The 115,343-nt window shown below is 39.4% G+C and carries 91 protein-coding genes and 1 pseudogene (1 of these 92 running past the window's edge); 45 read left to right on the top strand and 47 right to left on the bottom strand.

Features of this window, described 5'->3' with window-relative positions; translation table 11 throughout:
- Positions 1-548 precede the first annotated feature (548 nt).
- Positions 549-1,571 carry a histidine kinase gene (locus ABJD64_RS10530; protein ID WP_348178480.1) on the top strand — a complete coding sequence of 341 codons (1,023 nt, stop codon included), beginning with the start codon at positions 549-551 and terminating at the stop codon, positions 1,569-1,571.
- Complete coding sequence (locus ABJD64_RS10525) at positions 1,546-2,301, top strand: LytTR family DNA-binding domain-containing protein (RefSeq protein WP_348178478.1); 756 nt, start codon at positions 1,546-1,548, stop codon at positions 2,299-2,301. The genes ABJD64_RS10530 and ABJD64_RS10525 overlap by 26 nt, the downstream gene beginning before the upstream one ends.
- 3 nt (positions 2,302-2,304) lie before the next feature.
- On the opposite strand, the gene ABJD64_RS10520 is transcribed toward ABJD64_RS10525, so the two are convergent.
- From ABJD64_RS10520 to ABJD64_RS10485, 8 genes are all read right to left on the bottom strand, one after another.
- Positions 2,305-3,855: an NFACT RNA binding domain-containing protein gene (locus ABJD64_RS10520; RefSeq protein ID WP_348178476.1), complete on the bottom strand. Its 1,551-nt coding sequence runs from the start codon at positions 3,853-3,855 to the stop codon at positions 2,305-2,307.
- Positions 3,855-4,616, bottom strand: a complete 762-nt coding sequence (locus ABJD64_RS10515; protein ID WP_348178474.1) for an MBL fold metallo-hydrolase — start codon at positions 4,614-4,616, stop codon at positions 3,855-3,857. The genes ABJD64_RS10520 and ABJD64_RS10515 overlap by 1 nt, the downstream gene beginning before the upstream one ends.
- Positions 4,613-4,885 carry a hypothetical protein gene (locus tag ABJD64_RS10510; RefSeq protein WP_348178472.1) on the bottom strand — a complete coding sequence of 91 codons (273 nt, stop codon included), beginning with the start codon at positions 4,883-4,885 and terminating at the stop codon, positions 4,613-4,615. The genes ABJD64_RS10515 and ABJD64_RS10510 overlap by 4 nt, the downstream gene beginning before the upstream one ends.
- On the bottom strand, positions 4,878-5,255 hold the full coding sequence (locus ABJD64_RS10505; RefSeq protein ID WP_348178470.1) for a response regulator: 378 nt from the start codon (positions 5,253-5,255) through the stop codon (positions 4,878-4,880). The genes ABJD64_RS10510 and ABJD64_RS10505 overlap by 8 nt, the downstream gene beginning before the upstream one ends.
- 66 nt (positions 5,256-5,321) lie before the next feature.
- Entirely contained in the window at positions 5,322-9,683 is a 4,362-nt protein-coding gene (locus ABJD64_RS10500) for a PAS domain S-box protein (RefSeq protein ID WP_348178468.1), read from the bottom strand.
- Positions 9,684-9,795: 112 nt separating this feature from the next.
- Entirely contained in the window at positions 9,796-10,308 is a 513-nt protein-coding gene (locus ABJD64_RS10495) for a hypothetical protein (protein WP_348178466.1), read from the bottom strand.
- Positions 10,309-11,613, bottom strand: coding sequence for an ATP-binding protein (locus tag ABJD64_RS10490; protein WP_348178464.1), 1,305 nt, complete (start codon positions 11,611-11,613; stop codon positions 10,309-10,311).
- Positions 11,600-12,988, bottom strand: coding sequence for a sigma-54 dependent transcriptional regulator (locus ABJD64_RS10485; protein ID WP_348178462.1), 1,389 nt, complete (start codon positions 12,986-12,988; stop codon positions 11,600-11,602). Before ABJD64_RS10485 ends, ABJD64_RS10490 begins: the two co-directional genes overlap by 14 nt.
- Positions 12,989-13,157: 169 nt before the next feature.
- Here ABJD64_RS10485 and ABJD64_RS10480 point away from each other — a divergent pair, with 169 nt between their 5' ends.
- Both ABJD64_RS10480 and ABJD64_RS10475 read left to right on the top strand, forming a co-directional pair.
- The gene (locus ABJD64_RS10480) at positions 13,158-15,584 is read left to right on the top strand and encodes an FtsX-like permease family protein (RefSeq protein ID WP_348178460.1); all 2,427 of its coding nucleotides are present in this window, start codon (positions 13,158-13,160) and stop codon (positions 15,582-15,584) included.
- A gap of 170 nt (positions 15,585-15,754) precedes the next feature.
- Positions 15,755-17,461, top strand: coding sequence for a PAS domain-containing sensor histidine kinase (locus ABJD64_RS10475; RefSeq protein ID WP_348178458.1), 1,707 nt, complete (start codon positions 15,755-15,757; stop codon positions 17,459-17,461).
- Here ABJD64_RS10475 and ABJD64_RS10470 read toward each other — a convergent pair.
- Positions 17,458-18,075, bottom strand: a complete 618-nt coding sequence (locus ABJD64_RS10470) for a hypothetical protein (RefSeq protein ID WP_348178456.1) — start codon at positions 18,073-18,075, stop codon at positions 17,458-17,460. The two genes, ABJD64_RS10475 and ABJD64_RS10470, sit on opposite strands and share 4 nt — an antisense overlap.
- Positions 18,076-18,173: 98 nt before the next feature.
- Between ABJD64_RS10470 and ABJD64_RS10465 the strand changes: the two genes are divergently transcribed.
- From ABJD64_RS10465 to ABJD64_RS10450, 4 genes are all read left to right on the top strand, one after another.
- Positions 18,174-18,491, top strand: coding sequence for a thioredoxin family protein (locus ABJD64_RS10465; protein WP_348178454.1), 318 nt, complete (start codon positions 18,174-18,176; stop codon positions 18,489-18,491).
- A 1-nt stretch (position 18,492) separates the two neighbouring features.
- Complete coding sequence (locus ABJD64_RS10460) at positions 18,493-18,738, top strand: hypothetical protein (protein WP_348178452.1); 246 nt, start codon at positions 18,493-18,495, stop codon at positions 18,736-18,738.
- Between the two features lie 251 nt (positions 18,739-18,989).
- The gene (locus ABJD64_RS10455; RefSeq protein ID WP_348178450.1) at positions 18,990-19,577 is read left to right on the top strand and encodes a phospholipid scramblase-related protein; all 588 of its coding nucleotides are present in this window, start codon (positions 18,990-18,992) and stop codon (positions 19,575-19,577) included.
- A gap of 64 nt (positions 19,578-19,641) precedes the next feature.
- Positions 19,642-21,201 carry an SDR family oxidoreductase gene (locus tag ABJD64_RS10450; RefSeq protein ID WP_348178448.1) on the top strand — a complete coding sequence of 520 codons (1,560 nt, stop codon included), beginning with the start codon at positions 19,642-19,644 and terminating at the stop codon, positions 21,199-21,201.
- Between the two features lie 22 nt (positions 21,202-21,223).
- Here the strand turns inward: ABJD64_RS10450 and ABJD64_RS10445 are convergent, their stop codons facing one another.
- The gene (locus tag ABJD64_RS10445) at positions 21,224-22,921 is read right to left on the bottom strand and encodes a hypothetical protein (RefSeq protein WP_348178446.1); all 1,698 of its coding nucleotides are present in this window, start codon (positions 22,919-22,921) and stop codon (positions 21,224-21,226) included.
- A gap of 211 nt (positions 22,922-23,132) precedes the next feature.
- The gene (locus ABJD64_RS10440) at positions 23,133-23,936 is read right to left on the bottom strand and encodes a ParA family protein (RefSeq protein ID WP_348178444.1); all 804 of its coding nucleotides are present in this window, start codon (positions 23,934-23,936) and stop codon (positions 23,133-23,135) included.
- 489 nt (positions 23,937-24,425) lie between these two features.
- On the opposite strand from ABJD64_RS10440, the gene mnmA reads away from it, so the two are divergent.
- The 6 genes from mnmA (at position 24,426) to ABJD64_RS10410 (ending at position 32,458) form a co-directional block, all read left to right on the top strand.
- On the top strand, positions 24,426-25,544 hold the full coding sequence (gene mnmA, locus ABJD64_RS10435; protein WP_348178442.1) for a tRNA 2-thiouridine(34) synthase MnmA: 1,119 nt from the start codon (positions 24,426-24,428) through the stop codon (positions 25,542-25,544).
- A gap of 28 nt (positions 25,545-25,572) precedes the next feature.
- Positions 25,573-26,217, top strand: coding sequence for a hypothetical protein (locus ABJD64_RS10430; RefSeq protein ID WP_348178440.1), 645 nt, complete (start codon positions 25,573-25,575; stop codon positions 26,215-26,217).
- A complete protein-coding gene (locus tag ABJD64_RS10425; RefSeq protein WP_348178438.1) occupies positions 26,204-27,844 on the top strand; it encodes a S8 family peptidase in 1,641 nt (546 codons plus the stop codon). Before ABJD64_RS10430 ends, ABJD64_RS10425 begins: the two co-directional genes overlap by 14 nt.
- A gap of 47 nt (positions 27,845-27,891) precedes the next feature.
- A complete protein-coding gene (locus tag ABJD64_RS10420) occupies positions 27,892-30,258 on the top strand; it encodes a TonB-dependent receptor (RefSeq protein WP_348178436.1) in 2,367 nt (788 codons plus the stop codon).
- Positions 30,259-30,448: 190 nt separating this feature from the next.
- Positions 30,449-31,024 carry a penicillin-binding protein activator LpoB gene (locus ABJD64_RS10415; protein WP_348178434.1) on the top strand — a complete coding sequence of 192 codons (576 nt, stop codon included), beginning with the start codon at positions 30,449-30,451 and terminating at the stop codon, positions 31,022-31,024.
- Positions 31,025-31,123: 99 nt separating this feature from the next.
- Entirely contained in the window at positions 31,124-32,458 is a 1,335-nt protein-coding gene (locus tag ABJD64_RS10410; protein ID WP_348178433.1) for a hypothetical protein, read from the top strand.
- On the opposite strand, the gene ABJD64_RS10405 is transcribed toward ABJD64_RS10410, so the two are convergent.
- Positions 32,455-32,808 (bottom strand): ArsC/Spx/MgsR family protein, encoded by a 354-nt coding sequence (locus tag ABJD64_RS10405; protein ID WP_348178432.1) that lies wholly within the window; start codon positions 32,806-32,808, stop codon positions 32,455-32,457. The two genes, ABJD64_RS10410 and ABJD64_RS10405, sit on opposite strands and share 4 nt — an antisense overlap.
- A gap of 142 nt (positions 32,809-32,950) precedes the next feature.
- On the opposite strand from ABJD64_RS10405, the gene ABJD64_RS10400 reads away from it, so the two are divergent.
- The 9 genes from ABJD64_RS10400 to ABJD64_RS10360 all read left to right on the top strand — a co-directional run bounded on the left by ABJD64_RS10400 (position 32,951) and on the right by ABJD64_RS10360 (position 42,726).
- The gene (locus tag ABJD64_RS10400) at positions 32,951-33,451 is read left to right on the top strand and encodes a hypothetical protein (RefSeq protein ID WP_348178430.1); all 501 of its coding nucleotides are present in this window, start codon (positions 32,951-32,953) and stop codon (positions 33,449-33,451) included.
- Positions 33,452-33,562: 111 nt separating this feature from the next.
- Positions 33,563-34,174 (top strand): hypothetical protein, encoded by a 612-nt coding sequence (locus ABJD64_RS10395; protein ID WP_348178428.1) that lies wholly within the window; start codon positions 33,563-33,565, stop codon positions 34,172-34,174.
- Positions 34,175-34,262: 88 nt separating this feature from the next.
- A complete protein-coding gene (locus ABJD64_RS10390; RefSeq protein ID WP_348178427.1) occupies positions 34,263-35,258 on the top strand; it encodes an FKBP-type peptidyl-prolyl cis-trans isomerase in 996 nt (331 codons plus the stop codon).
- A 19-nt stretch (positions 35,259-35,277) separates the two neighbouring features.
- Positions 35,278-36,354, top strand: a complete 1,077-nt coding sequence (locus ABJD64_RS10385) for a hypothetical protein (protein ID WP_348178425.1) — start codon at positions 35,278-35,280, stop codon at positions 36,352-36,354.
- A gap of 150 nt (positions 36,355-36,504) precedes the next feature.
- Positions 36,505-39,039 carry a DNA gyrase subunit A gene (gyrA, locus tag ABJD64_RS10380; RefSeq protein ID WP_348178423.1) on the top strand — a complete coding sequence of 845 codons (2,535 nt, stop codon included), beginning with the start codon at positions 36,505-36,507 and terminating at the stop codon, positions 39,037-39,039.
- A 48-nt stretch (positions 39,040-39,087) separates the two neighbouring features.
- Positions 39,088-40,287 carry a hypothetical protein gene (locus ABJD64_RS10375; protein WP_348178421.1) on the top strand — a complete coding sequence of 400 codons (1,200 nt, stop codon included), beginning with the start codon at positions 39,088-39,090 and terminating at the stop codon, positions 40,285-40,287.
- A 66-nt stretch (positions 40,288-40,353) separates the two neighbouring features.
- Complete coding sequence (locus ABJD64_RS10370) at positions 40,354-40,764, top strand: OmpA family protein (RefSeq protein ID WP_348178419.1); 411 nt, start codon at positions 40,354-40,356, stop codon at positions 40,762-40,764.
- A gap of 189 nt (positions 40,765-40,953) precedes the next feature.
- Positions 40,954-42,222 carry a hypothetical protein gene (locus ABJD64_RS10365; RefSeq protein WP_348178417.1) on the top strand — a complete coding sequence of 423 codons (1,269 nt, stop codon included), beginning with the start codon at positions 40,954-40,956 and terminating at the stop codon, positions 42,220-42,222.
- On the top strand, positions 42,223-42,726 hold the full coding sequence (locus ABJD64_RS10360; RefSeq protein WP_348178415.1) for a YfiR family protein: 504 nt from the start codon (positions 42,223-42,225) through the stop codon (positions 42,724-42,726). It abuts the gene before it with no gap.
- Here the strand turns inward: ABJD64_RS10360 and ABJD64_RS10355 are convergent.
- Positions 42,723-43,805: a tetratricopeptide repeat protein gene (locus tag ABJD64_RS10355; protein WP_348208198.1), complete on the bottom strand. Its 1,083-nt coding sequence runs from the start codon at positions 43,803-43,805 to the stop codon at positions 42,723-42,725. The two genes, ABJD64_RS10360 and ABJD64_RS10355, sit on opposite strands and share 4 nt — an antisense overlap.
- Positions 43,806-43,955: 150 nt before the next feature.
- On the opposite strand from ABJD64_RS10355, the gene ABJD64_RS10350 reads away from it, so the two are divergent.
- Positions 43,956-45,596 carry a transcriptional regulator gene (locus ABJD64_RS10350; protein ID WP_348178411.1) on the top strand — a complete coding sequence of 547 codons (1,641 nt, stop codon included), beginning with the start codon at positions 43,956-43,958 and terminating at the stop codon, positions 45,594-45,596.
- Between the two features lie 6 nt (positions 45,597-45,602).
- On the opposite strand, the gene ABJD64_RS10345 is transcribed toward ABJD64_RS10350, so the two are convergent.
- Positions 45,603-46,316 (bottom strand): hypothetical protein, encoded by a 714-nt coding sequence (locus tag ABJD64_RS10345; protein ID WP_348178409.1) that lies wholly within the window; start codon positions 46,314-46,316, stop codon positions 45,603-45,605.
- A gap of 218 nt (positions 46,317-46,534) precedes the next feature.
- On the opposite strand from ABJD64_RS10345, the gene ABJD64_RS10340 reads away from it, so the two are divergent.
- The 3 genes from ABJD64_RS10340 to ABJD64_RS10330 all read left to right on the top strand — a co-directional run bounded on the left by ABJD64_RS10340 (position 46,535) and on the right by ABJD64_RS10330 (position 51,093).
- Positions 46,535-47,239, top strand: a complete 705-nt coding sequence (locus ABJD64_RS10340; RefSeq protein ID WP_348178407.1) for a hypothetical protein — start codon at positions 46,535-46,537, stop codon at positions 47,237-47,239.
- A 168-nt stretch (positions 47,240-47,407) separates the two neighbouring features.
- Complete coding sequence (locus tag ABJD64_RS10335) at positions 47,408-48,526, top strand: ATP-binding protein (protein WP_348178405.1); 1,119 nt, start codon at positions 47,408-47,410, stop codon at positions 48,524-48,526.
- 185 nt (positions 48,527-48,711) lie between these two features.
- Entirely contained in the window at positions 48,712-51,093 is a 2,382-nt protein-coding gene (locus ABJD64_RS10330; RefSeq protein WP_348178403.1) for an outer membrane beta-barrel family protein, read from the top strand.
- A 13-nt stretch (positions 51,094-51,106) separates the two neighbouring features.
- Here ABJD64_RS10330 and ABJD64_RS10325 read toward each other — a convergent pair whose 3' ends face one another.
- Positions 51,107-51,784 carry a DUF6090 family protein gene (locus ABJD64_RS10325; RefSeq protein ID WP_348178401.1) on the bottom strand — a complete coding sequence of 226 codons (678 nt, stop codon included), beginning with the start codon at positions 51,782-51,784 and terminating at the stop codon, positions 51,107-51,109.
- Positions 51,785-51,940: 156 nt separating this feature from the next.
- Here ABJD64_RS10325 and ABJD64_RS10320 point away from each other — a divergent pair, with 156 nt between their 5' ends.
- Entirely contained in the window at positions 51,941-52,915 is a 975-nt protein-coding gene (locus ABJD64_RS10320) for an oxidoreductase family protein (RefSeq protein ID WP_348178399.1), read from the top strand.
- The gene (locus ABJD64_RS10315; RefSeq protein WP_348178397.1) at positions 52,912-53,799 is read left to right on the top strand and encodes an inositol monophosphatase family protein; all 888 of its coding nucleotides are present in this window, start codon (positions 52,912-52,914) and stop codon (positions 53,797-53,799) included. The genes ABJD64_RS10320 and ABJD64_RS10315 overlap by 4 nt, the downstream gene beginning before the upstream one ends.
- Before the next feature lie 21 nt (positions 53,800-53,820).
- Here ABJD64_RS10315 and ABJD64_RS10310 read toward each other — a convergent pair whose 3' ends face one another.
- On the bottom strand, positions 53,821-54,633 hold the full coding sequence (locus ABJD64_RS10310) for a helix-turn-helix domain-containing protein (protein ID WP_348178395.1): 813 nt from the start codon (positions 54,631-54,633) through the stop codon (positions 53,821-53,823).
- A 149-nt stretch (positions 54,634-54,782) separates the two neighbouring features.
- On the opposite strand from ABJD64_RS10310, the gene ABJD64_RS10305 reads away from it, so the two are divergent.
- On the top strand, positions 54,783-56,315 hold the full coding sequence (locus ABJD64_RS10305) for a hypothetical protein (protein WP_348178393.1): 1,533 nt from the start codon (positions 54,783-54,785) through the stop codon (positions 56,313-56,315).
- A gap of 881 nt (positions 56,316-57,196) precedes the next feature.
- Here ABJD64_RS10305 and ABJD64_RS10300 read toward each other — a convergent pair.
- From ABJD64_RS10300 to ABJD64_RS10290, 3 genes are read right to left on the bottom strand one after another with little or no spacing between them, the layout of a single operon-like run.
- The gene (locus tag ABJD64_RS10300) at positions 57,197-57,829 is read right to left on the bottom strand and encodes a DUF4145 domain-containing protein (RefSeq protein ID WP_348178391.1); all 633 of its coding nucleotides are present in this window, start codon (positions 57,827-57,829) and stop codon (positions 57,197-57,199) included.
- A 4-nt stretch (positions 57,830-57,833) separates the two neighbouring features.
- Positions 57,834-58,292 carry a hypothetical protein gene (locus ABJD64_RS10295; protein ID WP_348178389.1) on the bottom strand — a complete coding sequence of 153 codons (459 nt, stop codon included), beginning with the start codon at positions 58,290-58,292 and terminating at the stop codon, positions 57,834-57,836.
- A complete protein-coding gene (locus ABJD64_RS10290) occupies positions 58,282-58,560 on the bottom strand; it encodes a hypothetical protein (protein WP_348178387.1) in 279 nt (92 codons plus the stop codon). The genes ABJD64_RS10295 and ABJD64_RS10290 overlap by 11 nt, the downstream gene beginning before the upstream one ends.
- A 172-nt stretch (positions 58,561-58,732) precedes the next feature.
- Between ABJD64_RS10290 and ABJD64_RS10285 the strand changes: the two genes are divergently transcribed.
- The gene (locus tag ABJD64_RS10285) at positions 58,733-58,936 is read left to right on the top strand and encodes a helix-turn-helix transcriptional regulator (RefSeq protein WP_348178385.1); all 204 of its coding nucleotides are present in this window, start codon (positions 58,733-58,735) and stop codon (positions 58,934-58,936) included.
- A 105-nt stretch (positions 58,937-59,041) separates the two neighbouring features.
- Here the strand turns inward: ABJD64_RS10285 and ABJD64_RS10280 are convergent, their stop codons facing one another.
- The 10 genes from ABJD64_RS10280 to ABJD64_RS10235 all read right to left on the bottom strand — a co-directional run bounded on the left by ABJD64_RS10280 (position 59,042) and on the right by ABJD64_RS10235 (position 72,634).
- Complete coding sequence (locus ABJD64_RS10280) at positions 59,042-60,748, bottom strand: hypothetical protein (RefSeq protein ID WP_348178383.1); 1,707 nt, start codon at positions 60,746-60,748, stop codon at positions 59,042-59,044.
- Positions 60,712-62,670, bottom strand: a complete 1,959-nt coding sequence (locus tag ABJD64_RS10275; RefSeq protein ID WP_348178381.1) for a hypothetical protein — start codon at positions 62,668-62,670, stop codon at positions 60,712-60,714. The genes ABJD64_RS10280 and ABJD64_RS10275 overlap by 37 nt, the downstream gene beginning before the upstream one ends.
- A 334-nt stretch (positions 62,671-63,004) precedes the next feature.
- On the bottom strand, positions 63,005-63,748 hold the full coding sequence (locus tag ABJD64_RS10270; RefSeq protein ID WP_348178379.1) for a hypothetical protein: 744 nt from the start codon (positions 63,746-63,748) through the stop codon (positions 63,005-63,007).
- A 38-nt stretch (positions 63,749-63,786) separates the two neighbouring features.
- Positions 63,787-64,710, bottom strand: coding sequence for an HTH domain-containing protein (locus ABJD64_RS10265; RefSeq protein WP_348178377.1), 924 nt, complete (start codon positions 64,708-64,710; stop codon positions 63,787-63,789).
- On the bottom strand, positions 64,707-65,291 hold the full coding sequence (locus ABJD64_RS10260) for a hypothetical protein (RefSeq protein ID WP_348178375.1): 585 nt from the start codon (positions 65,289-65,291) through the stop codon (positions 64,707-64,709). The genes ABJD64_RS10265 and ABJD64_RS10260 overlap by 4 nt, the downstream gene beginning before the upstream one ends.
- A 5-nt stretch (positions 65,292-65,296) precedes the next feature.
- The gene (locus ABJD64_RS10255) at positions 65,297-67,006 is read right to left on the bottom strand and encodes an AAA family ATPase (RefSeq protein WP_348178373.1); all 1,710 of its coding nucleotides are present in this window, start codon (positions 67,004-67,006) and stop codon (positions 65,297-65,299) included.
- On the bottom strand, positions 66,993-68,369 hold the full coding sequence (locus tag ABJD64_RS10250) for a restriction endonuclease subunit S (protein ID WP_348178371.1): 1,377 nt from the start codon (positions 68,367-68,369) through the stop codon (positions 66,993-66,995). The genes ABJD64_RS10255 and ABJD64_RS10250 overlap by 14 nt, the downstream gene beginning before the upstream one ends.
- Positions 68,356-70,602 carry an N-6 DNA methylase gene (locus ABJD64_RS10245; RefSeq protein ID WP_348178369.1) on the bottom strand — a complete coding sequence of 749 codons (2,247 nt, stop codon included), beginning with the start codon at positions 70,600-70,602 and terminating at the stop codon, positions 68,356-68,358. The genes ABJD64_RS10250 and ABJD64_RS10245 overlap by 14 nt, the downstream gene beginning before the upstream one ends.
- 1 nt (position 70,603) lies before the next feature.
- On the bottom strand, positions 70,604-70,801 hold the full coding sequence (locus tag ABJD64_RS10240) for a helix-turn-helix transcriptional regulator (RefSeq protein WP_348179488.1): 198 nt from the start codon (positions 70,799-70,801) through the stop codon (positions 70,604-70,606).
- A 201-nt stretch (positions 70,802-71,002) separates the two neighbouring features.
- Positions 71,003-72,634 carry a hypothetical protein gene (locus ABJD64_RS10235; protein WP_348178367.1) on the bottom strand — a complete coding sequence of 544 codons (1,632 nt, stop codon included), beginning with the start codon at positions 72,632-72,634 and terminating at the stop codon, positions 71,003-71,005.
- 625 nt (positions 72,635-73,259) lie between these two features.
- Between ABJD64_RS10235 and greB (ABJD64_RS10230) the strand changes: the two genes are divergently transcribed.
- On the top strand, positions 73,260-73,724 hold the full coding sequence (gene greB, locus ABJD64_RS10230; RefSeq protein ID WP_348178365.1) for a transcription elongation factor GreB: 465 nt from the start codon (positions 73,260-73,262) through the stop codon (positions 73,722-73,724).
- Between the two features lie 155 nt (positions 73,725-73,879).
- Here the strand turns inward: greB (ABJD64_RS10230) and ABJD64_RS10225 are convergent, their stop codons facing one another.
- From ABJD64_RS10225 to ABJD64_RS10205, 5 genes are all read right to left on the bottom strand, one after another.
- A complete protein-coding gene (locus ABJD64_RS10225; RefSeq protein ID WP_348178363.1) occupies positions 73,880-75,109 on the bottom strand; it encodes a sigma-70 family RNA polymerase sigma factor in 1,230 nt (409 codons plus the stop codon).
- Positions 75,102-75,461, bottom strand: a complete 360-nt coding sequence (locus ABJD64_RS10220) for a YciI family protein (RefSeq protein WP_348178361.1) — start codon at positions 75,459-75,461, stop codon at positions 75,102-75,104. The genes ABJD64_RS10225 and ABJD64_RS10220 overlap by 8 nt, the downstream gene beginning before the upstream one ends.
- Positions 75,462-76,388: 927 nt before the next feature.
- Positions 76,389-77,660, bottom strand: coding sequence for a VWA domain-containing protein (locus tag ABJD64_RS10215; RefSeq protein WP_348178359.1), 1,272 nt, complete (start codon positions 77,658-77,660; stop codon positions 76,389-76,391).
- A 380-nt stretch (positions 77,661-78,040) separates the two neighbouring features.
- Positions 78,041-78,673, bottom strand: a complete 633-nt coding sequence (locus tag ABJD64_RS10210) for a phospholipase D-like domain-containing protein (RefSeq protein WP_348178357.1) — start codon at positions 78,671-78,673, stop codon at positions 78,041-78,043.
- 27 nt (positions 78,674-78,700) lie between these two features.
- On the bottom strand, positions 78,701-79,597 hold the full coding sequence (locus ABJD64_RS10205) for an HNH endonuclease (protein WP_348178355.1): 897 nt from the start codon (positions 79,595-79,597) through the stop codon (positions 78,701-78,703).
- Positions 79,598-79,745: 148 nt separating this feature from the next.
- On the opposite strand from ABJD64_RS10205, the gene ABJD64_RS10200 reads away from it, so the two are divergent.
- Positions 79,746-80,366 carry a JAB domain-containing protein gene (locus ABJD64_RS10200; RefSeq protein ID WP_348178353.1) on the top strand — a complete coding sequence of 207 codons (621 nt, stop codon included), beginning with the start codon at positions 79,746-79,748 and terminating at the stop codon, positions 80,364-80,366.
- Between the two features lie 204 nt (positions 80,367-80,570).
- Here the strand turns inward: ABJD64_RS10200 and ABJD64_RS10195 are convergent, their stop codons facing one another.
- The 3 genes from ABJD64_RS10195 to ABJD64_RS10185 form a co-directional block, all read right to left on the bottom strand.
- Entirely contained in the window at positions 80,571-81,299 is a 729-nt protein-coding gene (locus tag ABJD64_RS10195; RefSeq protein ID WP_348178351.1) for a DUF6261 family protein, read from the bottom strand.
- A gap of 108 nt (positions 81,300-81,407) precedes the next feature.
- Positions 81,408-81,752: a hypothetical protein gene (locus ABJD64_RS10190; RefSeq protein ID WP_348178349.1), complete on the bottom strand. Its 345-nt coding sequence runs from the start codon at positions 81,750-81,752 to the stop codon at positions 81,408-81,410.
- 420 nt (positions 81,753-82,172) lie between these two features.
- A complete protein-coding gene (locus ABJD64_RS10185) occupies positions 82,173-83,465 on the bottom strand; it encodes a carboxypeptidase-like regulatory domain-containing protein (protein WP_348178347.1) in 1,293 nt (430 codons plus the stop codon).
- Between the two features lie 92 nt (positions 83,466-83,557).
- On the opposite strand from ABJD64_RS10185, the gene ABJD64_RS10180 reads away from it, so the two are divergent.
- Both ABJD64_RS10180 and ABJD64_RS10175 read left to right on the top strand, forming a co-directional pair.
- A complete protein-coding gene (locus tag ABJD64_RS10180) occupies positions 83,558-83,896 on the top strand; it encodes a PadR family transcriptional regulator (protein ID WP_348178345.1) in 339 nt (112 codons plus the stop codon).
- Positions 83,893-86,523: an ABC transporter permease gene (locus ABJD64_RS10175; RefSeq protein WP_348178343.1), complete on the top strand. Its 2,631-nt coding sequence runs from the start codon at positions 83,893-83,895 to the stop codon at positions 86,521-86,523. Before ABJD64_RS10180 ends, ABJD64_RS10175 begins: the two co-directional genes overlap by 4 nt.
- A gap of 284 nt (positions 86,524-86,807) precedes the next feature.
- On the opposite strand, the gene ABJD64_RS10170 is transcribed toward ABJD64_RS10175, so the two are convergent.
- The 7 genes from ABJD64_RS10170 to ABJD64_RS10140 form a co-directional block, all read right to left on the bottom strand.
- A complete protein-coding gene (locus tag ABJD64_RS10170; protein WP_348178341.1) occupies positions 86,808-88,064 on the bottom strand; it encodes a ChbG/HpnK family deacetylase in 1,257 nt (418 codons plus the stop codon).
- Positions 88,061-89,245 (bottom strand): hypothetical protein, encoded by a 1,185-nt coding sequence (locus tag ABJD64_RS10165; RefSeq protein ID WP_348178339.1) that lies wholly within the window; start codon positions 89,243-89,245, stop codon positions 88,061-88,063. Before ABJD64_RS10165 ends, ABJD64_RS10170 begins: the two co-directional genes overlap by 4 nt.
- 146 nt (positions 89,246-89,391) lie before the next feature.
- A complete protein-coding gene (locus ABJD64_RS10160) occupies positions 89,392-91,242 on the bottom strand; it encodes a patatin-like phospholipase family protein (protein ID WP_348178337.1) in 1,851 nt (616 codons plus the stop codon).
- Positions 91,243-91,756: 514 nt separating this feature from the next.
- The gene (locus tag ABJD64_RS10155) at positions 91,757-92,314 is read right to left on the bottom strand and encodes a hypothetical protein (protein WP_348178335.1); all 558 of its coding nucleotides are present in this window, start codon (positions 92,312-92,314) and stop codon (positions 91,757-91,759) included.
- 900 nt (positions 92,315-93,214) lie between these two features.
- Positions 93,215-94,498, bottom strand: a complete 1,284-nt coding sequence (locus tag ABJD64_RS10150) for a patatin-like phospholipase family protein (protein WP_348178333.1) — start codon at positions 94,496-94,498, stop codon at positions 93,215-93,217.
- Positions 94,499-94,576: 78 nt separating this feature from the next.
- Positions 94,577-96,970, bottom strand: a complete 2,394-nt coding sequence (locus ABJD64_RS10145) for an MBL fold metallo-hydrolase (RefSeq protein ID WP_348178331.1) — start codon at positions 96,968-96,970, stop codon at positions 94,577-94,579.
- A complete protein-coding gene (locus ABJD64_RS10140) occupies positions 96,945-98,315 on the bottom strand; it encodes a PQQ-binding-like beta-propeller repeat protein (protein WP_348178329.1) in 1,371 nt (456 codons plus the stop codon). The genes ABJD64_RS10145 and ABJD64_RS10140 overlap by 26 nt, the downstream gene beginning before the upstream one ends.
- Before the next feature lie 173 nt (positions 98,316-98,488).
- Here ABJD64_RS10140 and ABJD64_RS10135 point away from each other — a divergent pair, with 173 nt between their 5' ends.
- Together ABJD64_RS10135 and ABJD64_RS10130 are read left to right on the top strand one after the other, a co-directional pair.
- Positions 98,489-100,180, top strand: coding sequence for a hypothetical protein (locus ABJD64_RS10135; protein WP_348178327.1), 1,692 nt, complete (start codon positions 98,489-98,491; stop codon positions 100,178-100,180).
- A gap of 268 nt (positions 100,181-100,448) precedes the next feature.
- Entirely contained in the window at positions 100,449-104,057 is a 3,609-nt protein-coding gene (locus tag ABJD64_RS10130) for a choice-of-anchor tandem repeat GloVer-containing protein (protein WP_348178325.1), read from the top strand.
- Positions 104,058-104,133: 76 nt separating this feature from the next.
- Here ABJD64_RS10130 and ABJD64_RS10125 read toward each other — a convergent pair whose 3' ends face one another.
- Positions 104,134-104,526, bottom strand: a complete 393-nt coding sequence (locus ABJD64_RS10125; protein ID WP_348178323.1) for an acyl-CoA thioesterase — start codon at positions 104,524-104,526, stop codon at positions 104,134-104,136.
- 123 nt (positions 104,527-104,649) lie between these two features.
- Entirely contained in the window at positions 104,650-105,255 is a 606-nt protein-coding gene (locus ABJD64_RS10120; RefSeq protein WP_348178321.1) for an OsmC family protein, read from the bottom strand.
- A 301-nt stretch (positions 105,256-105,556) separates the two neighbouring features.
- On the opposite strand from ABJD64_RS10120, the pseudogene greB (ABJD64_RS10115) reads away from it, so the two are divergent.
- The 6 genes and pseudogenes from greB (ABJD64_RS10115) to ABJD64_RS10090 all read left to right on the top strand — a co-directional run bounded on the left by greB (ABJD64_RS10115) (position 105,557) and on the right by ABJD64_RS10090 (position 112,656).
- Positions 105,557-106,030 (top strand): annotated as a pseudogene (gene greB / locus ABJD64_RS10115) (transcription elongation factor GreB).
- 141 nt (positions 106,031-106,171) lie between these two features.
- Positions 106,172-107,161, top strand: coding sequence for a hypothetical protein (locus ABJD64_RS10110; protein WP_348178320.1), 990 nt, complete (start codon positions 106,172-106,174; stop codon positions 107,159-107,161).
- A 225-nt stretch (positions 107,162-107,386) separates the two neighbouring features.
- Positions 107,387-108,358 carry a helix-turn-helix transcriptional regulator gene (locus ABJD64_RS10105; protein WP_348178319.1) on the top strand — a complete coding sequence of 324 codons (972 nt, stop codon included), beginning with the start codon at positions 107,387-107,389 and terminating at the stop codon, positions 108,356-108,358.
- Positions 108,359-108,438: 80 nt separating this feature from the next.
- A complete protein-coding gene (locus tag ABJD64_RS10100) occupies positions 108,439-109,983 on the top strand; it encodes a CocE/NonD family hydrolase (RefSeq protein WP_348178317.1) in 1,545 nt (514 codons plus the stop codon).
- Between the two features lie 476 nt (positions 109,984-110,459).
- A complete protein-coding gene (floA, locus tag ABJD64_RS10095) occupies positions 110,460-111,371 on the top strand; it encodes a flotillin-like protein FloA (protein ID WP_348178316.1) in 912 nt (303 codons plus the stop codon).
- A gap of 376 nt (positions 111,372-111,747) precedes the next feature.
- The gene (locus ABJD64_RS10090) at positions 111,748-112,656 is read left to right on the top strand and encodes a universal stress protein (protein ID WP_348178314.1); all 909 of its coding nucleotides are present in this window, start codon (positions 111,748-111,750) and stop codon (positions 112,654-112,656) included.
- Between the two features lie 490 nt (positions 112,657-113,146).
- Here ABJD64_RS10090 and ABJD64_RS10085 read toward each other — a convergent pair whose 3' ends face one another.
- Positions 113,147-113,593 carry a hypothetical protein gene (locus ABJD64_RS10085; RefSeq protein WP_348178312.1) on the bottom strand — a complete coding sequence of 149 codons (447 nt, stop codon included), beginning with the start codon at positions 113,591-113,593 and terminating at the stop codon, positions 113,147-113,149.
- 364 nt (positions 113,594-113,957) lie between these two features.
- Between ABJD64_RS10085 and ABJD64_RS10080 the strand changes: the two genes are divergently transcribed.
- Positions 113,958-114,362 (top strand): hypothetical protein, encoded by a 405-nt coding sequence (locus ABJD64_RS10080; RefSeq protein WP_348178310.1) that lies wholly within the window; start codon positions 113,958-113,960, stop codon positions 114,360-114,362.
- Positions 114,363-114,377: 15 nt separating this feature from the next.
- On the top strand, positions 114,378-115,343 hold the 5' portion of the coding sequence (locus tag ABJD64_RS10075) for an ATP-binding protein (RefSeq protein ID WP_348178308.1). It continues 891 nt past the right edge of the window; the window shows 966 of its 1,857 coding nt (coding positions 1-966); its start codon is at positions 114,378-114,380; its stop codon lies off the right edge, out of view.

Here is a 115,343-nt window from a genome sequence, read left to right as displayed (position 1 = left end):
TTATTTAAATTAAACATGCACACTTATACGCCATAGGGTACCTTGATTCCCGATAAATGGTCTGGGTTACTCAAATGGGTTAACAATAGACGTATTATTGGAAATGAGTTGCACTATCTGGGAATAGAGTCCCTGCGTGGTTCTAGGCAATCAGGGGTGCAGTTAGAAGGAGTATTTGTTTGATTCTTCTTTGTATCTGTAATAAAGTCCCAAAGTTCAGTAAAGCCAGCTCTGGGCCTGGTACTGACACAGCTCCCACCAATGAGTGAACAGCTTGATGTGTTAGAAAATACAGTTTGGGTGCAGTCAAAGCATCTCTCGCCACTTAGCGTATAGGCCGTAATCAAAAGACTAGCAAAAACCAGAGTTGAGAAAATAAGTTCTTTACGTCTCATACAATTAAGGACGAAGATAGGATAATTGAGTTATGCAAGTCAAGTAGAAAATTATGCAGTTCAGTCAATTATTTGTGCAAACGATGTTGAATTTTGCTCCAAATTAGTTGATTTTGGACATAGTTCCGTATAAGCAATTAATATACATCACGATTGAAAAAAACAGTTATAAATATCATTGGCATACCACTCGTAACCATTGGACTGTTTGTTTTTCAATGTAGTGATCCACGATTTTATTTTTCGGAATTGATTTGGTGCTTCTTTATTTCTATAACCTTGTGGCAGGGCAATGGTTGGCTGATCAAGTTGCTAAATCGCCATCTACCATGGAGGCAGCCTGCTACATATAGAGTTTTGATTCAGATTGGCCTTAGTGTCTTGTTTACCATATGGCTTACCTATTTTGCTGTTAAATATTTATACGCAGGAGTCTATCATGCACATTTTAGTTCTTTGGTTTTTCGAGGAAACCTGTTTGTGTTTCTTATTATATCGCTACTCTACAATGCTGTGTATACCGGCGGGAATCTTTTTAAGCAATGGAGGGAATCCATTGTAGAGGCCGAAGAATGGAAACGACAAAATCTGATATCTCAGTACGAAGCATTAAAAAATCAGATAAACCCGCATTTTTTATTCAATAGCATCAATACTATGCTTGGTCTGATCGAGAAACATCCGAAATTGGCAATAGAATTTGGCCATCGATTTGCCGAGATATATAGACAAATATTAGTAAAAGGAGCCAAAGAGCTTATAACCCTGAGGGAAGAAATTCAAATTATTGATATTCAAAGTGAATTGCTAAAGTCAAGATTTGGCAAAGCTTTGAATATTATAAGTAACATACCTGAGAACGTGATGGACAAATTGCTACCACCACTGTCATTACAACATTTGATAGAAAATGCAATTAAGCACAACCAAATTTCAACTAAGTGTCCGTTGAAGATTGAATTAGATGTTGAAAATGACCTGATCCGAGTAGTTAACAATAAACAGGTTAGAAATTACAAAACTCCATCTACTGAAACAGGTCTAAGTAATATTAGAAAGAGATACCAATATTTTACGGACCGAGAGGTTGTTATAGCCGATAACGAAGGTTCATTTTCTGTGCAAATACCACTTTTAGACTCAATTAAACATGCAAGCACTTATAATAGAAGATGAGCTAATTGCAGCAGAAAGACTGCAGGAGTTGATCAAAAGATGTGATTCAGATATTGAAGTAGTAGCGATTCTTGATAGTGTCATTGACACTGCCAATTACTTGAATGATCATCATCCCGATTTGATCTTTCTCGATATTCAGTTGTCTGATGGTATATGCTTTGAACTTTTCGAAAGACTAGAAATAGACATACCTGTCATTTTTATCACTGCCTATGATGAATATATGCAGGAAGCTTTTAAAGTGAATAGTATCGACTATTTGCTCAAACCCGTAAGAAAGGAAGAATTAGAAGCGAGTTTGGCCAAACACAAAAGACTAAATGGTAAAGCATCCAGTAGAATACAACTGCAACAACTTTTTAAGGAATATATAAAATCAAGAGCAACCTATAAATGCAGATTCATGGTAAAGTCCGGTAGAGGTTTTATTTCCTTAGATGTCCAGGAGGTTGCTTATATCTGCTCCGAACATAAACTCAATCTGCTCGTCACTCACGTTGGGAAAAAGTATGTTGTGGACTATACATTAGATCAGATGATTAGTATGCTGGATCCAAAGAATTTTATTAAAGTCAATAGAAATTACATCGTTTCTCATAAATGTATTGTTAAGGTCGAACCCTATTTTAATAATCGTATGTTGGTCATTGTAAATCCGTCGTGTAAAAACGACTTACTAGTGAGTAGAAATTACCTTCCTGATTTTAGGCGTTGGATGGGGTTATGATGATTAGCTACTAATTCTTTCGGGCTTCACCAGTATGACTTGTTCCTTTGATAGAAGCACCTGACCTGGTAAGCTACCTTTTGGTTTTCGAACATACTTCTTAGGTGTATAAATCACAGGACATAGTGTATCTGCCTTTCGTTTGGAATGCCATGCGGCAATTTGTGCTACTTTCTCAATTGTGAAGATGGGTATGCTAATGCCTTTGGGGTTTCGAATAATTACGTGTGATCCTGAAACGTCTTTCGCATGTAGCCAAAGATCATCCTTCCTTGCATATTTTTGAGTCAGCAAGTCATTGTTTTTTGCATTTCTGCCAACAAATACCTGAAACCCATTTATATGATGCTCGATAAAAGGGGGGGATTCGAGTTGATTTTTACCTTCTTTTTTGGAGCTCTCAAGCGATTTCAATGATTTAATGTCTTTCGAACTCGAGATCACTTCTTGCTTTTTAAGCAACTCCCTTAAAGTTTTTTCTTTTGCACTGATATTCTGGCTGAGTATTTCAACTTCTTTTACCTGATTCTTAGCCTTTCGATACATACTTTCAGCGTTCTTTTGCAAAGACTGATTAGGTTTTATTTTTACTTTGATTTGTTGACTAGAATAAAAATCAAATAATTCTATTTCCTTGGCCTGCGGATTGACTTGAACATGTAAATTGGCCATCAAAATATTTGCCAGTTCATCATAGCCTCTTCTCTTTTTGATTTCCGATAGTTTGGCCTTTGTTTGATTCAAATAGGATTCGCTTTTTTTAATTTCTTTTTTTGTCTGCGCAAGCAGTTTGGACTTGAGTTTGGATAATCCATGGTTCGTGAAGAATTGCCGAGCTAAAAAATTAGATGCGGCGATTGGATCGTCAAAAGACTGTAAATAGTTTTTGGGTTGAAATAATAACAGTTTAGGTATTCCGTCTACCTCGGTTATGTAATACAAAGGATTATTAAGTTGATGGAGCAGGGCATGTAGAATTTTTAATTTCAACTCATGGTCGTTGGAGTCATAGAATCCTTCGGCCTTCAAGTGGTTCTTTATGTGTTTATCAAAAGTAGGGTAGACCTTGATCAGCTCAAATTCCGATTCAATTAGTCTCTGATCACTTTGGTCTATTTCGCGATCTAGCTCACTCAATTTAACAGATTGGTCAATTTCAATACTTTTCTTAAAAAGTGAGTCAATTGTATCCTCGCGAAATAAGATTACGTTGGCATGGCGGCCATGAAGTTTGAATAGAAGTTCGAAATCATTTTCTAAGCGGATTGAAAACGATCTTTCATTTTTAAACTGCTTGATATTTAATACTTTAAGGTCGTGTATTTGACTGAAAAGATCAATGGAATTTTTACGTGCCCTGGCAAAGCTCTCAGGAAAAGAGAGGAGGGAACTTTCATTGTCTAGATTCGCCTTGATTAAGAATGGATCGTCTCCTTCAAAAATCATGATCAGTTCGTCTTTGTTTTGGGAAAAAATAGCTTGTATTCTCCTGTTGACCAAACGATGCTCCAAATGTCCAGATAGTTGTCTTAGGAAGTAATAATTGAATTGCATTATCCTTTTAAAATCAGGCCGTCATAGGCTAAGTATACGTTCTCTGGTAATTCGTTTTGAACATCTCTATGCAAGCCCATATAGTGACTAAGGTGAGTAATGAAAGCTCTTTTTGGTTGAATGTCTGCGATGAATTCAATGGCCTCGTCCAATGTCAGATGAGATATATGTGGTTTTTTTTGTAAAGCATTGATTACCAAGACATCAAGCCCCTTTAGTTTTTCTCTTTCAGGAGCGGAAACGGTTTTTGCATCTGTGATATATGCCATATCACCAAACCTATAGCCATACACAGGCAATTTATGATGCATAACTTCAATGGGCTGTATTTCAATTTCACCGATGGTGAACGGCTTATTTTCAATTTCATTCAAAATGACACTTGCAACACCGGGATACTTTGACTCAGCAAACATATAAGCATAGTCTCTTTTGAGCTGGTCTAATACGGAAGGTCGACCATAGAGAGGCATATCAATTTTCTGTTTGAAGTTGAAACTACGAATGTCATCCAGGCCGGCGGTATGATCCTTGTGCTCGTGGGTATACAACACAGCATCCAGCGATTTGATTCTGTTGGTGAGCATTTGTTGTCTGAAATCCGGACCGGTATCAATCAGTATGTTAGTTCCATTTTGTTCCACGATGACGGAAGAGCGAAGCCGTTGATCATGAAAGTCCAGACTATGACATACTTCGCAGTCACAAGCGATCACCGGTATACCTTGTGATGTGCCAGTGCCAAGAAATGTAAGTTTCAAATCTTAAGGGCGGTTTGGGATAGTTCCTTGAGGAGAGCTTTGTTCTTGTCACTCAAGTGAGATGCCTCAATGTTTACTTCCTTCAGAATTTCCAACAAACAATTGATTTTGCCATCAAGAGTATAAAATTTGTTGACGATGGCCACTTTGGTGTCTTTTAGGAGGCAGTAACCAGACTGAAAATTGCCTTTTTCATATCTAAGCACATAGTCCGATTCCGAAAAAAGATCTTCCAGTTTGTTCAGAAAGTGCTTCGAGTATTTAATCATCCGCTGAAATGTAGTTCTTTACCTTATCTACTAGAATATCAAAATTTAATGGCTTAGGAATATATTCATTAATTCCTACTTCTTTAAAATCATTTATAGAATAGTTCTTAGCGTTTCCGGTTATGGCAAGGATTGGAATCTTAGACTTGATTGGATCAGGCATTTTTCTGATTGCCTTTGCACATTCCATACCATCCATTTTGGGCATATTAATATCCATTAGGATCAGGTCATAATCTTCTGCATCCAACTTATCCAAGACTTCCTGCCCATTTTTCACGGAGGTAATGCTAAAGTTCTGAATTTCAAGTATTTTTTTAGTTAAGTTTTGAATGACTGAACTATCTTCTGCAATAATAATTTTTTTCATAGAAGGTTAATTAAACGACCTGCTTCCTCGAGCAACAAAATATGCGTCAAGTTAAAAACAAATCGATCAGATTTGAAGAATATTTTTGTAATTTTCTCTAAACTCAATAAAAGACTCCTGTATCGTATCCAATTGTGCTTTTAAATTTGTGGTATCTGCGGATTTTAATTGTAATTCTAATTTGATGACGTGATTGGCGAGCTTTTCAATTCCTAATGTTCCCGCACTTCCTTTCAGGGTATGTAATTCCTTTCTGATTTCTTCTATCTCGTTATCTGCAAAATGAATCATACAATTTTTGATGAGCTCATTTGCTTCTATTTCGAAATCTGAGAGTACAGATTCTAATAAATCCGGTCCGCCAAACTTCGAAAGTTGATCAAGGGTTTCTTTATTTAAAAGAAGGTCACTAGCCTGATCGGGTCCTTCTGAGGTGGCTACTTCTGTAGGGCTGTACGCGATATATTCCTTGACTTTATCAATAATCGTAATTGCGCGAATGGGTTTAGCAACATAATCGTCAAGCCCTTGCGACATAAATTTGGTGCGATCGTCCTCCATTGAATAGGCCGTCATGGCTACGATAGGCGGAAGGTTCGAAATCCCCAAAGATTTAATGTTTTGCGTAGTTTGGATGCCGTCCATTTTGGGCATCTGTATATCCATGAACACAAGATCAAGCTCATTATTTTTAACTACCTCTATAGCTTCCAGACCACTGGAGGCTAAATGAACCTGACACCCCGATTTTTCAAGTATTTGACTTGCTACAGTTCGATTCACTTTGTTGTCGTCTACAACCAATATTCTAGGCATCACGCTTACAAATTCTTTAGAGATTTGCATCGGCTCTTCAGGTTCGTGAGAACTTGTATGCGTATCGTCTGCCAGCATTTCGCCCTCAAACGTAAACCAGAATGTACTTCCTAATCCAGGAGTAGAGACAACGCCTATATCTCCACCCATTGAGCGTACGAGCTCTTTTGAAATAGCAAGGCCTAGTCCGGTTCCTGAATAGACTTTAGTACTCGAGTTGTCCAATTGATTGAAATTGATAAACAAATGTTTGATTTGTTCCTTTGGTATCCCAATTCCTTCATCTTTGATTTGGACCTTAAATGTGCATTTATTTTCGGTTTTTTTCTTAAGCCTTAAACTGATATCAATAATGCCCTTGCCGTCTGAAAATTTGATAGCATTGCTTACCAGATTCGACAATACCTGGAGCAACCGGGTTTCGTCCAGCATGACAACAGGCGGTATCTTATTGTCTATGTTATAGTTTAAATAGATATTGTGTGCATTTGCTTCTTTGGAAAATAGATCGTACAAACGCTGAAATATGGTAACCAGACTGATGGGCTTTTGCTTCAGCTCCATTTTGCCTGCTTCTATTTTTGACAGATCTAAAATATCATTCAAAATATCCATCAAAGTCTGAGATGATTTCTTGATGGTTTTCACATAATCAAACTGTTCAGTATTCAATTCAGTACTACCGATTAGGTCAATCATTCCGATGATTCCGTTCATAGGTGTACGGATTTCATGACTCATATTGGCCAGGAAGCGTTCTTTAATGGCCAGTGATTTCTCAGCAAACTCTTTGGCCTTTCTTAGTTCCTCGTGTGCTCGTTTAATCTCTGAAATGTCACGTGCGACTCCCTCAAAACCAACGGCCTGCTTGTTTCTAAATAATACACGTACATTACACAGAAAGTCTATTTTGTCGTCGTCCTCTGTCTTATAGGAGGCCTCGAGATTTTGAAATTTGTGTTGCTTTAATAAATTCCTGAGAATGGTTTCTGCTGATTCTCCAGAGGTGAAAAAGTGTGTGATATTTCTGCCAATCACATCTTCCGGTTCCAAGCCTAATGACTCTTTGGCTGATGGACTTATCATCAAGAGTTTTCCATTTAAATCACATCTAAAATAGATATCCTGAATAGATTCAAATATCTCCCTGAATTTAGATTCGCTTTCTGATAGAGCCAGTTCTGAGCTTTTCTTTTCAGTGATGTCATTCGAAATGACGGAAACTTCCTCAATTGTTCCATCTTCCTTTACGATAGGGTTGATAAAAACTTCAGACCAAAAGGCTTCTCCACTCTTGGATGTTACTTCGTTTTGGAAATTCAACGCCTTTCCTTTGAAAGCCTCGTTGTATTTTTTCTCCCAAAATTTATTTATGCTATCGTTTAGCTTGTTTTTTTCTTTTGCATAGTCTTTTCCGACCTTGGCATTAATTCCATAGCTGTCCTTGAGAGACTTGGCATAGTTAATATTGAATGATGTGAGATTATAGTTGTCGTCTACGGACCAAATATGGTGACTACTGCTTTCAAAAATTGCCTTCAGCCGTGCTGCCTGATCTACTATTTTTTCCTCATTTATTTTTCGTTCAATTGCAAGAGAAATTTGACTCGCCACAAAATATAAGAGCTCCAAATCTTTTGCTCCAAAATCAGATCGATCATCGTAAGAATGTGTACTTAGCAATCCGACTGCCTTGTTGCCAACGGTAATTTGCACGCCTAGCCATACCTTTGGGAAGTCTCCCTTGAACTTCTTGTGAACCTTGACGACTGCCTCTTTTATTTGCTCTTCATAGATAATTAATTGCCTTGTTTGCCCTTCCATTTGATCAGCGATCAAATCAATGACCATTTTTTGATTTTCGAGTTGAACAGAATCTTTAAACTCTGATCGAACGTATGCCCCTGATGCATTGGATTTATCACTTAGTTTTAACTCAATGGATAAATTTTTGATATTTAAAAGTCCTTGCAGTTCGTCAAATAGTTTGGAATATAAGGTTTCAAGTTGAGGCCCTTCAATGTTGAAATCTGCAATTTTGTAGTACAAGCTTTGCGCTTTTTCAGCTCTGATTCTTTCAGTAATATCATAAAAAATGCCTCTGAACTGAGCGTTGCCATTCATATCGAATGAACAATTGACTCGTCCGGAAACAAAAATATTCTTACCCATGTCAGATACGAATACAGTTTCGAATCTGTCTACCGCTTCACCTTTAATGATTTTATCAAGATTGGCTACGGTTTGTTCCCAATTTTTTGGGTGTACTAATTTCTTAAATTTGATTTTATTGAGTTTATCCTTATAGCCCAGTTTCTCTACCCAGGCCTGATTTACGAACTGAAAGACACCGTCATGATCGAAGGTTTGAATTAAGTCATAAGAATTGTCAAATAGTTCCTTTAGCTGATCATTACTCTTTTCAAGTTGTTTTTTAACCTTTTTTTGTTCAGTTACATTTTCTCCAATCAGATTAATGCCAGAAACTTCATTGAAACTATCCTTAAGAAGTATGACATTGAATCGAACGTGTATTTCGTGCTTATCTGTCGTAAAAAACTTGCCAGCAATCGCGCCACTATATTTACCTTCTCCTGCTATTTGGCCAAATTTTTTCTGATTGATTTTTATTGATGCATCCGGAATGAAGAGGTCGAACAAATTGGCTCCGACAACATCTTCCTTTTTCATGTCTAGCGTTGAAAGGAGTTTATTGTTGCAGAAGGTTATGCTTCCTTCCGTATTGGTAGACATGGCCACAACTTCTGACTCGTCCAATGACTCCTGAATTTGATGTTCAGACTCCGTAATGGCCTTTTCTCGTGTTGTTTCTACCTCAAGTGCTTTGCGCTCGGTCGTGTCCAAGGCTGCGGCTGCGTATCCTATAAACTTTTTGTTTTTCGCATATCGCGGAGTTCCTGACTCTAATAACCAACGATAATTTCCTTCGGCATCTTTGATCCGAAATGAATATTCATAATTCTTTTTCTTAGAAATTGAAAACTCAACAGTACTACTATAGGCGGCTAAGTCATCAGGGTGAATATTCTTGGTCCAGTTAGAATAGGCCTCATCCTTGGATGTTCCCAACAGATCAAACCATCCTTTGCTGAAATAGGTGATGTCATTTTTCTCGTCCGTAATTTTTATGAATACGGGAGCGGCATCAGTAATATTACTCGTAGAACTGACAAGGTTTTCTGTATTTTCCACCAGGTCGAAGTGCACGAGAAATCGCTCATCCTTAACCTTGCTTATGGTCGCAATGGTTGCAAACGATTGACCATTCTTATCAAGAAATTCAAATTCAAATGAGTCAGATTTAGTTCTTTGTGCACTTTTGAAATTGTCGGTCCAGGTCTTGCTACTCCGTTCCCCATCGGTCTGGAAAATCGGCATGAGCTCGTCAATCGTTTTCTCGGAAAAATCACTCGCAAAAACAAACTTCTCCTCAGCCTTGGGACTAAATTCAATAACATTACCTTCTTCGAAAATAACAAAATAACTGGCGGATGACTCAAGCAGAAGATCATACTTGTTATGTATCTCTTTTAGCTCACTTTTAAGCTTTTCGACTTCACTCAACAACTCATTTCTGCCTTGATTCAGCATACGGTATTCGAAATTATATTGAAATGACAGATTAGGCCTGAACAGTAATTTATATTTTTTCAGGAAAATATGTTACGATATTTAATAATAAGCGAAAGAAAAAAAAACCATTTTATTTGGCCAGTTGAGCAAGGATCTTATTTCCCCGATTTACAATACCGGGCGTGCCATATTGGATTGCATCTTCAATTACAATTTTTAATTCTGATTTGAGCTCCGGATAAGTTTTACATACATTATGCAGAATGGTCATTGAAAAGGCTTTGACTGCTATGGTTTCTGAAGAGGATAATAGATATTCAAAACACTTTTCAACCAACAGGCCTTGGTACTTTTCTGGTATCTCTTGTTCTTGCAGCAGTCTTACCGTATTTCTTCTAATAGCTACTTCCGGATTGAGCTGAAGATTTTCGATCATTTTGCCGATATAAGGCTTAATCAATGCGGGGTGTCGATCAACACAATGACTGACGGCGTGGGCTGCTCGCTGGGAAACCCTATACTCGGGGTAAAAAAACAACTGCATCAGATCATCGAACAACCTGGTGTCTTGTCCGATGTGATTGGCAATGCAAATTGCATTTTCCTTGCTGTGCTCTATTGCCAGCTGAGTTTCTAAATTCATCTATTTATTTTCAACATGAGGAAAGAATAAGCTGATTTGTGTAAACGCATTTACTCTCGACTCAATTTCAACTCTTCCACGATGCGAATTCATAATTTGTTGCACCAAACTCAACCCAATTCCTGATCCGGTCTCTTTTGTTGTGAAAAAGGGTATCATGGCTTTTGACAATGAGTCAGAATCCATGCCGCAACCTGTATCCCGAATTTTCAAACACATCCATTCATTTTTGTGTGCAAAAGACAAGTAAATATGTTTACTGTCAACTGCTTCTAATGCTTGAATACTATTGGTTATCAGATTGACCATTATTTGTTCAAACAGAACAAGATCTGCATAAAGGTTTTCATGGTCATACTTTTCTTCTATTGAGATACCGGAGAGTTGAGCCTTAAATAAATGTAAAATTCCCTCAATGCTCTCGCGAACGTTGAATGTCTCTGATTGAGGTGGTGGAATCTTTATGAGCTTGCGATAATCTTCCATAAAAGTAAGCAGACCTTCTGAGCGACCTTTTATGGTTTTCAAACTCAGCTCAATATCAGACAGTTCTTCATGATGTTTTGAATTCTTCAATATCAACAGGGTAGTGTCGGACAGCGATGTAATAGGAGTAAGGGAGTTGATAATTTCATGAGCCAAAATCCTAATCAACTTCTGCCAGGATTCTATTTCTTTGGATTGAAGTGGACTCGAAATATCCTTGAAAGTGAAAATGGTCTGGGGTTTATCCAATAGTTTGAACGTGGATTTATTGACCAGTAATTCAACCTTTTGACCCGATATATTCTGACCGGTTATGATTTGCGAATCTGACAATTCCTCTAAGACTGCTTTGAGACTGCGATCACTTTCAAAGCGGTAATCTGATCTGATTTGCCTGGCCACCCGATTGATGAGCATTATTTTATTGTTTTGGTCAAACGCGAGTAAGCCCGTTTCGATATTATCTATAAGCTCTTGGATGAATAAATATTGCGCCTCGTACTTGGTTTCCTTGGTTTTGTAGAGTTCAAGTGTGTTTTGAAACCTTTCATATAGCAAGGCAAATGATGCATTTTCAGCTTTTGGAAACTTGGCGGTATAATCTGTGTCTCGGAGTGCAAGAATAAACTTGGAAAGTTCGCTATTGGTTTTGTTTACAAACTGAACCAGAGAAACGATTTGTAGTATTAGAAGTATTGCAAGGAAAAACAAAGTATAGAGTAAGTCTCCGCGATCAAGCAAATAGGAAATGCCAATCAAATTGAAAAGTATCAATACTATCCGAAGCACAACATGTACGGTAAATTTATTGTATGCCATATTTTTCCAGTCTTCTGTGTAAGGCTAATCGATCAATACCTAGTTCCTTAGCGGCATGCGTAATGTTTCCGTCATGCAGGGCCATGGCCTTTTTGATAAATGTAATCTCCATTTGTTTGAGGTCTAATGAATCTGCATTTGAGAATTTTTCAACTTTAAACCTTGAGCTTTGAAAATCGGAAGCTAGAAGTTTAATGCCGTCTGCTAGAATGACCGCTCGTTCTATAGCATGCTGAAATTCACGAATATTACCAGGCCAATTCATTCGTTTGAGTTTTTCCATTTCTAGCTCAGCAATCGTGAGTGTCGTCTTTTTGTATTTGAATTTGTATTCGGAAAGAAAATGCTGCATAAGCAACGGTATGTCTGGTAATCTTTCTGCTAAGGATGGCATTTTGACTTCCACTGTGTTGATGCGATAAAGCAAATCTTCCCTGAATGTGCCCTGTTCTACCATTTCATAGAGTGGCATATTTGTGGCACATATCAATCGTATGTCGACACTTATCTCTTCGTTAGAACCCAATCTGGTAAATTTTTGGTTCTGTAAAACTGATAAGAGTTTGGCTTGCGAAGCCAATGACAGATTACCAATTTCATCCAAAAACAAAGTGCTTTTATGAGCCAGTTCCAATCGCCCCTTCTTTAATTGAATGGCGTCGGTAAAAGCACCTTTTTCATGACCGAATAGTTCGGATTCAAATATGGTTTCGCTAATGGCTCCCATATCTATGGTAATCATGGAACGCTCTGATCTAGCTGAATTTTGATGAATGTACTTAGCAGCCAGTCCTTTCCCAGTCCCATTTTCACCAAGCAGAAGAATATTGGCATCTGTCGCGGCTACTTTGTCCAATGCTTGTTTTACTCGAACGAACTCTGGTGCGCGGCCTACAAAGCCCTCAACGTCTTTGGCTTCATTTTCTGAATAGTATTGTCTGGAGTTTTTGAGATCAGCCACCTGTTTTCTACTTTCGGCTAATTTGATGGCCGTTTCCATGGTGGTTAGAAACTTTTCATTTTTCCAGGGCTTGGTGATGAAATCTATAGCTCCGCATTTGAGTGCCTTGACTGCCATATCAATATCTCCATAGGCCGTCATAAATATGACCAAGGTATTTGATTGAATTTTCAAAATCTCTTGTAAAACTCCGAAACCATCATCTCCATCATTTTTTCCTTTTTGAAAATTCATATCAAGAAGCACAATGTCTATCAGATGCTTTTTGAAATGGTTAGAGATTTTTTGTGGATTTAGCTCAACATATACCTTGCTATAGTATTGTTTAAGAAACAATTGTGCCGAAGTGAGTATGCCGGCATCGTCATCGACAATGAGTATATTTCCGTCTTGAAAATCTTGGAGTGGATCCATATTCTCAAAACTATTCAGTTTGGTTCATATTCAAACAATCAACTGTTTGATTTCAAACAGTTATAATTAAATAAATTATTGTGATACTCTCTATCTATTTGATAATCAATGATATATAAAACGTGGCATTCGTGTTGTAAAGAACAAGTCAAATCTAAATGTTAAGACCATGTTCAAGAATTACCTCAAAACTATTTACCGAAATATAAAACGTGAAAAGCTTTTCACTTTACTCAATCTGTCTGGTCTCGGACTTGGCTTGGGTTGCGTGTTAGTCATATTCAAAATAATTAGTTACGAATTGAGTTTTGATAAGCATCACTCAAATTATGATAACATTTATCGAGCAGTGCGCGAAAGTAGGATTAGTAGCGGTATCAGTTATAATGAAGGTGTACCACATCCAGTAGGTGAAGGACTGAGAGCTGACTACCCTGAGTTGATCGTAGCAAGAACCCACTATGAAAATGGTCAAATTGCAGTTCAACGGAAAGATGGTGACTACGACAGGTATCAAGAAGATGATGGGGTTGTATTCGCTGAGTCCAGTGTCTTTGCAGTTTTTGATTTTGGATTTATTGCCGGTGATTCAGCAACCTGTTTGGACCAACCGAATAGTGTCGTAATCTCTCGTTCTAAGGCCAAACAATATTTTGGGTTGAATGATGATAATCTCGATCAGGCTATGGGCCAACAAATTCTCTACGAGAATAAGGTCTTACTGACGGTCAAGGCACTTATTGAGGATTACAAAGAAACCACGAACATTCCTTTTAGTGTATTGATTCATTATGAGAACCTCGACGGTATTAACCCTTATTATAGAAAAGGAAACTGGGGTAGCAATAGCTCAGCAACCAACTGCTATATGTTGGTTCCCGATCAATTCGACGTGGCCAACTTCGAAGAACTGTTGGTAGGGTTTGTTGACAAATATCATGGGGAAAATGCGTCAGTCGATTTGAAATACAACATGCAACCGTTGAGTGATATCCATTTCAACACGAGGTATGATAATTATAATGAAAGAATTATATCATTAGAGTTCATAAAGGCACTGGGGATTATTGGGATATTCTTGATACTGACTGCCGCCATTAATTTTGTTAACCTAACCACAGCTCAATCGATTAAGAGATCGAAGGAAATAGGAATTAGAAAGACGCTAGGTGGCAAATCTGGTCAACTGGCCATTCAGTTTTTGTCAGAAACGCTGATCATTACGTTGGTGTCTTCTTTTGTAGGGTTAATATTTGCCGAAGTGCTTTTGATCTACCTGGAAGATATACTTGACTACAAACTATGGATCAACCTATTTGAAGAACCAACGACACTGCTATTCCTAATTATTAATATTGTTGTTATTGGACTTCTGGCGGGTGTTTACCCTGCATTGTCCATGTCCAGATTAAATCCAATTGCCGCATTAAGAACTAAGTTCAATATAAAGGCTGGGAGCGGTTTCTTATCATTCAGACGTGTGTTGGTCATTATTCAGTTTGTGATCACTCAAGTGTTAATCATTGGGACGATTGTGGTACAAAGCCAGATGGACTACTTTCTGAACAAGGATTTAGGTTTTGAAAAGGACAATATCATTTTGACCTATTTACCTAACAAGGATAAAGAGAATTTAGACCGATTAAAGACTAATCTACTCGCAAACCCTGATGTGAAGCAAGTTTCATTTACTCTGAGCGCACCTATGGGCACATCCAATTCCAATTCTCATATTCAACATCACAGCATTCCTGAAGGGGAAAATATGAGAGTGAATTTTAAATTTGGTGATAAAGATTATCTTGATCTATATGGTTTGAAATTGGCAGCGGGGCAGTGGATAGAAAAATCTGATACGAGCCGTATCCTCGTCAATAGGAAATTGGCTGAAGCTTTAGGTTACAACAACCCACAGGATGCGATTGGCGAAAAAATAAGCGGATGGTATAGAGACATGCGAATCGTGGGAGTGGTTGAAAACTTCCATACACATTCCTTACAGCAGGAGTTTGTCTTTTGCATTTTCATGAATAATAACCGTATGTATTATGAAATGGCAGTAAAGGTTAATTCGGCGGGCCAAACCTTAGACGATGTTGAACCAACTTTGAAAGCGGTTCAGAAAGAATGGGAGACCGTCTTCAACAAAGACATTTACGACTTTGAATTCTTCGATGAGCAACTAGCCAGTCGATATGATCAGGAGAAGAATATGGGAAGTATGTTCAAGCTCTTTTCAGTCATTGCCATTTTTATTGGTTGCCTGGGTCTATATGGTCTGGTATCATACATCGCTAATAAAAAGACCAAAGAAATTGGTGTTCGTAAGGTATTGGGGGCAAGCACTTTCAATGTGCTACATATTTTCTCGCGCGAAATGCTGATCCTTGTATTTATTTCTTTTCTGATAGCTGGCCCTCTGAGCTATGTCGCTATGCACGATTGGTTGGACAACTTTGCCTATAAAATTGATTTGTCTTATATGATTTTTGTGTTAGCCTTATTGATCAGTTTCGGTATAGCAATTCTGACTGCAGGATATAAGGCCTTCCTGGCTGCAAGAGCGAATCCTGTATTGTCTTTAAGAGACGAGTAGGTTAATTTTATCGCTAGAACTTTTAAAAAACCGATGTGTTCGACGCATCGGTTTTTTAAGTTATGTCGGATACCACTTTCTTGGATTGTCCTATTATTTGACTATCTTCTTATCAATTTTAATCCCAAGCTTACACCCACCTATTTCATCGGATCTACGTCAACTTGAATATGGCATTAAGTAAAATTTTCAGATCCTTTATTAATAATGGATTGCGGTACGGTAATAGTACTCTTGAGCGTCGCAGGATACGTCTAATCAATATTTTTAATGCGACGGGTGCGATTATAGTGTTGACTTTTTTTAGCATCAACCTGATAGTGGGCTCTATAGGTCATGGCTTTTTAGTGCTGTCTGGACTTTTGATCGTCACTGTGCCTGTGGTCGTATTGAATAGCAAAGGACGCACAGACATTGCAAAATATTATTTGACCATATGTGCGCTTTTGTTCTATAATGCGGTTGCGTATAAGTCGGTTTTTCAATTAAACAATCGCGACAACGGGTTCTTTCTGATTGGCTTTTCGACGATGATAATTGCACTTTTCGACAATCCGGCCAAGACCATTATATTTTTTTTAACTGCAGTATCTGCCGTTATGGTAAAGTATGTGCGCATTGTTCAGTTTAGTGTGGCAGGTCTGGAAAACGATATCATGTCCATGGTCAATTTGATTATTGGATTTATTTGCGTCTATTTCTTTACTGATATTTTTAAAATTGATTTGATCAAAAATGAAAAAAGAGCTAGAAGTTTTGCTAAAAAATTAGAAAGGCAAAAGTTCCTGGTCCAGTCAGAACGTGACGAATTGATCTACAATAAAAAACTACTGAGGACAACTATCGACAATCTACCTGTTTTCATTACAATGATGGATACCAGGGGAAGGTTTATCATTGTAAATTCCTCATTTGAAAAAGCACTCAAATTGGAAATTGAGGAGATCGAAGGTAAGAGTTATGATGAAGTGCTTGGAAGTAGGGTATCACGATTGGCCAAACCACTTTTTGAAAAATGCCTGGCAGGAATTGATGTCGAAATTAACCATCCTATTTTTTTCCCTTCGGGAGAAATAATACACGCTTTTGGGAAATACACACCTTTAGTAAACAATAGAGGCCGAGTGACTCATGTTCTGGCTTTTGTGACCGACATTCGAAAACTAAAAAAAACAGAGAGAAAGTTGCGTGAAATTAATGCTTCAAAGGATAAAATACTGAGTATCCTGTCCCATGATCTTCGAGGGCCGTTAAACTCCCTCAGCGGATTACTTGACTATTCCAAGGATTTGGATCCATCTGTTTTTGACAAATTAATGGAAAGTATAAAGAACCAAGTTGGTACACTAAACTTTACTTTGGACAATGTATTAAGTTGGGTTAAAACTCAATTAGGTGGGTTTAGCGCACATCCAAAAATGGTAGATCCGGCTAAATTGGTAAAAAATAGCCTCGATCTATATCATGAAAGATTCAGAGAGAAATCTATTATTGTAGAAAACGAATTGAAAGAAGGAAGGTATGTCAAAATAGACTCGGACCATATGGATATTGTCATGAGAAATTTGATAAGTAATGCCATAAAATTCACCCCGTTAGGTGGTAAAATTACGATTGGAGCTCAGCAGGGAAAATCTCAAATGAAGCTTTCCATAAAGGACTCAGGAGTTGGAATGAGTAATGAATTGATCACTCAAATTATGGCTGGCATAAACATGGAAAAACCTCATACCAGTCCTGGAACTAATGGAGAGAAGGGCACAGGACTTGGCTTAAACTTCTGTAATGATATTTTGAAACTCAATCATGCGACGATGGAAATTAAAAGTCGACCTGATGAAGGTACGGAAGTAGTAATTTGCATTCTAACTTCCTAGTCTTCTACTTCTAGCGCCTCTAATATATCAGCCAACTCATCGTATTCCTTGAAACCCGGTTTATCTTCCTGTGAGCCCTTGAGTTCAATGCCTGAAAAGGGCTGAATCTGTATAATGTGGTCTAATTGAGATAGCTCAACATCATAGGCCTTTATTAGAGGTACGGCAGATGGTTTTGTTAGCAATTCTTCAATATTGGGAATGAGTTGAGGAGACTTACAATCAACAATAATGTGTGTAAACTGCGAATCAATTGCTAATGCATCAGTTAGGGCATTCAGTCCAGTATGATCCAAAATCACTACATTTAACATCACCTGATAGCCGTTGCTGTGTAATATTTGTGCCGTTTCAATAGCATTAACCTGCACGTACGGAAATTTGTTTTCCGCTTGTAATTTGAGAATATCATCGACGTTCATATTGCCAAATTCCGCCACAAATTCCGGGCCCGCAACCCAGCCCATGATTTCATTCGCCTCGTCAATGGATATATAATTACCAGATGCAGGATCAATATCGAATCCTAAAAGATCTACACCAAAGCCAGCACAAAATCTTGCATCACTCAAATTGGTGATACTACCTACTTTTACAAATGTTTTTAGATTCATATCAATGTTGGCAATCGCCGGATAAAATTATTTTATGCAGTTCGAAATTCTTCGTGCACAAACTTCAGTAAAATTGCGCTGATAATCAATGATAAATCATGGAAGTAAAAGAAACGCTAGACAACAATTTTAAAGATGAAATCTTATCTGCCGATAAGGCCATTGTGAAGTATTATGCAGACTGGTGTGGGTCTTGCCGATTGTTCAATCCAAAATATAAGAGATTGGCCAGCGACGATAGGTTTGAGGGCATCACCTTTCTTAATGTCAACGCAGAAGAAAATCAAGAAGCTAGAAAAATGGCTGGCGTAACAAATCTTCCATTTTTTGCGATATTTGCAGAAGGAAAATTAGTGGACACAATGGCCAGCAGCAAAGAGGAAGCCGTAGTTGAGCTATTGAATAAATTGAAATAGAATGCAAATACCCGTAATAAAGCAATTAGTAGAAAATCATACCTCAGAGGAATTGGAGCAAGCAGAGTTTTGCCTGATGGAAGAAAAGGAGCTTCCGATTGAAGTGGGAGGCAAAGACGATGGTGAGGTGCTCACTCATTTGATCGCTGCAGGTTGGATTATCGAAAAAATGGAAAAAGATGATATTCCATTCCCAAAAGCTTTGAGAGCTTATACCGAAAAAGTTAGGACCTCTATTTCCTCATAGCCGGGAGAAAAGGAACCACAATTTATTCAAAGGATCAATTACAGTTGATCCTTTTTTTATGATCAGGAAAGATTCTTAGATCGGATAATTACTTGGGCAAAGCAGAAGAAAGAATTGATTGAGATTAAATTCAAAATTTGTGAGTATAATATTCAGAAGCAATTATATATTGCCGTCTCAGTTTGAGCGATCAATAATCTCAAATCTAAAGAAATCAATAATTTATCTAATACGTCTAAATCAAACCCTCAATGAATCCTATTTTAAATCGTAACCTGTTTTTTGTTAAAGAACATGTGGGCATGTTCAAGGCTGCTAATAATTATGACATACTTGACCCCAATAATCAAGAAATGATTATGACCTGCAGAGAGGAAAAGCTAGGTTTTTTCACCAAGATTTTAAGATTTACAGATTATAAAAGGATGACACCGTTTGATGTGGAGATTAAAACGGCCGACGGAGACAAAGTACTGAGTGTAAAAAGAGGGGTTTCCATCTTTTTATCCACTGTGGAAGTTTTTGATGAGAACGATGAATTAGTAGGTAAATTCGAACAGAAGTTCTTTTCGATAGGTGGGAAATTTGATGTTTTGGGCAAGAACGACAATGTGCTGTGCAAGCTCAAAGGGAAATGGACGAGCTGGGATTTCAAATTCGTAAGTGAAGATACTGAGTTTGCTCACGTGAGTAAAAAGTGGTCAGGATTGGGCAAAGAATTGTTTACCTCTGCGGACAACTATATGCTGAATATCGACGAAAAAGTACCTGAGAACAACCCATTAAGATTGTTGATACTCGCTGCAGTTATGTGTATCGATATGGTATTGAAAGAATAGCCAGGAAATTAATAAATCTTAAGAGTTTAATAAGAGCTACTTTTGCTTCTTGTAGCATAATCTAATGATGAAAAAGCAAGAAGAGGAGAAGGAGTCAACTGAATTGGATCAATCTCAGATCGATCAGTGCATTGCCATTCTGGAATCATTGAATTCAAATACGGATCAAATATTTGAAATTCCGAAAGACAAACGATTGGCATTAATCATGGCAGCGGGCCAACTGTCCAGACCCTCCAAAGAAGAACTGCTCAAGCGTAAAAAAGGCGCCAAGAAAATTGCTAGAAAGAAAGTCCTGCTGAAAGACAAGGAAGCTCGTAATGGCACCGGTATAAGAAGCGCACGCGAGGCCACTGTGTTTGTTGCGCCGACGATGATTGCTCTAACCGGTGAGTCAGACCAGGAAGTCATACTGACTTCTCCTAGGACGTGTTATGTGTGTAAGGAAGTGTTCAATACCCTTCATCATTTCTATGACACGATGTGCAAAGACTGTGGAAACTTCAACTATGGCAAGCGATTTCAAACGGCGGATATGACTAATCAGGTCGCTTTGGTCACTGGGTCCAGACTCAAAATCGGTTATCATATCACGTTGATGATGCTCAGAGCTGGAGCCACTGTGATCGCTACTACGCGATTCCCTAAGGATTCAGCGATTAGATTTGCCAAGGAGCCAGACTTTCAAAAATGGGGACATCGACTGAAAATCCATGGCCTGGATTTGAGGCACATTCCCAGTGTTGAAATTTTTTGCAATTTTATTGAGCAACGGTATGATCGACTGGATGTGTTGATCAACAATGCGGCACAGACGGTTCGTCGGCCAGCCGGCTTCTATCAGCATCTCATCCCTAATGAAGAAAAAAATACAGCTGATCTTTCTCCTTTTGCACAAGAGCTCTTGGCTGATCATGAATCCTGTCTTGAAGAATTAAAGACACTGAGTGCAGGTCTTGCAGATAACCAAAGCAAAAATCTACCTGTTTCATGGCATGGCAAACAATTGGGCGTGGGATTGAGTGCTTCAGCTCAATTGTCGCAAATACCCTATAGCATAGACAATTCCTTAACCGCTGAAGAAGTGTTTCCTGAAGGTAAATTGGATGCCGATCTACAGCAAATAGACCTCAGAAAGACCAATAGCTGGCGATTGAAACTAGGAGAGGTAGACACCATAGAAATGCTTGAAGTGCAATTGGTCAATTCAGTCGCACCATTTGTGCTAAACAATAGATTAGTCAACCTGATGAAAAAGGAGAACACGGGTACAAAACATATTATTAATGTCTCCGCGATGGAAGGTAAATTCCATCAGTTTCATAAAGAGTCCCGTCATCCCCATACAAACATGGCTAAAGCAGCACTAAACATGATGACTTTGACTTCGGCCTCAGATTTAGCTAAAGATGGGATATACACCAACGCTGTAGATACCGGATGGGTGACCGACGAGGATCCTGGGGAGTTGGCTAAAAGAAAAGAGGAACTTCACGATTTTCAACCTCCGCTGGATATCGTTGATGGTGCCGCGCGTGTATTAGATCCTTTGTTTGACGGTATCAATACGGGCAAACATTGGTGCGGTAAATTCTTGAAGGATTATAAACCTACTTCCTGGTAAGGTCGGTAAGTATCATTGCATACTAAAACTGAATACTCAACCCAATGAATGGTGAAACATATTTGGTAGTTTCATATCCATTTTCTGTTGGCGTAAACGTATAAAAATAATCAACGCCTGTCATCAAAAATTTATTCATGTGATAAATAAATCTTACCTTAAGTAAAGACCTTTCGTCCAGTGAGAAAGCATCCCCAAGATCTGATAGCCCTCCCTTAAAGTAATTGGCATGAACGGAGTACTTATCGAATAGGCGATCTACATCGGCATGTAAAGTCACCAAAGCAGGTGTGGCTTCACTGATATTATCAGGAATCATCAAACTACCACCCAAACTCAGCTTTTTTAGTACATGACCCGTCAGACTACCATATATACCTTGAGTTTTCTCAGCGGATGCTAAAGATAGGATTTTACCATCCTTGTTGATTTCATAAGACGTATCAAAAAACTGCGGGAGATAATAGTCAGAGTAGGAGAGTCGCTCTATTCTTATATCTGTACTCAACAAATCTGCTATGAAATGAAATCTAAAATTAAGCCCAGCGCTGATGCCACTACCTTTTTTAAAATCAGCAGTTGGTGTTTCTATTAGACCAGCTGTCTGTAATGTACTAATGGTACTTGTCAAGGTATCAGATATCACATTTAATTTGGAATAATTGGCGAACAAATCGATTTGAATAAATGGCACTTGCAGTAGGGTTAAACCAGCATCAATACCAAAAGCGCTTATTCCCTGCTTGGTGAACGCGTAGGTCGATGTACTTTCGGAAGAGCTTAACAACGAAGTCTGATCCTTATCTGATAAGATAGTGGTGCCAATTTCCAGGGTTTTAACGATCGGCACAAAAGACCAACTTAAGGGTCTGACATACGGTCTGATGGCAAACAGATTGAAGGAAGACGGATCGAAATCACTATATATCCCTTCAATGCCTACCAATCCCTTTACATTAAAGTCATAGTGCAAACCGATTTTCCTCTTTTCGTAGCTGGTGCTGTTGGAGTAATTGTTGATCAAGCCACCATATCCAAGCATAGTGCCTGATAGGGTTCCTACTTTCACATATACGGGATCAACTTTTTGTTGACCGTACCTTATATATCTAATCAATCGTAGCGCACCTACGCCATCCTCAAACATTTCTGTTCTAAAGCTCTTATCATCTAATCCATACAAAATGGGTACGTCAATGCCCACACCAACCTTTCCAATTTTGATTTCAGGAGCCAGCACAAGTCCGGCATATGCGTTCCCGTCGATGACGGTATAAGTAAAACCGCCATTAATGGCCGATGCGGTGTTTAAGGGGGGTAATCCTGCTCTGAAATCTTCACGGGGTTTATCATCTTTACCCTTTTCTTCTCTTTCGGCGCGCTTGGCCTCACGCTGTGCTTGCTTGAGCGAATCTTGAAGAATTTGAGCCTCTGTAGCCGCTAGATTGTCGACAGAGTTTTCAATGCTATCTACAACTACCGTGGGTTCTTCTAATTGTATTGAATCGGAAGGTAGAGGGGCGGGCTGTTCGGCCAGGGAGTCAGTTAATGGAAGGGGCTGCTTTACCTCCATATTTTTCTTCTTTTTCTTCTTGTCTTTTTTAGTACTTTCCCAGAGATAAGAATAGTCTGAAAAAGGGTCTTCTTCCGTGACTTCTTGCGCGACGGATAATGGGGATAGACTGGTCAAGAAAACCAGGAGGAGTAAGATTCTTGTCATAGCTGTTTTAACAGTACTGTTAGTTTCTAATGATTTTGTTTAGAAAGCGCCGCCAATATTAACGAATCGGCTGGTATTTATTGTTTGTCAAGTGAAGAAAACAGACAAAATGGAAATTAGAGCGATATTTTCTTTTCCTAAAAAAGCGGAGGCTCTCATCCAGCGTAATTTTTGCCATTTGTTGTCAGACAGAGGCGAAGAATGATGGAATTTACTTTTGTAATGTAGTATTGTTTATAATCTGATCTAGATAAACTGAATCCAATCGGCCAAGAACTTCCTCACTCAACCTCATAAAATCATTAGCCACTTCATTTTCTTCCTCAAAACTATAAATGGATCGATGCCCCCAATTAGCTTCGCTTACCTTAATACCCTGTCTTACGTTGTGAGACAAAAGTACGTCTCCCAATTCTTTCTCAGCCTGAAGTCTGATCATTTGATGATGACGCGTATTTTTCCTAAACAGGTTGAAAAAGACGCCAAGTACGTTGAGAGAAATTTCCCTTTCGACTTCTTTCAAATAGTGAAGCAACTGCCTGAAACCAGTTGTAGAATAGGAGTCCGGAATCGCCGGAATGAGGATGCTTTTGACATTGGCTAGAGAAAATTTTACGATTTTACCAAAATGAGTCGGGCAATCTAATATGATAAAATCATACTGTCTATTTACCTGAGCCAGCAGCTTATAGATAATGGTATTACCAAAGGAAATAAATTCTGAATTGGATTCGAGCTCAGCCATTTTTACATGACCGGGAATTATATGCAAATAACCAGATAACTCAAGAGGTTTAATGGCATGTTGTCTATTGTGTATGACATCTTTTAGGATAGTAAACAAATTAATTTCGTGTTCAACATTATCCGTAAGCGTATGAGTGAGATTTGCTTGCGGGTCACAATCAATCACCAGGACCTTGAAAGATCTGGACCAGCTCAATGCCAGATTAAGTGTGGTACTTGTTTTACCTACACCACCTTTAAAATTATAAATAGCAATAGTTCTGGACATGTTAGCATTCTAAAGAATTTACAACCGTATTGAATACGACTAAACAAATTCGTATGTCAATCGAACATAAATTACCTGTTATCAAAAACTGATAACCAAACTTGCCGAGGCGAAAAGCACCCTTTGATGAGAATTAGGTTGACTCAAAATTTACATAATTAAGTAATGGCTACACGATGCAATCCAATTACCGAATCAGGGAAATGTTTCTCAAAATACTGTTTACCGTTAGCTGATTGACTGAAAAAGTTAATAAAAAAATATGAGATTCTAATCATTAAGGACTGATTGATTATTTCGAATGAATCTGATTAGGTAATACACTAGCTGTCCATTTAAGAAAAATTCAACAAGTTTAGATCGGTTTATAAGCTGGAAATAATTTTAGATTGTTGATCTAGTATAATGGCAATACAACAAATTAGCCTAATTTTGCAGCTTATTATTAATGTCAACACCAGGCTGTGAACCTGGCAATAAAACATCAAAATGAGTACAAAAGGACGAGTACTGGTAGCCATGAGCGGCGGGATAGATAGCTCAGTAGCTGCCGTGATGCTTCATGAACAAGGATATGAAGTTATCGGAATGACCATGAAAACCTGGGATTACAATTCCTCAGGTGGTGGCAAAAAAGAAACAGGCTGCTGTAGCCTTGACTCTATCAACGACGCAAGAAACATTGCCGTTAATCTAGGGTTTCCCCATTACATTCTGGATATTAGAGAGGAGTTTGGCGACTATGTGATTAATCACTTTACAGATGAATACTTGGCCGGACGTACGCCCAATCCATGTGTCCTTTGCAACACGCATATCAAATGGGATGCACTGCTTCGCAGGGCGGACAAGTTAGGATGCGATTTCATCGCAACGGGGCACTATGCCAATGTACGCGAGGAAAATGGTAGATATGTAATCAGTAAGGGTGCTGATGAAATGAAGGACCAATCTTACGCATTGTGGGGTGTATCACAGCAAAGTCTGAGTCGAACTTTGTTGCCACTTGGTCATTTGAAGAAATCTGAAATTCGCGAGATGGCAGCGGAAAGAGGGTTTACTGATCTACTCAATAAGTCTGAATCTTATGAGATTTGCTTTGTTCCGGACAACGACTATAGAGGATTCTTGAAAAGAAGGGTAGACGGACTGGAAGAAAAAGTTGCCGGCGGGGAATTTGTCCTAGAAGACGGTACGGTAGTAGGAACTCATGAAGGTTACCCATTCTATACCGTGGGGCAAAGAAAAGGACTTGGTATTGCACTAGGCTTTCCTGCTTATGTTGTTGAAATCATCAAAGAAAAAAATCAGGTAGTACTAGGTACATTTGATGAATTGTCCAGAGATGGTATGTATGTGAATCAATTGATTCTTGGTAAATACAGCAATCTTACCGAAAGAATGGATACGATTACCAAAGTACGATACAATGACTCAGGCAATCCGGCCGTTATTGAGCAAGTGGGAGACACCATGAAAGTGTTTTTTGGTAATGGCGTCTCTGCCATAGCTCCAGGTCAGGCAGCCGTGTTTTATGAAGGCGATGACGTGATAGGAGGCGGATGGATAAGTAATAGTTTTAACCAGTCCAAGCAACGTGCGGTATAGCATTTTTCTCATAGTAGTTTGTAGTCTGATGTCTTGTTCTGAATCAGAGGTAACATCTGATACAGATCGTTTAGGGCTTAATTATTTTCCCTTAGAAGTAGGAGATTACAGAGTCTATGATGTTGTAGAAACTAAATACAGCGTGCTAGGTGTGACAGAGGAAATTTATGAACTGAAAGAATCCGTTGTGGATTCGAACTTAAATGCAAGCAATAATCTGCAGTACATCATTCATCGTTCTACAAGAGCGAACAGCACTGAGTCCTGGCATTTGGATTCTACCTGGACTGCACAAAAATCAACAAGTATCGCTGTTCTAACGGAAAACAATGTGCCATTCGTAAAATTGAGCTTTCCTATTGAACATAAATTGGAGTGGGACGGCAATCGCCTGAACACCCGGGCGAGCGAAACTTATTGGTATGATACAGAAATTCCCGACACAACCCTGTCAGATATGGTCTATCAAAATATAGTGAAGGTGATACAAAGTGATAGAGGTGAGGATTTTCTTGGACTTGAAAACCGATCAGAAACTTTTGCTCCAGATGCTGGGTTGATTATAAAAGAAAGTACGATATTGAAATATTGTCAGACAGATTGCAATGCAGAAAAGGAAATCCAGTCTGGAAGAGAGATTGTTATGACGCTAAAGGAGTATGGGAAAGAGTAAGAGGTTAGTACTTTGGGTTAGTTTGATTTTGACCGCCCAATGGAGTGCTGCACAAACCAATAGATATGTAGTTTATTTTACGGATAAAGCAGATACAGAATATACTGTAGATACTCCTTCTGCATTTTTGTCTGCGAAAGCTATTGAAAGAAGGCAGAATCAAAATATTGATATAACAACGGCAGATTTTCCGGTCAATTCGGCTTATGTGACGGGGATTGAAAATTTAGGGGTAAAGACCTATTTCACTTCCCGATGGATGAATGCAGTGCTTGTTGAGGCCACTGCCGACCAAATAGCTGACATAGAATCGGAATCCTTTGTGCTAAAAACTGACTATGCGGCTCCGGGACAAAAACTGAATGGTACACCAGATCCTGAAAACATCACACGTGCAAGTAACCCACCGTCAAATACAGGCAATTTAAGCTCAGGTAAGCAACTGAGTATGCTATTTGCTCAAACCATGCATAGCGAAGACATTTCCGGAGCGGGTGTTTGGATTGCGGTCTTAGATGACGGTTTTGTTGATGCAAACCTTTCCTCAGCATTTTCGCACACTTTTGAAAACGATAGACTTAAAGATGTTTTTGACTTTACAACGGGTGGTCAGGATGTTTTTCAATATGATGACCATGGTACGAGTAGTTGGAGTTGTTTAGGGGCCAATTATAGTACGGAAGTAGTAGGGACGGGATACGATGCAGATATTAGCTTGTATGTTACGGAAGATGTGAGTTCTGAATATCGGATCGAGGAGTACAACTGGCTATTTGCAGCCGAACGAGCAGACAGTGCTGGTGTGGATATCATTACTTCATCGCTCGGCTACAACGATTTTGATGATGATAACATGGACTATACCCTTAGTGATTTGGACGGAAAGACTTCTATCATTTCTCAGGCAGCTAATATGGCTATCAACAGAGGGATATTAGTTGTGACCAGTGCGGGGAATTCCGGAACCAGTAGTACTTGGCCATTTGTTTCTATGCCTGCAGATGTAGAAAATATTATTGCTGTAGGCGCATTGGATACAAATTCCGATTTGGTAAACTTTAGCTCAATAGGTCCAACAAATGATGATCGGATCAAACCTGAGGTGGTTGCACTAGGGGCGGGTGTCACCGTAATTTCCGGTGGAAACGTGGTAGCACAAAAGAATGGAACCAGCTTTGCGGCTCCATTGATTGCGGGCTTTGCGGCCGGTTTATGGCAAAAATTTCCAACGCTCACAAATCTTGAACTTAGAGATCTGATCTTATCCTCATCTAGTAATTTCTCGACTCCTAATAATAATATTGGATATGGATTACCGGATTATAATGTGGCTGTCGGTAACGAGCCTCTCGCCGTATCAGAATTGATAAGTGAAAGTGTATCGGTTTACCCCAATCCGGTAACTGGAGATCATATCAACTTGCTGATTGGAAAGGATGCGATTCCTATGCCGGTTAGGTTCAGGTTGTTTTCATCAGATGGTCAGCTGGTCAATGAAAAAACCATCAAACGAGCTAGAAAAGGGCTGGTAACTGACCTGGCTTTTAAAAAGGCAAGTCATGGTGTTTACATACTTTCCATTGAATGTGAAGCCTATTCCAAAAATGTTAAAATATTGCGCTACTGATTCGCAGGGCGATGTATATATTGCGGTCGATTTGTATTAACGAATTCATGACCAACCATTTTAAATATACTGTATTTCTTCTCTTAATTCTTTCGGTTTCAATTCAGACTAAAGTTGAAGCTCAGAACCATGTGCTGAAAGGGCAGATATTGGATACTTTAAGTCGGCCGATCAATGATGTATTTGTGCTACTCCTTCCAGATTCAATTTCTACGCTTACCAATAAAAGAGGTGAATTTACGCTAAGATCCAAGACCTCTTCACAGCAACGTCTTGTTTTCTCGCATTTACAGTATGAAACTTTTTCAATCGATGCGACCGTCTCAAAAGAAATCAAGGTCGTTTTAAAGGAGAAAACTCATGTACTTTCCGGAGTTGACATTCAGGAAAGGAGATTTGAGGAAACACGGGAGATAGGCAACATCGAAATAGATGCCAAAAATGCGTATACCCTTCCATCAGCGACTGGCGATTTTAGTAAAATACTAGCTACACTGCCTGGTGTCACCAGCAACAACGAACTGGCCTCTGTCTACTCTGTGCGAGGGGGAAGCTATGACGAAAACCTGATATATGTAAATGGAATAAAAATCTACAGGCCATTTTTGGTGAGTGCCGGAAGACAAGAAGGCCTAGGATTCATCAATACCGATATGGTAGGACATGTACAGTTTTCTGCTGGAGGTTGGCAATCCAAGCACGGTGATAAATTGTCTTCAGTGCTCAATGTACAATACAATGAACCCCGTAATCACGAGGCCACCGTGAATTTAAGTTTACTTGGAGGTAGTATCTACTATGGCGGTATCAATAAAAAAGGAGACCTCAACTATTCAGTTGGCATTCGACATAAAAATAGTAGGTATCTCTTAGGAACATTAGAGACCAATGGAAATTATCTTCCCAAGTTCACAGACGTTCAGGCTTTTATCTCGAAGCAATTTGGATCGAGGACCAAACTAGGTCTGCTAGTCTCGTCTGCGCACAACAACTACCTCACTATTCCTGAATCCCAGGAAACAGAATTTGGAACTATTCAAGCATCCTTCAGAATGTCCACAGCCTTTCAGGGTAGAGAAAAACTAGATTATCATACCAACCAGTTAGGATTAGTACTGTCTCATTCTTTCAACGAAAATCTTATTTCCAGACTAACTGTTTCTGGAGTGTATTCAAGCGAACGAGAAAATTATGAGGTTGAAGGAGCGTATCGACTTTGTGATATCAACCGTGATCTAGGTTCCAACAGGTTCAATGAATGTATTGCCATAAGAGGCATCGGGAGCAATTATGCTTTTGGTAGAAATAAGTTAGAAGCCAAGGTGCTAAGTGTTGATCAAAAGAATGAAGTTTATATAAACAATGATATACTCGAATTCGGTATGTCATGGGATTTTGAAAGTCTGGATGATCGTTTGAAAGAATTTGCGTTTACCGATTCAGCAGATTTCTCACATGTCACTTTTAGCGCCGATAACGAAATCGATATTCAATCACATAAAGTTGCCGGTTTTGTCCAATATTCAATTAATTCATACGACTCGTTGCACACCCTAAATGTTGGCGCCCGATTAAACTATTGGTCATTTAGCGAACAGCTTTTGTTTAGCCCAAGGGTGCAATATGCCTATCGTATGGGAGTTAGGAGAAACACAGTTCTCAGATTAGCCACAGGAATGTATCAGCAACACCCATTTTATCGGGAGTTGAGAGACAGAGATGGAAACATTAACCCGGAAGTGAAGGCTCAATCGTCAGTTCATGTAGTAGGAGGTATGGATCATTATTTCGTGGCATGGGGGAGGCCTTTCAAGTTATCTAGTGATTTGTATTACAAGTACTTATGGGACGTAAACCCATACGATGTTAATAACATTAAAATACGGTACTTTGGAACCAATCAAGCCAAAGCCTATGCATATGGGGCTGATTTTCGTGTAAATGGAGAGTTCATTGAGGGTACCGAGTCGTGGTTTAGCCTGGGAATTCTTAAAACAAAGGAAGATTTACAAGAAGGTAATGGTTATGTCAGACGTCCAAGCGACCAATTGATCAATCTGGGCATTTTCTTTCAAGACCACCTGCCAAACGATCCAAGCATTAAAGTGAGTCTGAATATGCTGTTTGGTAGCGGCTTGCCATTTGGCCCTCCCGGTCGAGACGACCTGAGAAATAGTTTTAGTGGAGATGAGTATTACCGAATGGATTTGGGATTTTCAAAAAGTTTTGAATTTACAAATGATAAAACACTGACTCCTAATTCATTATGGGTAGGTCTTGAAGTATTAAATGCACTTGGTGCTGAAAATACTATCTCTTATACATGGATTCAGGACGTGATTGGTAATCAATTTGCTGTACCAAATGCATTATCGGCAAGGTTTTTGAACGTGCGGGTGATAGCAAAATTTTGAAAGAACGTAAAAAGTAAAAATTCTTGTAGGGGGAAATGGATTCACAGGTTTCTACCTAATACCAACTGATCACCTCTACTTGTTATAGTAACAAATTGATAAACAATGAATCCCAAAGTGCAAAGTCGTATCCAAAAGAGATTAGCACGAGGACTGGGGTTCTATAGAATCTTAAATAAAATATAAGCAGATGAAAAGACTAACCATTATTTTGACAGCACTTGTACTCATTACATCATGTTCGAGAACTGTCACCAGAGTAAGCCCTGACCAGCAGATAGACCTTAGTGGAAGGTGGAATGATACAGATTCCAAATTAGTAGCAGAAGAAATGATCAGAGATGTTCTGAATAGACCATGGATTAGCGACTTCAACAGAGCCAATGATGACAGGCCCGTTGTTATAGTCGGTAGTATTGCTAATAAAAGCGCTGAGCATATTGAATCAGAAACCTTTATAAAAGACATCGAAAGAGAGTTTATCAACTCAGGGTTGGTAAGAGTGGTAGAAAATTCTGTCTTCCGAGAAAAACTTAGAGAAGAGCGCGCTCAGCAAGGTGAATTTGCTTCTGTCGAAACCCAAGCCAAATGGGGAAAAGAATTGGGTGCTGACTTCATGATGTTTGGTGTGATCACATCTGTATCAGATTCTTACAAAAAAGAAAAAGTAGTAAACTATAAAGTGAACCTCGAATTAGCGAGTATAGAAACTAGTGAAAAGGTATGGATTGGCGATAAGGAGATCAAGAAATACATCAAAAACTAATATCGTAACTCTCAGAAACTTCTCTTTACGTTGATAATGAACAGAACTTATCAAGTGTTGCCGCTTTGCTTCTTGTTTAGCTGTGCTACCTATTACCAGATGAACTTAGCCTTTAACCAGGACTTTGAGCGAGGTGATATGGAGTTAGCAGAAAAAATACTGGAGCAGAACCCTAAAGCAGCTAAAGGTAGGGAGAAGTTCTTGTATTTTTTGAATCGAGGTACCGTTGCTGCTTTACTCAATAAGCCAGAGGAGAGCAATGTCTATTTAGAGCAAGCCTTCATTTTTGGAGAGGACTACCATACCAATTATTTAAATGAACTAGGAGCCTTTGTAGTGAACCCTACAGTGATCGAATATAAAGGAGAAGATCACGAACACTTAATTTTGCTGTATTACAAGGCACTGAATTTTTTAAAAATGGGAGATAGAGAAGGCGCGTTAGTAGAGTGCCGTCGACTCAACAATAGATTGATCAAGCTCAGCGAAAAGTATAAGAATGATGCACGCTATAAGCGCGATGCCTTCATCCACAATTTGATGGGCTTGATATATGACGCCGATAAAGATTACAACAATGCATTCATAGCCTATCGCAACGCTTATGACATATATAAAGATGACTACACCGATATGTTTGGTGTAACTCCTCCCGAGCAACTTAAAAAAGACCTATTGAGAACAGCCTATTTGATTGGATTTGATGAAGAGTTGAGGCAGTACGAGAATGAATTTGGATCTAAATACATTCCTTCAAAAGCAGATGGAGGTGATTTGGTCTTTCTTTGGAATAATGGATTGGGGCCCGTGAAAGATGAGTTTTCCATCAATTTCACAGTAATTCATGGTGAAGGTGGTCTTGTGACGTTTAATAATGAAGATATGGGATTTAGTTTTCCATTCTGGTTGGCTGATGATGAAGACCCCAATGGGAACCTCTCAGATTTGGAATTCTATCGAATGACTATTCCAAAATACAGTGAGCGAATGCCTGTTTTTCATCAGGCAACATTGACCGTTGATAATAAGAATTATGCTCTTGAGCGAGCGGAAGACATTAATCAAATTGCACAATATTCACTCAATCAAAGGATGGGACTTGAACTGGGTAAATCGTTGCTTCGATTGGCAATAAAAAAGACTGCGGAAAAGGAAGTTCGAGAGGAAAGTGAGGGTTGGGGCGCCGCACTAGGAGTGTTGAACGCCCTTACAGAAAAAGCGGATACTAGAAACTGGCAGACCATACCACATACGATTTATTATACCAGGGCCGCATTACCATTGGGTCAAACCACTGCCAAACTGCAAGTCGGGGCTAATCAGGACAGTGCTCAGCTGCACAAGTTTACCTTCGAAGCTCAGGCTGGAGAAACCATCTTTCATTCATTCTATTCCTTAGAGAGTATTCCCAGGCGCATGAGCTACTCTTACTAGCCAATAGCCTGGCCCACAGCATCAACGATTTTCTTCGCATTACCAACGAAAATCTCATTATCGACGATAAATACAGGTCTCTTTAAAAAAGTATACTCTTCTACGATTAGGCGCTTGTAATCCTGCTCGCTAAGTTGTTGACTGGCTAGCCCCATGGACTTGTACTTCATTGCTCTCCGACTAAATAGAGATTCATATGACCCACTCAGTCCTTTCATTTCATCCAAATGATCGCTCGTGATAGGCTGAGTTTTAATGTCTTGCATATCGAAATTGGAATCTGTTATCCCAAGCTCTTTAATGATTCTGATGCATGTACTACAAGTGGCCAGATAGTATATTTTTCTCATTGGTATTAAGTCATATTTTAGTCTCGCTAAGATATATACTTCTGACAATCAGTCTGAATAATCCTTCAATTACTTGATATATTGAATCATTGGGTCTTTATTCGTGATTGGTTTAATCGTTAACTATTAATAAATACATAAAATGAAAAGTGTGAAGTTGAAAAATAGTCTGCTTGCCCTAGGGATGTTAATTGCCTGTTTGGCCGTATGCCCGAAGTCAGTAGCACAAGATGCTGAAATTACAAGTGATGAATTGACTCAGTATGCACAAGTCACTGCAAAAATTGACTCACTTAAAGCAGACATGAAGGCTAAAATCAGTGAGGCCGTAAAAAGCAACGAGCTCATGGAAGGTGGCAAATTGTACAACAAATTGAATAAAGCCAAAGGTGATGAGGCCAAACTGGCCGAAATTGGAGCTTCCGAGGAACAGCTAGCCGCGTATGGACAGATTCAAGAGAGTATTACGGCTTTTAAGAAAGAATTTAAAGAGCAGTATACTGCAGTTGTAAAAGATGATATAGGAGCTGGAGTTTATAATAAGGTGAAAAAAGCCATTAAAGCAGATGCTGCTGTGAAAGCACAATACGATGAGATAGTTGCATCTTTTTCCACGGAAGAGAGCGAAGCTGACGGGGAATAATTTTCGATAAAAAACGAAAAAAAGGCATGCCATTCGCATGCCTTTTTTATTAGACAGTTTTTCAAATTCAAGAATTGATGGTATCTTCCTGATAGTATAAAAAGTTCAGGAATGTTTACGGAATTTGAAATTGAGACACTGATTGAAAACGAAACAGTTAGGACTGCCACGTTTGAACTAAAAAAGGAATTTATAAAAAATGAAGCTCCTTATCTTGAGATATCTGATCAGGATTTTTTTTCATTGGTTGTAATGATGCCAACCGTTGGGGTTGCATTGGCCAATGGAAGTGTGAGCCTGTTTGAAGAAATGGCGTTGAATAAAAAAGCCAGAAAACTATCCAAGGGAGGCTATTTCATGAAAAAAGACCCTGTAGTATTTGGTCTCAAGTATCTGATTAAACAGTACGACAATTGGGAATCCGAATTTCTGAGAGTCATTAGGCTGACCATGGAGGAAACATTCGACATTGGCCGCCTGGAAGAAGACTATGACTCTTCAAAAGAGGTATCTGAGTCGGAATACCGCGAAGAAGTACTCAAGGCTCCATATATCTTCATTCGTTTTCTTTCCTCCTTTTTTCTTAATGAGGACGAGGACATCATTAGCCCGAGAAAAATATCGAAGGTTGATTACGGTCGTGTGGAGTCCATCGGTGAAAAATTAGGTCTTCATAAAATCCCATTATTCCATTACTTCTGTCGGACATTCAATATCAGTTGACCATTGAAAGTCCAATGAGAAAGATATTATCAAAATTTATTTCCATTCTCCTCGTTATTTCATCAATTTGTGCCAAATAACTAGAATCTTGATTTTTAATATTAGACACTTTCAATTCATATTGGGTATTGTTGCGATACTCGCTCTTGCTGAATGTAGTGATAGCAGTGACTCGTCAGCCGTAGATCAGGACGCGTTAGACCGTATGATAATTGAAGAATATATAGCTGTGAACGACACAAACGCTGTGACTCACGAATCAGGTATTTATTATTCGATTGTAGATACGGTGCCTACCGGTGCTCCCGTAGGAGGAACTATTTTAAATATATTTTATACTGCTAAAATTCTTGGGGGAAATCCCTACGACGTAAATACCAGGTCGGATGGTGACGATTCCGTAAAACTGAAGCAAGGGGTAGGAGCTATCTATCCAATAGGACTCGATACAGGATTGGGCTTGATGAGAGAAGGAGAGACTTTTAGGTTTTATATACCCTCATCTTTGGCCTATGGGAACTATTCGTTCAGTAGTTTAATTCCGGAAAATTCGATCTTAGAAATCGAAGTAGAGGTTGCGGCTATTCAGAATGAAGCAGATATATTGGCAGAACAGCTGAGTGCGATCAATGCTTATATTGTAAATCAGAATTTGAATGATACTATAGCAAACCCAAAGGACTCGGTGGAATATTTGGCATCTGAGCAAATTTATTACAAACGCATGTCGGCAGGCACGCTCAACGATACACTCAGAAGAAATGACCTTGCGACAATCAGTTATATAGGTACCACTTTGGATGCGACTGAGTTTGATAGGAGACCCAATGCAGCCCCGCTTACCTATACTTTTGGTATCAATGCAGTAATTACTGGGCTTGATGATGGAGTATCTTCCATGGAAAGAGGTGAAACAGCATTAATTATTCTACCTTCACACAAAGCATATGGAGAGAGTGCTTTTGTGATTCCATCATACCGTAAACAGGATTTTGTAGACCTTGAAATTATCCCTCAGTATGCGGCAAAGGTGGCTCCATATGAAATTTTAATATTTGAAACCAGCCTTTTAAATAATCCATAAACAAATCATCACCGAGTAGTTGAAGCTTAGCACATTATTATATCTCTTACTATTCTCTACGGTAGCCTATGCGCAGGAATATCCTATTGATCCTGACGAGATATATCGGTCTCCAACACGGAAAATCCTCAATCAATTTTCGATTACGATCAGTACTGGTTATAACTCTACAAAATACAGCCATAACTTAGCAGGGTTTTATTATCTGCAGTCAGCTACCGAGCAGTTTGTATCCCCGAATACTGGCGAGCCATTGGGTACTACCTTCGATGTTTATGATAACTGGTTTAATGATCCGGCCCTGTCTCAAGCCGTTGTATTGATAGATACATTCGATGTCCCATTTCCACCCATTTCTAATCCTGTCCTTAATCCATTGTTGATTCGTGATCTTCGGGCCTTCAACGCCGACTCTCTTGGCCTTGGATTTGAAGGCAAAGGGTGGGGAATACCAATAAATCTAGGAATCAGATACAATTATCAGAAATTTAGAATAGGTCTTGGCTTAAGTATGGAATTTCATACGGTAAAATCACTCAGCCCTACAATTTCAGATCTGGGTATCAGAAACTATGAACCTAATTTCTCAAAAGCGGTGTTTTTCAGTTACTTCGTCAATTTGGGATATCGGTTTTATGATTTCTGGGATTACTCCTTTGCAGCAGAATTGGAACTCGGTAAGAACAAATTGGGTAAAAAATTCAATTCTGGTTTGTTGAGCCAGGGGATACTCATCAATTTTGGTATCTCAATCGAAAAGAATCTTTCTGAGTATTTCAGAATAATAGTAAAGCCTTCTTATGACTTTAAAAACTACAATATTTCAGTACCTAATACTGGATTAGGTATTCAACACAAAAACCCTAGCTTTAAATTGAATTTCGGTGTAAGTATAACGATTCCTGAAATACCTAGATCGCCAATGAAAAGCGATCATGTGCAGCTCAAACATACATACACTGACCCTGAAACAGGTCGTGTAATGGAAGTAAGAGGTCAGCCTATTTGGAAGCGTCAGAACCCTAAAGTTGGTGAAAATCATCGCAAATTATGGCGTTATAAATTCAAAAACAGAAAGAAACTCAACCCTTATTGATTCTGTCAATTTCTTGGCTATTCAGCGATCAGGATAGACCAAAAAAATACTTTAATTCTTTAGTTCACATTGTTGGCTAGGATAGTGAGTTTTAGGTAGAAATTTCGTTAAATTGCGCACTTAATTTTGCTTGTCAATATTTAAAATTTTATGGCTGAAGACAACGAAAACCTACCCTTAGGCGATCAGAATATAATACCAATCAATATTGAAGATGAGATGCGTGGCGCATACATTGATTATTCAATGTCAGTTATCATCTCAAGAGCTTTACCAGACGTAAGAGACGGATTAAAACCTGTGCACAGACGAGTGCTTTATGGTATGTTGGATTTGGGTGTATTGCACAACAGAGCGTATAAGAAATCTGCTAGAATTGTCGGGGAAGTATTGGGTAAGTATCACCCTCACGGTGACTCGTCAGTTTATGACACCATGGTTCGAATGGCTCAAGAGTGGTCTCTTCGATATCCTTTGGTAGATGGTCAGGGTAACTTTGGGTCTGTTGACGGTGATTCTCCCGCTGCCATGCGTTACACAGAAGCCAGACTGAAAAGAATGGCTGAGGAGCTGCTTCATGATATTAATAAGGAAACAGTTGATTTCCAGCCCAACTTTGATGACTCGCTAAAAGAGCCAACAGTATTGCCAGGTAAGTTTCCTAATCTTTTGGTTAATGGAACTTCAGGTATCGCTGTAGGAATGGCTACAAATATGGCGCCTCACAATCTAACAGAGGTGATTAATGGTACTGTCGCGTACATCGATAACAATGACATCACTATCCCTGAACTCATGGAGCACATCACTGCTCCAGACTTTCCTACCGGAGCGACCATATACGGTTATCAAGGAGTAAGATCGGCTTACGAAACAGGTAGAGGTAGAGTAGTGCTTCGAGCTAGGGCAGAATTCGAGACTTTGAAGTCAGGAAAAGAGCAGATCATAGTTTCTGAAATTCCATATCAGGTGAACAAAGCTAACATGATTGAGAAGACAGCAGCTCTGATCAATGATAAGAAGCTGGAAGGAATCTCAGATATCAGAGACGAATCTGACAGAGATGGTATGCGTATCGTCTACGACATTAAAAAGGACGCCATTCCGAACATTGTCTTAAACAACTTATACAAATATACTCAGTTGCAGTCTTCTTTTGGAGTGAATAATGTGGCCCTGGTTAAAGGCCGTCCGCATACGCTAAACCTTAAGGAACTGATCAAATACTTCGTAGAGCACAGACACGAGGTGGTGATTAGAAGAACTCAGTTTGAATTGACTGAGGCTGAAAAAAGAGCACATATACTCGAAGGTTATTTGATTGCACTTGATAATCTTGACGAGGTAATCGCGTTGATCAGAAACTCGAGAGATCCTGAAATAGCTAAAGCAGGATTGATGGAGAAATTTGGTTTGAGCGAAATACAAGCCAAGGCCATTCTTGAAATGAGGCTTCAGAGACTGACAGGTCTTGAAAGGGAAAAAATACAGAAGGAGTATGATGAGATCATGAAACTCATCGATCACTTGAAGGCTATTCTAGAGAGTGAAGAAATGAGAATGGATATCATCAAGGAAGAGCTTGGTGAGCTCAAGGAAAAATTTGGAGATGAGCGTCGTTCTGATATTGAGCATGCTGCAGATGATTTTACTGCCGAGGATATGATTCCTGATGAAGAAATGGTTATTACTATTTCACATGAAGGTTATATAAAAAGAACCCCACTCACAGAATACCGAACACAAGGAAGAGGTGGTGTAGGATCAAAGGGTGCAACTACAAAAACTGATGATTTTACTGAGCATTTGTTTGTTGCCTCGACACACAATTATTTATTGATTTTCACCGAATTAGGTAAAGTATTCTGGAAAAAAGTTTGGGAGATTCCAGAAGGTCAGAAAGCTACTAAAGGACGAGCTATCCAAAACCTGATCAACATTGAAAGTGAAGATTCTATACGTGCCGTCATTAACGTCAATAATCTGATTGACGAAGACTATATCAACAACAACTTCATTGTAATGTGTACCAAAAACGGTACCATTAAGAAGACCTCACTTGAGGCCTATTCCCGACCAAGACAAAATGGTATCAACGCGATTAGTATACATGAAGGAGATGAATTATTGAATGTGAACCTTACAAACGGGAGCAATCATATCGTAATTGCAAAAAAATCTGGGAAGGCTATACATTTCAATGAGCAAGATGTTCGCCCAATGGGTAGAACGGCTGCTGGTGTAAGAGCAGTTAGATTAGAAAGTAAGGACGATTACGTGATCGGAATGGTTTGCGTAGCCAGAGAGGATGCCAATTTGCTGGTAGTAACCGAAAAAGGTTACGGCAAAAGGTCTGACATTGATGCCTACAGAATTACTAAGCGTGGCGGAAAAGGTGTGAAGGCCATGAACATCACCGAAAAAACTGGCGCGCTTGTTGCGATTAAGGAGGTAATTGATACTGATGACCTGATGATAATCAACAAATCCGGCATTACCATTAGATTAGCAGTAGGTGATCTTAGAGTAATGGGAAGAGCGACACAGGGTGTGAAGTTGATAAGACTAGGAGACAACGATGAAATATCATCAGTAGAAAAAATTGAACAAATAGAAGGAGATGAACCTGAAGAAGAGAATCAGGAAAACAATTCATCTGCTGAAGAAAATAACGATAAAGAATAAAATTAAACCAGAGAGTGGGATTTACGGATCCTCGTAAACATTAGAACTATGAATACAAATAAACTGTTTGTGCTTGCGCTAACCTTACTTATGAGCGTAGCATCTTTCGCCCAAAAGGGATCAGTCACAAAAGCCGATGCTTATTTGATCAAAAAAGATTATGCCAATGCCAAAGCAGAAATAGATGTGGCGATTACAATCGAAAAAAATGCAGTTAAGTCAAAAACGTGGTTTGTAAGAGGTAAAATTTATCAAGCTATTGCCACAAGCACTGAAGATGCTGTAACTGCACTTGACGCTGAAGCTCTTGATAAAGCTATTATTGCGTACAACAAAGTATTGGAAATGGACAAAGAAACAAGTCCAAACCACCTGATAGCAACTACTAATCTTGACGGCATGTGGGGAAACTATATCAATTCAGGAGGTACTGAGTATGGTGAAGGTAATTTCGAGTCAGCATTGATCAGTTTTGAAAATGCACTCAAAGTTAAACCCGCAGATTCAGTTACTCTTCTCTATGCTGGTGTTGCCGCGCAGCAAGCTGAAATAACTGATAAGACTTTGACTTATTATTATCAAATGTTGGAAAACGAAGATGCCAGTACAGACGTTCTCTCTACATTGATTTACTTGGAGCGAAGTGAGAAAAAGAATAATGAGAAGGCCTTAGAATTGGTTAGAAAGGCAAAAGAATTGTACCCAACCGAAACCAAATTCGGGCAAGAGGAAATTAGCTTACTATTGGCTATGGAAAAGGTAGAGGAAGCCAAAGTGAAATTAGAAGTAGCAATTTCCGAAGAACCTGACAACGCAAATTTACATTTGAATCTTGGTGTACTCTATGACAACTTGGGAAGTGTGAAGATGGAAGAAGGTAAGAAGGATGAAGCCAGAGAGTCTTATAGCAAGGCAAAGGAGTCTTACTTGAACGCCGTTAGAATCGATCCTGATAACTACGTTGGTAATTTCAATACCGGTGTTATCTATGTAAATCTTGCTAAGGAATACTATGACGAGGTTCGTGATATGGACTTGAAATCGTATGATAAATATGGTCCGGCTAAATTGGCTAAAGCTGATAAAATATTGAAAGAAGGCTTGCCATACATGGAAAAGGCAACATCAATTCAGCCAGATGATATAGGAGGTTTGAAGGCCTTACAACAGATGTACACTCAATTGAAAATGATGGACAAAGCTGAAGCAATACTGGACAAAGTAGATGCTTTAGAGGCTGGTCAATAAGAAGACAACGGACGTCGTAGACGTTAGGCCGGGTAACCAGAACAGGCATTTTTCGTATGCTTGAAAATGGTTACCCGGTTTTTTTATGCTTTTTTGTTCACGATCATCTCATTACAGTCGCTTGCGCAGACTGAGCACATTCGAAAAAGTATCTACTTTCCCGGAGGCCAATACTATATCACTCCTTACCAATTGCTTGAATTGAGGTCTTTTCTAGACTCAATACCTGATCTTAATCATTTCAATGTCACTATTCATAGCCATACAGATAACATTGGAGGTGTGTCGTACAATCAATGGCTGTCAGAAATGAGAAGTGCAACCACCATTAATGAGCTAAACAATAGTGGAGTTCCATTAGAAGCAATTGAACAAAAGGATTTTGGTCAGTTCAATCCAGTTTATGACAATAGTACCTCGCAAGGACGGCAAATGAATAGGAGAGTGGATATCCTTTTTTGGCCGATTTCGCTGTAAAATATTAATAGTTCAGATGTTATTATCTTACGTATAAGGCAGGATGTAGAAACTTTTTTTAACTTGGCAGTGTTTAAATAAACCAATAAAAAAAGTTAATATGATAAAATTTCGAAATATTATATTGAAATAGTACAAAAATCAGCGTGTATAATATAATTTGTTTAGTCTTACCCAAACCTCTTGATTATGATAAGAAAAATTTACTACTTAAGTGCTCTGTTAGTTTTTTCGTTCTCTGCCAATAACTTGATCGCCCAAGATGATGGCAATGAATTTGATATTAGTTTGGATCAGGAAGATACCGACTATAGCTGGCAAACACCAGCGGGTAAGTACCTGGAACCATCCTCTTTTTTCTCCCTTCATGGGTATGTAAATGGAGTATATGCTGGGTCAAGTGATGAATGGACCAATCCTGATCCGACCCAATTGGCTTCACCTGGGCAATTGTTAGTTCCGAATTCTAACAACAGCTCCTTTCAGTATGATTTTGCGATTATTATTGGCTCTGAACTTACAGAGCGTACTCGTGTCGCCGTGGAAGCACATTACGTCTCCGATCCAAGTGGCAGAGGAGCGGCTGGTCCCGGAGGGCTTAGTATAGCAGTTACTGAGGCTACAGGATCTTATGACTTAGTCCCTAAGGCCTTGACCATATCGGCCGGTATTTTTTGGAGCCCATTTGGTATTATCAACAAAGATTGGTTGGGTGCTCAGAACAAGTTTTCTCTCGTACCAAGGGCCTCAGGAGCTTATCCTGTACACTATAATGAGAGAGGAATTCGAGTCAACGGTGTTTTCGACCTTTCAGAAAACAGTGCGATTAATTATGTAGTCTCATTGGGTAATGGTCTTAGTAATTATAATCTTAGTGGACAGGCTTCTTATGATAATAATGACAACAAAACAATTACCGCACGCATTGGCTTTTATCCAGGGCTGGGTAAAGATTTAGAGATTGGACTGTCCTATATGAATGGTAAACTAAGGGACGGTTTAGATGCAACAATAGTAAATATATCCAACCCTGAGAGATATGGTTCTCAAACGAGTGCCTTTGGAATTGATGCAGCATATAAATTAGACAATCTTAGTTTTCAGGGCTATTTTGTGAGCTCTAAAGAAGAACTTTCAACAGATGGGGTCAATAGTCCTGGGGATATTAAAAGAATGGGATATACCGGAGAAATTCTGTATTTGTTTGAAACAGATCTAGAGTACCTTAAAGGCATTCGTCCGAAATTCAGATATGATTTTATTGAAGTGGATCAATTATACCTGAATGGACTAAATGTGGACTCGCGAACACTTGATACCAGTACTTTGTCCTTCGGATCAGATATTGTGATTTCTGACAACTTCCGTTTCGGATTTGATTATAATATTTCAACTGAAAATGGGCAAACTGAAATTGAGAATGATAGATTTGTTGGCAAACTAATCGCCCAATTCTAGATGAAACTAAAAAATGATTTACGATTAATAGCTTTGTTGCTAGTGTTTACGTGCACTGGCATCAAAGCTCAAACCAGACAGTCGCTGGAAACCCGGCTGGTGTTTACTTTTATCAATAATATAGAATGGCAACAAAGCAAAAGCTCTATTTCTATAGGTGTACTCGGTAATTCAAGGATTCTCACTGAGATAAGTAATCATATTAAGCGTAGTAAATTGCCGCATACCGTTTCCAGAATCAATTACGTGAAAGAAGCTGCCAGTTATGACATCGTAGTGATACCTGCTGGACTGGCGCTTGAAGTAGATGAACTGCTCGCCGTTATTGGAACCAAAAATATTCTGACCATTGCAGAAGAAAAAAAGTTGGCCAACAAGGACATTGATATCTGTTTTGTGGACGAAGAAGGGAAGTTGCGCTATGTGGTGAACGAAACCAATGCAAAGAAAAAAGGACTCAAAATTGCAGATAAATTGCTGGACTATGCGACTGAAATATACTAATTAGTCAAGGATTCGATCCGTTCATTTACCTCATTAAAGGCGTCGATATTCTTGGTTTCCACATAGAGTCTGCGGAGTGATTGTAGCATTACTAAATCATTGGGGTCGAATTTCTGGCAACTCTCGAGCAACCGTTTGGATTGATCTATAAATTGACTTGATTCATTATTAATGGCGTGATGGAGCAAATAAGTGCCCACCTTCAGACAATTGTAAAAGTCTGTCGAATCTATTTTCACGGCAGTCTGGTAAGCGTCAATAGCCTCGTCATAAAGTCCCATTTGATCATTGGCATCTCCGAGCATCATGTACAGATCCGAACCGGATTCTCCTTCTTCCAATCGTTTAGTGATAGTGGATTTAGCCTTGAAACTAAGTTGTTTGTAGAGTGCTTGATGAATGTCCAGGTGATGCAACTTTTCACTATTGGGAAATCGTTGTAAAGCCTTGACATAGACCAATTCTCTTTCTTTTTTTCTCTCCAATTCTCCCAGTAGAAGTAAGATATCGAGATAAGATTCTTCTTCTCTAAATTTATGCTCAATGGCATGTTGAAAATCCTGAAGGGCGACTTCATAATTTCTTAACCTCATATTGCTTTCGCCAAGTTGAAAGTATTGAAAACCAACAGGTTTGCCCAGAGCATCCAAACAAGCGATATATGCCTCTTGAAAGTAGATGTACTCTACCAATTGATTCTCATTGAGCATCTGCTTCGCATTGTCTTTATAATATTGTGTAAAGGTTCGAAATGAAGAATCAAGCGAAGGAAGATAGGCTAAATCCGCGTCAAGGTTCTTGCACTTGGAATAACCTTCAATAACCATCGGAATTATTTCATCCTGTTTCTCTCGCAAGGAAGCATTGTGATATCGTTTGAGATTGATCTGATAATAGTTGCTCCAGGTACGTGCATAATTTGACGTGCGTGGGTGATTTATAGCGAAATTAATTTCTCTTAATGCGGCGGAAAGACTATCAGTTTCCAAAAACTTGAGAGCATTATCCACGCGATACATTTGGGCACTCGCTGATGAGGCCATGACAATCAAAATCAGGAAATAGGATAAGCGGTGCATGGTCGATTTCTATATGGCTAATATACAAGAAGCCTTAACGAGATGCAATCATGCTGAGTTTACTTATAGTCTTCAATTCTAGTTTTTTGGAATATTGATTAGGCCACCTTTTTTTTTGCCGGATGGAAATTTTACTATCTTGATATTCCTATGGCAACAGATAGAATAATAAGACACTTTTTTTATTTCCTTTTATTGGTATCCACGCAAGCCCTGGGTCAAGGAACAATTGATAGTCTGATTATGCTATCTGAGGCGCCTCTTGAACGTGATACCAACAGCATAAATAAGATCAGTACCATGATCTACAAATATTACCGTTCGTATCCTGAACTGACCGAAAAGATTGCTTACAGACTCGTAGAAGCCAGTCAAGAGATAGGATTCAAAAGGGGAGAGGCTACTGCCTGGAGACGGATCGGAGCGTCTAACTATGTGATGGGTAAATCCTCCGAATTGATGAGAAGCCAGCTCGAAGCGTTGAAAATCTATGAGGAAACGGGAAATACAACCGGTATGGCCTATTGCCACAATAATCTTGGTTTGGCATATTTGCAAATTAAAGAACTGCCAAAAGCACAAAACCATTTTCAACTGGCACTGAGCACGATCAATCCTGAATACAAAAGCTTCAAGGCCATTTGTTATAACAATTTGGCACTGGTTTACTATCAGATGAATGAAATTGATAGTGCACTCAGTTTCAACAATAAGGCCTTGGATATTAGACAGGCACTTCCTGAGGAACGCCCACGGCTGCAAGCGACCTACACTAATTTGGGTACCATTTATAGTGAGCAGTTCAACGATCATCAAAGGGCTATGGAATACTTTGCTCAAGCGATTGCGATCAATGAAGATATTGGAAATTATACCGATTTGGCATCCAATCTTATCTATGTCGGCAACATATCAAAGGATAAGAAGCAATACGAACAAGCTAGAAATCACTACCTCAAGGCCATACAATATGCAGATTCGTCGAAGGATATGACTACCAGGGGAGAGGCATATTTAAGACTCTCTGAGCTGGAGAAATCTACCGGTCGTCTTGATAAGAGTATGGAGTACTATGGCGACTATCACTCCACGGTTCTACTTGCATTGGAGAACCAAAAGGAAGTAGAAATCAGTCGACTGGAAAACAACTACACCATCAAACAAAAGGAAAAAGAGTTGATCGTATTGCAAAAAGAGAAAGCCGAACAACAAACACTTCAAGTACTGCTCATTCTCGGTTCGGTAGGCATCATCCTTATTGCTGCTATGCTAATTATTGTACTAAGATGGAGAGTGAAAAATGCAAGACTGAAGGCCCGTGAATTAGAGCTGAATCTGGAGCAGAAGAACAAAGAGCTGACTTCTTATGCGTTAAACTTTGTTCAAAAAAATGAACTGATATCAGAAATATCTGAAAAAATTGAGCAGCTTAAAAATCAGTCAGATGGCAGTGGTATGAAGGAGCTGGTTCACATGGAACGAATCTTGAAGGAAAGCTTCAGAATAGATCAGGGATGGAACAATTTCAAAAGGATGTTTGAAGAAGTTCACAAAGACTTTTTTGTCAGATTGAAAGATAAATTTCCGGATTTGGGAAGCGCCGAACTAAAGCTTTGTGCATTAATTCGTTTGAACCTGAATCTGAAAGAGGCGGCTGGGATACTCGGAATTTCGCCAGATAGTGTAAAAACAGCCAGATATAGACTCAGGAAGAAATTGGATATGATCCACGATCAAAACCTTGTGGATTTTCTCATGGCCTTTGACAAACCTGAAAAGGCAGCTTATTAGAGGTAGTTAGCTCATATTGACATGCTTGAGCAAAAACCTTTTCGAGATTGGCAGAATCGTCTCTTTGATAGGGAACTGAAGTTTGCTTACAACTAAGAACGTAGCTGGATTAGGCAAATCAGAAAATTTTTTAGATAGTTTTAATTTGATTTTATTGAATGTGTTAGTAATGGACTTTATTTCATTGAATAGGAACTGCGTATGAATGGCCCGGTATTCTTCTTTCTGCAAATTAATGAGAGAGATTTTGTATCGATACACAGCCACATTTTTGTCCGTTTGCTCAGTAAGTAGGACATAGCCCTCGTTCTGATAGATAGGCATAAGCCCAATCTCGTCAAAGCTGAGATGGCCTTCAACAAAATCATAGAGCTCTCTGCCATGGGTTATGGATTGGTTGATCTGTGGCAATGCGTACTGTATGATTTCAGACAACTCTTGCATCAATTCGTCGTCTTCAATAAGTTTCTGATAGGTAATTCTAAGCTGTTTGAGATCAACTCCTGTTGCTACTTGCGGAAACTGTTCATAGAGCAAAGCCTTATTCTTTTTTAGATTAAGCAGGTTATCATAGTGCATGAGCAAATCAGAAAGCTGTGGATAAAGCTCATGTTGACTGAATTTTTCTTTTACATTCTGTAAGTAGGCTAACAGCGTATATTTCTTAAATTCAAAATCAATCATATCGTCTGTTAACCAGGTATTGCTCAGATTTTTCATAAGTTCTTTGCGTTTGCTCCACTTATAAGATAACGAAAAGATTCAAGATTATTGAGTGGGTGTGGCTTGCACAGATATATTATGTCTAATTGTATAAGAGTTTTTTACGATTCTATGCACTTTGTTGATGTTTGATTGTTGTGAATTCTCAATTCCCAATTGGCATACTTAGTGTAGTTTTACTATCCAAAGTTCTATTCTTTACTAAAATCAATGATATGCCAGATTGGTTAGTGATGGTGATTGTAATAGTTGGGTTTGTCCTGGCGGTTGGACTTCTGTTCTGGTGGCTGGTTCAGAAAAGTCTGAGGCGAACCGCTGCTATTCAAACTATTGCTGCAGACAGGGGATGGGTCTTTAAGGAGGACGAAAACCCTGATCTTATCCGAAAGCGGTTTCAATCTATTCCTATTTTCAATAAAGGCAACTCTTATACTTGCTCAAATCTTATGCTTGGTAAGATCGACGATTTTGAGATTTGGGTATGTGATTACCTATACTGGGGTCATGCAAAACAAACTCATGGCGGTCGAGAGGTAAGTGTGAGCTCCTCTCAGAAACAAAGACAAACGGTAATTTGCTTGCGATACCCTGAAGCCAATTTACCAACGTTTGATATAACTCTGAATCTGGGCTTGGCAAAGCTCACTGAATACGATCCGAAAAATGCTATTGTACTCGCAGGTGCTTTGGACTTCAGTAAGAAGTACATGGTATGTGTAGCTGAAGATGCTGATAAAGAAGTAGTTACCCGTTTGTTTACGGAGGAAATACAAAGTTTATTCCCAACAGATGCAAAGCTTAAGGTGCAAGTCAGTGGAAATGAAATGATGATAACAAATTACAGCTTAGAAATTAAAGCTACAGAGTTGGAAGGCTATATCCATACCGTACTGTCTATCGGGAAATCATTGAATGGATAAGGCAGGAATGCAAAATGCGCATGGAGCGAGCCAATGTTCACTGTTGGTAGTATCAAAATTAGAAATCATATTCAAGGTTTTAATCCGACTAAGGTCAATAATGAGTTTGGTTAATAGGCTCTTGTTGCGTAAATTACGTTACGTAAAGTTCGTAACGTAAAGTATGTAATGAGAAAACCCTCCAACCCTTTTTTAGTCAGTGGTTATCATAGTCCAGTCTATTTCTGCGATCGTAAACAAGAGCTCGATTGGCTCATGGATCAGTTTAGCAACGAGCGTAACGCTGTGATCACTGCCTGGCGGAGACTGGGTAAGACCGCATTGATTCGCCATTTCTTTCACCTTATTGAAAAGGAAAAACAAGGAGAAACCATATACATCGATATATTGGGTACGGCCAATTTGTCCGAAGCACATCAACGCATTGCGTCGGCCGTGACACGAAAATATGGAGATATAAAAAAGGGAGCAAGCCCTGCATGGTTAAAACTGATAAGTGCCATTGGCGCTAACTTTAGTATAGACCCATTAACAGGTCTACCCGAGGTATCTGTAGGCGTGATGCCTGCCAAATCTGTTCAGGCGTCGCTCGAGGCCATTGGAGTCTTTTTGAGTGATAGAGGCAAACCGGTAGTCATTTGTATCGACGAATTTCAGCAAATCGTAAACTACCCCGAAGACCATGCAGAGGCCATATTTAGGAGCTGGGCACAAGAGTATCCCATGGTGCGATTCGTGTATAGCGGTAGTCATCGACATATGATGGAGTCGATGTTTAGTGAACAGTCGAGACCATTCTATAGGAGTGCACAAATTTTACATCTGGAGGCATTGCCAAAAGATACTTATGGTAAGTTCATTCGCCGGCAATTCAAGAAGTCAGGGCAGACCATCGGTCAAACCGAACTCGATCTGATATTCGACTGGACAAGAATGCAGACGTACTATATGCAACTGATCTGTAACTATTTGTTTGGCCAGGGAACTATCACAGCCGATAAAGTCCGCGAAGTATGTACGCAGATAATCCAGCAGGAAGTTCCCATCTATTCGTCGTATCAGCAGCTCATGACTAGCTTTCAATGGAAGCTGCTTGTGGCTATAGCCAAAAATGGGACAGTAGTCAATCCACTGGCCAAAGATTTTATTTCTGCTTATCAGTTAGGAGCGGCGAGTTCGGTCAGCAGCGCATTGAAAATGCTGGAAAAGAAAGAATTTGTTATCAAAACCAATGAAGGGCTGGTGATTCACGATACTTTACTCATGCGCTGGCTCCAGGCTTTGTAAATTTTTTTGCCCATGCATCGGTTAAGCGAAAGGGTATTTTCAAATGTATTGCCAAACAATTCTTGTATTTTCGCAGCAATAGGGCAGTTGGTATTGAAAATCACGCCGTTTGTTGAATAGTGGCCAACCGTTGGTGTAATTTCTCGTTGCTTTGTGTGAAAACTAAAAATAAGAACGCTTTAAGTATGAAATTCTATTCATCAGGTTTAATAGTTATACTTTTCCTTCTCGGAGGTGTAATTCCTTTGGCAGCTCAACAAACGCCAACCGAGATTTCCGGAATTGTATTGGAGTCAGGAGGGAAGCAACCGATTCCATTTGCTACCGTGGTTCTACGGGATACTCAATCTGAATTACCCATTACTAGCGCGACCACAGCGCAGGATGGTCGGTTCAAATTGATTACAGACGCCCCCAACTTCTATCTGGAAATCAGCTTTTTAGGATTCATTACCCAACGAATAGATAACCTTGCAGAGGCCAAAGGAAAAATAGAACTGGGCACCGTATATCTGGCTGAAGACAGCAAGGTATTGAATGAGGTAGTTGTGGCCGGACAGAAATCCACTACAGAATTCAAAGTGGACAAACGGGTATTCAACGTTGGTAATGATCTGAGCTCCACAGGAATGGGTGCCCTGGAACTTTTGAACCATGTGCCTTCTGTGAATGTGAATATTGAAGGTGAGGTGAGCTTGCGTGGCAGCACCGGAGTACAAATTTTAATTGATGGTAAGCCATCCATTCTTGCGGATGAACAATCTAACGCCTTGGGCACGATCACTGCGGATATGATTGAAAAGGTGGAAGTAATCACCAACCCATCGGCTAAATATGACGCTGAAGGCACTTCGGGCATATTGAATATCGTGTTGAAAAAAGAGGAGAAAAAGGGCATGAATGGTTCCATCTCTGTCAATACCGGCATTCCTGATAATCACAGCATTGGGATCAGCCTGAACCGAAGGACACAGAAGTTCAATTTATTTACCCAACTGGGTGTTGGCTATCGATCACTACCCAGATATTCGGAAAATTCCAATCGGGATTTAACCAATAACACCACAGTTTATAGTGAAGGAGATGCCTACCGGAATGAAACCTTTTATAATATTATACTAGGCGCTGATTATCACATCAATGAGCTCAATGTGCTGACTCTTTCGGGGAACTTTGCCTATGAAGTGGAAGATCAGCCTTCAGAGACCTATTTTGATTACCTGGATGCCTCGAATACGATTACGTCCCAATGGCAAAGGAAAGAGATCACCGAAGCTACCAATCCAAAGTGGCAGTACGAATTGCAGTATAAAAAAGACTTTGAAGACCATAAAGATCATCAACTGCTATTTAGTGCCTTGGGAAGGTTTTTTGGTAAAGATCAATCCTCTGACTTTATCAATACAACCACATTGGGTAGTGTACAATATAGCGATCAACTGACACGAACGAAGTTTCAGCAGGCGGATTATACATTCAAGTTGGACTATGTAGACCCGATCACAGAACAATTCACCCTGGAAACCGGAGCACAACTGGTCATCAATGATGTGGGTAACGATTACGAAGTGCAAGACCTTGTAGGAAGTGAGTTTGTGACCAACCCAAATCTGACTAACAATTTTGAATACGATCAGAAGGTGCTGGCCGTATATGTCACGAGCGCCTATGAATTTGACAAATTGGGGGTGAAATTGGGGCTTCGGCTAGAGAACACGCAATTGAATACACTGCTCACCAACACCAATGAACGAAGTAATCAGGAGTATACCAACCTGTTTCCCAGTGCACATGCGTCTTACAAGTTTTCTGAAAACTTTAGCTTACAAGCGGGTTACTCCAGGCGAATCTATCGGCCCAGACTTTGGGACTTAAACCCTTTCTTTAATATCCGGGACAACTTTAATATCCGTACGGGAAACCCAAACTTGCTGCCACAGTTCACGGATTCTTATGAAGTAACCAACATTTTTATAATGGGCAAATTGGCACTGAACACTGGTGTATACCATCGATATACCACAGATGTGAAGGAATTGGTGGTTGCCTTCGAAAACAATGTGAGAACCACGATGCCTATGAACATAGGTACGGATCGCACCACGGGTATCGAGATCAATGCCGAATATGACCTGGCCAGTTGGATTAGTGCAAACGCAGACTTTAACTACAATAGCTACAAACGAGTGGGAAGTTTAGAAAGTCAGGTGTTCGACTTTGAAGGAACACTTTCTACTGCCAGGCTGACCACGAAACTTAAACTTCCTGCAGATTTGGAAATGGAGTTGACTGGCAATTACAATTCAGGTTTTCCTACAGTGCAAAGCGAACTCTCCAGTACCACATTTATGGATTTTGGCATGCGTAAGAAATTCCTTGACAGTAAAGTGGTGGTGAATGTCGGTGTGCGCGATGTGTTTGCTTCCCGCATACAAGAACGGTACACAACTCAGACCGCATTTGAGCTATACAGCTTCGGCCAACGCGGGAGATTCATTACCTTGGGTTTTAGCTATGGCTTTGGCAAAGGTGAGGCAATGACGTATTCGGGTAGAAGGAGGAGATGATTTGACGAAGATCTTATTTCTTAGCCAGTTCAGTCTGAATTTGCTTATTTAGATTCTTGAGGACTTCTGCATTGGTTTTATACTCCCTTACTTTTGATTTGAGGCTGACCAGATATCTGCTGAGCAGGTTTTTAAACTTGCGGTCCTTGGCCAAAATTAGGTATGAACTGTCATCTCTTAAATCAACCTGGTTATCAAGGTGTAATTTGATTCTATTTCTAATGGCTTTAGCCTGATCCATAATGTATTTGGTTTGAGAGTATCGAACTTCATAAGTGTTGCGTATATACAATTTCAAATCATTATTGGCTATCAGATCTATCTTGCCAGATTGCACAATGCTCTCATAGGTAGTGCGGCTCAGTAGCCAATTGTAATTACCGATCCCACCTCGAATAAGGTGTGCTAATGAATCAGGTGGAAAACTATCTTCATAGATCATGTCGATCAGTTGTTCTAAATCTGCAGAAATTTGCTCGTTTTTCGGAATTTGATGGCTTTCGAATATGTCTATGTCCTGGAGGATTTCATTGGACATGGCAGCAAGAATGGTAGCTACTTCTTTTTGACCCTTTCTCTTTTCGGCAGCACTGCTGATGCCGAAAGCAATCGTAACGCCGATGATGACGACAATCAAATCTATGATGTGCAATTTCCAATCGAGGTCTAATTTGAATTTAGCTATGGGCATATGTCTTATTTGTTGTGGTTGTGGGTGAAATTAATAAATGTATCGCAATACTTAAGTAATGGCTATCCACGTGTTTCATCGAATAGTTTTTGAGGAATGTGTTAAGTGTTTTGAAAGCCTCGATTAAACCACTAAAATTGCAAGTCATTAAGCAACATGACTGAGGAAATTAAGCATTCTATATTGTTAGCTGTAGAAGCGAGGAGTATCATCAGGACTGAACTTGTTCAGGAGCTGTGGAGTGGATATGGTCACATATATCGTTGCCAACTCGAAGGTGGTATCGTTCCCTCTGTGGTGGTGAAACATGTGAAATTACCAAAAGAAGTAGCCCACCCCAGAGGTTGGAATACCCATATTTCGCATCAGCGTAAACTCAAGTCCTACCATGTGGAAATGGCCTGGTACTCGACACTGGCCAGATCCTGCGATGAAGCGTGTCGCATCCCGAAGATTTTTCACGTCAGTAACCAATCAGAAGAAATGCTCATGATCATGGAGGATTTAAACAATGCCGGATTTCCGGTTCGCAAATCCGACGTGAACCGGGAGGAAATGAAAGCTTGCCTGAAATGGCTGGCACATTTTCATGCCAAATTCATGGGAGGGAAGAGCGACGAACTTTGGGAGGTAGGTACTTATTGGCATTTGGATACCAGACCAGATGAATGGGAAGCGATGCAGGACGCTCAACTCAAAGCAGCCGCGAGTCGGATAGATCAAACCTTAAATCAGGCCAAATATCAAACCCTCGTACACGGTGATGCCAAGCTTGCCAACTTTTGTTTTTCCGAAAAGGGAAGCGAAGTAGCCGCCGTAGATTTTCAATATATTGGAACTGGATGCGGTATGAAAGATGTTGCTTATTTCTTAAGTAGTTGCTTGCATCAAGAAGAGTTAAGCAATTGTGAATCAGGGCTTTTGCCTTTCTATTTTAATCAGCTAGAATTAGCATTAACTAGCTATGATCGAATGGCTGATTTTGAGGCCATTAGAGAGGAGTGGAGCTGGCTTTACAATTATGCCTGGGCGGATTTTTATCGTTTTCTGGACGGATGGAGCCCTGGGCATTGGAAGATGCATGACTATAGTGAAACAATTAAAAACCAAGTATTAAAGGAGTTGATTTGAAGTTATCCCGGAATGATATCGATTTTTTGACCCGATGTGGTCTAGAGGCCGCATTAGCAGCGACACAATACATTTCTTCAAAAACGAACCAGGCGCATGCGACTGAGCTTAAGTCCGGGACAGCGGAGTTAGCGTCACAAATAGTGACAGAGATTGATCTAGAAAGTCAACGATTGATACTCGAGCAATTGGCGGAAAGCATTCAAAAATTTGATTTGGGACTGCTGACTGAAGAATCTCCTGATGATGGTTCCAGATTCACTAAGGAATATTTCTGGTGCATCGATCCACTGGATGGTACGTTGCCTTTTACCGAAAGGAGAGCCGGTTATGCTGTATCTATTGCTTTGATTGATCGAAAAGGACAACCGATCATTGGAATCGTGGTTGACCCGTTTCATATGGAAACCTATCAGGCGGTCAAGGGTCAGGGTTTCCTGATCAATGGTATGCCGTTGAAGTTTCATTCCGAGCAGAAAGAGGATCTGGTGTGTCATTTTGATAGGAGTTTTGTGCAATCCACGGTTTATGCATCGACCATAAAAGCTTTAGAATCAATGAGCCATTCATTGGGATATAAAGACTTACAAATACGTACGGGAGCAGGCGCTGTCATGAATGCACTGGGATTACTTGATGTAGAAGCCGGCTGTTATTTCAAGTTTCCAAAACCTTATCCGGGCGGCGGCTGTATTTGGGATTTTGCCGCGACCAGCTTGATTTATGAAGAACTTGGCTTGCACGTATCAGATATTTATGGAAAACAGCTAGCCTTGAATAGAAAAGGCTCTCCATATATGAATGAATCAGGAATCATATATGCGACAGATAATGAGCTGAGCCAGCAGATCGTTGACCTGCATCGATCGATACTGGATCAGTAGTTTGATGAGGCTAAAACAAGCTTACAGCTGTCTGTGTGCCTGATGAAAGGCAGTGTCTATGCGGTCTAAATTAGAAATGTACTGCTGAGGGGTTAGATTCGTTACGGCTTTAAAGTCGTGAATCAAATGGGAAAGATCATAGTATCCCAGTCGTTCCAGCTGCGCATGAGGTGCCGCTCTTTCATTTAAAATTCGACTGAGTGCTCTCACTCGTTTCAACTGAAGCATTTTCCTGGGAGAAAATCCTGTCAGGTTTCGGAATACTCGCCTGAAATTCCTTTCACTCATTCCGATTTCCCGGCAAATGTTGGACACATTCATTTTTTGATTTTGCATCAATTGAACGGCATAATCAATTTGAGGGGTGTAAAAATTATTTGGTGCTACACGTTTTTGGATTAGAAATGATTCGATGGCTAAGATCGCATCTTCGAAGCATGAAAATCCGGATATGTGTCCAGCCAGGTTCAAAATCTCCTGGCCAAAAATATCTTCAGCCCGTACGTTTTTGTCTACAGCAATATCCTTTAGGGCGGACATAAAATAGGAAACATAGGCCGGCTTAAAGACCACGGCAAAAATGGTAAAATGGCTGGGGTAACTGATTGGAAAGGAATGGTTGTGACCTCCGGCCACGCGGATATTCGGTAGCACTTTGTACTGATTACTTTCCGTTTTTTGGCGTAACGGATCTCCATAGTGGATCATCAAATCAAATGTGCCGTCCGGTAAGTGTTTGTGATTTTCAAATGGTGTCTTGCCGTCATCCTGAAAGACATATATATAGGCCAGCTCTTCCTGAAGTAAGCGAGGATATATCTTTTTGACAATCATAGTTTGTATGTACGCATGTGCCCGAAAATAGATTGTTTGTCGCGAATATTTGGCCGAAATCTCCAATAACTCTGTAAGGCTCCCATACTACATTTGATTTTCCACCTGTCAAAAGGAAACAACTTCATACGGACAAAATGATCAACAACATGAATTTACGCATTAGAACCTTTTTTATCATCAGCAGCCTGTTCACCATCGGTTGTGCAAACGGCCAAAACGGCGGTACCATATCCGATGATGATCCAGAAACATCTCAAGCGTATGCTGAAGCTTTTTTGCAAGCCAATGCCAGGGGCTTAGCCATCCTCAACAAGGCCTGGCAAGCACATGGTGATATAGCAGATTCCTCGCTGGTCGTAGCACTCACGATCGAGGTCAAAGAAGGCATCCATCGAAGTCAATCCTTAGTGGTAGATCCTCCTTATGAAAGGTATCATTTGGAGAACAGGTTTTTCATTGATAGAAAGAATGGTATCGAAGTGGGACATTTTATGAATCGCTTCGCCGGATTTGATTTTGTGAACATCATTATCACAGACGATGAAGCGAGCCGTGACTACAATGTACTGACCAAAAAGTATACCGATGCCACCTCATCAGGTTTTGACAACTTCAGATACTTTCCTCATCCATACATTAATGCTGCATTGGCACGACCACAACACGTTTGCTATGAAGGCTCCGTAGACTACAAAGGAAAGGTAGTAAATCGAATATTTGCAGGCGGGGGGTCATCGGCTCGAAGATTGTATTTTGATGCCGAAGAAGGACGCCTGCTACGTGTAGAATATTTAAGAAATAATGAGCCCTATGGTGATGGGGTTTCATTTAAAGACTTCTCCAATTTTGAGAAATTCGGACCGTTGACATTACCCCAAGTGATTGCCAGCGGCGGGAACTATAGCGCCGGAGGCGAAGTGGTCAATCGATTTGAATTGCGTGCCATTGATCCTGTGGTAAACAGACCTACTCATGAACAGATGATCGGCTTTGCTCCAGCAGATTATAGCCAGGTAGTCAAAAATCAATTGACCGAGTTGGGCAATAACATTTACATGATTGAGAACATCACAGAAAGTATGGAAGGAGATGACTACAATGTGATGTTTGCAGTTTTTGAAAAATTCATACTGGTCGGAGAAGCGCCCGTGAATGCTGCGACGTCGGAAAAGGTATTACGTCACATTCGATCTGTTTCTGACAAACCCATAAAATATCTCGTACAGAGTCATCATCACAACGATCATTGGGGAGGCATCAGAACTTATATTGCAGAAGGAGCAACGATCATTACTACCGAGGGAAATGCAGCCATATTAATAAGGATTGCATCGGCGCCATCTGTCTTGAATCCGGATCGTCAGTCGGAAGATCCAAAACCGTTATCCATAGATTTGGTTACGGAACGTTTACAAATGAATGATTCGGCAAACGCTGCGCTAATCTATGACGTGGGTCCAACCAATCATGCGATCGAAATGCTGATAGTCTATTTCCCAGAACAGGGTTTGCTGTGGCAGGCAGATCTGATCAGCTATGGAGAATGGGATCTTAACGATCCAAGGTCAGATCATTTGTTGAACAAAATCAAATCGCTCAATCTGAAAGTCAAAAAGATTGCAGGCGTTCACGGACAAATTTTCGAAGGAGAAGAATTACAAAAGTGGCTGAGTAAATGAGAAGGCGTGATTAGACGGGTCTAAGATCTCTGAGAACAAGAGTGAAGTGCGATAATTGTTTTTGCTTTTTCATAAACCGCTGAAAACCTAAGGGAATTAAAGAGAGGGCATATTCTTTGAATAATCTATTTAACATAATATAAATTATATAACATTCATGAACGTTTAGAAGGCAGCCTGTGGCAGGCTTTAGTGAATGAAAGCTTGCAGAGCTGGCTACTGCACACCAATGTTATATAATAATATTATGCTAAATATTCAATGATGATCTCGTCCTGATAGTTTGTTTTTAAAAGCTGTAGCCGAATCATGCTGCGGGTGTTATATAATTTGATGTTATATTAAATAGCCGCACGGCCAGCGCAATATCCATCGCACTGCACACGCTGTCCCTGCGCCAATTAATAGTTACCCAACGCGCTTTCCGGCTCTGGCCGGATAACCAGCCCTAAGCAAGAGAATCTCAGTCAAAAGCTATCGTTCTATTTTCTTGGATTCTATACGTTTGGTCGTTAATCTCAAATATTGAATTCTCAGGCATTAGAATTTTTGCCTGTGATACACTTGCAGGCCTACGCTTTGTTTCGACAGCAGCAGTTTTTAAACTCTATCATTCTGAGGAATCAGTAAGCTGCAAGCTGGTATAATGACGTGAGAATCTCTTAGTGTTTTGCAGACAGTTTCCCAGTCTCATTGGTTGTCCGTCCTTATCGGCATTCGCTGTATCTCGCTCAAGCCGCTAGGCTTTTACTTTTTCCATTGATGAAAAAGTAAACAAAAAATCTAGACAGAAAAATGTTTCAACGCGCAAAACCCACGCACACCCCGCTTTTCTGTCCAGCCCACGCACCATTACGGCGAAGCTTCTATTTAACATAATATTATGACTTCTTTCTTAGCTTTTTTGTACGATTTTGAACTATGTATAACGTCCGCAAAAGATGATTAACAGCTTCTAATGATGCCTCTAAATCTGAGGCCGATGGACTTTTTATTTTATGTGCACTTATATTTCCAATTTCTCGAAGTGCATCAATTATTTCATGATCATTTATTGAAATCAATCCCATTTCAAGAATTTTATCGATTCTGCTTTTGAGATTTCGCCCAGCAATTTTTTTATGTACGCATACGCCTTCAACAACCATTCTAAGTCCCACGCCAGCCAAAGTATCGGCATCATTTTCTAAAACTACCTTGAGTTCATCATAGAGATAATAAAGTATTGAAGGCAGTTCTTCTTGATCTTCATGAGACAAGTATTCATATGCAGGAAAACGATCTGGGTCTTTTGGGAATTGTTCTTCATAATAAACAACATCATCCTCCCTATCAATGTCTTCTGGTGCGGCCCATTTATGCAGAAAACTTGTGGAATCACATCCTAAACATTGTACAATTGAATATCTATGGATTTCATCTTCTTCCTTATCATGAAGCTCAAATTTTCCATGCACCACATGATTAGTCTCTGTTCTACATGAATTACAGTATGCTTTAATCTTATTGTCCATTTATTCAGAGTTTATTGATCTGCTTTTCAAAGCTAAAATCCTCTTGAAGCTGTTTAATTGTATTCTTATTCAGATTGATACCATACTCAGGATTCTTGACGGCAGAGTCGGTGAATAACTGATTTGGTTCATTCCAAACTGTACTTGGAAACAAATACTTTGTTGGTTTCTGATCATCAACAAACAACACTAACCCAATCCAAAGATCATCCCTCAAACCTCTTTCGAAATCGGATTTAGGCACAAATCCATAGTTTGTTTTCTCGATATTAATCTGTCGGCAAAGAATATCGTACTCTGACTCCCCTACTCGATTGATTACCTTGAAATGCGCCCCTTTATGATTTAAATAGCTCTGAATAACATTATGATTTTCAGATATTAAGAAAGCTGATTTCATAATGGTCTCGGCTAGTTCATCTAGCTTGGACAGGGGGCGTAAATTTGACCAATTATGACTCATGAGTCTTGTTCATTTCTTTTTCTGCGGTTGTAAAAAATTCAACCAGAAAGTAAAAATCAGTAGCAATATCTTCAAAATCTCCTGGCAACACATCATGTTCACTGATTAAATAGAGCATGTAAATCTTTAATAGACTATGTTTCAATTGCTGAGGGGGTGTGAAGCTCAACATATTATCCAATTCTGATACCATCTCCTGGGTCACTTTCGTATTTTTTGGTAGTACAAATGCTTGATGATCCTGAAAGGTGTCATTTGAAGTTGACATATTGAAATATTTACGATGTAAGTTTAACTTATGTAAAGTTAACTTCAACTTTCATATTAGCAAGTAAATATTGAATTATTACTTTAACTAAGTTAAGCATGACTTACAAATAGTCAAGTTGAACTTATTGATTTAAGGCTTTTAGTGCTTATTTTGAAGCATTAAATAAGAAATGGAAGACCGAATAAACAGAATAAAAGAAGTCCTCGTCATTCAAGGCAAATCACAAAAATGGCTGTCTGAGCAAATGGGTATTAGTACTACTGCGATGACAGCTATTTGCAATAATAAATCACAGCCTCATTTGAAGGATTTAAAACGTATGGCTACGATTTTGGAGGTTGATATTCGGGAGTTGTTGGTTAGTACAATATAAAAATCCTTGACAATAACTTTCTCCCACAGTGCTCACACACCCCTCGCTTTTCTGTCTGACCAACCTTCTATGAATTCTATTTAACATAATTTTGTTGTGTTCTACTTAATCGTACATAGACCTCCATTCGTCTACGAAATACTCGTTCTTGAAATACACATGAGCAAGTTTTCTAAGAAAACCAAAGCCAGAAGCATCGGTTCTGTATTCTATTGAATCATTTTCTTTCTTTTTCATGTACTCCTTAAATTCATTGATATTTGACTGAAACTCTATACCAGTCTCTACATAGAATTCATTTCCAAAATGTTTTTCAAAAAGAAGTTGCTCAATATCATATTTATCAAAATGTGGATAGGCAGTCTGAAGATTGATTTTATCCTTAAATCCGTCCTTAAAATCATCATACATCTGGGTAAAACTCAGGATAGCGGAAAATTCAAATAGTATTGTAATTAATAAAGTTGGTGGTAAATTCTTTGGGTCTGGATCTGATTGAATCTTCCCTTTATTTACCTTCTTGACAAGATCTAGCTCACTTCCAACCAACGGAAATCTTCCTCTAACTGTATTTATTATTAAGATACTTTCAGTTGTAGAAAACAAATATTCCCCTACAAATTTTAAGTCCTCATCCCTCAAATCATTCTTCTGTAGAAGAAATAAAACGACATTCAGAATTGAAATTGAGTGGTAATCAAGAATTGGACGGTTACAGCCATCATTGTTAGTTATAATTTCAATTAAAAGATCCTTTTGTATTCTTCTCAATTTCTTTCTCTTCCTTTGACTAGGTTCTTTAGAGAAGTTTGGAAAATGAAGCCTAGCTTCAAAGAAATAAATTAGATAATTCAAATATTCAAAACACCGAAGAGGATAACCGATTTCTTCGAATGGCCCACCTTGCTCAGAAAATAAACCGTTTTCAAGCCTGGCTATTGGAATTGTTTTCTCGAAATACTTATGTAACATTCTGTAATGGACACCGATAAGCTTCGAAAATTCCTTTTTGACCGATCTTCTAGCTTCCAATTTATTCCTTAGTATCCATGCCCAAGTTTTTAATAATAAATATGTTAAGCATTGCTTTGCTGCTTCAAGGTTATCGTTCAATTCACTGTAATGAAAAACAACGGATGCCAACAAATTTTGAGTTGCAAAAAATTTACTAAATGCCCTACCCTTCTTAATGTCACTTATCTTATCAATTTGTAAGTCTACAAGAGATTTAAAGTCATGAAAATCATTTTCTGGGGCGTCCAATAAGACGAGTGTCTTTTTGAATAATCTTAGACTTTGTTCATCAGTTAGCAGGTATTCATTAAATAAGTGTTTAGCAAATAAGTCAGTGAGATGATATATATCCCATCTTTCAAACTGTCCTTCTTTGAATTCCTTAGAAATAAAACCCTCAAATGTAGGTCTGATATTAGCTTTTAAAGTTCCATTATGAACAATGACAACCTTAATGGGAAGTTGATTGAATTCAGGAATAGAACTATCTGAAAAAGCTGTGTCCTTTGATTCAATAATCGATTCTCTAATTCCATCTCGACTAAAAAAATTCTTGTCGGTAATGTCTCTGTCAGCATGTCCCTTTAACTCAAAATAGTATCTATGTTGTTGGCCACTTTCATCAGAACCAATAGCAATTATATCTTTGCCATATTGAGATTGACCTTTTGATTCTTTAGCGGTTGATACTATCCTAAAACCAATTGTGTTAAGAAGAATTGGAAATAAATAATCTAATTCGGTATCCTCTTTTAGGCTTTCTAAGTATTCTCTGATGAAGATATTATTGCTTCCCATTCTTTAAATTCATTTTTCCAATTCTCTGTGTAATACACCCGATTTTGCCAATCAAACTTCTCTGGACTTATGTAATAATTTCTTGGAAGTTGAAAGCTAGAGCTTACGGCTGATAACTCAGAAATTTGCTTGTTTTCTCCGTGCTTCCAGCCACCCCCTTTCGCAAGAGTAACATTTGTAACTAAATTGAGAAAAACACTATTCTCATGGACGGATTCATCCAGTTGTTCGCTAAATTTCTCATAATAGTTTTCATTAAATATCCTTGAAATCTTCGATTGAGTATAACCTGGATTTAGTTCTTTAATTTTTGCCTTTCTATCCCAGTTCTCTTTAAATTCTTCGTATTTCAATGCAATTCGATCCATTATAGATTTATTATATCCATCCCTTAGATCTAGTAATTCCTTTAGCTCCTCGATGACCGAATAAGAATAGCTTTCGACTAACTCTTCGATCTTACATAAGAAAGATTCAACTACCAGAGGGTACTTACTATTCCTGAGTGATATTAATAATGGGAGTATTCGTTTTGGCTCAGGGTTTTCTTGAAATAATGAGACCCATAATTTTATTTGATCTAACTGGGGTAGATCAAGAATATCTATTCCAAATTGAAAGCCATTATTATTCCCATTCATATGAGATAATATTCTCTTCCCAACAAATCTTACTGCTCCGTTATCATCAATAATTAATTTAATTAATTGATAGCTAAACTTTGTTAAGTTGGAGTTTTCGTATTTATAAATAGGGAAATCAAACCATGACGCATTAAACTGATATGGATTATTTACTGCGTATCCTTTTAAAAATTCAAAGAAAAACGCTACATCAGAGAAATTGTCAAGAACTTGAGCAATTGAACTACAAAATGCCTTGTCAAGTTTTTCATTGTTCATCACATTAATTACTTCAAAAATATTCTCATCGTCATCTTTGATGAATTGCATTTCCCAAACTGTAGCTCTTTTTGTATCATCATCTAGGGTCAGCAACCACTTTAGTTTCTTATAAGCTTTTGCTTTTAGCGCTTTGCTCGTCAGATTCGGATTGTTGATGACACCGACATAGACTCTTGGTAGGTTGATGAAGTAAAGCCCTTCTTTGCTCTTGATACCATCGAGAATTTTTAGCAATTCAACGGCTTGTTTATTGTTATCTATAGTAGCTCCAGCTATTACTCCTGCAATTATTACACTATAGTCATCCCTTTTGCTTAATTCTTGAAGCCTAATTAATTCTTTCGTTGGGTTTTTTTCATAAAGACCAAGCAATACAGATACATTTAAACTAAATACTGGATTTTTCTCAATTAACTTAAAAAGTGCCTTTCCTTCTTTTGGATTAGAAGACGAGAACTTTCTAATACCTGCTGTTAATTCTCCAAGATTCATGTTGAATTGGACGTTCTCCGATACTTCTTCAATAAGGTGGATTAAAATTCTTTTAAGCTTTCCTGGTTTAATTTGAAGCTGGTAGAGAGATATTGAGAAGGCTTTATTTAATTCATACAAGAACTTATCATCATCGCTCTTGTGCAATCCCAATGCAAAAGCTTCAAAATTCTCAGCAAACTCTTGATTCGCTTTTGTTATCAATAAGCCTAGGAAATGACTCATCTGCTCTGTAATACCTAAAATCACTTTGCCTTCGTTCCTGAATTCATCTCTTACTTTCTTGTAGAATGATATTGTATTTTGAAAATCCTCAGTTAAAGCGAAGCCTTGTTTTTTTGCATAGAATTCGAATAATAAATTTGTAAACTGGCTAGTTTCTAGTACTTTAATTTGATCTCCGGTCTGTTCTATAATTTCCAACTCCAATAGTGGATCAAGCCGAAATCGTATTTGATCTTTTCCAAAACGGAACAACTTAAGCTCATCTACTTTGCGTACCAGATCACGTATTTCTTTAGTCAATTTTTTTATAATTAAATCATTACATATTTATATTGACAAGTTAAGAGTTTTAACTGGTAATTTAATGCCAAGTAAGTCGCACACATTCACCTTTCCTCTCCTCTTTTCCCTACCCAAGAAAAGCTGAAAGAGTGCTACGGTACTGCCAGAAATCAAGTGACTGCAATCAAGTAAGAAAAAATGCCAACTCGCACTATTAATCCCCACGCTCAACCCAAAGCTGATTTAACATAACACAAAGACATTATATAACACAACTAGGGATTTCCCGTAATACGAACGCAGTGAGTATTGTATCAGATAATTAGAATTGTTAATCGGATAATTAAAAAAGTTAATTCCGTCTACGATATGTATTCCTGAAGACTTTCAAAATATGTAATAATGCAGAACGAATGTCTTTTCTGAAAATCAACAATCCACCAATAACTACAGCAATCCATTTATAATCTTCATTAGATTTCTTTACAATTGATGGCTCATCGTTATATATCCATTTCTTGAGTTCTATACCTTTCAGAATTTCATGTTCAATTTCAGAATGAACATTTTCTAGGTCTTGACCATAGAAACTACTTAGATCAATGTCCAAGCAATTCAACATTGAATCCTTGTACAATTGCATTTTATCTTCAGGCACTGGATTTGTTACTACGATTTCAATTGCAGTTTTATTATCGTTTTTATCAAACAGTAATAAATCGGGTCTTTTTTGTTTGTGTTTTTCTACTGGAAAAGCTGGCTCAGCTATAGCTTTTATATATTCGAAATTGATTGACCTCCCATTTGATCTAGGGACTCTAAAGTAGTTACTTTTTTTCAAGAGTTCTTTTGCATAAAGATGAATATCTGTTTCTCCTTGTCCACCTGTGCAGTTGGAATTTTCATTTTTGTGAGAGAAATGATTGGTGAATATTCGATTTAAATCTTTCTTCTTCTTGGCAGTTACATTGGATACAACAGCTTCCCCGCAAACCGGGCAATTACATCCACACCTTAAACCGACTCCAGGTTTAAAAGAATTGACAGAAATGTATGAGCCATTCTTAACAGCTGTATGAAACTTATGATTCTTCATTCAATAAGATAATGGTTAACAGCTTGTTTTTTGATGAGCTATATCTTGTTTTTAAAGATTTCAATAAGGTCTTCAACCTCTTTGATTTCATCATACTTTTCATCTCTTACTTCTTTTGAAGAAATATCATTCTTAACTCGAGCTATGAATTCTCGGAAGTCAGCATTCATCATTAATTTATCTACCGTGTCCCAGTCAACAAAGTCCCTTTCTTCAGCTGAGAATATTTCTTCTGAGCTATCTGGATCTTCCAAATCAAGTTGAATCACTCCAATGCCAAATGAATTGCTCAGTCTTTCTAGCTCAATTAGAAAATCTCTGTCAATTTTGATTTCAGCTGCTACCAAATACCCCTGATGAGCCCAAGAAGAATTGGATACTGCTTGGAAAAAGCTTTCTCTTAAATTCCCAAATGACAAATGGGTCTTAAGTTCGAATGAGTATAAACCAATTTGTGCATCTCCCATTAATTGACTGAGATCATAAACATCATGCTTCCAGTGATTTTGAGGAAAGTAGCATGCAACCATGTCTGGATGAACCCATGCTCCAAACTCTTTCTTTCTTGATTTTGAATGATTTAATGTTTTGGGATATGCGCCAAGGTGATTTCTTATATAGTAAGCTAATACTTGATGTAGGTCTTTTTCTTTATATCCTATTTTCTTGACCTTTTCTTCTTTCTCAAGAACCTCTTCCTCGTCAAAATTTAGAGATTCTTCTGGTGTTACTCCAGGAATATAAAAGCGTTTTGGTCTCGTACCAACATATTTAATGTTAGGATTGTCTGGGTCATTAGCAGAAGTATACAATCTCGCCAAAAGTGTTTGTTCGGGAGTCTTACCAATGGTTTCTAGTCGATCTACATATCCTTTCTCTTTTGCTACCTGCCAAATTTCTGATCCACTGAGTGGTTTTTGGCTTTCTTGTAAAACTCGTTTTGCTAGATCTAGAAATTTCATAGTTTGCTATTTATAAACCACCCTTCTCTTTTACCGACACACAAAATATTCTCAATCAGATAGGGTTTTAATTCTTTCAGAATATCAGGAAAGTGTTCTCTTTTAACATGTCTTTTACCTTTAAGCACTAAGCTCTTAACATGTCCTTCTTTCACTAAGGATTTTGCTCCATCTTTTGCCCCACTTTGCAGGTAAACTTCATTAGGATACCAACCTTTATGAAGAGCTATCCTTTGTGCTGTGTCATAGCTCCAAAGATCACCTAAGCGCTCTGTTTGAGCTTTTACTTTTTCAGTAACTCGAAATATATCTTCAAATGATTTGGCATTTTCAAGTTCTGACCAAAACGGATGAGTTAATAGCTTTTCTGCCCCTTCCTTACACTTCTTCTTCCCCACCCTCCTTTGATGACTTGCAAAAGCTGTTTTACTTGTTGAGCATGATTTAATACCTGAAGGTATGATTGCTTGTGCCGCATTTTGCACAGCTTCTTCAAAGCTCAAGCTTCTGTAATAGTCTTCAACATCTGAATAATATTGTTGTGCTTGAGGTATGTAATCTTGAATTTCTTTGATCTTCATTCTAGTTAATTTTCATGAAATTCATTTTGCACTCTCAAAACTTCCCTAATAAGCACTTTAAAATTGTTGTAAGCGGTATCATCAAAATTCTTATAATTTCTCTCGATAATGCCTTTTGCTTTTGTCATGCTCTCAAAGTCTTTAAACTTAGTGCCATTTTGAATTTGATCATTCAACAATGGTTTATAAGCATTTACATCAAAATAGTCTTCCATGAAAAATTCCTTTAATTCTTCTGGAAACTCAGTATGTCGAGGATGTGTAATGCATTTAACATTTTGACTCTCTTCTGATAGCAAGTCTTTAACTGATTCAATACCTTTTTTTCCAGCACCATCTTCATCGAAGGAACAAATACACAATTGGTTATCACCCAAAATAGGTAAAATAGACTGCTCTAAAATTGCTGCAACATTGCCTGCACCACCACAATTAATGATAAGAAAGTCGAATTGATTGAATTCAGTCTCAAACCTTTTTAGAGCTTCTTTGAGGTAATTGTAATCATTGGTGCCCTCTAGCAACAGAATATCTTTTTCTGTGGATGCTATTAGGGTAGCATTCATCAACGTAAATACGCCTCCAGATATCTCAGAAAGATGCTTTTGCCTGTCAACTGGATATACCGTTACTCCATCATTAGTCTTGTTTGACAATATGAAGACATTATCATTTTCCAAGGAGTTAAGTAAACTGGGAGAATGTGTTGTTAACACAGTGAATTGATCTCCCTCACTGATTAATTTTTTTAGCTCCTTTTTCCTTTCAATATGTACATGCGAATCGGGTTCATCCAGAAGAATCAGTGTGCTGGAATCTGCCAGAATCTTGGTAATACAATTCACTAGGATCAGTTTCTTTTCGCCTTCACTAAGCTTGCTAACATTCAGATCATTAAAAGCAATATTGATTGAATTTATGACCTTTTGAGTCTTTACCTTTTCACTTCGTTGAGGCATTGAGGTAATGAACAAGTAGTAGAATATTTTCTTAGTGAAGTCTAGGTTATCCACCTGATTTAGTTCTAACGTCCTTATTTCATTTATGTGTGCTGTATTTTCCTTAGAGTCCTTTTGAAGATCGACCAATCTTCGCACTAGAGACAGTGCTTCATTAGTTTCAAAAAGACCGTATTTATCCTCATCTATATTGAATTTGACAGTAACATCTTCACTTATGTTCAATTCATCTTTGAGAAAGTCTTTAATTGCGGCATTATCGGAACATAAAAGTGTGATAAGCGCAATCTCCCAAGAATACTTATTGAGGTATAACAAATGTGGGATCACCTTATTCTGCTTTTTTAGATCCTGAAAGAAATCTGCATAACTATCAAGATAGACTTCATCCCATAATCTCATTTCTTCACCACTGTAAGAGGTGATCACATTTGCTGGGAGGTAATCATGATATTTGGATTTGGCGATCAGTTTTCCAATTCCAACAACTTTCATTTTATCGTTTGAAAGTTTTATTTGCCTATTCGTTCCGTCCTCGCTCTCTATTCGGAGGTTGTAAGTCAGAGAAAATGTAAAATCGATAGCTGTTCCATGATAATAGTGAGAAAATATCAAGCTAATCGCTTCTAATACGTTACTCTTTCCAGACCCATTCAAGCCGATAAGTGCAGCATAGTTTGAGCAATTTGAAAAATCAAACTTGCATTTCTTCTTCAGATTTTTGTATCCATCTATTTCAAGGCTAATCAACTTCATAATTGAATATTTCTTTTTCAAAATTTGAAAGCGCCTCAACCCTTTCTTGCTCAGATTTATAATTCAGATTTAAAATCTCATCGTTTACTTGGTTGAGATGCCTGGCAATAGACTTTTGATTTTTTAGCGGAGGCAGGGGGAATTTTAAATTCATAAATATGCCTTCATTGATTCTAGGCATCCTTGCACCACTTGTCTTATCGGCTATTTGCTCCTGAATAATGAATGAAGAAAGTATTCCTTTGAAATAATCTTTGTCCACCGTTTCATTAATGCTGAAAACAAAAAATTCTGAAGAGCATATTATATCATCGAACTCTGTGTTATTAATCCAATACTTGTTAAGGTATGGTCTTAGCTTCCCATAAATAAAAAACCCTTGTGGTACTTTTAAAGTCTGACTCTTTACGGCTTTTCCATTGATCAATGGTAATTCTTTAATTTGTCCCAAATCCTTCTCAACATTTTCCATTCCTATATAATGGAAAGTTTCATTTGGGTACTTATAACTTTCAAACCTTAATGATTCCTTATTATCCTTCTTGTTAAAGAATTTGATAACATCACGGATCGTAATTACTGGAAATGCTGAATTAACTTGAAAATCGCCTCCCAAAAGATGAAGAACGTCCCACCTTTTGGTATTTCTCGACCGGACAAAACGAAGTAAAGTGTTCTTTTCAAAACTGTCTCCAGAACTTATTTCTAACTCTCTCTCTATGTATGTCTTTATAGAACTCAACTGGTTTATTGCCTTTTCAGCCTGTCCTTCAGATAATCTGATTTTCTTATTGTATTCTCCAACGATTCTTTCTTGCTCTTTCAAAGATGGAAGAGGAATCTTTTGTTGAAGAAATAGATCTATGTCAATTCTTTGGCGGTTGGTAGTCCCACTACTGCAGCTTTGAGCAAAGCTCACAAAAGCCTTCGTTGTAGTGATTAGAACAAGGAATTGGGTATTAATTCGCTTATTATCTACATTAAATGAAGGAAAATCATTTGTTACAATTGCTCCATCAAGCTCTGGTGGAACTAAACCAAAAGCACCATTTCGGGCATCAATCTTTGACATGATGAATTGACCGGGCCTAACAATATATTGACGTTTAGTACCAATATTTTCGCCTTTTTCAATGTCACGTTGAACTACACCATTATTGTTGATTTTGATGGTTACCCTTTTATATTCCTTATCATCTTCAATTTCAACAAGCTCTTTATTGCGAATAAGAAATTTCCCAATTGGGGCCAATTCATATTTATCATTGAAACCAAAAGACGTTTCAAGCAAATAGCGGACACTCCAGTTTGTCAATAATGAATACCGGAAAGAGTTAAGATATGACGCCTTAGGATTTTTCATAAAATACTTCAGGTTCATTAGCTACTAATCTGTAGATATCTTCCTCTATTATTTCATATTCTACTTTTTCGAAAGCGTTATTCCACAATTCATTTTCTTGTCGGTATTTTTTGAATTCTTCAGCTAGAGGTTCTAATTCATTCTCGATCACAGCGCCTGTGGTACTAATGCCTGCCTTCTCGACCTCTGCAATAGGTATTTCGTAATCAAACTCACTTTTTATTTGAGCTTTGATTTCAATAATCATTTGGTCTTCTAGAGCTTTAAGTTCTGCTCTTACCTTTTTCTTTTCCTCTTTGTTTAAGCTCTCCTTACCCTTTAAGGAAAGTTTCTTTTTCAATGGGTCTATTGAAGTCGTAAACTTCTTTTTTATTGCTTTTGCAGCATTTTTCTGTACTTCACTATACTTCTTGGTTTCATCCTCAGTAAACTTCTTAAAGAATAGTAAACTTGGTTTAATCGTAGCTCCAGAAGCAACAAATACATCTTGGGGAATGGACGTAATCAAGACTATTTTGGCCTTACTCTCTACATAATCACGAACTCTCTGAAGGTTCGTATTATTTAAAACACCTTCTGGCAAAACGATCCCCATTCTTCCTCCAGGCTTAAGTAGATTCATGCATCTTTCTATGAAAACCACTTCTGTTAAAGTGCTCAAAGAACCAGTTTCAAATAAGTCCAAAAGCGGCTTATTAAGATTGTCGTTTATTTGTTTGAGTGCCTTTTCATAAGCCGATCCATACCGTTTCTTATACTTGTTTATTCTGGCTTGATCTCTATACTTATCAGCCTCTGTTATTTTAAGTGACTTCTCGATTCGTGATCCAAATGGTGGGTTTGTTAGAATTACATCAAAGCGGTTTTCAAAAATGCCGTTTACATTCAGTAAGCCATCGTTGTGATGTACACCTCCATGACCATCTCCATGCATGATCATATTCATTTTTGCAGTTCGGCTCATTCTTGGATTTGCATCCGTTCCAAAAATGCAATCATATGAAAGCACCCGTAATCGACTCTTTTCATTATTAATATCCAATTCAGCATTGAGTTTGGTAAACAGGTCATTCACCTTCTGATCAACAGCCTCTTTGTCTTTTTCATCGAGCTTTTCGTATTCTGCTGTATAAAATTCCTTTTTAATATTCTCCTTGGCTTCATGAATTTCTGTCTCGATTTTGGCTCTTACATATTCGAACGCTTTAATTAGAAAACCACCACTTCCACAACATGGATCGCAGATGATTTCACCCTCTTGAGGATCCAGTACTTCTACCATGAAATCGACAATTGTTCTTGGTGTAAAGAATTGTCCAAGCTCACCTCTAAATGTTCTGCCCAAGAATTTCTCGAAGGCAATACCTTTTACATCGTCTGAGGTTGTAGATAGATTATAAATTTCAAGTTCCTCGACAATAGCTTCGAAGCTATTTTCCCTTATTCTGATATGGTCGTTCTGATCAAACAGATCATCGTCTTTAAACTCATCCTTTGCTTGCTGGAATAAGAACTGATAAAATTCCAACCCATCTTTTGGCCTGAATTTTTCATAACTATCCCTCGCTTGTTTGAATTCTTCTTTACTAAATATCTGATTACCTGTATTATTTCTTTCGTACCTGATTTTGATGAATAAAATCTTACTTATTTCATCAAATGCAGCCTCAGGAGAAAGCTTATCATTATTCCGAATGATATTATGACATTTGAAAAGAAGCTTTGAAAACTCATCCCTTGTGAATGCTTTAGTCTGCTTGAGAAGTTCGCTAACTTTTTTATCATTATTGATAATTGAAGCGTCTGGAATATTGACTACTTCTTCAAGTTTCTTCGGCAGCTTTCCCTTTTGCACCCTAAAAACTCGAGTTTCCTTAAGGTTAGTGGTGACAAAAAAGTCAGCTCCTGCCCATGAGGCATAATTATACCCTTGGAAGTAATCATCTTCCCGAATTGTAATGTGCTCAGCCTTACACTCAACTACAATTTTTGCGCTGTTGGAGTCTGATTTATCCTTTTCTGATTTCCAAATGACAATATCGGCCATTGCCCTGCCTTGTCCTCTTTGGGAGTTACTAACCTTAACTTCTTGAGCCATTTGGTTCAATGAAAATCCATACTTGTCGACTAGTCGACATATATACTTTTGCCGAACTTCTTCTTCAGGTTTTAGCACCAACCATTTATCTAAAAGCGGTGCGAAGATCTTATTGTCTTTTATTTGAATTTCCATACTATTGATCTTCTTTGGTTAGTAATAAATCTCTTGGGTCAACTTCCAGGATTTCAGCAATCTTATAGAGGTCTTCTATGCTTGGTTGCCTTCTGTTTTGGACGTATCCATTTACCATATTAAAACTTTTACCCAGTTGTTCTGCTAGCCATACTTGTTTCAAATCTTTCTCAATTAAGACTTCTTTTATTCTATTCATCATGCTGCCATTTGATGAATGACCAAATTAGTCAAATGATCATATATATCATAATATGATATATGATTAATGTAAGTCAAATAGAAATATTATTTGCTATTATAAAAACCTTGCTATTATAATCATTCAGATGTAGGAGAAATGATATTTTATTTCATCATTTTTGCTATTCATTAGGCACATATCAGCTTGAAAGCAGGATTACTTGGCTTTTACTAAAGGAAATGAGTAGCCCACCTGGGCTTGAAAAAAGTCCTGAGATCTAGTGTCGTTTACAACTGACAGCCGATAGAAAACTTGATTGATCTGGTTTTGATTTGGGCGAAATGAAGCGTTGAATTCGTATATTCTAATCCATGAGTCCTGATAGTCGAACCCTGAATTGAAACCTGAAAACTTGTTTAGTGAAAATCTTATATCGAAATCCCATCTGGAGTCTGGCCTAAATTCCAATATCAGTGAGCTGTGTAATTTTAATGACGGTTTGACTCCTTTTTCACCAAGATCTGAATTTTCAAATACTGTTCCGATTATACCAACTCCAAAATTAGATTTTATCGTAAACTTATAGCTTGGAAGATCTAGTCTCATAACGTTTAGATTTGTTTCCAATCGCATAAATGATCTTTGATATAGGTCCAAAACTTGGATTACTGAGTCCTCTCGTACTGGAAGCTCCAATTCTTTATTGTCGATTTTCGAGATCGTTAATTTTGGCTGGACATAATTGAAAATTACGAACGCATTTTCCTGAGAATTTACAACCACTTTCTTTGATACTTCAGTTTGAATTAACCCATTGGGTTGGCTATCTGATAACCCGATTAGATCTGAGTAAATTCTTCCAACAAAAAGATATTTTGTTTCTTCTTTATATAGCTCAATAGAGGTAGAAAAATCATCGTTTGCATCAGCTTTAACATGATAAACATTGTTTTTTGGGCTATAATCATCTGACTTCAAGCTTGGACTTGGCACATAGGTAATGAGATCTGAGAGTTTCAAGACTATTCCGTCAAACGGGTCATGCAAATTTCGAAGCTGTACCTGAGACATCGCCTCTACATCTGAAAAAGACGAAATCCCTATAGGATGAAAATTACGATAGGTGCGCAGTTCCTCTACTTTTCTTTCTGAATATTCGTTCTTTTCCTCATCATAGTGGTAATCAAAAACATCTAGACTCCCTTGAACCAAGAGAACTCTAATGGAGCCATCTAAAATTTCCATTGTGATAGATTCAATCTTAAACTTTGAGATATAACCCTCTTCTTCTAATCCAGCATCTTTTATTCGTGAAAATTCATTAATTAAAAAATCTCGTCTTGCAGTAAGTTTTTGTATCCTTTTTTTTCTTTTCTGCTTGATAATTTTCTTTTTAACAGAATTAATTTCATCATCAATATTTGAAAAGACCTTTGATCGAAGCGTAATTTCGTTTTTGAATGACATTATTCCGGCTAGTGGCGCAGGCGATTCTTGTGATGAGTGCCAGCTGTAAATACTAATGAATTCTTTAGTTATTAAACTATTCAAATTATCAGCTAGATCGTCAGGGACACCGCCCCCGAGTAGTTTACCAATTTTGTTTTGAGCCAATTTTCGAAATATGTCAATGTCCAAATTGACCAGGGTAAATTCTTCGGGTGTGTCTTCTCCTTTCTTAATAATTACTTTGAATTCTTGGTCACTAATGGCTTCAGCAGATATATTAAATATGTCATCCTCAAGTTTTATTTGATTCAAGTACTTGTCCTGTCCAAATGTTATACTGGGTAATGATGAAAGACAGAACATGGTAAAGAACAAAAAATGTTTAGAAAATGATTTCATTGCGATTTTTTACCGAAATGTATTCTCTTAGCGTAAAAAAATCAATACCCAACCTCAGGCATTTAACATGTTATTAATCGGCAAAAGGGCATAAAAAAGTGAGCTCTGGCCCAATTTTGATTTAGGTAGTGAATACGGTTACCGAGACATCGACTCGCGTCTTGCGGGCCTTGGCGGTTTACATCACCTGAGTAGTGATGACATTGACCTTTTTAATCAGTTCACAATAGATGCCCGATTCTGTTTCATAGAGTACCCCTATCGCCATGAGTAAGGGGTTGACATGTGGTACCTTATAACCACACACATTCACCTTTCCCCTCTCCTTTTGTCCAACCCGGGAAAAGCTGAAAGAGTGCTTAGATTCTTCTAGAAATGAAAATAACGGTTTGATTGATGGAGACCCCGCTCAGACTGGCCGTCCGCACCTCGCCGGCCGCGCCCAAAGCTGATTTATCCGGGACGCGAAGTCATAACACGAATCCATTATATAACATCTGTTGATTGTTCTGCACAAACAAACTATCCATCATTATATTATCTTGCGAAAGTTTTCAAAACAAGATCATTTATTATGAGGCGAAAAATCCCAGAATCAACGCTACCAAAGCTCAATCGCTCGCAAATGATTACTTCCGAAGGCTTACAAAAATTAAGGGAAGAACATGATCACTTGTGGCGAGTTGAACGTCCAGACGTAACCGCTAAAGTGTCATGGGCCGCAAGTTTGGGAGATCGTTCAGAAAATGCCGATTACCATTACAACAAAAAACGTCTTCGGGAAATTGACAGTCGCCTTCGCTATTTGCGCAAGTGTATTGACAACTTTAAAATTATTGAATATCACCCCAACCAAGAAGGAAAAGTGAGTTTTGGTGCTTGGGTAGAACTTAAAAACGAAGAGAAAGGTTTTCAAAGACGTTTTCGTATTGTTGGTTACGAAGAGTTAAAAAGTAACAAAGATTATATCTCTATGGACTCCCCCATGGCTAAAGCGCTTCTTGATAAAACTGTTGGAGATGAAGCTATAGTTAAAACCAAAATGGGTGATTTTGTATGGGAGATTCTTAATATCGAGTATGAGCAATAGTTTTAACTATTGAACAGCACATTTCTTAAAAAGGGTAAGCTACTGAATGTGAATAGCATACGTGTCGTAGTTGAAGTTTCTCAATGCTCAGCCTTGGCTTCGAAATAAGATTTCTCCCGCACTGGTCGAAATGACAATTCATTATTGAGCCTTTGTTAAACTTTACTTAGCGCTATTTCAAGCTTTCTCTGAATCAAAGCTGTTTCATTTTCTTTCTTGACTAGTTTCAGCGCCTTGTTCAAATTATTGATTTCCAGGTCTATATCCTGGTCCATTCGGTACAGCTCAGCCAATAAACAGAAGTAATGTGCATTGTCTTGAAGCTCTAGTTTAAGTGCTTCTACAATAGCTTTTTGTGGAGATTGTGCTTTGGCTAAGGCGTAAGATCGGTTCATCGCAATAATTGATGAATACTCTATGGTCAGAAGTTTGTTATAAAGCATGAGTATTTGGTCCCACTTACCTTCTTGGTCTTGAGTATGCCAAAAGGCGATGGTGGCTTCCAAATTATATTTGGAAACCCTCTCTCCTTTTGAGGCCATTTTTAGATATTGTATCCCTTTTTGTATGAGCGCCTGATCCCATTGAGATTGATCCTGTTCGTCATAGAGCAAATCACCGCCTCCATCTGATTGACGGGCCTTCAATCTGGACGCTTGAAAACACATGAGAGCAATCAAAGCCTGGACATGGTCCACCTCAAAGTGTCGTTGATTAGATAGGAATATGCCTAATCTCATGGCTTCCCAGCACAGTTCATTTCGAATATTCTCTTCATCCGTACTGCTGTAGTAGCCTTCATTGAACAGCAAGTAAATTACTCTCAATACATTATCCAATCGGTCTTGATAGTCTGAAGCTGTTAATTCATCTTCTATTGAGAGTCTCTCTTGAAGAGATTTTTTAGCTCTATATAGTTTCTTATTGACTGACTCTTTATTGGAAAGCAGGGCTTTGGCAATCTCTTCTGTGCTAAACCCACATAGAATTCGAAGGGCAATGCACAACTGTGCTTCGCGATTGAGTTCCGGGTTGCAGAGCAAAAAGATCATTCTCAATTGACTATCCTCGATGAGTTTTTCGGTAATCTCAATCGATTCAAATGCTTCCGATCGAGTAGAAACTTCTTTGCTGATATTATCCTTAAAGTTCTTCTGACGACGATAATCTTCATAATAGAGGTTTTGCGCCACCTTTCTTAACCAAGCCCGTGGGTACTGAGGAATGCCCTTGTGAGACCAAGCTTTCATGGCCTTTAAAAAGGTCTCTGAAACTATGTCTTCAGCTAGCTGAAGGTCTTTAAGGCCATAATAATTGCTGAGTACAGCAATCAAGTTACTGTACTCAGTTTTAAAGATCTCAGATAGCTTCTGTTGATCAATCATTTGGGATATCTCCTGTTGGCATCACTTCTCTGACTTCTACTTTTCCACCGTTGTCTAGTGCCGGGCATCCTTTGGTCAGAGCGACAGCTTCTTCCAGATCTTTAGCAGTTACGATAGTGAAGCCTCCCACAATCTCTTTAGTTTCTGTGAAAGGGCCATCTGTGATTGATCCATCGGCATGCACTGTCTTGCCTTCGAAGCCTAGGGCTTCACCAGCATTCTTAAGTTTTCCTTGCGCTCCGATCCCTCCGATCCAATCCATCCACAATTTGATTTCAGCTTCTATTTCGTCAGGTGTAGGCTCAAAATTTGGATTTGGTTCACTACGGAAAAGCATCATAAAATCTTTCATGTCTTTTTGTTTTTAAGTTATTAAATATGATTTTAATTCTTTAATGATTGAAGTCTATTAAATAGGACAAGCATTGAAGGTTTTATTTAAAAATAAATTTGAAACGGTCATATTAATTCTTCTTTGACCACTTTCTTCACCGGTATTACTTTTGTAGTTCTATGAACAAACTCATAAGATCACAGTGTAGTCTTCCCTGAAATATTAATATTTTGGTTGGTAAGTGAACTGATTTATAAAGGTTTAGAATAGTAGAATTAGTATCGCACACATTCCCCTTTTCCTCTCCCATTTTCATCCCAAAGAAAAGCTGAAAGAGTGCTACGATACTGCCAGAAATGAAGTGACTGCTATCAAGAAAAAAAGCCAACCCTAAACTATTAATCCCTGCGCAAAACCCAAAGCTGATTTATCCGGGACGCGTATTCATAACACGATAACATTATATAACACTATGCAGTTTGTGTGCTGGATAATAAGTCTGCTTATGAAGTGAGTTATATAATGATATTATGTTAACCGCTCCGCGGACGGCAGCAAAGCTGGACTATGACGTGCACGTTTCTGATTGATAATTTTTTTGGTTCAGTGCTTCTAATGACGTTGTTATATAATTAGACGTTATTATTAAGTAGCCGCTCGGCCAGCGCCACAAGCCGACCCTGTGCCGTGCTCTGATCCAAAGCGTCTAATAATTTTTCTTTTTTGGCCAACGGGCGAAAAGAGTTTTTCCAACCGCGCACACAACAGCCTTGCCAGGCTTAATTATTCGTTATTTTGAAGTATTCCTAGGGCGAATTGTTTTCAAATACAGCATTCTCAGCAACTAGGATTATGCCTGTGATACACTTACTGGTCTGCACTTAGGCTGAGTTTCGACCATTCATTTTGTTTTTATCTTTTCTTTTTTGCCTAACGCTCCGGAGTTCATTTTGGTGACGCAAAAATTCTAAATCTGAAAGATTGCTTATCTACCCCGAGGATAGGTTGCGAACTTCTCGTGTAGCGAAGTTGATAGACGTTTACAACAGCTTTTTGAAACTTATCAAAAGTGTCACTCAATTCCTGAACATTAGTAGGGTAATTAGAATCGCCTGCATTCCCCGCTAGCGAATCTAGTGCAACTCTATTGATGGAATTGTTTCCATCTAAGCCGATAGTAAAGCTGGGAATGGGCTTTGTATCTGAATTTTCCAACCTATCAACTACGCTCCCAAGAGTAGCAATGTTAGAGAAATTGTCACGACCGTCGGTAAAGGTTATTATGATCTTACTGTCACCATGATTCGAGTTGTTCAATAGGGTTATGCCTTCGTCTATACCATCATATAGTTTTGTGAATTGTTCTTGATTTAGTCCATCGATGAATTGATTTGTTCCTGCCAGGTTATTTGATAATTGATTGGTATAAACATTTGATGCAAAACCAACTACCCCAACTAAAGGGTCTTGAGTTTGTTGTGTAATAAAGCTCACAAAGGACTTTGCATAGTCTTTTACTGTTGCAAAATCATTTCCGAGAGAATTACTTATATCCAGTACCAAAACCGCATCTATTGAAGTGATTTGGTTCAATAGTAGATTAAATTCAACATCCTTCACGAATTTATTCTCTAGTGTACTGAACTCTTCTGCTCGCAAACTGTCGATTGAATAGACTGTTTGGTTTTCATCATCTCTTTCGATTATTCTCAGGTCGTTGAAGAACATCCAAATACTATCGCTAAATGTTTGAAACTGAATGCTCTGAGAGTCAAACAGTATGCGATCATCTGATTCCGCAGCTAAGAACTCAATGTTAGGAGTATTACCAAAGTCATTCCAGAAATTGAATTGCAATAGAAATTCAAATGTGTATTGACACGAGTTATCATTGATGGTTGCCGCTGGATCATAGTTTACCGCCGCTGGATCATTACAACCTGCACATGTAGTATATTCACAACTCGAATCGGACTCCGTGGCGCTTGGATCATAATTACAAGCTGCATTATCAGTACAACCTACACATGAGGTGTATTCACATGTTCCATTATTGACAGTAGCTTGTGAGTTGTAGTTGCAAGCATCCCTATCAGTACAACCCCTAACATCCGATTGGGGTGTTGGATCAGGATCAGGGCCAGGCCCGCAGGATAGAAATAAAACATTTGCTATAATGGATAATGCTAGAAAGATTTTCTTTAGTATGGTATTCATATTTGGATAGATCTACAACCTCCGAATGTAATGAGGTCATTGCTTTAATGAAATACCTACGTTAGGGTATTTTCCGCACAGTGTTTAGACTTTTTCAATAAAAAATAGAACATAATAATGAAATAGTATTCCAATCTATTATTTGTAAAAGAAAATTTAAATCACATGCCTTTGCCATTCCTTCTATCCTTCCCTCCTGCCTAAAATGTCAAAAGAGTGCTCGTGACTACCAAGAATTAAGGTGAATGCTTCTAAGGATGGAAAAAAGGCCAAACCCTAAACTATTAATGCCAATCATCGAACCGAAGCTATATTAACATAACGCAGAGGATCAGATACTTCAAAATATTGATTAAACACTCCAAACATCTTGTACCTACCTAAGATGCCTTGAAACAATCATAACACAAAGGCCTGCTTATCGAAGTTGACTCCTTTTCGCCACAATTATGGCAGCAGTTTTCTTGGTAATTGTAGTTTTCATATTCATACCAAATCAGGTAGCAACTATAACAATACGGTTTATTACTATCTCTATCAATATTTGACCGACATCGGATACAAAAGCCACTGTCTCTTTCAGTATCAATAGACTGAGTGGAATGTTTGATTATGGTTTCGACGGACTTTTGAACTTTATCAAACATATCGTCTTTCTTGTCAATTAAAACACCCATTTCGTAGTTGTTGTCCTGAGAATACCCATAAAGATTCATAGAAGTCACTATGGCTTCAGAGTCATTGATATAGCATTTTGCATGAAGGTTTTTGTTTTCAATTTGAGTGATTTTGCTTCCCAATTTTGTTAACCAGTTTATATCATCATTGGCGTAATTAAGTTTGCGGTAAACGAAAACAATTTTGACATTTCTATTGATAGCCTCTTCGAAATAGCTGCGTAATTTGCGTCTAATGCTAAGATATGGACTTACAATATAGATGGTGTCTGTAGCATTCTCAATAATCCTTTTAATGCAAGCCGATATTTCCTCTGTTTCTAGAAATTTAATCATGAAATTAGGTTTGGTTTTGAACATCCTCTAAGCACTTCTAAATGCTTTATATCTGACATCCAGCCATTCTTTCCTGGGCTGGTGAATCTTGGTTTTGGGCAATCGCAGTTTCGTTTTATTGATTTCCTGAATGCCATGTTTTAACATTGGACCATCTACCTCATGTAGAATGTCCTCTCTCACTTCTATTTGATAATCAGGACTTATTCCAATAATGTTTTGATCGTACGCTGCGTGGTGAATTTTGCACAATGACAACCCATTCGATATTTCAGGAGAACCGCCCTGGCTATCCGGAATGATGTGAGCAGCATCTAGCAGCTCCCTGTGTTTCAAATGACACATGGCGCAATGATCCTTATAGGCAAGTAAAACACGCTCTCGAAAAGATCCTTGATGTAGACGAATGAGTACCTCTCTTGTAGCATATTTTCTACGGTAGATGGCTGCAGGTTCAGACAACATATTTTCATTTAGCAGCACTTCATTGCTTTCAGCCGATATTGTAAACTTTAGCTTATCCGGTTCATCTCCTACTACATATACTGGCCATGCTGCCATGTACTTGCCTTTTACGATCTGATGAAAGTATATTAATGGAATTGCATGCTGCATGGCATTTCGCAACCCAACGTTGTCTGGATGATTTACATCACTGCCCCTATAGCTGTAGGATAAAATATCTTCGCCTATAAACTCATCGGCGTACATGCTTTGCCGTACAGAAGTAATGGAGATTGGATAATCAGAAAATTGTCTGGGTTTCCAGATTCCTCTGGCTCCTATAAGTGTTACAATCTCGCCATAATATATAAATCCTTTTGAAAGCGCAGCCCAGTCCATTACATAATTATTGGCTGGAGTACATTGCTGTAACCAGTCAAAAATGGCGAGCCTAAGCTTATGGGATTCAATATCTTCCATAAATAGAGTTATTATCAGTAAGTTATCACATGATTTGGACCAACACAATGAACATCGTAATAAATAGATATCATCAATTGGCGCCATAGCCGTCCAAAAAATGACTTCACTACCTCCCTCATAAAATTCTATATGTATATTTGAAAACATGAACGTAAGGCTAGCCAAAGACCAAAAAATCAAGGTTCTCAACACACAGGACATCTGGCAAGTGATGCAGCAGGTCCTGTTGCGTGAAAATAAAATCAGACGAAACCAGGAGCATTTTTGGATAGTGGGCCTGGACAATAGTCAGAAGATCTTGTTTATAGAACTGATTGGTCTGGGTGCGGTCAACCGTGTGAATGCCAACCCGCCCGACGTATTCCGTATGGGTATCTACAAATTGGCTGTGCGTATGATCCTCGTACACAACCATCCCAGCGGTACCTTAGAATTATCGAATGATGACCTCAACTTCACGGATCGTATGATCAAAGTAGGTCAGCTGATCAATATCGAAGTGATAGACTACCTGGTGATCACCGAAGAACGCTACAAAAGCTTCGCTGACGAAGGACTGATAGAACAATTGCGCAAGTCCGGACTATACCAAATCGTGGATCGTGAAAAAGCAGAATTGCAACAATGGAAACTTGACTTAGAAAGGAAGAAAGCTGTACAAGAGAGCCATCTTGAAATTGCCAAAAAAATGAAGGCTGATGGTATTGATATCGATACCATTAAGAAATACACTGGGCTTAAGAAATGGGATATTAAGGGATTGTAAATTTCTTATTGTCGCCTAGATCAACCACGGTCCACTCCTGCTCTGCTCCAAAATGTCAAAAGAACTGTCGTAGAAACTGTACTGATCTAAAATACTACCTTAATTAAAATACAGCCAGCTTCGCTTTAACGGGTTATACAAACAAAAAACCCCATGCACCGAAGTGCACAGGGCCTGTCGGTTAATCTAAATGTTATTTTATATTCACACGGATAAATTCTCTGCCGATTCCGTAGATCGGGTTTTGCGTGCCCTGGCAGAAGACATGACTTGTGTGGTAATCACATTCAATTTTTCTACCAGCCCGGCATGCCTCTCAGGTTCAGTTTCATGCAGGATCGCAATCGCATTGAGTAGTGAGTTGACATGTGGTACGATCCGCCCTTTGGCTTCTTTCAAGGTGGGATAATCGAGACCGGCATCGGCACTCAATCTCTGATCATAGAGATCAGTGAAATCGGCCTGTGCTTGTTTCAGCTCTGAGTATACATCAAGTATGTTGAGTGTGGTGAGCGCTTCTTGGTATTCGACCTGATCGAACTCAGCAAAAAGTGCTTCTAGCTTCCCGGATTGGTCGGTATAGCCCAGATAGTAAAGTGTAGTTCCTGCCTTTTCGATCACATTCCACAATTTTTTATGAGCCTTTTGGAGATCCGCGTCTCTTCGACGCTTGTAGGCATCAACCAAATCGCGAAATCCAATAAAAATGTCGTCTCGAATGGCATCGGAGACAGCCACATCATCCACTAGTGCATTCTGACGGACCGCTGTTATCGCTTGATTGAGCTGGTTCAGATCCTCATTTAGCATGGCTGTGATCTTACCGATGAAAGGTTCGTCCGGTATGGTCTCCTGTATGGATTTCAAATACGCGTTGACAGTTTCTGCCAATTCGGCAGGTAGTAAAAGGCTTGTTCTTAAATTTTTAAGCATGAATGATAAAAGTTAGTTAGTTAAAAAAAAGTGTTTGTATAGTTTGTATTCGTATTGTGATCATGGTGCGTGCATTTCTATTCCTCGTTTATAAGTCTTTTTTTGACCCTAAAAGCATACTGATCGATCTGACAGAGGGAAGTGAAAACACAAGGATTTTAGTGTCCAGGCGCTTGGAGAGCCAAAAAATAAATTTTCTGCAGTAAACAGCGCTTGGGAAGCCGAGAAAATAAATTTCTCAGAGTAATCAGCACTTGGAAGGCCAAAAAAGAAATTTCCTGGCTTCCCAGGTGTTTGGAAGGCTAAAAAAGAAATTTTCTGGTCTCCCAGACCGTTGGAAGAGTAAAAAAATAAATTTTCCAGAGTAAACAGTACTTGGGAATTCAAAAAAGAAATTTCCGGGGATGCGCGGCGCCATGACGGAAGGATAGTTTCTTCCAGCGCAATCGCCATGATGTGCAATAGACATGTTTCGTTGGTTAGGTTGATCCACATTTATGCCTCACAAATGCACCTTAGGGCATTAAGTCTACCTATTCCGGTATGAAAATTTTGTGATTAGGACCTATACGTGCAAATGCCGTCTATTCTTCTGCAAACCAATTCTTCGAGATTCACAATGCCCGGCTACTTCCAATAGTAGTTTTAAAGCAGCTCATACGCTCAATTTTAGGTTGGATAAAAATGTCTGTAAAGGTAAGATTTATCCGAATACTATCGGAGAATGGAGTTATGACCCATCAGGGACAAGCCATTAGGTTTTTACTTTTATCATCGGTAGCCAACGATGCGGCAATCCGACAGGCAAATATCGGCATGCCCGGCATTTTTCCATGCCAACGCTGTGTAAATTCTATTTAACATAATTAAAATCTACTCTCCCTTTTTAGCCCTTTCCCGAAACTGAGTTTCCAGGTCTATTTCTTTACTCAGACCAGCTTCTATTTGCTCGTTTAAAGGAAACTCGGTGATCAGGTCATAATTTTTCCAAAAGGTTTCATTATACGGTATTACCTTAGGGTCTGTTCTTCCTTTAGGCTTCAACAATCTCTTTTTAGAGGGTCTTTCCACATTATCTAAAATCACATTCGAAAACATCATTTCGAATTGTGCGCCCCAGTCACAAAGGTCCTCTTTTGATTCAGAATTGAAGATAATTCCACTCATGAACCAATTAGTATATTTAAGAATGTATAAACCGTTCTGCTCTTCAAATTGAACAGATTTAGCTACACGTTTGACTTTAAAACTTAGTGAATCCTTGGTTAGTCCGATTGTAGAGCCTTTGTACAAGGCAGGATTCCAATCTTCACCTTCAGGTGTATCAATCTCATAATCCACTTTGATTAGTGCATAGGTGTCTACATCAATGTACATTCGGTTATTTGGCCTCATTGGACCATGGTCTTTACCTGTTATTATCACATAGACTAATCGGTCATTGAGCGTGGTATAATTTTCAAGATGGTAAGTATTTCTTGAAATATTCAAAGAAAAGGATTTCAAAAGAACATCATTGATGTGTCCAAGAGCAACAAAGGGATTTCGGTTACTCTCTAGCGGTTGTACCATATATTGATCTACTTTATTAGAGGCTCTCATTTCATTGAGATAAATTTTTTCAGGATAACCCACTTTTGATTTGGAATTATACCCTCTGCCATATAGGTCAAAATTTGCTTCATAAAGAGAAACATATTGGTCGCATTCCATTTTATGAGCTCTGGTAAAACCGTTTAATAGATAAGGTCTAGTTGGGTAATTATTGGGAATATTTTCAATCACTTTCTCTACGATCTCTTTTGCTGTCAATTCCTTATCACTCACAACTAATTCATTGAGCATTACAATATCTTCTAGCATGGTAATGGTCAAATTAGATGGATTAGGAATGCGATTAATGGCGAGCTTATACGTTTTGTACCCCAGCATAGAAATTATCAGCGTATCATTCTCACTAGAATTTGAGATATTAAAATTAAACTCTCCTAGAAAATTGGAAACTGCTCCCCTGCTTCTGCCGGCCAAATTGATCGTCGCGAAAGCAAGTGGTTCTTTGGTCTCTTGATCAACTACCTGTCCTTTAATATTGATGAAATCTTGTGCTTGAATACTGAAGCAAGAAATTAAGAAGCAATAAATGGATAGATGTAATCGGCTCTTCATAACAAAAAAGGTGTTCTCATTTTATTTCTAATGCAAAAGTAAAACTAATTATTTTATTTACTTTTGCATATCTAATGCTACATAAATTAAGAATGGGAACTAAGGGAAATCATTTGGGTGAATTTGAAGAACTCGTATTGGTGGCTGTGGCTTCACTTACGAGCGAAGCTTATGGTGTATCAGTCATGAAATACTTGAGTGAAGAAGCTAAAAGAAGTGTAAATATTAGCGCCATCCATCAAGGTCTAAAACGCTTAGAAAGCAAAGGTCTGGTTACGTCGCATGTTGGTGGAGCGACAAAGGTACGTGGGGGTCGAAGCAAACGCTACTTTGAATTGACAGAGACAGGACAATACACGCTCAAAGAAATAATGGAACTCAAAATTCAATTGTATAACAAAGTACCTAATTTCTCAATTAAGTTGACATGATCAATCCTCAACCACCCAATTGGATAGAACGTTTTTTGAATTGGTACTGTGCGCCAGAATTGCTTGATGAAATACAAGGAGATGCCCATGAGCTATATACAGAAAGACTAGAAGAGCATGGCAAGTTAAAAGCTGACATCAGGTATATCTATGACATTATCAGGTTCTGTCGATTGTCAAATATGAAAAGGTCCAGCAACATACGCAAACCAGATAGTTGGGATATTTTGGTTCATTCCACTTTGAAAATCGCTACTAGAAATGTACGCCGCAACAAATTGCTCTTTTCTGTAAAGATGCTGAGTTTATCGCTCTGTTTGGCATTTTCTCTTTTGTTAGCAGTTTTTGTTCTTCAGGAGTACTCCTACGATCAACACATTGCAGATCATCAATCTATCTATAGGATTGGTACTAAAACAACCACCTTGGGGGCAATTGATGAATTTGCGAATGCCCCAGGATTATTATCAGAGGCACTTGAGGAGATACCCGAAATTCAATATGCCACGAGAGTGACTCTATGGGGTGACTTGATGCACGTGTTTACCGTGGATGAAATATCCTATACTCAGGAAGTAGGAATGATAGTTCAAGAGGAATTTGCAAGAATGTTCAACCTCCAATTTATTCAAGGAAATAGTGAATCTTTGAATGAACCAGATAACATAGTTTTGACTGAATCAACTGCTAAAAAATTCTTTGGGGATGAAAATCCGGTTGGCAAAATAATCACACTGAACAATGGGTTTTGGTTAGATGTCGCTGGTGTCATTGAAGATCCTTTGCCAACTTCTCATTTGAAATTTGATCTTTTGGTTTCACGCAATTCGTTTGATGTACAACCTACTTGGGACGAATTAGATGGGTATACATATTGCAAGATTAGACCCGGAGTTAGTGCAGAAGTAGTTGAATCCAAAATTATTCAAGTTTATGATGACCATCTACTGGAGATTACCAAACACTTAGACATTAATGAGAATGATTCCTTTGCCCCTATTTTTCAAAATATCACAAGCATTCATCTCAATAATGGGCTGAAAAATGACTCAGCAGTTACACGTGATGTAGTCAATCTTCATTTTCTGGTTATCCTGTCAGTTGTGTTTTTCTTTAGTGGCTTTATCAATTTCCTAAACTTGACCATAGCAGACATCACTTCCCATTTGAAGCAAACTAGCGTGTTGCAAATCATGGGTGGCTCCTCTTCAGGAATCGCTCAATCCATTTTGGCCAATACCCTTTTAGGTATAGTGGTTCTGATACCACTGACTTCCCTTCTCTTTATCCTTGGCATCAACGCTACCGAAACTTTTTTGGGTATAACCATAGCACCATCTAGTTTGATTTCAATGCCCTTCTTGCTGCTGCTGGGTATGTTTTTATCCGCATACCTGCTTTCATCAAAAATTTGCTCCTTGTTAATTTCTAAATCATTTAATCTCCTGGTTGCGCTCAAAGGAAAATTAGGAACACAATTCTCTAGAATGGGTGTCAGGGAGTCTTTACTCACCTTACAGCTTTCTTTTTCTATTATGATTATCGGATTAATCTTGATTATGGTTGATCAATTTGATTTCATCAGTAAGGCTGATAATGGGTATGAAGACAAACAAACACTCGTCATCAGGACACCTGTTACTAGTTTTGTTTCAGGAATATCCACGTTCGAAGAATCTTTGAGAAAACTCAATGGGGTTCAAAAGGTGAGTATGAGCTCATTAGATATGGACTCAGAATCAGACGATAGATATTTTAGCGAAATTGAAACGAATGACGGAATGAAAAATGGTTACTTCAATCATCACAGCTGGGGTTTTGAATTTCTAGATTTACTTAAAATTGAATTAGTTGAAGGTAGAAGTTTTGATCGGTCCAGAGGTACGGACCAAAGCGGGAAGGTTTTTTTAATCAATGAAAGTGCTATAGAAGTATATGGATGGAAAGATCCAATTGGTAAAAAAGTATATGTTGAAGAAGATAAATTAAGTTATGGTCATGTGATTGGAGTAGTTAAGGACTTTAGAACAACATCCATGTACAAAGAGATTGAACCTCTGATCGTTGGCCTCACAAACGACAAATCATGGAATGAACACGTCTATGTCAAACTCGATGCTATTCACTCTTCTAATTTGATTGCTGAAATCGAAGAGATCTATTTTAAACATTTTGAAGACGTACCATTGAGTTGGGAATACTTGGATTCAAAGTTGGCTAATCTTTATTACCAGGATACTCAGCTCAGAGATATATTCAAGATTGGTTTGCTCATTTCTCTTATGGTATCTTGTTTAGGCATATTTAGCATCTCTGCATTGATGCTTATTTTGAAGGCTAAGGAAATGAGTATCCGCAAAGTAGTTGGTGCACGATCATATGACCTCTTCTATTTGCACATCAGTAACTTTATAAAATTCACCTTATTAGCTGCGATCTGTTCAAGTCCTATTATTTATTACCTATCGAACTACTGGCTCAATAATTTTGCTTATCGTATTGATTTAAATGTTTGGTATTTCATCGTTCCTTGTTTGATAACATTATTTATCATTTTGGTCACTTCGGGTGTTCATGGTCTTCGTAGTTCAAAAATTGATCTGCTCAAAACATTGAAAGAAGGGTAAGAATTAAATATGAAATACTGGATGACATTACCGCACACATTTGCCATTCCCTTAACCTTCCCTCCTGCCAAAAATGTCAAAAGAGCCGTCGTGGAACAGTACTCGTGACCACTCAGAAATAATGTGCATATTTTTCAGGAAGAAAAAGGCCTTTTCCTAAACTATTAATGCCAACCTTTGAACCGAAGCTATGTTAACATAACACGATAACATTGTATAACAAATCAGTTATTTATTACTGCTGCGCAAGTTGACGCATATCTCTTTGGAATTTTTGGCCGAGTTCACGGTTCCATAAACCTAATCTCTGGATGCTTTTCGGTGTTCCATGGTGAGCATTCTTGTAATGACAAATATTCCGCCAATCTGCCATCGAAGTGGCTTACGTTTATACCTGGATAATCTGTCTTTAGCATCTTCTTATATTTCTTCTTAAACCATCTCTGCTTACGTGGCTTCTCTTTCAAAAGGTGAATCACTAGTTCCCTGTAGTTATCATCGCTCACCAGGAAGTTTTCCATCCATTCTTTGAGCTTATTTTGTTTCTTAATGATTTGATTTGGGTAGTTCGCCGCAATAAAAGGAATATCAGGACCGTAGTGGTCTACCATCGTATTTTGAGGATCTTTTATTCCCTCTCTTCTGCCCAATGCATGTTCCCACTTATCCAGTCGTTTTATTGAGGGTAAATCTATCGTAAAAGGTATGTCGTAGAGAACTCTCTTTATCCTGGGTAAGAAGCGGTGTGTTCTCATCGGAATTCCTTTTTTATTGGTCCAATCCAGTGCATATTCAAAAAGCTCTTGCGTAAATGTTAGCACGTCAAAATGGGATGTCAGGTGATCAGGTTCACGACCAAATACGTTTTTAAATTTATTGTATTGTTCATCTAGCTCATAATAGATAGCTTCCTTCACTTTCGGATCAGCAAGTCTATCTTCACTCATGAGGAAAGCACTTTTAAAAAAGCGTCCCTTGGTTATATGCTTGTACCCGTCTTTGGCATAAGGCTTACCAAACTTATAATTTACCGGACCACCGGAGTTCATTGTGAAATGTAAGCCAATATGTGTACTATCAAGTAGGTTTTGCTTGGATTCAGTGCCATTGACGCTCTTTCGTCTTTTAGCACTTAGTTTATCTACCAACCCATTCAGATAATAGGAAGAAGGATCATCAGGATCATCACCAGGGTGATTGACGAGTACAGCTATAGAGTTTATCCAGCCATTCTCCAATGCAGAAATAGCCCCTTGATCAATAATGTCCAAAATACCAATATCATCAGCAGTAACTAATATTTTCTTTTCAATATGCGTCACCTCAACAGGAGTGTATATTACCCCGCTCCACATAAACGTACCGTCTGTCAAGACATACCACTTATCGTTACCATTGTACACCTCACCAGTTACGGAGTGCAAAATCTGAATTTCTTCCCCAATATTTTTATAGCCTATTTGTTCAGCATGTATCGATGGGCGACCTTTTCTTATATTCTCCAGTTTGGATATTACCCCTTTGAACGGCGCGTTACTCATGCTACTGCATTTTTTGGATGATTATCTGATGTTTTACGGTTTGTCTCTTTTTCGCTTTCGGAAGAAGGAATCCTGAGAGAACTGCGAATCTTGACAAGCTTATTGAGTAAATCAAACCAGAAAGGAGCTCCTAATGACAATGCAAACGCTGTAATCAAGCATCCCAGAAAGTAAATACCTTTATTCCCACTCTTATTTTTCATAGAGCTGAATACCATGTTGTACTCCGAAATAGAGTTTTGCAAGGCTTCAGTATCTTTTGATAATTCGTTTACGTCTGAATATTGCTTAGACAAGTTCTCAGCATTGGTGACAAACATTTCCCGGATTCCATCATTCTCCATCAGCATCTCAGCAATTCCAATCGTATCTACACCAAACGCAAGTGCGATAATCAGCCCGACGACAAAGGTTAGATATTGAATTTTGCGCTTATACCATCCTCCGATTCTGTCCATTTGATCATTGAACCAATCTTCAATAAATAGTTTAAACCTTGCTACATCTCCAGAAGCTTGCTTCCAAAGAAATGCCAGTTGATACAGTGTTTCTTTCTCTATCGAAGGAATACCCACTACTTGATCTGAATCATTAAGAGAGTTCACTATGGTAATTGAGGTGTTTGCTCTTTCAAGAGCACCTTGCTGAACCTCAAGTTCAATCTTTAGTGCTTCTATTTCTTCAGAAGTGGCCTTCTTATCTTCCAGCTCCTTAATCTCATAATTCAATTCTTCAATATCAGCTTGCAATTCGGCTTTATCTTCCTCAAGCTCAGCTACATTGAACTCCGGACCTACTTTCAATGACGCTTTAATATTGTCTGAATCCTCCTGATATCCACCTTGTGATAAAATATCTATGATCACTGAGCCAAACCGTTCTGGTTTAATGTAAGAAGGTGCTTTGTTGATGCCGTTTCCACCTAAGTACTTAATAGATGGGTGTTTATAAAATGCATTCATAAGCTCACCTTTTGGCTTTGTATAAAAAAGGCCAACTATCGAAAATTTAAACCAACCCGCATCATCAGCTAACATGCGATTGATTCCTGCTAATAGGTTCTTAGCCCTGGAACCGAACAAAGCAGCAATAGACTCGACTATGGCTGTAGCCCACAAACTGTATAATAAGTAGATGAATATCAGACTGATGAATACATCTAATGCAATAAGTCCTGTCATGGTAATTTTAGTTTAATCTTATATAATCGTACTTACTGTCTTCAAAACTGCTCCACTGAAGTGTAACTAGTACATTGCAAGGTTTTATTCAGTTGTCAGCTTAATCAGGAACTATGATTGTAAATGGAGATCTGACTGGGATTCTATTATTTGAGCATTCCTCGGTCTTTTAGGTCTTTAAGGATAATCTTTTCTACCGCATCCGCTGACTCTGATGCCAGCATGTTCAGGATTCTCTTTTTTAATTTTGGCTTTAGCCATTTCAATGTCCAGTTCAGTTTTATTTTATCGATGAGCGGAGAGGTTAATAGCCCTGCCATCTCCCTTATCCTTTTTTTAACTTTTGGTTTGAGTGCGCGGATGTCATCATGGGTCATTTTGGGCATCTCTTTGACCGTATAGTCCCATGGATGAGCAATTTGTCCTTGTTGCTCTTCTATGAGAAGGTTCATGTCCGGAATAAGCGGTAAATGCGTTGATCCATCATCTTTTGTTATAAGGAACTTTTGACGTATGTCTTCCGTCCAAAAATCATCTGAATGCAACGGATGAATAATCTTGTTGTCAGGATCGTAAGGGACGCTCAGATGCTTTCTGATATAATTGCGGGCATTATTTCTTCCAAGAAAAAAGTCATGCTCCCGGAATCTATAATCTAAAAATCCACCAAAGGCCTGGAGAGATCCGCAAGCCAGCGGCTCGGTAACGATCTTACCTGCATCGTCGTATTTTACCGGATAGACCAAACCACGAAGCATGGCATTTCGCTCCTTTTGCTTCGGACTCATTGTGTCATCTTGCCCATCAAATTCAAAGAGCAACTTCATCTCTCTTCTTTTCACCTTTGCTTGATCCCAGAGCGTACCGATAATGCCTGGTGCCACACCTAGCAGATCCTCGGCGTGCTCATATTTATCTCTGTTGAACCAGAAATCAGGAAAAGGGTCGATCATCACGACTCCTTGCATCTGATACTTAGGGCCATTTTCTCCTTCCTGCCACAAAGTATTGCCAGTTGCCTGAATCAGACTTTGTACCTCAGCATACGGTTCATTATTGATAGCTCCTCCATCCACAGTATTGGATAGATAAGACTTCAAGGAGGTCTCATCCCACTCAATTTCATCTTTTATATCAGGGGATTGAAGGCTCATATCGTTCAGAATGAGACGACTTAGTATGTTTTTGAGATACTCAGGACTAAAATCTTGCCAATCAAACTCTCTGAACCTTAACCCTACAGGAAATGCTCCGGTTGCTTTTGCAGCGTTGATTAAATGATGTTTGCTTTTGTTTTGATATGGGTTGAGCCAGATGTACTCATCAGGATTTGTATTTTGTCCATCATTAAGATGAAAGTGTGAGAACAAGAAATGCTCATAAGTAGCATGGGCCGGAGGCTCATTCATCGACGGTACCCCTTGTTTAAACGGCACCTGTAGTGGTATCCCTCTTATCATAGAATGAGAGACCAGCATTTGTAGCTGACTGGAAATGTAAGGTGGAATTTTTGAAGAAGGATTTGTTCGTGAATCTCCCTCCAAGCTAAACGCCCTTTCTGCAATCCGATCAATAAATTCGCTATTAAGTAGCGAAAGGATTTTTTTATGTGTTTTCAGGTCTGTGATTGACAAAGCTTTTGCAAGTGTTGTCGCTTGTTGATCATCGTCAAGAATGATCCAACTGTCCCAAAATACATTGTCCTGTTTTTGATTAGTATCGTTGGGAATCCGAGTGACTGGTTTCACCTCTCCCTTAATGGCATAGAGACTCGACATGATAGTGGTCATCCCTCCAGCCGAGGTTCCTCCCATTGCATCAATAATAACTTTATGTTTTGGAACAAGAGATTGGTCCACTCCTTCTATTTCCCCATTTTTAGCTCTTTCCCATTTATCTAGTGCTTCGAACAAGTAGTCCATGACTCCTCCTGTATATGCACCGGCAGAAACAGCCCCGGCCATCGTAAGTCCTAAGTGAAATGTGTCATTTCTCATGCCTTGGCGATTTTTCTTCAATCTAAGTCTCTGAAAATCCAAGTTCAATACCCAATCTTGGGTATTTTTCAAATGACGGAAGGATTATTTAAAGATTGAATAAAGCTCTTTTAAGAACCGCACATTTGCCATTCCAAGAACCTCCCCTCGTGCCAGAAAAGGCAAAAGAGTGCTCGTTCCTGCTACAGATTGACGAGTACGTTTTTAGTTGACGTTAGAGGTCTTCCCTTAAACTATTAATCCCGTCTCGGAACCGAAGCTATATTAATATAACGCAGGTCATTATATAACACTTCTAGGGATTTCCCGTAATACGAACGCAGTGAGTATTTAGCCCGGCGTGGAACGTTAAAATCAGTTATCGCTACGCAGTACGATAACGGCAGATTTTATGGGGCGCGCCTAGTGTTAAGGGAAAATCCCGGCATCCCACAACCCTGTGATTATATAATTCTATATTATGCTAAATATTCAATGATGTCTCGTCCGTTAGTACTAGCGGGCAATGACTTATTTAGCATTTAGGACATCCCAGAAAGCAAATAAACAGACCACTTCCGATAATGGAAAGACCTACCAGAATACCATAAAACACCTTGATGCTATTTGATTGCCTGATTGCACTGGTAAAGCTTACTTCATCACTATAGAATGCTTTGTAGTCCGGATTGCCTTTTTGTTGTGCGCCGCTGTATCCGGAAGGGTCATAATATCTAAAGTTTGTAGCGACTATTTCATTTGGACCCGGGTCTTTTTTTATTTCGAATTCCACTTTTTCAGCGTTCAGCCATTTGCCTAAAACTCTTGCTCGATGTATGAACTTCAATTGATTTCTTTTCACTTCCACATCGAGTATGGCAAAGGTCATGGGTATCATGGTGATAAATATGGCGAAGGTCTTGTCGACCTCATTGTGCTTTGTCAGTTCTACCAAAAGCCACCAACAGCCGGTCCATAAAGTAAGGCACCAGGTTTTAATCTGGTTCATTTTTTGATCGAGGTTCGTGATTGTCGAGTTGATGACACGTATCTCCTCTAGCGTGACTTCATATCTCAGTTTATCTCTATCCATTTACGGTCTGGTTGGTTATCGGTCATAGTTAATTCGAAAACGGTTTATTGATAGGTCAACTAAAGAGAACAGGAGAATAGACTTCATCTGGTTAGGCTTTAATGAGTCCTCAAAGGGCTGCTTGTACAATTTAGCCATTGTATGCCTAAGAGTCAAATATCCTTAAAGTATTCCTTGAAGCATTGATATGAATTCGTTTTAAAGAAGGTGCACTCTCCTACGTATTGTCCTTATGGTTGAAGGATAAACCTTTTGGTGCATTATGTTCGAGTAGTACAAAAGCAACCACGTTCGTTTTCCTTTCATATTCACTTACATTCAAATTTCTCTTACTTTTCCGATAGCAAGGGCAATACCTTTTTTACATTCAATATCCTCTCTCGAGCACAGCCAGAACCTAAACATACGTACGACGTAAAACAATTTCCTTTATTGACAAAATCTTTTCCTCCCCCGAGGAATATTCCAATAATACGATGAGTACTTCTATCTAAGCGCATTAAGTCTACCTATTCCGGTATTAAAATTTTGTGATAAGGACTCGCCGCCCCAAACTCAAGAGAATCTCAGGCAAAACTTGTCGTTTAAAATTTTGTTATTCGGGTGATTCTCTCAGGCTTTAGTATTTTGCCTGTGATACACTTGCAGGTCAACGACTTGTTCGGTTCACAACACAAGCAACCATTTAGCACGTCATTGAGAGGAACCTTTTGCAGAGCATTGGTGACGTGGCAATCCCTCCCCCCTTGGATTAGGGATTTTTTTTCGTCGCTTCGATGAATGGCACTACACTTCGACTGGCTCAGTGTGACCGGGTTAAATGGGTCAATGATTATTACAAATGCAATCTTACTCAAAAACAGGTATGTGACGATCACTTAAACATGTGGGAAGTTGAGTCTACCCAACCAAGCTTGGGCAATACAATCTTACCTGTAACTCTGTCATTACATAAGCATGATTGATCAGCGCTTTTTGTTTGGCTTGATTGATTGGTACCAGGTTGGTACCCACACTGCGGGCCAGCTTGGTTTGGACGTCATCGTTGGCCGTTTTGACAATAGCTTCATAGTCAATGGATTGCTTCAGCTTGGCCGTCATTTCCATACGATCTTTTCGTTCAATGTCTGCTTCGGTTATTTTGTGGGACTTCCAGACATGATCCAAAACATTGCCGTCTAGTACCGAGTCAATGAATTTATCAATAGAATGTTCCGGACTCCAACTCAGCGCCTGGTAAGCGATCTCCCGTTGTTTGTTTTCGATGCTGTCATATAAAAGCTCCATCACTTGTAAGTTCCTGATTCGTGTCATAAAGACATCACTGACGCGAATGAGCAGGGAGAGCACATTTCTGTAGGTATTCTTGAAGGGCATGTCGTTTCCGGCATCGCTCACAATAATGATATTACACTTGTAGCGGCTTTTGGAATGGGTCAGTCGATGTATGCCCTGGTTGTCGTATACCCCTCCGTCTACCAACCGGGGAACGGCATCCTTGTAGCCGGACTCGGGTTTGAAGAAGCGCTTCTTGATCCTGACGGGGCTAAAAGCAAACGGAACGCAGGTAGAGGCCGCAACGGCCCGCGCAATGGGAAAGTCTTTATGTTTGAAGGTAATGCTCTTATCCCCTTCTCGATACCGATAGACTGTATCTCCCATTTGGTCGGTAGCGAAAACGAAAGGGTTACCCGTTTCCATATTGGTGGAGTTCATGACCAATTCGGGGCTTGAAGGCAGGTCTTTAAGCTGTGATCTGCCAACAAAAAAATCCTTGTAACTCTTTTCATTTCGTTGGCTAAACGGCAAGATCTGGTATTGAAAGAATCCCATGATCAGAAAGAGTACCGTCGTCGTACCCATGAGGGCATAGGCATTTAAATACCTCCACAAAAACCAGGTAGACAACCCGTAAACCAGAAGCACAATGACCAGCCTTGGCACTAGCCGGAAGATCATATTTTTGGACAGCCCCTTTAACATTTGATTTTCAAATGACTTCCAATCACCCTTATTCAGACAATAAGTAGCGGCGGTAATAGAGCCCCCAGAGTTAGATGAAATAACGTCTATCTTATCCAGGATATCCATCTCTCGCAATTTGCGAAGGGTTCCCATATGATAGGCAGCGGCTCGATAGCCACCTCCGGATAAGCATAGGCCAATTTTTTGTTTGTTTATCATAGTGGTAAAGATCAACTTAAGGTTCTTATGGTCTGAATAAAATTTCTTCTAATGTTTTCATATGCCTGACTGCCTGTTTTATGCCCATTGATCGTCATAGGTCCAGACGATGTCATAGTGCTTAGAAATAAATCTATAATGACCCGCTGTGTCAAGAAATATGATTTTTATGTTCTTACCGCGGGCATACCTTTTTAAGAAGTCTTCTAACCGGGTACGGTTCTGTCTCGCCGCAAGTGGCGGAGTGGTAATCACAATCACCTGGGGAGACACCCGATTCAGAAATTCAACCAGGTAATTTTCCATCACCAAGTTTGACGGAGACCAATGATGATGTGGCCATTGCAGTATGGTGCTTTTTAGGCTGAACCAGTCAGCGATCTCCCTATTCTTTTGTTCAACAAACACTTGAAGCTTAGTCTCTAGTTCATTAATCTTTTGGGCATGCTCATATTGCTTGGACAAGGATTCGCTTACCGTCCGATCTAAGCTTGAATTACTTTCCATAAATCGCTGAATCATAGCTGTATTGGATTGCATACTTTTCAGTTCTTTTTTAAGCATTTCTATTTCCCGAATCCTGGTGCTTACTTCGTCTTGAGTTTCCTTCAGTAAGTCTACATGGCCCCCAACCGATAGATCATGTGCGTCTATCAATTTCTTCAGTGGCGATAATCCCAGGTCACCAAGATTTAAATGGGAAACACCGTTGTATTTAATCTTAGAGCAAATAGAATGATCATTGGTGGTTCGCATGCCTGTAAGTTGGAATGTCTGGAAGTCAATGTCGCTGGAAACGCCATACCTGCCACGCTCCACCGGACCAAGGTCAGCAGCTTTTGCATGCGCCAAATTATCTGCTGTCTTGGAAAACTTTAGGTATTGGTCATTGACCATACTTTTATGATAAGACCCCAGAAGAGAGGTACTGGAAATTTTATCCATTTTTTTAGAAACTATAGCACTGTGGGCTTTGGGAAAGAGTACCTCAATGACATCTTCGTTGGCTATCAGGTAATCCAATCCACCGAAATGATCTGCATCCGGATGTGTGATTAGAATTCTTAATTTTTGTTTTTCGCCATAATGTTTACTGATGAAGCTGGAAAGATTCTTGGCATCTTTAATCTTGCCCCCGGTATCAACGACATAAACTTCATTATTGGTCCCTTTGATTACTGTAGAACTACCACCGCCTTCAAGGGCGATATAGTTGATATCCATTCTCTTCGGGCCTAACTTTTTCTTTTCAATGACGGTCAGGTCGGACTTCTTATAAGCCTCAGCAAAAGATTGATTTTCAGGTCTAAATGGCTTGGTAAGTCTGTATTCTGCTTTTTTTATAAGTCTAGCCCGCTCGTTGATGAACTCCTTTCTTTGAGCGGTTGATAGTTTACCATGAGTTTTGGTAATCAGCGATTCCAGTTTAGTGGATAGCTCCCTGCTATATTGGCCCCTGGGATAAATTCTTAAGTAGCTCCGAATCCCAGAAGCCGTTTTGGCCCTTTGATAATAGCTATACTCAAGCTGACTTCTTAATTTTTTGACCTCTGGAACAAAATGTGATGTGCCCAGTTGAGACGATTCTTTAATAAATTTTTTGTAGGATCGTTCTGTATTGCGGCTCTTCGCTTCATTAAACTTTTGCAGACGCTCGGGCCTTTGTCTTTCTTCAATCAGTCTTTGCTTTTCTTCAAGCTCATTCTTGCGCCTTCTAGCATCTGAAATATGTCGATTACCAGTATGCAACTTTTCCGACTCACTTATATAAGCTTCGTAACCATCTACGGTATTTAATTCCTTTGCACGCGTCCATCTTACTTCATCCCCACTTCGCCAAATATTATTTTGCTCTCTATAAAGCCTGGCTATATAAGGGTCCATATCATCTCTCGGCCTCAAAATCCTTTCTAAGGGTGTCGTTCTTCTGATAGTGGGTGAGTAACTTCTTTCCCAGTTATTCTTCGGAATCTTAAAAACCTTTTCTTCTGTGAGGTTTAAGTGATCTTTTAACTCACTGTCCGAATAACCCTTATATTTTTCAGATTTTAAGATACTTCCATCTTCGAACTTAACTCCAAGCACCTTTTCTTTGTTGTACTTCCCTCCAGTAAAGGAAATGTCCAATAAAAGGTAGCTGCCCGAGCCTTCTATCTTAATGCCTTTACCTAAGTAATCAGACAGACTGACACCTTTATAAACTTGCTTCTCTGTAAGAATGGTTAAATGCGTGGTTGCTAAACTTTGCGTAAAAACATCTTTGGTCATTGGTGTTTTGGCACGCTCATCCAAACAAAACGCCGGCACCGCGATTTTTCCTTTGCTATTTAATATGCCCATGGCCCCAGGCTTTATCATCATGGGCTGAAACTGGGCCTGAAGCTGAAAACTCAGTAAAGCCAATAGTAGACATAGACTAACACTTACCCTTGCGTATGGCATGCACTTACTTGATTTTGTGAATTTGTCCATTGCTTGTGGTATAAAATAGTTGCTCGTTATGGTATGATATACCAGAAGTGATTTGAGCATTTTTGAGGTTGAATTTTTTAGTTCTTCTATGACGATAAGGTTGGTACAGGATTTTAATTCCCTTGTCGAAACAGGGAATGTACAGCGTGTCATTCACAACACACATGTCTGATAGAATTTGACAGTTAAATTCCAACCTGCGCATGATCTGCTTGCCTGATCCAGGGTCAACAAAATAAATCGCACCTTTTGCTGTCGAAACGATCAGGGTATGATCAGAAATCAGCATACTCGACAATTGCTTACCGGATAAATCTATTACCAGCCTGTTATTACCTGATCTGCTCAGGCAATACACAAGCCCATTCTTGGTAGCATACAACAGGTTGCCCTTGTAGAGCACAGGGTCTAGGTTGATTTTTTGACCAATGGAATACTTCCAGTCTAAGCTGTAGTTATCAGCCATATCTTTGCATTCTATTGATCCTTCTTCCGAAACGATGAGCATTCTGTTTCGATGAATCAAAAGACTTTTGATATTTATCAATGCTGTCGGTATGGTGTCTAACGGCAGTCCTTTTTTGAATCGAAGAATGTTTCCGTTGCACGCCACAAAAACTGTCTCCCGAAATTTTACAGGGCTTGATAGGACCCCTCCACAGTGCTCATAGTTATAGGCAACATTTCCATTGGAAGCATGGACAAACAGCAAACCATCTTCGGAAGTGGTTACTACCAAGTATTTATCGTCGAATATCATTCGGCCGGTTGACGGAGACTTCAGATTGGTCATCCAGGTGGTGCTCGAAGACGTCAAATCAAACTTCACGAGTTCGCCACTATAGCTACTCAGATAGACTTTCCCTTCTTTCACCAAAGGAGGATTTGAAAATAGCAATGACTGATCTATATCTATTGGGACCTTTGCTTCATTCAGAGGATTGTTTTGGCGAAAGACATTATTCAAGGTGACATTGTGTCTATCCTGTGATGTCAACGTTTGGTTATACACAACTGCTATTGGAGCTATCAATACAAGTGTAACAAACAGAACACCATAGCCTACCCGCCATAGCCTTGAATAAGATCTTACCGGCCTGGCTATTTGAACCGGCTCTTTCCGGACTGGTTCTTTCTGGTCTGACTTTTCAGAAGGAGGAGGTTCTGATGGTTCCAGTGGTTCTGTTCTTGGTAGCTTTTCTAAGGTCTCTTTAATTATTCCGTCTATGGAGAAATACTGATGTGCGCATTCCGGGCACTTAAATTTAATGACCCTGTCCTTTATGGGGTACCTTAGTTTGTGACCACATTGCCAACAACTGAAGATTTTTACGTTAGGGTCCAAAGGATTTGTAGGTTATTGTCGGTTTAAAGTATTAGCTTAATGATTAAATTAAGTCATTTCAAGACCAATTTCAATTCGTACGGACACATTCTCATAATACTTGAAATTGTACCGACCCAATTCCAGATAAACTGATTAAATTTCTAACTTAGGTCAGCAAAACAACCAGTCCATTGAAACGATTCGCCTACCTCCATCTTCTTTTCCTGACGCTCACTATCGGCTTTGCGCACGTTGTTGCCGGACAGAATGATACGACCAGATTCAACGAGCTTCGACAACTGCTCCCTGATGTCATAGAATCGAATATAGATTCAGCCGACTGGTATTTGGAAGAAATGCTCGCACTGGCAGGCAGCATAGCCGATGACAAGTATTTGGCATCGGCCTATGAATGGCATGGAAATCTATATTTTGCCAAAAGCAGCTATGATACGGCCACTTACTACTATGACCTAGCCAAGAATTTATATCTGCAGCAAGGGGAAGAAATCATAGCCCTAGAAATAGACACCCATTTGGCGGCCCTGGATTTTGACAAAAGTGATTATGAAAAGGCCATTACCCGTTTGGAGACCGTACTGTCTGCACTCGATGGAAACGACGACAACTATAGCATTAAAGCCAAAGCCTGCAATATCCTGGGCAACATCTACTCGGAAATGGAGCGGTATGAAACGTCTAATACCTACCTGCTGGAATCTGCCGAATACTTCAGCTTAGCTGCAGATTCGGTGAACGTTAGCCTGAGTTATATCACCCTGGCTTACAATCATATCGAACTGAAAAATTATGAACAAAGCCTGGCTTATGCCGAAAAGGGCTACCAGATGTCAAAAGCCATGAACTTCGTAAGATTGGTTGGCGCTTCGGTGTATATCATGGGCAAGGTGGCCCTACAACTCGATCGACTGGAGCAAGCCGAAGCCCAACTGACAGAGGCCTTGGATCTGGCCAGACAATCGGAGGATCCTGTACTGGTCGCCTATATACATGCCGAGTTGGCCAGGTTGTACATGCAATTGGGGCAATCGGAGCCATTTGCTACCCACATTGATCAGTTGGAATCCCTGGCTACGGACTACGGGCTTACTATACTGCTGAAAGATGCCTATGAGCTAAAGTCAGCCTGGCACGAAAAGTCCGGCACTTACGATGAGGCACTGAAGACCTATAAAGTGTACAAGACCCTCGCAGATAGCCTGTTCAACGAAAGAATGACGGCCCAGATCAATGAGATGACCACCAAATACAACACCGAGAAAAAAGAACGCGAAATAGAACAACTGAAGCACCAAGAGAAAATATCTAACCTCACCAAACTCCTGATGGTGGCCGCCATGGTAGCGCTAGTGATCATAGGTGCATTGATCTACAGTCGTCAGCAAAAGGCGAAGCAGCTGGCTCAATACAAATTGGAAAAGGCCCAACAGGAAATTGAATACCAGGAACAAGAATTGATGACCTTTACCCTTTCGCTGGCGCAAAAGAAAAATCTGCTCCATGATATTAAAGAAAGTGCCAAACCGGTCCGTCAGCTAGAAGATGCCAATTTGCAACTCAAAAAGATCAATAGCAGCATCAAAAATGGTTGGAACGTAGAAAAAGACTGGGAAGAATTCCGATCACGTTTCGAAAAAATACACGATACCTTCTTTTCTCAATTGATCAAGCTAGGCCCTACCCTAACCCCCTATGACCTGCGCATGTGTGCCTACCTCAAGCTTTCGCTTTCTTCCAAAGAGATTGCTGCTTTGCTCAACATCAAAGTCAGTTCGGTCGAAATACAACGAAGCAGACTGAGAAAAAAGCTGAATTTGACCCAGGATGAAAATCTGGGCACCTTCATTCTGAAGGTCTCCTGATCCGGCTTGATAGCTACCTGGTCTTGTGGGAATGAGTCTATTCATGGATAATTAAGCCATGTGATGACCAATTTTCACCCCTCAACACCAGCTGTGTCTAAACAAAAAAGCAAAAAAATTGGTGGGCGAACGGAATCCCTTCATTGCGTAAAGTATTACTTATCAATCAGTTAGACGGCCTGTAAAGGTTTTGTAGGGGTGGTAATTTTGAATAAAGAGGCAATCGTTTCTAACATCGGTCATGATTTACCAAAAAAATCCACTGATCATGAAACGAATTACCAGGTTGTTCGAAACAGCTATCATCACTCTTGTTTTAATCTTAAGTATCACTTCTCTTCGTGCACAGCACAAGCCCACCCTCTGGGGAATGAAATCCAGTGGTGATAGTGAAAGTGGTGGGACACTATTTAAGTTTGATCCTGAATTGATACAACTCGACGTAAAGTTTGAATTTGAGTCGTATCCCCATGGTAATCGTCCTGGTGGTCGATTGGTGTTCATTGGGAACAAGGCCTATGGCACCACGACCGGCGGCGGTGAAAATAATGAAGGCGTAATATATGTCTACGATCTGGATACGGAAGAAAAAACAACCTTGCATCATTTTGATAACGAAACGGGAGGCATTCCGGGTGTAGCACCGCTGCTAGTGGAGGGCAAACTTTATGGCGGTACTACTGAAGGAGGAACCAACGATGCCGGTGTGCTGTACGAATTTGATCCGGCCACAGATATCTATACGGTATTGCATGAATTTGACGACACCAATGATGGAAAGTCTTTGGTGGCCGGGTTGGCTGCAACTGATGACGTGTTGTATGGCATCACCTATGAAGGCGGCACGAACGGTTTGGGCACCTTCTTTAAGTATGACCTTTTCAACCAGAGTTTTACGCTCCTGCATACCTTGGCTGGTACCGAAGGGACAAATAGCAGTTATGCACTATTAGGTCAAGAAGGTCTTTTTTACGGTGTAGGTTTGACCTCTGGTGAAAACGACGGCGATGAGGGAAGAATTTTTATCTACGATACGAGTGAAGAAACCTTTACTTCTGTTTCCATGGAGCTCCAGCCCACTGGCAGTTTGGTTCCCGTCAATGGAAAGATGTATGGAACTGCGACCAGCCCTTTTTTCCAACATGATGCCATTTATGAATTTGACCCTACAGACAACAGTTATGAAGGACTTCGAGGCATTGAAGAGGATGATGTTATTTCATCACCACGAAATTCGTTTATTGAGCTCAATGGCTGGTTGTATGGGCTTGGCGGTCAGGTCCTCGATGCGCATTTGTATCGCTACAAAATTGAGACGGACGAATTGGAGCTACTCCGGGCATTCGATGTCACGGATGGAACCTCCCATGAATCAACGCTGGTCCTTCACAATAGTTTCCTTTACGGTGCAGCGACAAGTGGCGGCCAGTACGATGGAGGAACACTTATTGTTTATGATCCCGACGATGATAAATTCAATAAGCTCACCGATTTCGAAAAGAATAGTGGCGTATCCCCTAATGGACCACTTGTCCAGGTCGATGGCATTTTATATGGAACCACTACCGAAGGCGGTGAAGAAAACAACGGCGTTTTGTTTAGTTACGATCCCGAAAATGAGATCTATACATTTCTGCTTGACTTTGAGACGATTGGTGGTAGTGAGGTGCATGGCCCTGTCATTCATGACAACGGAATACTCTATGGCACGAGTGGAGAAGGCGGTCTTGACGGCAACGGCATGGTTTTTCAATATGATTTAAATACCCATACAGCTGATGTAGTATACGATTTCAGCGAAGGTGCTGGAAACGCCCCTGCAAATGGTCTGATCCTAGACAACAATAAACTTTATGGCGGGACCTATAGCGGTGGAGCAGCATCCAATGGGCTGATTTTTGAGGTGGACCTGTCGGACAACTCCATGAAGGTACTCCATGCATTAGAGAATAATCCAGGCGAACCAGAGGACGGCATAGACGGTATGCATATAGAAAATGGGGTACTGAAAATAGGTAATGTCCTATATGGTACTGCCGCAAGTGGTGGTCTTCATGATGGAGGTACCTTGTTTGCGTACGATTTGACTACCGAAGTATTTTCAGTACTTCATCACTTTACCGACATGACGGGAACGAAGCCTGGACAGTTGATAATGGTTGACGGTATCTTGTATGGTACAGTCAACACTGGTGGAACAGCATCAAGCGGCGGAATTTTCCAATTTGACCCAGACCTGAACCAATATACAGTGCTTCATCACTTCGGTACTGGAGTCGATGGATTGTTTCCCGCACCGGTTTTGGCTTACGCCGAGGGCCAACTCTATGGTATAGCCCCATATGGTGGAGCCACCGATCACGGTATACTTTTTCAATACACGATAGAGAGTGAAGTCTACGGTGTAATACTAAACATGGATGCCAACACAGGAAGCAATCCGGCAGGTGGACTTTTGGTCCAAATTAGTAATGAAGCACCAGAAGTAACCATAGGAGGCCCCATCGAGGTATGCGCAGGAAGCGAAATACCGGCATACGTTTTTCAGGCCGGCGATTCGGATAACGATTTGCTGGCATTCACTGTCACTTCCTCCAATACGACGCTGGTACCCAATGCATCTCTTTCAGTGATGGAGGTTACAGAAGGCAATTATCAACTGCTGGTAGACCTGGAAAGTATAGCTGCCGGTGAAACAATCATTACCATAACAACAGCTGATGGATACGGTGGTGAAGGATCTGCTGAGCTAAGTATCAGTAGACTTTCATTGCCTACCGTCGGTATCACTGCTTCGAGTGAGGTGATCTGTGCAGGTGAATCCGTTACGCTCTCTGCTACGGGTGGCATTAATTATAGCTGGGAAGGCAGCGTAATTAATGGGATAGCTTTTGAGCCTGAGTCTACAGCCACCTACTCGGTCATGGGCGAAGGTGAAACAGGTTGTACGGCGAGTTCGAGTATCGAAATTGTAGTCAACTCCTTGCCAACTATCACTATCAATGCTTCGAGTGAGGCCATTTGTGCAGATGAATCCGTTACGCTCTCTGCTACGGGTGGCACCAATTATAGCTGGGGAGGCAGCGTGGTTAATGGGATAGCTTTTGAGCCTGAGTCCACAGCCACCTACACGGTCATGGGCGAAGGTGAAACAGGTTGTACGGCGAGTTCGAGTATCGAAATTGTAGTCAACCCCTTGCCGGCCATCGCTATCAATGCCACTAGTGAAGCCATTTGTGCGGATGAGTCCGTTACACTCTCCGCATCGGGTGCCACCACTTACGACTGGGGTAAGGGTATTAATGATGGTGTCGCTTTTGCACCAGAGGCTACCGCTACTTACATGGTGACGGGGGAAGATGCTCAGGGATGTACATCAACTACCAGTATGGAAATTGTAGTGTATGACTTGCCTGTGATCAATGCTGAAAACACCACAGATCCCACGTCGATCGATGTCAGCATTACAGAGGGCTTGGCTCCATACGTTTTCGATTGGGACAATGATGGCGTTGGAGATGCGGATGACGAGGAAGACCTTGTCAACCAGCCAGCGGGTACCTATACCCTAATGGTGACCGACGCCAACGGTTGTACAGCCTCATCCTCATTTGACATAGAAAGTATCTTAGCAATCGACGGGAACACGTCCTTATCGGAAAGCTTCCAGGTTTATCCAAACCCGGTATCTAAAGGTTTTAGCCTCTCGGTAGGCGATATCACTGAAGTATTGATCTATGACTTGAAAGGAAATTTGGTCAAACAATATCAATCAGTCGAACGGTATTACAATATTGAAAATCTGGATAATGGCGTTTACCTTTTGTCCTTGAAAACAACTGACCAACAGGTCGTCAGGAAAATAGTAAAGATATGAGGAAGGGGGGATTAACCTAATTTGTATATCATTCTAGCCAATTTCGAAGACGGAAGCCGTGTTGATACCATTGTTCCTATTGGTAACTAACAATAGTCGTCGGGTTTCTATCTTCGTCTATCGCCACAAAAGTAAATTCTCCACTGATCGCTGATTCACGTTGACTCGAATACATCTCTTCGATGAAGACATCTACATGTACTTTTAAGCTGGTATTTCCTACATGCTTGACCCCTCCTACCAACTCAACGATGGTTCCGGATGGAATGGGCTTGGTGAAATCTATTTTATCACTACTTACCGTAACCATTTTCTGTCGGCTAAACCTCGTGGCAGTAATGAATGCTACCTCGTCCATCAATTGCATGGCTGTTCCTCCAAACAAAGTGTCGTAATGATTGGTGGTATTAGGAAAAACAGCTTTAAATATGCTGGTGCGGGATTTCTCTATTTGTTCTTCTATAGTCATTTATTTCTTATGCTAATGCCTGAATCTCGCGAAGGTAAATGGAGTTATTGAAGATGCAAATTTCTTTCTGCCCAAGCTTCCAATTCTGCAAGTAAATATGCTCACCCACCTACTATCCTGCGCCTAACCTTCCGTCTCAGAGGAGCGATTTATGGCTTCCTTGCCGTTGTAGATCAGCCTGGTGGTCCATGGAATTGGGTTTCTGAGTGCATAGTGCGCCATACAGCCATTCTCTGCCTCGTTGAGCAGATCTTTGATGTTTTCCTCTGGCTCAGGACTCTCTATGATTACATGGGTTTCAACGATATCGCATCCTCCGTTGGTCATATAGCCGTGTTCGCGCATATGGCCCAGGTTGGTTCTAAACACGATCCGTTGTTCCAGCTTCAGGCTATCCACCTGTATTTTTCGAGCCGTTAGAATGTCGGTCAAATGTGTCATCAAACAAAACCCAATGCCGGCAGAAAAGAAAGCCAATGGCGGTGGAGCGGTGTCGTCCCCTACCGGTGGTTGCTCATCACAATACAGTTTGACGGGGCTAAAGCCTGGAATATTCACGGAAACCACACCTGTTTTGCTCTGCTTATTACCAGCCTCGGCGCTGAGGTTCACTTCAAATCGATAAGGTTCCGGGTGACGAGCTTTAGCGAACTTGGTGGATTCATATTGCGTCTTGGCCGGTTGTTCCGAACTCAATTCTCCGACGTGATAAAATTTCTCTTCTGACATATTTGGATTGTATGGTTTAACAGTGGCCAAATATGGTAGCTACGATTGAAAAAATGCCGCGTAGTGTAAGAAATAATTTCTATAAAGAGATTATGTGCCAGAAATGCCGCCTTTCGAGAATATTATTATTTAAGAACTGAATGATTCAGTCTCATGATTTGATTAAAAGGCAGAAAAGGTCGAAATAGCACAAAAAAGCAGAAGCGGAAAGATCCAACTTCTGCCCTTGCTCAGGCCTGAGAACCAGCCTATATCTTCGATCGCTTGATAATCTATCGCTTAAATTTTTAATTTTGTAAATATGAAAACCCCGATGATTACACCTGAAGGATTAGAGAAACTAAAAGCTGAGTTAGATCACCTGTGGCGTGTAGAACGGCCCGAAGTCACCAAAAACGTGCAATGAGCAGCCAGTTTAGGGGACCGATCAGAAAATGCAGATTACCACTACAATAAGAGAAGACTAAGAGAAATTGATAAACGACTACTTTATCTAAGAAAGTGCATCGACAACTTCAAAGTGGTGGATTACGATCCATACCAGGAGGGCAAAGTGATGTTTGGGTCCTGGGTGGAAATTGAAAATGAATCTGGTCTAAAAAAACGCCTTCGAATTGTTGGATATGAAGAACTGATTGGAGCCAAAGACTACATCTCGATTGATTCTCCCATGGCGCAGGCACTCTATAAAAAGAAGGAAGGAGATGAAGCGATTGTAAAAACACCAGCAGCTCAATCCAAATGGCGCATCAACAAAATTGAATATGTGAAATAGCTGGAAAAAGTCATGACATTTCTTGAGAACAGGACGTGTGACAGTAAATGCAATGCGCTTCTACCAACAAGTCTGGTGCTTAAAATCAAAGTTTCAAAATTAGAAATTGATTATCTTGAATAAGATTTAACCTTGAACGCCATGAAATTTACCATACTAGCAACTCTTCTATTTCCCTTTCTCACTTTTGCTCAAAGCTACACCGTTACCCCAGCAAGAAATGGCTATGTGGTGCTTAAATCTGGCGAACGGAAAGAAGGGGATCTACGATTAAAAATTGTGGATCGAAAAGATACTACTGAGATTAGATACAAAGGAAAGAACAAAGAAAAAGGGAAATATACCAGAGATCAAGTCGTGGAATTTCGAGTAGACCCATTGAAAATTGGTGAAGTAAAGAATGACTATAATGAAGCTTATAGGAACTTCAATCCGGGAACTATCTATTTTGATAGTGGCGAAAAATTGGAAGGTCAGGTAGCTGGCCGAAAGAAAGAACCACATGAAAGTAATTTCAAAAACTTTGGGCCTGTGGCTGTGAAATACGCCAATGAAAATGAAGAAATTACCATGTGGTGGGCCTCCGGTAAAAGAATCACTTATTACATTCAGCAAATAAGCGGAGCTGACCATCACTATGTCAATGTATATGACAACTTTGTAAAAGTCGAAAACCCTAACGGTCGCTTCAGTTATTTTAGAAATCCACGCCCAACCCATGTCAATGAGAGTGCAACAAATCTTGCCGTCGCTGTAGCTAGTTCTGTTGAAGAAGAATTGGCTAAATCTCTAGCTGCGGCAGCCGCCAGTAATTCATATAGCGAACTGAAAAGTAGTGGAGCTACTGATGCCGAAGCAAGTGCTAATTCACTCATTGCAGCTATGAATGTGGCCAATGAAGTGGACAAAGCATTTGATGTGGAAAATGCCGATAATATCTACTATAAAGAGTATTACATCATAGACAACAAAGAGCAAACGCGTAGTATAGTATACAAAAAGAATATAGATGCAGTGATTAAAACGCTCTTAAAAGGATGCGAGATTGATGAAAAGACAATCAACAAAGTGGCTAATGTTAAGGAACTGGAAGAGGTCATGACTTTTCTAGAGACCAATGTTTGTGATTAACTTTAGACAACGGAAGTTTTAACCGCAGCTGTGCTTGCTACGTTTGCACTGTTGGTTTGGCGATTCCGAAGGTATTCGGAGAGTAAAGCATAGAGAAACGAAGCAATTAAGGCTTTTCGAAGCCCAGTCTGTTCTCAACTATATTAATTTGATTGTTTGACTACCCAGCTCAATATATTCTTACTGCTATTTGGGTCCATCCAGGGCTTTCTTATTGGCTTTTGGATGATTAAGAAGCATCGTTCGGAGGTTTCCAATGTCTATTTTATCTTATTCCTTCTTGTCATTGGCATTCAGCTCACCTTCAAAGTGCTCACCAAGTCATGGCTGATGGATGAGGTGCGGTTCTTCTATATATCTTCCTATCAACTACCCTTCTTGATAGGTCCCATTCTGTTCTTGTACATGCATTCAAGGAATAAGGGTTATTTTTCGAGGACACATCTTTTGCATTTTGTTCCATTTGCGCTGGCTGTACTAATGGCTACCAGTTACCATGTCGGGTGGGTCAAACATCTGCATGTTCATCCGTATGTATATGCAGCCTTTCAGATGAGTTCGCTAACCGTCTATGGCATAGCCGCTTATAGGATATCAGTATCCAGGTTTCGATCCTTTATTATCGCTGTCACCAGTATTGAGTCTATCCTGGCGATAACGCTTGCAGTTATGGTCGTTTACTATGGACGGTTTCCGGACGTCAAGTTGGTTTTCATTGCGCTTACCCTATTGATCTACTGGATTAGCTACAAAATGATGGCTGATCAGGGGTATTTCATCAAAAAGCAAAATGGAAGGAATGGCTCTGGAAAGTATGCGCATTCAAGCCTGAAACCAAAAGAAAGCTCGCGAATAGAAACCATGATGACCTCTTTATTGATTGAGAATAAATTATTCACCCAATCTTCACTAACCATCGATGGTTTGGCTTCCCAAATTGACACTTCGAGGCATCACCTCTCCCAGGTGATCAATGAGAAGTTAAATAAGACCTACAACGAGTACATCAACGAATTGAGGGTTGATGAAGCGAGACGACGACTTTGTGACCCGGCCTCACTGAAGTATACAATCGCTGCCATTGCACATGATGCTGGATTTAACTCCGTTTCAACGTTCAATGAGATCTTTAGAAAACAGTATGGCACTACCCCTTCACGGTTCAGGGATGAACGACTAAAGCCGGACAACTCCTGATTTTCTTCTTCAATCCGATCGGATCGGAAGAAATCCTAACCAATTTTCGTTTCATTAGCTAACAAAAAGCACGTATAGCCATGAGCAAATCCTTTTTTCTTCTTTTACTATCGACCCTTATCGTATTTCCCTCCCAGGCACAATCTGTCTATCAAAATCTGCAAACAGGGGAATATGAAGTGGGTTTTAAAATTGTGACCATCGAAGACGACACCCGGTATGAGCCTCAGGGCCATGAATACCCTAGCAGCAACCAAAAATTGAAACCAAGGGAAATGTCGATACATATTTGGTACCCTGCCCAGGTTACTTCGAAGAACAGAACAATCACTTACGGGGAATATTGCTACAACCATTTGCAATCATCAACGGCTGAATCGATGGATAGTGCCCGAATTCAACCACAACTAAGAAGCAGAAAACGAACGGTCAGAAGCTACTTTGGTGAACCTGATGAAAAGGGTTGGGCAAAATTGATCGCTGCCCCTCTCCTGGCGTACATTGATGCAGAGCCAATGAATGGCTCCTTCCCCTTGCTGATGGGTTCCTTGCGGCCCTTGTCGACTAGCATAGTCAATGAATACATGGCTAGTCATGGATACATCGTCGCCATGATTGAGTACCCCAATTTTAACGGGACTTTCGGGGACATGGCATTGGATGATGTGCGAGACATGCAACTGGGTATGACATGGATGGTAAAAAATATGAGCGTTGATCCTGGCAAAATAGGTTCTTACGGCTTTAGTGGTGCCGGCTTCTCTCAGGTACTCCTGGCCATGAGTGAACCAAGGATTAAAGCCATAGCAGATCTTGAGAGCGGCCTTTTCATGGACAGGCTGTTTCAGTCTTTGTCTGCCTCCAATTATTACAAGCCAGAGAGGCTTCGGGTACCGTTTCTGCATATCTTCAGTACTGATCTGTCACAAGAGGAAATCCATTTGAGTCAATTTGAAGAAGAAATGAAATTTTCTACCAGGTACAGGCTTACTTTAAACCAACCGGCACTTCATCACTGGGACTTTGCTTCTGAGGGGTATACGGCTTGTCTGTTCCTCAACAATCGTGGTGAAGAGAAGCGGAAAATTGAACAATCGTTCGAGCTTTCATGTAAGTATCTGGTTAAATTCTTCGATGTTTACCTCAAACAGGATCAACAAGCGCTGGCGTTTCTCCAGAAAAAGCCAACCATTCAGGGATATGCCTCTGAGTTGTGGGATCTCACTACCCAAAAGGCCGTACAACCGGCACCCAATTTGGATCAATTTGAGCAGTTGATTACTAAAAAAGGTATCGAGGAAGCGGTTTCCATAGCTAGAAATACCATCATGACTGATTCTACTAGCAATCTATGGGAAGGGTCCAGAATGAACGCCATGGGTTACCGATACCTTGCTGGTAAGCAATATGATGAAGCCATTAGCATTTTCAAACTAAATGCGGAATTGCATCCTACCGCTGCCGGTTGGATAGACAGCCTGGCTGAAGCCTATGAACTATTCGGCAACAAGGCTAAGATGAAGCAAATCGCTAAACATGTAGTGGATATCTTAACTTCAAAAGAAACCCTATCTGACTCCGATCAATCGCTCTTAGCGTTGAATCAGGAAAGGTTGGCTCAATAGACCCTATTGACTTGACAGAAAGGTTCATTGAACATCTTCTCAAAGGAAGATTAATTTTTCCAGCCCAAATCCGCACACATTTGTCAACCGCTCAAGGCTCCCTCCTGCCAAAAATGTCAAAAGAGTTCTTCGCTGAACTCAAATCCCACCTCCAGGATGTGCTATGGACCTGTTTCGGTGATTTGGTTGATCAACAATTATGCTTCACACATGCACATAAATGCATTGAGTCTACTTATTCCAGAATGAAACTTTTGTGATCGGGACCTACTCGTGCAAATGCTATCCAATCTTCCACAAACCAATACCCAGTCTGCCATACATGTTCTTTACGTTTCCAAATATATCGGCTCACCGCCAGATTTGATGATATTTTAATTGGCCACACCAAGTGCATAAAAATAAGCTACTTATCATGGTTCGGGCTATGGGGAATGGGCGTACCTTCCAGCCACAACTAAGGTAAACACATCTCTATGACCCCTTCAATTCTTATACCCGCGGGTCTCATCCTTGCAGGATCAATCTTGTTGCTTTATGTCATTCCTGTCAATCTATGGGTTACGGCAATTTTTTCTGGCATAAAAGTCAACTTGCTCGAACTGGTGATGATGAGATTGAGAAGGGTTCCTCCAGGGCTCATTGTCAACTCCATGATATTAGCCACCAAAGCTGGCATTAAAGATGTGACCCTACAATTGCTCGAAACCCACTATCTGGCGAAAGGAAATTTGCTAAGTGTCATCAAAGCATTGATCGTTGCAGACAAAGCAAATCTGGAAATGTCATTTAAGCAAGCTGCCGCAATTGATCTGGCTGGGAGAAATGTACTGGATGCCATTCACATCTCAGTAAACCCTTACATGATCATTGTCCCGGCTATCACAGGCGTATCTCGTGATGGCATACAGTTAATAGCTGAAACAAGGGTCACCGTACGAACCAATATTAAACAGCTGGTGGGTGGTGCCGGTGAAGAAACCATTAAAGCGCGTGTAGGTCAGGGTATTATAGCCAGAATCGGTGCGGCTATAACATACATGGAGGTATTGGAAAGACCGGAAGACATATCTAAATTGGTTTTAGCCAAGGGTCTTGATTCTGGTACGGCTTTCGAGATTCTCTCTATTGACATTTCGGACATCAGTATTGGTAAAAATATTGGAGCCAAATTACAAATTGATCAGGCCATGGCTGATTTGAATATAGCCAAGGCTAAAGCAGAAGAACGGCGTGCACAAGCGATTGCCCTTGAGCAGGAAATGCTCGCACTGGTCCAGGAGGCTAAGGCCAATCTTATAGAAGCCGAAACGCTCATTCCGGCAGCCTTATCTTATTCATTCAGGGCGGGAAACCTTATGCAGGGTTATATGAAAAATGCCGAGTAGTAAAATTGTAGTAGGCATTCAGAAACTATTCACCCTACCCTAGACCGAAGCAATCGTTTCTCGTACCGTATCCTACACCCCCTTCAATTCAAAGAATTTGAGATTGCCACGCATCGCATTCGATTAGTATCGAATCACAAAACTTGCAACAAGGGAAGGAAGTTTGATTTCTTGTTTTATACGGCAAGTACTTTTTGCACCTCATCATTTTGGTTAGCTCTTACAGCGAAACATATTGAACAAAATGTACATTTATATGATAACAATCATCTAAAAAACACCTATTATGCGAATTAGCGCATGATTTTCTGTGCTTATAATCCGTTTAATAGGTAACAGGAGAATTTTAATATTCACAATTTAAATTATAGAAATTATGAAAAATAAAGAAGTTTGGATTGTGCCAATTGATTTCAGTAAAATGGATTTGGATATTTTGAAGTATACCCGATTCTTAAGCTCAATTTCTCAACCAGAAAAGATTCACTTTATTAATGTGGTAAAAGAACCTGAAATATTCACTTACCTCTCAGGTGAATATTTGGGTTATAGCGATCAGTTGGTCGTAGATCAAAAATTGATGCTGGAACATAGGGTTGAAAAGTATTTCAATAATTCCGGAATCAAATATGAGTGCCATGTTAATTCGGGGCTACCTTTTGACGAAGTGGTGAGCCTTGTTTTAGAAAGAAAAGCGGATTTGGTAATTACAGGGCGCAAAAAATCATCCAATGGCTCAGGTATCGTGTCCGATCGACTGGCCAGAAACCTTCCTTGCAATTTTCTAATCGTACCTGAAGGTTATGAACCCCAATTGGAAAATATTGCGGTGGCTACCGACTTTTCAAATCACGCAACATTAGCTATGCAAAAAGCCATTGAAATTGGAATGGTCAATGAAAAAACCAAAATCATAGGACACCACAGCTATAGTGTGCCCATGGGCTATTCCAAATCAGGTAAAAGCTTTGAAGAGTTTGCTCAAATCATGAAAGTGAATGCTGAAAAAGCAATGGATGAGTGGTCTAAAAAATTCCAGCATCGTATTAAGCCTGTTTTGACATTCAATAAGGATGATTCGTTGGATGATCAGATATTAGGCATGGTTGAGGAAAACAATATTGACTTAATTGTTATTGGTTCGAAGGGTCAGACGAAAGCTTCTTTAGCTCTCTTGGGGAGTACTACAATGAAGCTATTAAAGGCCAATGATCGGATTCCATTGCTAATAGTGAAGATAGCTGGAGAGAATCTCAATTTTTTGGATGCACTCAAAAGGGTTTGATGATAATGTGAACGCGACTATATCCCGTACAAATTTATGTTTTCATTCCCTCTTTGCCAATCCGATAAAAGCTGATGCAGCTAGTACGTTGTGATCAGCCCGCGAGCATTCAACCTATGCTTTACAGTACCAAATGCCCGTAAAAAAGAGTGATTGATATCAACCACTCTTAATAAAGATTCTCTTGCTACTTTGTAGCATTTTGGCTAACTGTTGATCAATCAACCATATCTTCCGTCACCATTGTTGTACCAACCGTCAACTAGATCTAACCAGATATAATAAAAAAACATAATTGATAAGTTTTATTGTGAAACATATATTGAACTATACAAGGCTAGCCTTATTTCAGCCTTGTTTAATACCACTAAAGTGGTATTCTGATGAGTAATTCTAAAGTGCTGATAATGGCATTATGTTTATTGAAAAGGCAAAAAATAACCAGTGTGAGTCACACTGGTTGAGATTTTATGATATGAGAAATCTATATTTAAAGTGTCCAGTCGCAACCACCAGCACATGCGCCGCCTCCTTTTAGACCGCTACCGCCAGTGAATACTCCGACGACCACACCACTGTGGTAGAAGGTAATATCCAGTTTGGTTTTCGACGCGGTTAGCGTCAATCCAGTATCGCTGTTTAGTAAACTCTGTGGATTCACATGTAGTGAAATGGTTCCTTCAGCTACACCAGTTATCCAACCGGCCCCAACCATTTTGCCTGCCACTCTATACTCAGTACCTTCAATTTCGAAAACTCCGGTAAAGGAACCTCCTGCCAGGTAAAATTTGATAGTGACAGCGCCCTTTCCATTGTATTGGATTACTTCACTTTCAATTTGATGGTGCACGGCGGCTTGTTGCTTATTGTAGTCTTGTATCATTTCTAATACATCCTCATTTGCCGTATCAATTACTTCTTTTGTTGAAATAGACATTGTTTTATTTGTTAAATGTGATTACCTACTCTGTTAGAGCATTTTACTCTGGGCTTTTCGGTTTCCGCCTTTGCAATCACAAACTGATAGTAGCTACTCCATCGATTATTATGTTTTTGATTACCAGACAAAGGTTGAATGCCCTCCGTTCTGATCAGTCAGGCGAAATGGCTATATTGGCAGATAGCCATAAAGAGGTAGCTGACACTTTAATTGATTAGCGATAACATTTGAGGCCAAAACCTACTTTATACCTATATTGAGTAGCATCCAAAATACCTCTTTTGGGGTATTAGAGGGAAATGACGACCAGATAGTTTTGCTCTTGTAGTTCAAACAAACTTTTAACTTAAATAACAAAACGATGGCAGACGTAATATTAATTGCAACCCTTTACAAAGGCAAAGATGGAGCTGGTAAAACACATCATATATTACACATGGCGAATACTTCAAGTTTGGAAGTAGCTTCAAACAGTAATATTTTTCTGGTGCTTAATCTTACACCTAGTGTGATAGGTTCCAGCGACAGGGAAAACATGCAATACAGTATTAAATTCAATAATGACAAAATTCCATTTTGTTCACCCATGCTTTTGCAGCCAGTCAAGGGAGTCAAATCAGGAGAGGTCAATTATTTAGGAACCGTGAAAGACGTACAAAAAAAGGAAGAATTCATCTATTCACTTGAAGTTACCTACAGAACAAACTCATATACTAAGGATCCAAAAATCAAGGTAAACCCTGGAACAGATGGTACCGGACTCTAATCAAACTATTCCGATATGGATATAAAATGCATAACCTATTATATCATAATAGGTTTTTGTTCTTTTTCACACGTGTCATTCGGACAAGATCAACGAGCAGCCGATAGTCTGAAACAGATCTATCATGAAGTAGATTTGGATGACTCTGCTCGGCTTATCGTATTAAGAGCGCTCGTTTTTAACGAAACCAAGGATTTGAATTTGGCATTGAGCTATGTGGAAGACCTAATTCAGCTAGCAAAGGACATGAAAAGCCCTGATTATCAGGCTATCGGCCACTATCAAAAAGGAAATACACTAAAAGTTTTAGGTAACCTTGATGAGGCCCTCAATGCCTATTTGAAAAGTATAAGCATAGCAAAAGAATCAGGGTTCGAAAAAATTGAAGGAAGTACATACGGCGCTATTGCGGATATATTTTCAATTACCAACGATCATTCCAATGCCATGCTTTATTATAACAAGGGCATTTCTGTACTCAGACAAACCAAAGATTCTATCTCTCTGGCCTCTGCTATTTTGAATGCCGGAGACGAGTATTTAACATATGGGGATTACGACTCCGCACTCCTCTACTTCTCAGAATCCGGGAAGATTTTCGAACAGGTCAACTATAAAATTGGCCAGGCCTATAACCTGGGAAATATTGGCATGGTCTACGCCAGCACAGGAGAAAATATACTCGCGGAAAAGAACATCAATCAAGCCATCGAAATTCTTGAAAAAGCAGAAGACTACTATCCTATCTGCTTCTATTTACTGTCAATGTCTGATGTTTTTATGGATAGAAAGGATGTGACCTCTGCCATCAATTATGCCGGTAAAAGTCTTCGACTGGCGGTTCAATATCAGTTGAAACAGCAGATCAGTGAGGCCAACCTCAAACTGTCAGAATTGTACAAAATCACAGGTGAACCGAGCAAGGCTTTTGCCTATTACCGCAACCATATCGCCTACCGGGACAGTGTCAACAATATCGAA

Source organism: Reichenbachiella sp. (genome assembly GCF_039944555.1).
Classification (GTDB): domain Bacteria; phylum Bacteroidota; class Bacteroidia; order Cytophagales; family Cyclobacteriaceae; genus Reichenbachiella.
The sequence above is the reverse complement of the archived record's forward strand: the minus strand, read 5'-3'. Positions and strand labels throughout refer to the sequence as shown.

Coding starts and splice junctions, on each gene's coding strand:
- ABJD64_RS10525 (WP_348178478.1), top strand. CDS start 1,546: ATGCAAGCACTTATAATAGAAGATGAGCTAATTGCAGCAGAAAGACTG.
- ABJD64_RS10520 (WP_348178476.1), bottom strand. CDS start 3,855: ATGCAATTCAATTATTACTTCCTAAGACAACTATCTGGACATTTGGAG.
- ABJD64_RS10510 (WP_348178472.1), bottom strand. CDS start 4,885: ATGATTAAATACTCGAAGCACTTTCTGAACAAACTGGAAGATCTTTTT.
- ABJD64_RS10505 (WP_348178470.1), bottom strand. CDS start 5,255: ATGAAAAAAATTATTATTGCAGAAGATAGTTCAGTCATTCAAAACTTA.
- ABJD64_RS10500 (WP_348178468.1), bottom strand. CDS start 9,683: ATGCTGAATCAAGGCAGAAATGAGTTGTTGAGTGAAGTCGAAAAGCTT.
- ABJD64_RS10495 (WP_348178466.1), bottom strand. CDS start 10,308: ATGAATTTAGAAACTCAGCTGGCAATAGAGCACAGCAAGGAAAATGCA.
- ABJD64_RS10490 (WP_348178464.1), bottom strand. CDS start 11,613: ATGGCATACAATAAATTTACCGTACATGTTGTGCTTCGGATAGTATTG.
- ABJD64_RS10485 (WP_348178462.1), bottom strand. CDS start 12,988: ATGGATCCACTCCAAGATTTTCAAGACGGAAATATACTCATTGTCGAT.
- ABJD64_RS10480 (WP_348178460.1), top strand. CDS start 13,158: ATGTTCAAGAATTACCTCAAAACTATTTACCGAAATATAAAACGTGAA.
- ABJD64_RS10475 (WP_348178458.1), top strand. CDS start 15,755: ATGGCATTAAGTAAAATTTTCAGATCCTTTATTAATAATGGATTGCGG.
- ABJD64_RS10470 (WP_348178456.1), bottom strand. CDS start 18,075: ATGAATCTAAAAACATTTGTAAAAGTAGGTAGTATCACCAATTTGAGT.
- ABJD64_RS10465 (WP_348178454.1), top strand. CDS start 18,174: ATGGAAGTAAAAGAAACGCTAGACAACAATTTTAAAGATGAAATCTTA.
- ABJD64_RS10460 (WP_348178452.1), top strand. CDS start 18,493: ATGCAAATACCCGTAATAAAGCAATTAGTAGAAAATCATACCTCAGAG.
- ABJD64_RS10455 (WP_348178450.1), top strand. CDS start 18,990: ATGAATCCTATTTTAAATCGTAACCTGTTTTTTGTTAAAGAACATGTG.
- ABJD64_RS10450 (WP_348178448.1), top strand. CDS start 19,642: ATGATGAAAAAGCAAGAAGAGGAGAAGGAGTCAACTGAATTGGATCAA.
- ABJD64_RS10445 (WP_348178446.1), bottom strand. CDS start 22,921: ATGACAAGAATCTTACTCCTCCTGGTTTTCTTGACCAGTCTATCCCCA.
- ABJD64_RS10440 (WP_348178444.1), bottom strand. CDS start 23,936: ATGTCCAGAACTATTGCTATTTATAATTTTAAAGGTGGTGTAGGTAAA.
- mnmA (WP_348178442.1), top strand. CDS start 24,426: ATGAGTACAAAAGGACGAGTACTGGTAGCCATGAGCGGCGGGATAGAT.
- ABJD64_RS10430 (WP_348178440.1), top strand. CDS start 25,573: ATGTCTTGTTCTGAATCAGAGGTAACATCTGATACAGATCGTTTAGGG.
- ABJD64_RS10425 (WP_348178438.1), top strand. CDS start 26,204: ATGGGAAAGAGTAAGAGGTTAGTACTTTGGGTTAGTTTGATTTTGACC.
- ABJD64_RS10420 (WP_348178436.1), top strand. CDS start 27,892: ATGACCAACCATTTTAAATATACTGTATTTCTTCTCTTAATTCTTTCG.
- ABJD64_RS10415 (WP_348178434.1), top strand. CDS start 30,449: ATGAAAAGACTAACCATTATTTTGACAGCACTTGTACTCATTACATCA.
- ABJD64_RS10410 (WP_348178433.1), top strand. CDS start 31,124: ATGAACTTAGCCTTTAACCAGGACTTTGAGCGAGGTGATATGGAGTTA.
- ABJD64_RS10405 (WP_348178432.1), bottom strand. CDS start 32,808: ATGAGAAAAATATACTATCTGGCCACTTGTAGTACATGCATCAGAATC.
- ABJD64_RS10400 (WP_348178430.1), top strand. CDS start 32,951: ATGAAAAGTGTGAAGTTGAAAAATAGTCTGCTTGCCCTAGGGATGTTA.
- ABJD64_RS10395 (WP_348178428.1), top strand. CDS start 33,563: ATGTTTACGGAATTTGAAATTGAGACACTGATTGAAAACGAAACAGTT.
- gyrA (WP_348178423.1), top strand. CDS start 36,505: ATGGCTGAAGACAACGAAAACCTACCCTTAGGCGATCAGAATATAATA.
- ABJD64_RS10375 (WP_348178421.1), top strand. CDS start 39,088: ATGAATACAAATAAACTGTTTGTGCTTGCGCTAACCTTACTTATGAGC.
- ABJD64_RS10370 (WP_348178419.1), top strand. CDS start 40,354: ATGGTTACCCGGTTTTTTTATGCTTTTTTGTTCACGATCATCTCATTA.
- ABJD64_RS10365 (WP_348178417.1), top strand. CDS start 40,954: ATGATAAGAAAAATTTACTACTTAAGTGCTCTGTTAGTTTTTTCGTTC.
- ABJD64_RS10360 (WP_348178415.1), top strand. CDS start 42,223: ATGAAACTAAAAAATGATTTACGATTAATAGCTTTGTTGCTAGTGTTT.
- ABJD64_RS10355 (WP_348208198.1), bottom strand. CDS start 43,805: ATGCACCGCTTATCCTATTTCCTGATTTTGATTGTCATGGCCTCATCA.
- ABJD64_RS10350 (WP_348178411.1), top strand. CDS start 43,956: ATGGCAACAGATAGAATAATAAGACACTTTTTTTATTTCCTTTTATTG.
- ABJD64_RS10345 (WP_348178409.1), bottom strand. CDS start 46,316: ATGAAAAATCTGAGCAATACCTGGTTAACAGACGATATGATTGATTTT.
- ABJD64_RS10340 (WP_348178407.1), top strand. CDS start 46,535: ATGCCAGATTGGTTAGTGATGGTGATTGTAATAGTTGGGTTTGTCCTG.
- ABJD64_RS10335 (WP_348178405.1), top strand. CDS start 47,408: ATGAGAAAACCCTCCAACCCTTTTTTAGTCAGTGGTTATCATAGTCCA.
- ABJD64_RS10330 (WP_348178403.1), top strand. CDS start 48,712: ATGAAATTCTATTCATCAGGTTTAATAGTTATACTTTTCCTTCTCGGA.
- ABJD64_RS10325 (WP_348178401.1), bottom strand. CDS start 51,784: ATGCCCATAGCTAAATTCAAATTAGACCTCGATTGGAAATTGCACATC.
- ABJD64_RS10320 (WP_348178399.1), top strand. CDS start 51,941: ATGACTGAGGAAATTAAGCATTCTATATTGTTAGCTGTAGAAGCGAGG.
- ABJD64_RS10310 (WP_348178395.1), bottom strand. CDS start 54,633: ATGATTGTCAAAAAGATATATCCTCGCTTACTTCAGGAAGAGCTGGCC.
- ABJD64_RS10305 (WP_348178393.1), top strand. CDS start 54,783: ATGAATTTACGCATTAGAACCTTTTTTATCATCAGCAGCCTGTTCACC.
- ABJD64_RS10300 (WP_348178391.1), bottom strand. CDS start 57,829: ATGGACAATAAGATTAAAGCATACTGTAATTCATGTAGAACAGAGACT.
- ABJD64_RS10295 (WP_348178389.1), bottom strand. CDS start 58,292: ATGAGTCATAATTGGTCAAATTTACGCCCCCTGTCCAAGCTAGATGAA.
- ABJD64_RS10290 (WP_348178387.1), bottom strand. CDS start 58,560: ATGTCAACTTCAAATGACACCTTTCAGGATCATCAAGCATTTGTACTA.
- ABJD64_RS10285 (WP_348178385.1), top strand. CDS start 58,733: ATGGAAGACCGAATAAACAGAATAAAAGAAGTCCTCGTCATTCAAGGC.
- ABJD64_RS10280 (WP_348178383.1), bottom strand. CDS start 60,748: ATGGGAAGCAATAATATCTTCATCAGAGAATACTTAGAAAGCCTAAAA.
- ABJD64_RS10270 (WP_348178379.1), bottom strand. CDS start 63,748: ATGAAGAATCATAAGTTTCATACAGCTGTTAAGAATGGCTCATACATT.
- ABJD64_RS10265 (WP_348178377.1), bottom strand. CDS start 64,710: ATGAAATTTCTAGATCTAGCAAAACGAGTTTTACAAGAAAGCCAAAAA.
- ABJD64_RS10260 (WP_348178375.1), bottom strand. CDS start 65,291: ATGAAGATCAAAGAAATTCAAGATTACATACCTCAAGCACAACAATAT.
- ABJD64_RS10255 (WP_348178373.1), bottom strand. CDS start 67,006: ATGAAGTTGATTAGCCTTGAAATAGATGGATACAAAAATCTGAAGAAG.
- ABJD64_RS10250 (WP_348178371.1), bottom strand. CDS start 68,369: ATGAAAAATCCTAAGGCGTCATATCTTAACTCTTTCCGGTATTCATTA.
- ABJD64_RS10245 (WP_348178369.1), bottom strand. CDS start 70,602: ATGGAAATTCAAATAAAAGACAATAAGATCTTCGCACCGCTTTTAGAT.
- ABJD64_RS10240 (WP_348179488.1), bottom strand. CDS start 70,801: ATGAATAGAATAAAAGAAGTCTTAATTGAGAAAGATTTGAAACAAGTA.
- ABJD64_RS10235 (WP_348178367.1), bottom strand. CDS start 72,634: ATGAAATCATTTTCTAAACATTTTTTGTTCTTTACCATGTTCTGTCTT.
- greB (WP_348178365.1), top strand. CDS start 73,260: ATGATTACTTCCGAAGGCTTACAAAAATTAAGGGAAGAACATGATCAC.
- ABJD64_RS10225 (WP_348178363.1), bottom strand. CDS start 75,109: ATGATTGATCAACAGAAGCTATCTGAGATCTTTAAAACTGAGTACAGT.
- ABJD64_RS10220 (WP_348178361.1), bottom strand. CDS start 75,461: ATGAAAGATTTTATGATGCTTTTCCGTAGTGAACCAAATCCAAATTTT.
- ABJD64_RS10215 (WP_348178359.1), bottom strand. CDS start 77,660: ATGAATACCATACTAAAGAAAATCTTTCTAGCATTATCCATTATAGCA.
- ABJD64_RS10210 (WP_348178357.1), bottom strand. CDS start 78,673: ATGATTAAATTTCTAGAAACAGAGGAAATATCGGCTTGCATTAAAAGG.
- ABJD64_RS10205 (WP_348178355.1), bottom strand. CDS start 79,597: ATGGAAGATATTGAATCCCATAAGCTTAGGCTCGCCATTTTTGACTGG.
- ABJD64_RS10200 (WP_348178353.1), top strand. CDS start 79,746: ATGAACGTAAGGCTAGCCAAAGACCAAAAAATCAAGGTTCTCAACACA.
- ABJD64_RS10195 (WP_348178351.1), bottom strand. CDS start 81,299: ATGCTTAAAAATTTAAGAACAAGCCTTTTACTACCTGCCGAATTGGCA.
- ABJD64_RS10190 (WP_348178349.1), bottom strand. CDS start 81,752: ATGGCGATTGCGCTGGAAGAAACTATCCTTCCGTCATGGCGCCGCGCA.
- ABJD64_RS10185 (WP_348178347.1), bottom strand. CDS start 83,465: ATGAAGAGCCGATTACATCTATCCATTTATTGCTTCTTAATTTCTTGC.
- ABJD64_RS10180 (WP_348178345.1), top strand. CDS start 83,558: ATGGGAACTAAGGGAAATCATTTGGGTGAATTTGAAGAACTCGTATTG.
- ABJD64_RS10175 (WP_348178343.1), top strand. CDS start 83,893: ATGATCAATCCTCAACCACCCAATTGGATAGAACGTTTTTTGAATTGG.
- ABJD64_RS10170 (WP_348178341.1), bottom strand. CDS start 88,064: ATGAGTAACGCGCCGTTCAAAGGGGTAATATCCAAACTGGAGAATATA.
- ABJD64_RS10165 (WP_348178339.1), bottom strand. CDS start 89,245: ATGACAGGACTTATTGCATTAGATGTATTCATCAGTCTGATATTCATC.
- ABJD64_RS10160 (WP_348178337.1), bottom strand. CDS start 91,242: ATGAGAAATGACACATTTCACTTAGGACTTACGATGGCCGGGGCTGTT.
- ABJD64_RS10155 (WP_348178335.1), bottom strand. CDS start 92,314: ATGGATAGAGATAAACTGAGATATGAAGTCACGCTAGAGGAGATACGT.
- ABJD64_RS10150 (WP_348178333.1), bottom strand. CDS start 94,498: ATGATAAACAAACAAAAAATTGGCCTATGCTTATCCGGAGGTGGCTAT.
- ABJD64_RS10145 (WP_348178331.1), bottom strand. CDS start 96,970: ATGGACAAATTCACAAAATCAAGTAAGTGCATGCCATACGCAAGGGTA.
- ABJD64_RS10130 (WP_348178325.1), top strand. CDS start 100,449: ATGAAACGAATTACCAGGTTGTTCGAAACAGCTATCATCACTCTTGTT.
- ABJD64_RS10125 (WP_348178323.1), bottom strand. CDS start 104,526: ATGACTATAGAAGAACAAATAGAGAAATCCCGCACCAGCATATTTAAA.
- ABJD64_RS10120 (WP_348178321.1), bottom strand. CDS start 105,255: ATGTCAGAAGAGAAATTTTATCACGTCGGAGAATTGAGTTCGGAACAA.
- ABJD64_RS10110 (WP_348178320.1), top strand. CDS start 106,172: ATGAAATTTACCATACTAGCAACTCTTCTATTTCCCTTTCTCACTTTT.
- ABJD64_RS10105 (WP_348178319.1), top strand. CDS start 107,387: ATGATTAAGAAGCATCGTTCGGAGGTTTCCAATGTCTATTTTATCTTA.
- ABJD64_RS10100 (WP_348178317.1), top strand. CDS start 108,439: ATGAGCAAATCCTTTTTTCTTCTTTTACTATCGACCCTTATCGTATTT.
- floA (WP_348178316.1), top strand. CDS start 110,460: ATGACCCCTTCAATTCTTATACCCGCGGGTCTCATCCTTGCAGGATCA.
- ABJD64_RS10090 (WP_348178314.1), top strand. CDS start 111,748: ATGAAAAATAAAGAAGTTTGGATTGTGCCAATTGATTTCAGTAAAATG.
- ABJD64_RS10085 (WP_348178312.1), bottom strand. CDS start 113,593: ATGTCTATTTCAACAAAAGAAGTAATTGATACGGCAAATGAGGATGTA.
- ABJD64_RS10080 (WP_348178310.1), top strand. CDS start 113,958: ATGGCAGACGTAATATTAATTGCAACCCTTTACAAAGGCAAAGATGGA.